Genomic DNA, 96802 nt, shown 5'->3' on the forward strand with positions numbered 1-96802 from the left:
CCAGTTGTAGACGCGGTCGCCGTTGGTGAAGTTGAACTGGCCCCGGTTCGGCTCGGTGGCGTCGATCTTCATCTCGTTCTCGGCCGTCACCATGTCGAACTCGCGGCCGGCGATCGTGGTGTACGCGGATTCGCCGAGCTTGCCCGCGCTGATGGCGGCGCCGAAGTACCGCCCGCTCTGCTGCGCCGCCGCGCCGAGCGTGCTCGCCGCGGCGTCGGCGCGAAGCGGCGCCATCAGCGCCGCGATCACGGCGAGCACGCCGAGAGTGCCGACGATCAGGGGCCAGTGCGAGCCGCCGAAGGACCGCTGGGTTCCAGGTGGGGACATGGCGTTCTCGCCCATGCCTGAGCCTCCATAAGCAAGTCATGGAAAGGGGAAACGTGGGCACCGCCCACGGGATCGACGCCGCGCCCCACCACCGGGGGACGCCCCACCACCAGGGCGTCGCAGACCTCGGGGACTCAGTGTGGAAACTTCACCGAAACCTGTCAAGAGCATTCTGAAAGTTTCGACCATCCTGCCGCCCACGGTTCCTGCGGCACCGCGTCAAGCAGCGACATGAGTTCGCCGAAATTTTCGGCCGTACCGTCGCTGAAAGTTTCATTCCGGCGCCCTCACCGAAGAGACGCCTCCCATCCCGCATAACACCAGATGGGCCGGGGCGCGGCCGCCGACGCATGCCGGCGCGGCGCCCGTCAATCCCTTGACTGCACCTGCGCACCTCGTATTTGCTCCGCCCCACCACCACTTTCACTGGCCCGACGAAGAAAGGAACGCGACCGGCGAAGGAAAGTTAACGCTAACAACCGAGCGGCCACCGTGACGGCGTGCCAACAAAACACGCGTGAGCTTCATCCAACAGAGCATGCAGCGATTCAAACGTGCCGGATCGGCGATGACGGCGAGCGCACTGCTGACCTTGGCCGTGTGCGGCCTCCCGGCATCCGGTGAGGCCACCGCGGTCAGTGCGCAGGGCCCGGCGACCACGCACATCGGCCTCGCGGCGGCCTCCGCCCGCGGAGAAGGGTCGGCGCCCGGGCGCTGCCGTACCGAAGCCCTCTCGGCGCACCTCGGGCGGCAGGATCCGGGGGCGGGAAACGTGTACGCGCCGCTGGTGCTGACCAACACCTCCGCCCAGACCTGCTGGGTGTACGGCTTCGTCGGGCTGGTCATGTTCGACGGCAACGGCGACGCCATGCGTACGCGGGTGCGCAGAGAGAACGTCCGGCCCCAACGGGTGGTGCTGAAGCCGAAGGCCTCCGCCCACGCCCGGCTGCACTGGGTGATGGTGCAGACCGGAGCCGAGAAGCGATGCCCGACCTCGGCCCGCCTGATGATCATCCCTCCGGACGAGGTGGCCCACCTGGAGATCCCGTTCACGGCGATGGCGTGCGACTCCGGGCGGATCGACGTCCGGCCGCTCGCCCCGGGCGCGCGCGCCTGACAGCCTGTTCCCGCCCGCACGACGAGGGCAGAGGTCCAGGGTGCGAGCTCCACCGTCGCCCCGCGTCCATCGGCCGGTGATGTACCACCATTGGTCGGAGATCACCTTCATCCACTGGCGCTATCCGCCCGCGTGCGTGCAGGCTCTGGTGCCGGGCGGCCTCACGGTGGAGACCTTCGACGGGGCGGCGTGGGTCGGGATCACGCCCTTTCTCATGCGACGCGTCCGGTTTCCCGGCCTGCCCGCCCTCCCGTGGCTGTCCACCTTCCCCGAGACGAACCTGCGCACGTACGTCCGCGACCCTCGTGGCCGTACCGGGATCTGGTTCCTGTCCTTGGACGCCGGACGCCTGCTCGCGGCCCTCGGTGGCCGCGGCGGCTACGGGCTGCCCTACTTCTGGTCGGACATGTCGGTGGACACCAGGGACGGCCGCACCCGCTACCACTGCCGCCGGCGCCGGCCCGGCCCGGCCGGCGCGCGGTGCGACGCGGAGGCGGAGCGAGGCGCGCCCCTGGCGGAACGCGAACGCGACGAACTCGCGCACTTCCTGACCGCCCGCTACCGCCTGTTCACCGTCGTGGTGGGTCGGCCGGCCACCGCGCAGGTGGAGCATCCGCCGTGGCCGCTGCACCACTCTCACCTCATCGGCCTGGACCAGGACCTGATCCAGGCCGCGGGGCTACCCACCCGCGAGGAGCCTCCGGTCCTGCATGCCTCCCCTGGAGTGCCGGTACGGGTGGGGATGTGGACCTGGTGACCACGGTTTACGCCGCTTCCGCGGCCTCTCCGATTTGCTGCAGGCTGGCGTGGCGGTGCTGGCCGGCCAGCAGATGGCCGATGGCGACGATGCCCACGACGGGCCACTCCACGATCTCCAATATCCCCAGAGAGACCAGGACCGCGTAGAAGACGAGGTGCTGGGGGCCTGGCAGGGGCACCGTACCGACCACGGGCAAGGCGATCCGCCTGCCGTGCCCGTTCTTGGTGGGCTCGCTCTTGGTGGGCTCGACGACCATGATGCCCCCTCCTTCGGTCGACGACTCACCTTTCGCCTGCCCTCCGTCGGACCCGGTAACCCGCTCAGCCGGGCAGGGTCTCCCCGCCGATGGGGGCCAGGACCTCGCCCGTGTAGTACGACGAGAGGCGCCCGGCCGCGAAGAACACGTACGACGGGGCGATCTCGTCGGGGTCGTCGGCCCGCCGCATCGGGACCTGCCGGCCGAACTGCTCCACCTTCTCCTCCGGCATGGCCGCCGGGATGAGAGGAGTCCAGACGGGGCCCGGAGCCACCGCGTTGACCCTGATGCCGCGCTCCACGAGGCTCTGCGCCATCGAATAGGTGAAAGCGTTGATCGCACCCTTGGTGGTGGCGTAGTCGATGAGCGCCTTGTTGCCGCGCAGCCCGTTCACCGATGACGTGTTGATGATCGCCGAGCCCTCGCGCAGGTGCGGCAGCGCCGCTTTGGTGATGCGGAAGTAGCTGTGGATGTTGACGTCGAAGGTGTGCTGCCACTGCTCCTCGGACAGCACTTCCAGCGATTCGACGGGCTGCTGGTAGGCGACGTTGTTCACCACGATGTCCAGGCCGCCGAGGTCCGAGACCGCCCGTTCGACGACGGAGGCGCAGTGGTCGCGGTCGGCGAGGTCGCCCGGGATCAGCACACATCGCCGGTCCTCCGCCTCGACCAGCTTCAGCGTGTGCGCGGCGTCCTCGTGCTCGCTCAGGTACGCGATCGCGACGTCGGCGCCCTCCTTGGCGAAGGCCACGGCCACGGCCCGGCCGATCCCGGAGTCGCCTCCGGTGATCAGGGCGCGCTTGCCTGCCAGCAGTCCGCTGCCGGTGTAGTGACGCATCTCGTCACGCGGCTCGGGCTCCATGCGTCCGGTGTGTCCCGGGTATGGCTGTTTCTGTGCGGGTGGCGTACTGTCCGGTCGTTCTGGCATGGCTCGCGCATGCCCGGACTCGCCCGGGATTAACGTCCGTGAGCCCGGCGCCGGGTGGTGCTAATGGCCGGACGAGGCAAGGGGGAAGGTGGTGCGCCCGTCCCCGGTGCGCGGCTCCGCCTGCCAGAAGAGGCGGTGGATCTCCGCGGCGTTGGTCAGCGGGTGATGCTGGAACGTTCCGGCCTGGCGGACGTGCTTCCCGCGGGCCGAGATGGCCAGACTGATGGACAGGGGTGCGACGAGGGCGCTGCCGTATCGCAGCCACTCCTCAGCCTTGTCGGTACGTCCGGCGGCGCGGTAGTCGCGGGCCACTCGCCGGCAGATGTCCGCCGGGATGGTGCCGAAGAAGTAGTCACCGTGACAGGGAACCGGCCCGATGGCGATCTCGGGCAGAACCTGCCGGACCCGCTGCAGGAGCTGATTGCCCTCATGGAGGGCGCTCCGGTTCACCAGCAGGATGCCCAGCTGCAGGTTGGCCCGGGCGTATCGGTCGGCGCAGGGACCCGCGACACAGAGCGCGTCCGCGGCCTCCCACAGCGCGGCACCGCGAGGGCCGAACCAGTCGCGCATGCGCTCGTGGGTGAGGCTCTTCTTCTCGCCGATGGCGGTCAGCGCCGCGTAGGTGGCCTCTTGCTCCACCGGCTGCGGCAGTTCCAGCAGCGGCTGCGGGCGCGCGGGGAGGGTCTCGGTCGGCTCGCGGGGCCGGCTCTCCGCAGCCGGCCAGTTGTCCGGGACGAGGTCGGGCGTGCGGCCGTCCCATTGCTTCATGACCTGGTCGACGAACAGGTCGGCCAGTGAGTCCGGCGAGGAGCCGGGCGCCGGCACGGTCAGGCTCTCCAGCGGGGACACCGGGACCGACACCATCACCGCGCCGCCGTCGGCGCTGTCGCCGTCACGGGTCTTCGGCGGGGGCTGCGCAGGCGGGACGGCGGCGGGACGGCTGGGGCTGGAAGGACCGCCCGGGCCGGGGTGGGAAGGGCCGGGAACGGGTTCGGGCTGATCGCGGGCCGCCGGTGTCTCCGGCGCCTCCAGCAGGGCCGAATAGTGCTGGTGCCACGCCATTTTGCTGCCGAGCACGATCTCGGGGTCCAGGCCGGTGTTCTCCACGTACCCCCGGCACGCGGTGAAGAACTCCGCCGCCCACCTCCAGCGGGGCGGGTTCTTGCGCGCGCCGGTCAGGACGTTTTGCACGGCGGTTTTGCTCAGCCGCCGCCCTGACAGTCTGACAATCTCACCATATGACGGATTTCCGGCCTTTTGTCGAAGTGCGACCAGCGCCGCCACGCAACGGGCGGCCGGCGTCGCGGCCGGAGGGATTTCACGCATGGGCGATCTGCACCGCCAATCCTGATCGCCATTGAAGGAGGAAGTGCGGCTCCGATTCTTCCGTATCGGCGCAGAGCCGAATGCCCTACGCGTTTCCCCCGTCAAGCACCGGATCATCTCGGAACGGTCTTAACCTGGGCGTTTATCGTGGCGTCGACCTCGCGACAGAGGCGTTCCAGAACGATCCGGAACGATGTGGAACGGCGTGCGAGCCCCAAGAGAGGCTGTGGCCCGAAACGATCCGGAACGATCCCTTTTCCGGTCGCCTGTGCCTCATGTGATAGGAAAGGGCTTTCCGATGTCAGCTCGTTCCGAATCGGTCTGTTCCGGTCTTCCTGATCGTCACGACGGTGACGGGCGTCGAGCATGGGATGGTGAACATCACCCGTCTCGCCTTACGGCGGTCGCGCGGCCTGTGACGCACCGGCGTCACCGGTCTCGCACGCAGCCCTGACCTGGCCCGAACCGGCCGAAGGTCACGGCAACTGCGACTTGACCGCACCGGGGGCGAGAGATCCCCGCGAATCCTTCGCATGAAGCCGGTTTCCGCAGGTGGGCCTATCGATGCCGAGCAATGGGGAAACTCGGGCATCTGGTAGCTCAACGGTCACTCAAGGTGAGACGCTTCGGACTGTGGCGATTTGGTTGCGAATGTTGGGACTGCGGAGTTAGGTGTGACTCGACAGACTCCGGAACGGCGACCCGGACCTGGAAAGGGGTGGCAACCGGCCACCACTTCTGCGCGACGGTCGGGGTAACCGAAAGGAGACATGTCACGGCTCGCTGCTGGATACCGTCCCATGCGTCATAAATGAGGCGGAATGTCCGAAGCGGGCCTTTTCTCGTTATCAGGCGAAATCGTCTGACGAAAAGGTTGAAAGGAGAACGATGCCTGAAACGCCCCCCGCATCTGGCTCGGGCCGCGAGCCCGAGCCGGCGAGCCCCGAGACGCCACCACCCTCCACCTGGATCGGGGAGGTGGCGCGGATGGTCCGGGATGTAGTTGACAGTACCCCCCGGACCATCCGCCTGTGCATCGTCATCGCGGTTGCCGCCGCGGCGTGGTTCCTGATCAAGTAACCACTTGATGCACCGGTGATGCAGGCCCCAGGCTAAGTCGCCACCCGAGACCAGATGCCCGGTTTAGCAAGATCGCGGGCTTCTTGTCCACAAAAGTGGCGACTTGTCCTGGGGCCTTTGCGTGCCGTTCACCCATGGCGTACGAGAGAAAGATCCTTGCCCCCGCCGCCAACGGACAAACATTCCGCCGTGATCGCACAGCGTACGATGCGCCGTCGCCGGTCCCCAACCCTCCCCGGCAATTTGCTGAAATTCGCAAATGCACATGCATCTGAGATGTGCAGGACGGTGATCAGCGTCCGAGAGCTTCGGCGCACACCGATGCGAACGGGGAGCGATCAGCCAGGAAGCCGACATCCCACTCTTTGCCCGGTCCGCTCGCCAGGGTGCGCCCGTCGGGGCTGAAGGCCAACTGGTGAACCGGCCCCTGGTGACCGCTGAGCGGGGAGCGGCCCCAGGGCGTGCCCGCCGTTCGCGGCCGGCAGGGACCGGACCCCCGGTCCGGCCGGCAATCAGGGTGGTTCGGCGGCGAGTTCAGCTGCCCGGGAGTTCCGGAGGCTTGCGGCCGTCCCGCAACGCCGACTCGATCTGCCTGGCCAGGGCGAGCGTCTGTGCCGGGCTCAGCGCCCTCAGGCCGGTGGCGGTCACCTGCACCTCGGGCCCGTCCTTGCGCTGCTTCACGGTGATCTTCACGTCGGTCCTGCGGTACCGCAGCCAGGCGATCACCATGCTCGCCACGGCCGCCACCACCTCCGGCGCGTCGGCCAGCACCTGTACCGCCTCGGCCACCGGCCCCAGCGCCCCATCGGGAGGCGGCTTCTCGACCAGCCGGAGCGCGGCGCGCAGCTCGGGCTCCCGGCGCAACCAGGCGTACAGGTCCCGCACCTCGTCCTGCGAGTCCGGCGAGCCGGTTGAGTCGGTTGAGTCCGCCACCAGCAGCGCGCCCCAGTCACCGCTGTCAGCTCGTTGCGCCATCATGGCCCCTTCCAGGCTCGCGTGCGCGGCCCCCGCACCACGACCGGTATCCGGATATCGCCCCGCCCGGCCGCATCGCTACGGGCGGACGGCGGCGCATGACGGTCCAGCACGCGGCCTCACTTGCGACCCCGCACACTGTGCACCGTTATAACCTTGCGCGTCAAGCCTCCGCTCTCGGAGAGAAATTGGCTGTTGACCGCCAAGTTCACAGTGACGTATAGGTTATAACCACCCCCCGACAAGGCAGGACTGCGATGAATGAATCCGTGCCTGAGCTCCGCCCGGCCATGACGCCTTCCCGGCGTGCGTTCGGCATACTCGCCATCGGCGGCCTGGCCGCCACCCTGATCCCACCCGCTCCCGCCGCGGCTCAGGTCGCGCTGGACGTGCCCTGGGGCGGTCCGCTCGCTCCCGACCTGCCGCTGGCCAAGGCCTATGACACCGCGGCCAGGGCCCTGGCGGAGGTGGACGACAATCCGGTCATCCGCTGGCAGTACCGGGTGTGGTGCCAGACCGGCTACCGCAGCCCGAGGGACGCGGGCACCGGCCAGCCCGTCGACCGGCCCGTCGATCCGGCCAAGGACCTCGTCTCCCCGACGGGCTTCCTGTACTCGGAGTACTCCAAGCCGATGCCCGCCGGCGGCGTGCAGTTCATGGACAACGCCTGGTACTTCGGCACCGACCACACCGGCCTGGTGATCGTCCGCACCCCGGACGGGCTGATCATGCTCGACGCCCTCACCACTCCGCAGGACATGCAGAGCCAGTTCCTCGACCAGGCCGCCGCCGCCGGCCTCGACCCCAGCGACATCCGCTACGTCTTCCTCGGCCACCGCCACGGCGACCACATCGGCGGCGCGAACCTGCTCCGCGACAACCACGCGCGCCGGGCCAAGTTCGTCATGGGGCGGCCGGATGCCGACGCCGTCGCGAAGGACCTGGCCGAGCTGCGGGCACACCGCCACGAGTACACCGAGGAGGAGTACCGGGCCCGCCTGGCGCGCCTCCCCAGCCGGATCGACATCACGGTCGAGGCCACTCCCGGTCACACCGTCGGGATGAGACGCATCCGGATCGGCCGGCGCACGGAGGCCGTCGCCATCCTCGCCCCCGGCCACACCGAAGGGCAGATGCACGTCATCGTCCCCGTCGTCCACCAGGGCGAGACCCACAAGCTCCTGGTCTGGAGCGGCAACGACAACGCCGACGTCGCCGCCCAGTACGCCGTCTCCGCCGACTACGTCCAGGGCCTGGCCGGCCTGGAGGGCGCGGACACCTTCATCAACACCCACGCCTACCAGGGCGGCATCTTCGGCCACCTACGCGCCCTCAAGGCGAACCCCGCGGCGCCCAACCCGATGATCATGGGTAAGTCCGGGGTCCAGCGGCACGTCGAGATCTTCGGCCACGCTCACCGCGCGCTCGCGCAGCGGTTGATCGACGGCACGTGGAAGCGGATGTAGCCGAGTGTCGGCTCGGCCACCCGCCCGCGAGCGAGGTGGCCGAGCCTGCGTGTCAGAGTCGGCCACCCGCCCGCGGAGCGAGTGGCCGAGCCGCCGTGTCAGGGTCGGCCACCGGCCCGCGGAGCGCCGGCGTGTCAGGCTTCCGCGCGCCGGTCGATGCCGAGCGTGGCGATGAGATCTTCGTGGAGCTCGAACCAGACCCGATGGCAGGAGTCGACATCGGTGCGGTCGACCCAGGCGCCCTCCCCGGCTCGGGCGCGCGCCAGGGCCGCGGTGAACCGGGTGTCGTATCCGCGGAACCGGGTCAGGACGCTCCCGAGCCGGTCCGTGAGCGGCGTGAGTGCGCGGTCGATGCCGCCGAGCTCGTAGAGGATCCGGGCGTCCCAGGCGAAATCGGAGTGGTCGTTGGGGGCGAGCCGGTCGCCGTCGGTGGGCCGGAGCTGCCAGTCGGTGCAGGCCCGCAGCAGGAGGGCGTTCAGCGGGAGGAACTCGCGGTAGACGTCATGGACCTCGTCGGCGCCGCCGACGCCGGCGAGCTCGGCCGCGAGCTGGCGCTCGTTCTCGGCCCGGCCCGCTTCCGTCAATGACCAGCCCCCGGAGCCGGCGAACGCGGTGTGCTGAACCCAGCCACGCGCCTCGGCGTCGTACAGCATCTCTTTTGTCTCGGCCGCGTCGAGCCCGTACCGGCGAGCGATCACCGGGGTGTCCGCGTACCCGGTGATGCGCACGGAGTGCAGGGCCAGGAGGCCGAGCGAGGAGTCCCGCGTCACGAGCCGTCCTCCTGCCGGGCCGTCAGGCGGTTGTAGTGCTGCTGGCACGCCTGCGGCGAGTTGAACCCCATCGCGTGCGCCATCTGCGCCCAGGTCAGCCCCGCGCTCCGGGCCATGAACAGCAGGCCGGACTCGAGTCCTTCGACCTCGGCGCGCGCGGCGGGCAGGAGGGCGAGCGCGCTCAGCACGTCCTCCGGGCCCAGGTCGGCGTGCCGCCAGACGGCGAACTGCACGAGGTCGACCGCCGACGGCGGGGCGGGCGGGGGCCGCCACGGGCGGGCGTCGAGCGCGTCCGCGCCCAAGCTCAGAAGACGCTCACTCGCGTCCTGCTCACGTCGGGCCTGGACGTGGTCGGCGTCCCCGGTGTGAACGATGTCGTCCTTGCGTGCCATGCGACTGATGATGCAGAATCAACGAAACGTTGTCAATAACTTGTTGAAGGGTGGGACGGGTGATCGTACCCTTGGTGGAGGCTGTCTCCGGCACGTGCGGGGGCAAGGCCGGCGCGCTCGGCGCGTTGCTCCGCGCGGGTCTGCCGGTTCCTGACGGCTTCGTCGTCTCGTACGACGCTTACCTCGCCGCCGTCCGCGACCTGGACCTCGGCGGGCCGGGCGATCCTGACGCGATGCGGCCGGCGATCGAGGCCCGCCCGGTCCACGCCTCCGTGATCGACGCGCTGGGACGCGCGCTCGACGAGCTCGGCGATCCGCCCGTGGCGGTGAGATCATCGGCGGCGAACGAGGACACCGGCCAGGCCTCGGCGGCCGGCCAGCACGAGAGCTTCCTCGCCGTGCGCGGGGCCGGCGAGGTCGCCGACGCCGTACGTGCCTGCTGGGCCTCGCTCTTCTCGCCACGAGCCATCGACTACCGGCGCGACGACCGGCGCGACGACCGCCGCGACGACCGGCCGTCGGACGATCTGGCGATGGCCGTCATCGTCCAGCGCCATCTGGATGCCGAGGTGTCCGGGGTCATGTTCACCCCCGCGGACCCGCACGGCGCGACCGAGATCGAGGCGTCCTGGGGCCTCGGCCCCAGCGTCGTCGGGGGCACGGTCACCCCCGACGCCTACCGCGTCGCCGAGGACGGGTCGGTCACCCGTACCATCGCCGACAAACGGACCCGCCTTGACCGGCGCGGCCGGCAGCTCGTCGTCAGCGACGTGCCCGCCCCCGCCCGGGACCGGCCGGTGATCGACGACGCGACCGCCACGCGGCTCGCCCGGCTGGGCAAAGAGATCGCCGCCCTACGCGGTGGACCGCAGGACATCGAGTGGGCGATCGCCGACGGCCGCACGTGGGTCCTGCAGGCACGGCCGGTCACCGCCGCTCCCCCACCGCCTTCCGGCACCTCGGACCCCCCGGCCGGCGCCCTCACCGGAACACCGGGCAGCCGCGGGACCGTGACCGGCACCGCGAGGATCGTCCGGGGTCCCGGCGACTTCGCGCGCGTCCACCCGGGCGACATCCTCGTCTGCCCCTTCACCGACCCGGCGTGGACGCCGCTGCTGCGCATCGCCGCCGGCGTCGTCACCGAGACCGGGGGCGTGCTCTCGCACGCCGCGATCGTCGCCCGCGAGCTCGGCATCCCCGCCGTCCTCGGCGTCCCGACCGCGACGGGCAGGCTCCACGACGGCACCGTCATCACCATCGACGGCAGCACCGGCGCCGTCACGGCGACGGAAGCGTGACCGTTCACCTCATCGAAGGGAGACGGGGAAACGGGCCCGTACGGGCACCGCGCCCTCACCGCTCATGGCAACGCGACACCTCTACCTGGCACGCCACGGCGCGGCCGACGCGTTCGGGAAGCTCACCGACGTCGGGCACCGACAGGCGAGCCTGCTGGGCGAACGGCTCGCCGGCATCCCGGTCGACGCCGTGTGGCACTCCCCGCTGCCGCGCGCCACGGCGAGCGCGCACGAACTCGCCCGGCATCTGCCGGACGTCCCCGTGACCGAGGCCGCCGAGCTCATCGACCACGTGCCCTACGTTCCCAGCGCGGCCGAAACACCCCGGTCCTGGGCGGGCTTCTTCGACGGCTACGACGAGGCCGAGGCGGCCTCCGGCCACAGGCTCGCCGAGGCCCTGGTCGCCCGGTTCGCGAAGGTCCCCGACCACGGGCCCGGGCCCGACACCCACGAGGTCCTGGTGACGCACGCCTACCCGATCGCGTGGCTGGTCCGGCACGCGCTGGACGCGCCGCCGTCCCGGTGGCTCGGGCTGAACAGTGCCAACACCGCGCTGACGGTCATCGAGTACCGCGACGGCCTGCCGCCCACGATCGTGATGTTCAACGACATGAGCCACCTCCCGCCCGGCCTGCGCTGGACCGGGTTCCCCGACAGCGTGCGACCGTAACGGTCACGCCGCGAGGTCTGGCGACGGGAGGCGCGGGGCCCCGGGCTCACGTCGCGGGCAGGTTGACGGTCATCCACATGGGCCGGTGATCGGAGGACGCGACCGGAGATCCCGGCACGCCGCAGGTGTGCGCGATGCCCGGCTGGGTGAACAGGTAGTCCAGCTTCACGGTCGCGTCGTTGTCGTGCGGGGTGGTCGTGTAGTACGTCCCGGGACCGGTACGCGGGGAGGACTGGTCGGCCTGCGCGCACTCGACGAACGCGTTGTAGAAGGGCGTGAGACCGCCGGAGGCGGCACTTCCGGGCGGTGTCCTGTTGAGGTCCCCGCCGAAGATCACCCGGAATCGGGACGGCCAGACGAACTCCTGGTAGGCCGCGACCTGCTGGGCGCGGAAGCTGCCGGTGGGGTCCTCGCCGCCGTTGCTGAAGTGCGCGTTGCAGAGCTTCACCTGCCAGGACTCGACGGTGGCGCACACGGCCACCCGCCATTCGGTGCCCTCGACGGAGGGCAGGTAGGTGATTCCGTACCAGGTGTTCTCCTCGGGCACGGCGATCGCGATGCCGTAGTCGCCGCGGCCGCGGACGCACTGCTTGTCGGGCGCGGCCGCCGGGTCGGCGCCCCGCTTGATCTTGATGGGCGCGAAGCGTACGTCCCATCCGCTGCCGTAGTGCTCCTCGAGCTCGCGTTCGAGCGGCTTGGCGAAGGAGCTGCAGAACTCCTGGATGATGGCCGCGTCCATGGGGGCGCCGTGACCGAGCATGTGCCATCTGACGGCCGCGATCAGCCCGTCCGGGTCCTCGTAGTACTGGCAGTCGCCGTTGTTGCCGCACACGTTCCACGTCATGATCTTGATGGTCCGCGCCGGGACGGCGGCCTGCGCGGGCACGCCGCCTGCCGCCATGAGTCCGGCCGTGAGCGCCAGTGCCGCCATGACGGCGCCGAACACGCGTGAACGCGTCATCGAGAGTCCTTCCGCTGTTGCGTGATCCGTGATGACGGTACAGATGCGTCAACGAGCCGGCCGGTTCTTGATCTCGCTCTCGGCGAACGCGCCGGTGGCCGCCGGGCTTGACTCTGACATCGTGTCAGGCGGAACGGTATGGCCATGTCTGTCACCTATATCGGCTCCGGGCCGTACTGCTACTCCAACTCCCTCGCGATGCTCCTCGGTGACGAGGCGCCGCCTCCGGCCGTGATCGAGGTCCTGACGGGCTCCCCCTACGGAATGGAGCTGATCGGCGGGCGCCTTCCGCTGTTCGACCCGTTCGGCTGGGATCCCGAGATCGGGCTCGACGACGCGATCGGCCTGCTCGGCTGGGAGTGCGAGCGCGTGGACGGGGGAACGGCCGCGGCGGCGCTCGACCGGCTGCGCCGGGCCTGCCAGGACGGCCCGGTGCTGGCCGGGCCGCTCGAGCTCGGTCTGCTGTCGTTCCAGCCGGGGTCGGGCAAGGCGATCGGCGCCGACCACTACGTGGTGGTGCTGGAGGTGGACGGCGACACCGTGCTCATGCACGACCCGGAGGGCTACCCGTACGCCACGCTGCACGCCGACGCCTTCGCCGAGGCGTGGCGCGGGGAGCTGATCACCTACCTGAATCGGCCGTTCCGGATGCGGTACGGGTTCACCCGGCGGGAGGTGGTCACCCCGGAGGAGGCGCTGCGCCGCTCGCTGCCCGCCGGGGCGGCCTGGCTGGCCGGGCGGACGGACGTGGAGGTCCCGCCCGGCACGCTGGGGCAGGCGGAAGCCGCCGAGCGCACCGCCCGGCTGGTCGAGGAAGGGCTGGATCCCGAGATCAGGCAGTTGTGGCAGGCGTTCGCGGTACGGGTGGGCGCCCGGCGCCTCAACGACCTCGCCGCCTGCCTGTCATCCCTCGGCCTCGACGCGGCCGCGGCCGTCGCCGGGGAGCAGGCCCGCATCGTCGGAGGGCTGCAGGGTCCGGTCGTGTCGGGCGACGACGTGGCGCTCGCGGCCGGCCTGCGCCGCTTGGCTCCGACGTACGAGCGGCTGCGCGCCGCCCTGATCGCCGGCGAGGGGGCGTCCCCGGGAACGCCCTCCTGAACTACTGCTGCGGTCCCGTCATCCACGACCGGAGCTTGTCGGGGTTGCGTACCGCCCAGATCCGCTTGATCCGGTCGTCCGCGATGTCGAACGCCATCACCGCCATGATGGCGCCGTCCTGCAGGGCGATCAGGCCGGGCCGGCCGTTGACCGTGCGCTCCAGGATCGTCAGGTTGCGGAGCCTGCCGGTGAAATGGACCAGCGGGCGTACGATCTGCTCCGCGCCTTGGACCGGGTGCAGCACGGCGCTGACGATGCCGCCGCCGTCGGCGATGGCCGTGGCGTCGGGGTCGAGGAGGTCGATGAGCGCTTTGATGTCCTTGGCCTCCCACGCCTGCTTGAAGTTCCTGACGATGCCGGCCTGCCGGGATGCCGGCGTCGCGGGAGCCTGCGAGGCGCCGATGCGGCGGCGGGCCGAGGAGGCGAGCTGGCGGCAGGCCGCCGGGGTGCGGCCGACGATCTCGGCCACTTCGGCGAAGGAGTAGCGGAAGACGTCGTGCAGGATGAACGCGACGCGCTCGGCCGGGGTCATCGACTCCAGCACGACCAGGAAGGCCATGTTGACCGACTCGTCGAGGGTGACGCGGTCGGCCGGGTCGACGGTGATGCCGTCCGATCGCCCGGTGATCCACTCCGTGGGTTCGGGTAGCGGCTCGGGGATCCATTCGCCCACGTAGGTCTCGCGCCGGGCCCGTGCCGAGGAGAGCACGTTGAGGCAGACGCGGCCGGCGACCTTGGTCAACCAGGCGCCGGGAACCGCGATGGCGTCCTGCTCCTGGCGGGACATGGCGTACCAGCGGGCGTAGGTCTCCTGGACGACGTCCTCGGCATCGGCCAGGGAGCCGAGCAGCCGGTACGCCAGATTGATCAGCTGGCGCCGCTCGCTCATGATCGCGCTCAGGCCCGGGTCGAGCCGGCCGCCTCCTGGCTCGGACTGGATGGTCATGGTGTCGCCGGCTCCCTCGGTCGCGTTCCGCTCTCACCAGTCCGACAAGACAGCGCGGTGAACTGTGAGGTTGGCGCGTCGCCTCACATTCCGAGGGGTTGTGTTGTCGGTTCGGTGAGATCGAGAAGGGAAACCTCGCCATGTCCGAACACCCCACCCTCACCAAGGTCATCGTCATCGGCGGCGGTTACGCCGGAACGCTGGCGGCCAACCATCTGCGGAAGCGCGCCGACGTCGGGATCACCGTGCTCAATCCCCGCCCGGAGTTCGTCGAACGGGTCCGGCTGCACCAGTTCGTGGCCGGCACCAGGGAGGCCACGGTGGACTACGGCACGCTGCTCGGCGACGGCATCCGGTTGGTCGTCGACAGCGCCACGCGCATCGACACCACCACCCGTACAGTGCGGCTGGAGTCGGGCGGCGCGCTGGACTACGACTACGTCATCTACGCCGTCGGCAGCACCGGGGCGATACCGTCCTCGGTGCCCGGGGCGGCCGAGTTCGCGTTCGACATCGCCGAGTACGAGCCCGCGCAGCGGCTGCGTGCCAGGCTGGAGGAGTTGCCCCTCGATGCTCCGATCACCGTGGTCGGCGGCGGGTTGACCGGCATCGAGACGGCCGCCGAGCTGGCCGAACAAGGACGCGCGGTCACGCTGGTGTGCGGCCGGGCCCTGGCGCCGTCCTTCGGCGCGCCCGCGCGCCGGGCCGTGGCCACGTGGCTGTCCCGGCACCGCGTCGCGGTGCTCGAGGACGGCATGGTGCGCGAGGTCCGCCGGGACGCGGTCGTCTTCACCGACGGTGGGGTACGCGCGAGCGCGCTGACCATCTGGGCGGGCGGTTTCGGCGTGCCGCGGTTGGCGGCCGCGAGCGGGCTGAGCACCGACGCGCTCGGCCGGCTGTTCACCGACGAGACGCTGACCAGCGTCGACGACGACCGCATCGTGGCGACCGGCGACGCCGCCGCGCCTTCCGGCCGGCCGCTGCGGATGAGCTGCTACGCCGCCGGCCCGCTCGGGGCGCAGGCCGCCGACACCGTGCTGAGCCGCATCGCCGAGACCGAACCGGCGGTGATCAGCCTGGCCTTCTCGGGCGCGTGTGTCAGCCTCGGCCGGCACACCGGCATCCGGCAGCTCGCCCGCAAGGACGACACCGCGGTGAACCTCTACGTCGGCGGCCGCATGGGCGCGACGATCAAGGAGGTGACCTGCAACTTCGCGGTGAAGAGGATCCGCCGCGAGGCCCGCAGGCCAGGTTCCCTCTTCTGGGTGAAGGGCGGCCCGCGGCCCGAGCAGCCTTACGGGGCCGAGCTGCCCAACAGGTGATCCGCCCGTTCCGTGCGCAGGTGAAGCGCGGTTCGGCCCTTGCGCTGCGTCGAGACGAGACCCGCCCCTCGCAGCGCGCCCAGGTGTTGCGAGACGGCGCTGGGGGTGATGCCCAGGCGGGCGGCCAGGGCCGCGGTCGTCCGGGGTTCGGCCAGGGCGGCGAGCAGCGCCGTCCTCGTGTGCCCCAGCACCGGGGCCAGGCCCGCCAGCGCCGGCGGGGGCGGCTCCCAGAGCAGGCCGACGCCCACCGCCGGATAGCGGATCGACGCGGCGGCGACGGGGGACTTGTCGACGCCCACGTTCGGCCAGTTGAAGACGCTGGGCAGCAGGACCAGGCCCTGCCCACCGGTGTCCACCGTGTAGACGGCATGCGAGGTGCGCCGGCCGTGCACCACCAGCTGGCCGCCGTCCCAGGCGATGTCCCGGTGCAGCTCGGCGAACAGCGCCTGTACCCCGCCGTCCACCAGGGTGAGCGCCCGCCTGGCGACGTCGGCTTCCAGCACCGCCTGCATCCGGCCCCACTGCGGAGCGATCACCAGCTCGTGGCACCGGTGGAGCGCCTGCGCCAGCCGCGGCAGCACCGTTGCCGGCTCGGGGGCCTCCTCGGCCGGCATGCCCATCACCGCTCCGTACTCGCGCCGGAAGAAGAGCTCTTCCGTGGCCCGCAGCAGCTCCAGCTCCATGGCCATCGACGGCAGCCGCTCCTGCGGCACCGGGAACAGGAACGACGGCATGGGTCCCGCGACGAGCGCCCGCAGCAGCGGCAGCTCGCGCTCATCCGCGATCAGCGGACGTGCCCTGCGCACCCAGGGCCGGTGCACCGCGTGCCCGCCCGTGCCCAGCAGGATCCGGAGTGCGAGCACCGTCTCCCCCAGCGGCGAGACGGCGAACCGCACCCTGGCCACCGACGCCGCGGTGAACCTGATCTCGACCGCCATCCGTCCCACCCATCATGTAGCTGTGGCTAAACGATAGCCACCGCCGCCGCCACCCCTCACGCTGCGGGGCATGGAGTCCTTCACCTCGTACGACGGCACCAAGCTGAGCTACCACGTGGCCGGGGACGGTGCGCCGGTGGTCTGCCTGCCCGGCGGGCCGACGGCCGCCACCTATCTCGGCGACCTCGGCGGCCTGTCCGCGCACCGGCAGTTGATCATGCTGGACCCGCGCGGCACCGGCCGGTCCGCGAAACCCCAGGACACCGCGTCCTACCGCTGTGACCGGCTCGTCGCCGACGTGGAGGCCCTGCGCGCCCACCTGGGCCTGGACCGGATGGACCTGCTCGCGCACTGCGCCGGTGCGAATCTGGCCGCGCAGTATGCGGCCCGCCACCCGCGGCGCGTCGGCAGGCTTGCGCTGATCACCCCGAGCGTCCGCGCCGTCGGCATCGCGATCTCAGGTGACCTCCGGCGCGAGACGGCTCGGCTGCGCCGCGACGAGCCGTGGTTCCCGGAGGCGTTCGCGGCCCTCGAAACGATCGTGGCGGGCCGGGCCACGAACGACGACTGGCAGGCCGTCGCGCCGTTCTCCTATGGCCGGTGGGACGAGGTGGCGCAGGCCCATCACGCGGCGGATGCGGAGCGGCAGGACCCGGAGGTCATGACGGCCTTCGGTGCCGAAGGCGCCTTCGACCAGGACGCCACCCGCGCCGCGCTCGCCCGGTTCGCATCGCCCGTACTGTTGCTCGCCGGAGAGGTCGATCTGGGAGCGCCTCCTCCGGCCATGGCCGAGTTCGCCGGGCTGTTCCCGAACGCCGAACTCGTCATTCAGCCCCGAGCCGGACACTTCCCGTGGCTCGACGACGCCCGGTTCAGGTCCGCCGTCGCGGCGTTCCTGGAGTAGCCGGCGGCGGGCCGCTGCTCTCCCGCACGATGAGCTCCGGCTCGTTCCAGGTCGGAAGGGACAGTGCGGCCTCCGGCTGCAGCCTGCGCAGCAGCAGGCCGAAGCACGCGCGGCCGAGACCCTCGAAGTCGAGCCGTACGGTGGTGAGCGAGGGGTGCAGGTAGGCCGACGCCGGCGTGTCGTCGAAGCCGACCACGCTGAGATCGCCGGGGATGTCCCGACCGGCCTCGCGCGCGGCCCGCATGACGCCCAGGGCCAGGTCGTCGTTGCCGCACAGGATGGCGGTCACCGAGCGGTCCGCCAGCAGGGAGCGCACCGCGAGGTATCCGGAGCGGGGAGTCCAGCCGCCGCGCAGAGGGTCGGGCAAGGGGCGGCCGGCGGCCCGCAGCGCGTCCTGCCAGCCACGGGTCCGCTGCGGAAGCGCGCTGGTGGAGGACGGGATGGCCACGTAGTGGACGGTTTCGTGCCCCAGGCTCAGCAGGTGGCGCGTCGCGTGCGCCGCCGCGGCCCGGTCGTCCAGCCAGACCTGCCATGGGTTGTCGCCCGAGCCGTTGTCGGGGCGTTCGACGGCGGCCGTCACCGGCACGTCCGGCGGCAGCTCGCGGAGCGCCCGCTCGCCGGGGTCGTCGTAGGCGATCACCATGACGGGCTCCTGGGGGCGGTTGAGGCGCAGGGCGACGTCCGTACTGTTCGCGCCCGGCTCCAGCACGCTGATGCCCACCGAGAAGCCGGCGGCCCTGGCCGCCTCCTCCATGCCGCGCAGCGTGGCCGCCGCGCCGAACAGGGCGGTGTCGGAGGTCAGCACGGTGACCGAGCTCGCCGGGCCACCGGCCAGCGTCCGGGCGAGCCGGTTGGGGCGGTAGCCGAGCTCGGCGATGACCTGCATCACCTTGGCCCGGGTCGACTCGCTCACGCGGGTCTTGCCGTTGATGACGCGGGAGACGGTCTGCTGGGAGACGCCGGCCACTCGGGCGACGTCCCAGATGCTCGCGGACCGGCCGGAAGGAGTGTCGTTCGGTGGCGTGTGACCGGTAACTCCCATGGTCCAGAGCCTACTTGACGGCTCCCTCGGCGAGGGAGCCGTCCGCTTGTGCCTCAGGGGTTGGCAGCGCTGTGCCGCACACCTGCCTCGGCCGGGACGACGGAGGTCGCCATCCCGTTCAAGGTGAGCTTGAGGATCGGTGCGATGGTTCCGCCGAATGCCGCTCGTGCCTGCGCGGCCCGCGCGGATCGGAGATCCACGCCCGGGGACGATCGGTAGTTGGCGAAGCTGACCACGTGGAGGTCCGGCAGCACCAGCCAGGCGTAGGCCTGGTCCGGTTCGGCGCTGGGATTCCGGAGTACGAGCCCGGACCCGTTGAGCGGCTCGTACGGCCCCGTCAGGCTGGGAGAGACGAAGCCGTAGAGCCCGGTGGGCGCGGAGTCGGCCGGGTGGAAACAGTGGCGCTGAGTGGAGAAGAAGAGGTAGTACCGGGACCGGTGGACGATGATGTGCGGCCGTTCCAGCTCATGGTTGATGCCCTCGGCCACGACGAGAGGCGGCAGCAGGGACCAGGTGCCGTCCCGCGTCTCGGCCAGGGCGATCGCACCGCTGAAAGGGTCGCCTTCCGCGACGGACGCGGCGACGAACAGGTAATCGCGCCCGTCGGCCGGGTCGCGGAACCAGCCGGGATCGCGAAACGCCCTGATACGTCCCGGCGCCCCGGTGATCTCCTCGGCCGGCAGGTACATGCGGCCGTCCGAGCGGAGGAGCTCACGGTGCTCGGCGCCCGGGTCCAGCAGGATCCGGCGGCCGCCGGCGACCAAGGCGGGGCGGGCCTCGACGACGCGCTGCCGGAACGTCGGGGGCGTTTCTCCGCGCCGTCCGGCGGCCGTGTAGAACACCGACACGGTGTCGTCGGGGCGGCGGACCGCCGATCCCGACCATTCCCGGCTGCCCGGCGAGGCGCCGTCGGCGAACGCGTGCCCCAGGTCCGTCCAGCTGTCGCCGTCCTTGGCGAGCAGGCGGATGCGGGCCTGGTCGTGGCGCTCCTCGGGGTGAGCGAGGATCGGCGCCGACAGCGCCATCCACAGCTCCTGGCCGCCGATCACGCAGGTCGAGCCGTCTTCCTCCTGAACGGGCCACAGGTCCCACAGGTCGTGGTCCGGCAGGATTCGGGGCAGGGCCGCGGGGTCGAAGACGGGTGCCGTGGTCGCGGCGGCTTCGACGAGCAGCTCCAGGTGCCGCCGCGTCCAGCGCGCGGGCCGGCCGGCGCTCATGCGGCTCCCGTCGGATCCGGCGCAGCGTTCAGTCGCCCTGGTGTGGGCATGCGGACAACCTTCCTTTTCATCCGCGCCTGCGCTCCTGCGGGTCGAGCAGGGCGGCGTGGGCCGGTTCGATCGCTCCGGTGATTCCCGAGTGGTCGCACGGCGCCCGCGAGGGTCTCCTGGGGTGTGGTCGTCGGCATCGTGCGGGTCGCGATGTCCCGTTCATCGGCGTCAGCCCTTCAGGGAGCCCTGGAGCAGGGCCTTGACGAAGTGCCGCTGGAAGATGAGGAAGATCACGAGCGTGGGGGTCAGGATCAGCAGCGACCCGGCGCACAGCAGCGGGATGTCGGTGCCCCACTGCCCCTGGAAGGCGCCCAGCGCGCCGGACATGGTGCGCTTGGTCGGGTCGTCGACCAGGACGATGGCCAGCAGGAACTGGTTCCAGGTCCACAGGAACAGCAGGATGCCCAGGGACGAGATCGCCGGCATGGCCAGAGGGACGTGGATGCGCCGGAACAACTGCCAGACGTTGGCCCCGTCCATCCGCGCGCTCTCCGACAGCTCTCCGGGCATGTTGACGAAGTGCGCGCGCATCCAGAAGACGGAGAACGGCATGAACAGGCCGATGAGCGGAAGGATGATCGCCCAGCGCGTGTTGAGCAGTCCCATGTCGCGGATCTGGTAGTACAGCGGCGTGATGATGCCCTCGAAGGGCAGGGTCAGGCCGAGCACGAACAGCAGGAAGATCACGCGACCGCCGATGACGCGCAGGTGGCCGATGGCGAAGCCGGCCATCGTCGCCAGGACGATGGAGATCGGGACCACGCCGAGCACGATGAGGACGCTCGACTTCAGCAGCTCGCCCATGTTCGCGGCCCGGAAGGCGGCGAGGAAGTTGCCCCACTGCGGGTCGGCCGGCCAGGCCAGCCCGGCCGGGTAGGTGCCTGACGGGTGCAGGGCGGTGACGAACAGACTGAGGAACGGCAGGATCGTGATCGCCATCATGGCGATGAGCAGCACCCTGCCGGTCCAGGACTCCCGCCACGAGGTGATCATCGGTTGCCCTCCTTGGTGAACCACTGGATGGGAAGGGCGCAGGCGATCACGAGGACCATGAGCACCAGGGCCAGGGCCGAGGCCATGCCGACCTCGCGTTCGGAGAAGGCCAGGTAGTAGATCTGCAGGCCGGGCACCATGGTCGTGTTGCCCGGGCCGCCCTGGGTGGAGATGTAGATGATGTCGAAGCTGGCCAGGGCCGCGATCACGGTCACGGTGACGCAGACCGCGATCTCCTGCCGCAGGCTGGGGACGGTGATCGAGACGAACTCCCGCCACGGGCCGGCGCCGTCCAGCCGGGCGGCCTCGTACAGCGCCGGGTCGATCTTGCTCATGCCGGCCAGTAGCAGCAGCGTGCACAGGCCGAGGAGCACCCATGCGCCGATCATCCCAACCGCCGGCAGCGCGGTGGAGAAATCGCCCAGCCAGGCCCGGGTGATCCCGCCGAGGCCGACGAGCGAGAGTAGCTGGTTGATCACGCCGGTGGAGGCCAGCAGCCAGCTCCAGGCGATGCCGGCGGCCACCAGCGGGATGACCTGCGGCAGGAAGAGAACGGTCCGCGCCACGAGGGCGAGCCGGCTTTGGGCGATGCGCCGGATCGTGGCGGCGATGGCCAGGCCCAGCAGGACCGGGATCGCGCTGAAGAAGACGATGAGCTTGACGGCGTTGATCAGCGAGTCGTACAGGTCCGGGTCGGTGAAGACCTTCCCGAAGTTGGCCAGACCCACCCAGGTGGACGGGCCGATGCCGTCCCACTCGTACAGCGAGTACTGGAACGTCAGGGCGATCGGACGCAGGACGAAGACCGCGTAGAAGGCGAACGCCGGCGCGACGAACAGCCAGCCGACCAGGCCGCGCGCGTCGCGCAGCCTGGCCGCGACCGGGCGGCGGTGCGAGGATCGGGCGCCGGCGGGGCGGGTGACCACCTGCTTCAGTTCCCTTCGAGCTGGCCGGCGTAGTCGGCCTGGACCGTCTTCAGCAGCTCCTGCGGCTTCTGCTGCCCGGCCACCAGCTTCTGCAGCTGGGGCGTCCAGCTCTTGGCGTAGATGGCGCCGGTGGCGTTGGCGATGAAGTCCATCGCGCCGTTGTCCTTGGAGATGTCCGCTCCGGCCGCCAGCGTGCCGGCGGTGACCTTGTCCGCGGCGACCTCGGGCATGTACGCGTCCGCGGGACCCATCGGGCGCGAGCCGCCGACCTCGACGCCGATCTCGCGGGCCCGCTTGTCGGTGGCCACCCAGTCGAGGAAGAAGGCGGCGCAGTCGGCGTTCTTGGCGTTCGCGGCGATGCCGAAGGTGAGGGGCGCCGACATGGCGGCCCGCTTGCCGCCCTGCTGCGCCGGCGGCATCAGGGAGAAGCCGACGTCGCCCGGCATCTGCTTGTCGAGGTTGCCGGACTCCCAGTCGCCGTTGAACATGAACAGCCCCTGGCCGTCGATGAAGCGGCTCATCATCGTCGCGTAGTCGACCGCGTTGACGTCCTTCTGGAAGTATCCCGCCTTGATCCACCGTTCCAGGTGCTGAACGGCCTGCAGGTTCGATGGGGTGTCGATCGTGGCGCCGGGCTTCTGGAAGATCCAGTCGTTGATCGGGGCGGCCGGGCCGTAGGAGGCCATGAGGTCCTGCAGCGGGAACGCCAGGCCGCCGGTGGCGCCGCCGTTGAACTGCACGATGGGCGTGATGCCCGCCTTCTTGGCCTTGTCCAGCAGCGCGTCGAGCTCGGCCAGCGTGGCGGGCGGCGCGGACATTCCGATCTTCGCGGCGAGCTTCTTGTTGTAGAAGATCCCGGTCATGCTGAAGTTGAGGCCCAGGGCGTACAGCGAGCCCTCGCCGCGCGGCCGTCCGCCCGGGCCGAGGCGCAGCTGCTCCAGCTGGGAGGCCGGCCACTTGTCCCAGCCGAACACCTTCGCGTAGCCGTCGAGGTTCTTCAGCAGGTTGTCCTTGACCAGCTCGGAGACCTGGGGCAGGCGCATCAGGTCGGGCGGGTTGTCCGCCAGCACGCGGGGGGCGTTCTGCGTGATCACCGCGAACTGGTCCTCGCGGATGTTCCACGTGACGTTCGGGTGCTGCTTGGTGAACTCGGTGGTCAGCGCCTTGGGCAGCGGGAAACCGGTCTCGAAGTAGCCGTTCATCGTGATCGGCGCCGTGCCGCAGGTGGGCGCCGCGGACGGGGCCGACGCGCTGGTGGCCGCGGGCTGCGGGCTGTTGCTGCCGGGAGCCGCGCAGGCGGCGGCCAGCGTCCCCATGGCGATCACCAGCGCGGCCCCGGAGCGACCTCGACGAGCCATGTGCATCTCCTCTGCTGCCTGGGACAATCGGCGCAGGCTGATGTCCCGAACTCCGTTGCTAAATCGGGTTAGCGCCCGTTAGTCTCACGGTGCGTGTCGTACGATGTCAACCCCCCGTAACCCACTCTTGACGATCGGAGGTTCTGGGTGAGCCCACGACGGGTCACCTTGGCGGATGTGGCCAAGGCTGCCGGTGTCTCCCGCACGACCGCATCGCTCGTCCTGTCCGGCCGCGGCCGCGAGCTGCGCATCTCTCAGGACGTCGAGCAGCGGGTGCTGAAGGCGGCCGACGAGTTGCAGTACCGGCCCAACATCGTCTCCGTCGGCCTGCGCACGGGCACCACCCGGACGATCGGCTTCATCTCCGACACCATCGCCACCTCGCGGCTGGCCGGTGACATGATCAAGGGAGCGCTCGAGGCCGCCCGCGACCGCGGATTCATGCTGTTCATCGGTGAGACCGAGGGCGACGCCGAGCTCGAAAGCCTCCTGCTGCAGGCCATGCATGACCGGCAGGTGGACGGGCTCGTCCTGGCCTCGATGTTCACCAGGACCATCAAGGTGCCCAAGACCATCACGGCCACGCCCGCCGTGCTGCTCAACGCGCTGCCCGAGCAGCCCACTCCCCTGCCCGCGGTCCTTCCCGACGAGGTCGAGGCCGGCCGCCGCGCCGCCCGCATCCTGCTCGAGGCCGGCCACCGCGACGGCATCTACCTGATCGGCGCCGGTCCGGGTCTGCGTGACGTGCCCGCCGAGAGCGTCGCGGCGGTGGAACGGCTCGTCGGCATCCGCGAGGCGCTCGGCGAGGTGGGGGTCGAGGTGGCGGGTGCCCGCACCTGCCCCGACTGGCAGCCCGAATACGGCCTCGCCGCGACCCGCGACCTCCTGCACACCGCCCAGCCGCGCGCGCTGGTCTGCTTCAACGACCGCATCGCCATGGGCGCCTACCAGGCACTCGACGATTTCGGGCTCAAGGTGCCCGCCGACGTCTCCGTCGTCTCCTTCGACGACCATCCCATCGCCTCGTGGATGCGCCCCAAGCTGACCACCGTGGCACTGCCCCATTACGAGCTGGGCCGCAAGGCCGTCGACGTGCTGTTCACCGAGATCGACCGCGACCGCACGGACGGCGACCGGGTGGGCGAAGTGCACCGGGTTCCGATGCCCGTACGCAGCCGCGAGTCCGTCGCGCCGTCACCCCTCGGCTGAAGGCCCTCCAGGGAGACGAGGCGGGCGTTGACACCCCGGCGTGATCGAAACTAAGTTGGCCGAGAAAAGTGATCGATCACTTTTTGGGTCGTCCGAGGGAGTGTTCATGCCTGCGTTTCCGTCCCCGGTCCGCGTCGCCGTCGTCGGCGCCGGGGGCATCGCGAGAATCAGCCACCTTCCCGCCCTGGCCGCGGCCGGCGACGCGGTGCGGGTCGTGGCCGTGTGCGACGTCGACTCCGCCCGCGCGAACGAGCTGGCCGATTCCCACGGCATCCCGGGCCGCTACACGGATGTGGCGGACCTGCTGGCGCGGGAGAGCCCCGATCTGGTCGTCGTCGCGACCCCGCCGGTGGCGCACCGGGAGGCGTTGATCGCCGGCCTGGACGCCGGCGCGTGGGTCTGGTGCGAGAAGCCGCCGACGCTGTCGCTGGCCGAGTACGACGAGATCACCGCTCACGAGAAGGACGGCGGCCCGTACGCCGGTTACGTCTTCCAGCACCGCTTCGGCAGCGCGGCCCAGCGGCTGCGCCGGCACATCGGCGACGGCGAGCTGGGTTCGCCGCTCGTCGCGGTGTGCAACACGCTGTGGTACCGCGGCCACGACTACTTCGAGGTGCCGTGGCGTGGCAAGTGGGAGACCGAGGGCGGCGGCCCGACCATGGGCCATGGCATCCACCAGATGGATCTCCTGCTCAGCCTGCTCGGCGACTGGCACGAGGTGCACGCCGTGGCGGCGACGCTCGGCCGCAAGGTCGAGACCGAGGACGTGTCGTTCGCGATCGTCCGGTTCGCCTCCGGCGCCGTCGGCTCGATCGTGAACAGCGTGCTGTCCCCCCGCGAGACGAGCTACCTGCGCTTCGACTTCAGCGACGCCACCGTCGAGGTCGAGCACCTCTACGGCTACGACAACTCCCACTGGCGCTGGACGCCCGCCCCGCATGTCACCGACCAGGACAGAATCGCCGGCTGGGCACCGGCCGAGAACACCGGCAGCTCCCACCGCGCCCAGCTCGCCACCCTGCTGACCGCCATGTCAGCCGGCGAGCGGCCCCCGGCGAGCGGCGCCGACGGCAGGCGCGTCATGGAGCTGATCACGGCCATGTACCAGTCGGCCATCACGGGACGGCCCGTCACCCGGGCCGAGCTCGACGAGACGAACCCCTTCTACCACTCGCTCAACGGCGGCGACCTGCCGACCGCCCTCAGCCGCCTCCAGCACCAGGAGTCCGACCATGCCTGAAACCAAGCTCAGCGTCCGCGACGAGGACAGCTCCCTGATCGTCACCGCCGGCGACGTGGACATCGCGCAGTACGTCTACCGGCCGGACGCGCCCGACGCCGAGGCGCCCAAGCCGTACCTCCATCCCCTCCGCAGCCTCACCGGCGCCCCCATGTCGGTCTACCGCCCGTGGGACCACCGCTGGCACAAGGGCCTGCAGATGACCTGGGCCCACCTGTCCGGGCAGAACTTCTGGGGCGGCCCCACGTTCTCGGTGGAGAAGAACTACCACTGGCGCGACAACCTCGGCCACATGCACCACATCGACTTCCCCGGCGTCTCCGCCGACGGGGAGCGGGTGGCGATCGACGAGACCCTGCACTGGGTCTCGTCGGCGGGCGAGCACTGGATCACCGAGCAGCGCCACCTGGCCTTCCACGGTGTGGACGCCGAGCGCGGCATCTGGGCGCTGGACTTCTCGACGAAGCTGCTCAACGTCCGCGGCGCCACTCTCGAGTTCGGCAGCCCCACCACGCACGGCCGCCCGCTGGCGGGGTACGCGGGCTTCTTCTGGCGCGGCCCCCGGTCCTGGACCGGCGGGACGATCATCGCCGCCGGCGGGAAGGGCGGCGAGGAGATGATGGGCGCCGAGGCGCCCTGGCTCGCCATCACGGGTCAGCACGACGAGATCGACGGCGGCGGCACCGTGCTGGCCGTCGCCGGCCACTCCAGCGCGTCGGTGCCGATCAAGTGGTTCGTCCGCAAGGAGGCGTTCGCCGTGATCAGCCCCTCCCCCTCCTTCGACGAGGAGATCGCGCTGGCCGACGGCGACACTCTCGAACTGACGCACCGCTACGTCTTCATCGACCGCGTCTGCGAGCGCGCGGAGCTCGACGACCTCGGCGCGGAGTTCGCCCTATGACGCCGCTCTTCCCCGGCGGCACCTCGATCAGCGACCTGGCGGTCTACGACTGGGAATGCGCCGACGGCGTCCATGGCGGCACCCCGCACCTGCACACCGTCTCGACGGAGGCCTACGTCGTTACCGGGGGCCGCGGGGAGGTGCACACCCTCAGCGCCGCGGGCTTCGCCCGGGACCGGCTCGAAGCGGGCACGGTGTTGTGGTTCTCCCCCGGCACGATCCACCGCCTGGTCAACGAGGAGGATCTGCGGCTGATCGTGATCATGCAGAACGCGGGGCTGCCCGAGGCCGGCGACGCCGTCCTCACCTTCCCCGCCGACGTGCTGCGCGACCGTGACGCCTATCTCGCCGCCGCCACGCTGCCGGCGGACGGCTCGGAGGCCGAGCGCGCGGCCGCCGCCCGGACCCGCCGCGACCTCGCCGTCACCGGCTTCCAGCAGCTCCTGAAGGACGTGGACGACCGGGGCGGCCAGGCGCTGGCGGACTTCCATGGCCTCGCCGCCGCGCTCGTCCGCCCACGGGCCGGGTCGTGGGCCGAGCTGTGGAGCGGGACCGTCGAGGCCGAGACCGAACGCACCCGCCGGCAGCTCGCGGCGATCGCCGACGGCGACCCGGCCCACCTCGGGCAGGCCGCCGTCGTCCGTACCACGCCCAGACCCGGGCCCCGGGCGTTCGGCATGTGCGGACGCCTCCAAACCTGGACGCCCGAGCCCGGCGCGGGGAGCGGGGTCAGCCAAGAACGATCGTGGTCAGGGCACGCGGCAGGAGCGTGACCGCCCCGTCCGTCACGGGGACGGGCCCGAGTGACTCGTCCTCGTCCGTCAGGTAGGCAGCGACCTCGCCGCCCACTCCCTCCCAGGTCACGGGGGTCATGCCGGTGTTGAGGACCTCGACGACCCGGGAGCCGTCGGGGTTGCGGAACGCGGACACCTTCAGGGCGGGCTTCGTGACCGCCGTTTCGAGCCTGACCGCGCCGGGCCTGACGAAGCGGCTGTAGGCGGCCAGCGCCCACAGCCGCTTGGAGACCCGGTAGGACTTGGCCGCCTCGTCGATCAGCAGCAACGCCCGGGTGTTTCCGACGGAAGCGCCCAGCCAGTACACATAGCCGGAGACGTGGCCGAGGGTGAGCGCGTCGTGCACGGCCAGGGCGATCGTGAAGCCGTCGGAGCCGCTGCCGTCGTACCAGTTCTCGTTCCAGCTGGTGCCGTTGGGGTGCCACTCCGACATCCACGTCGGCCGTTCCGTCGGCAGCGGGGAGTCCACGGGGGTGGCGTAGCTGTGCCCGGTATGGACCTTCACCCAGCGACGGGCCTCGGCGTCGGCCTCGATCGCGGCCGTGTACGCCCTGGCCTCCGTCCAGCCGACCGACTCGCAGCACACCACCCGCACTCCCGAGGCGATGGGACCGAGCACCTTGACGAACTGGGCGGCCTCCTCGGGGGTGAAGCGCATGGAGGCGTACGGGGCCGTCCAGTCGGGCTCGTTCGCGAACCCCAGGTCGGTGATCCGGATGCCTTCCCGCGCGTAGAACCTCGTGTACTGCACCAGGTAATTCGCGTAGGCATGCCGCCACTCCGGCTTCAGCCTGCCGCCGTTCCTGTCCTCGCCGGTGTCCTTCATGTAGCCGGGCGCGCTCCAGGCGACGGCGAAGAAGCGCCGCACGCCGTACTCCTGCGCGGCCTTGGCCAGCCACACCTGGCCGTTGTCGTCGCCGTCCCACACGTACTCGGGCGCTGCGTCCGGGCCGCCGGGGTCCTCGGGCTGGATCGACACCATCTCGTCGTACGGGCTGCCCGCCGGGGACGAGCCGATGCCGAGCCGCAGAATGCTCAGCCCGGCGCCCTTCTCGCGGCTGAACCACAGGTCGAGGATCTCCCGCTGCCTGTCCTCCGGGAGGGCCCTGACCAGTTCGTTCCGCCGGAACGCCATGGAGACCCCGAACCCGTCGATGGTCTGGTGCCGGACTCCATCGTCGATCGTGATCGCCGGTGGATCGGCCGGCCGGGGTTCGTTCATCGCGGGAACTCCGAGCATGTGACTACGACGACCTTGCTGGCGACCATCCTGCCCGAACTCTGGATCCGGCGCCTCGACGAGTCGACCCCGTTGAGTGCCGCGCGCAGGCCGGCCAGGTTGTCGGCCGGCGCGATCGCATATTAGTGATCGATCACTTTAGCGTCAACGCTAGGCTGTCCCGCAAGGAGCGAGGAAAGGGGGTCCCCTTGGGCGAGTCCGGGACGCCGCGCGTCACGATCCACGAGGTGGCCCGGCGTGCGGGCGTTTCCCACCAGACGGTTTCCCGCTACTTCCGCCACAACGAAGGCTTGAAGCCGGAGACCCGCAGGAAGATCGACCTGGTCGTCCAGGAGCTCAACTACCGGCCCAACCTGGTCGCGCGCTCCATGCGCACCCGGCGCACCAACCGGCTGGCGATCACCCTTCCCGCCTCCACCTATCTGTGGCCGGTACGCCTGCTCAGCGCCGCCTCCACGGCCGCTCACGCCGAAGGCTTCCAGCTGGAGGTCGTCAGCATGGAGGGCGACCCCCGCGCCAGGACGGAGCGGATCCTGGAGCTCGCGGGCTCGGGGCAGGTCGAGGGCATCCTGTCCTTGACGCCCCTCGAGATCGACCCCGGGGCGTCGCCCGTCCCCATCGTCGTCACGGGCGACTACGACGACAACCTCCGCAGCGTCAACGAGCTCGCGGACGCCTCTCCGATCCGCGAGATCATCGAATATCTCGCCTCGCTGGGGCACAGAGTCTTCTTCCACATCGCCGGCACGCAGGCTTTCGCCTCCGCCCGCAATCGCAAACTGCTCTACGAGCAGACGATCAAGCAGTACGGGCTCACGTCGTACGGCATCGCCCTCGGGGACTGGAGCCCGCAGTCCGGCTACGACGCCGTCCGGGGGCTGCCCGAAAGAAGCGGCGTGACCGCCGTCGTCGCCGCGAACGACCACGTGGCCATGGGCGCCGTACGAGGAGCGCTCTCCCGGGGCTGGCGCGTTCCCGACGACGTCAGCGTGTTCGGCTGGGACGACGAGGAACTGGGGCGCTTCGCCAGCCCGTCGCTCTCCACGGTGGCCGTCGATCGCGAGGTTCAGGGGCGGGAGGCCATGGCCAAGCTCATCGCGGAGGTCCGGGGCGAGCCGGTGCCGGAATCCCCCTCACGGTCGATCAACCGGGTGATCGTACGCGAGACCGTGGGTCCGCCACCGTAGGCGTGCGGGCAGGGCGGTGTGTGATCGATAACGCATGGGCCGGCCAATAGCTGCGATGGCCACCAACCCGCCACGCTGAAACTTTCACCCTGCCTTGACATGCGCTGGGCGCCGCCCTTACACCGTTGGGTGTTATCGATAACGCACCTCATGCATCGGCTCGGCAGAGAGAGTTGCGCGATGTCCAGACGTAGACCCTTGTTGACCGCCTTAGCGGTCGTGGCGCTCGTCGTCCTGGTAGCCACCGGCGGCCCGGCACTGAGCGCCGACTCCGGCAGGGCGTCACCCGGTGCCGTCGCGGCGACCGCGGGATGCGGCAAGGCACCGGGGCTGGCGAGCGGTACGCGTTCGATCCAGACCAGCGGCAAGAACCGCAGCTACATCCTCAAGGTCCCCGACAACTACGACATGAACCACCCCTACCGGCTGATCTTCGGGCTCCACTGGCTGGGCGGCACCGCCACCGACGTCGCCACGGGCCAGACCGTGCAACGGGACGTCTGGGCCTACTACGGGCTCCAGCGCCTGGCGAACAACAGCACGATCTTCGTCGCCCCTCAGGGCTTCAACAACGGCTGGGGCAACTCCAATGGTGAGGACCTGACCTTCGTCGACGACCTGGTCCGGCAGATCGAGGGAGCTCTCTGCGTCGACACCACGCAGCTGTTCGCCACGGGTTTCAGCTACGGCGGCGCCATGTCGTACGCGATCGCCTGCGCCCGCGCCAACGTCTTCCGCGCGGTCGCGGTCCAGTCCGGCGGCCAGCTCAGCGGCTGCAGCGGCGGCACCCAGCCGATCGCCTACCTGGGGATCCACGGCATCAGGGACGGCGTGCTCAACATCTCCGGCGGACGATCCCTGCGTGACCGGTTCGTCCGGAACAACGGCTGCACCGCCCAGAGCCCGCCCGAGCCGGCGCAGGGCAGCCTGACGCACCGAGTCACCACCTACTCCGGATGCTCGGCCGGCCATCCGGTCGTCTGGGCTGCGTTCGACGAAGGTCACATCGCCGCGCCACAGGACGGGGCCGGCGGCGACAGCGGCTCGCGGACCTGGGTCCCGGCGGAGGTGTGGAAGTTCTTCACCCAGTTCCAGAGCGGCCCGACACCGACACCGACCCCCGTTCCGGGGGCGTGCTCGGCCGCGATCGAGACAACCAACAGCTGGGACGGCGGGTTCCAGTCGACGGTGACGGTCCGGGCGGGCAGCGCGCCGGTCGACGGCTGGACCGTGAAGTGGACCTGGCCCGGCGGGCAGAGCATCAGCAGCCTGTGGAACGGCACGCAGAGCGGCTCCGGCTCCGCCGTGACGGTCCGCAACGCCTCCTACAACGGCTCCATCGCCGCGGGCGCCTCCACCACCTTCGGCTTCACCGCCAGCGGCACCGCGGCCACCCCCACCGCCACCTGCACCAGCCCCTGATGAGGAGGGTCCTTGCGCACGGTCGGAACGCTTCTCGCCGCCGGCATTCTCATAGGCGGTCTGATCGCCCTGGAAGACCAGGCCGGCGCCCTGGACAACGGGGTCGCCCGCACGCCCCCCATGGGCTGGAACAGCTGGAACACCTTCGGCTGCAGCATCAACGAGACGCTGATCAAGCAGATGGCCGACGCCATCGTCAACTCCGGCCTGCGCGACCTCGGCTACAAGTACGTCGTGGTCGACGACTGCTGGTTCGACCCCGCCCGCGACTCGGCGGGGAACCTGCGGGGCAACCCGTCGCGATTCCCCGGCGGGATGAAGGCCCTCGGCGAGTACCTGCACGCCAAAGGGCTGAAGTTCGGCATCTACCAGGTGCCCGTGGACAAGACCTGCGCCCAGTACTTCGGCGGCTACCCGGGCGCGACCGGAAGCCAGGGGCACGAGGTCCAGGACGCCAAGCAGTTCGCCGCCTGGGGGGTGGACTACCTGAAGTACGACTGGTGCTCGCCCAACGGCACCATCGACGACCAGGTCCGCACGTTCGCGAAGATGCGCGACGCGCTGGCGGCGACCGGGCGGCCGATCGTCTACAGCATCAACCCGAACAGCATCCACGCCAAGACCGGGCCCCAGCGCAACTGGGGCGACGTCGCCAACCTGTGGCGGACGACCGAGGACATCACCAACAAGTGGAACACCGGCCAGACGAACGGGTACCCGATGGGCATCCAGAACATCGTCGACGTCACCGTCCCACTCGCCTCGTACGCCAGGCCAGGCGCGTTCAACGACCCCGACATGATGGAGATCGGCCGGGGCGGCATGACCGACACCGAGATGCGCAGCCACTTCGCCCTCTGGGCGATCATGGCCTCACCCCTCATCGCCGGGAACGACCTGCGCGCCATGGACCCGGCGACGACGACCATCCTGAAGAACCCGAACCTGATCGCCATCAACCAGGATCCGCTCGGCCTGCAGGCACACCAGGTCAGCAACGACGGAACCCGGCGCGTGCTGGCCAAGAAGCTCGGCAACGGCGACGTCGCGGTCGCCCTGTTCAACCAGGGCGGCGGCACGACCACGATCAGCACCACCGCGTCCGCGATCGGTTTGACGGGCGATTCGTTCACCCTGCGCGACGCGTGGACGAACACCGTCAGCACCAGCACCGGCACCATCTCGGCCGCCGTGCCGTCGCACGGCACCGTCGTGTACCGGGTCAGCGGCGGCACCACGTCGTCGCCGAGTGGTTGCGGGGCGACGTACCGGCTGGTCAACGACTGGGGCACCGGCTTCCAGAGCGAGGTGACCGTCAGCAACAACGGGCCGTCCGCGATCGACGGCTGGACCGTGAAGCTGACGCTGGCCGGTGGCCAGACCATCACCAGCCTGTGGAACGGCGTGAACACCGGCACCACCGGCACGGTGACCGTCGGGAACGCCTCGCACAACGGCACCATCGCCGCCAACGGGACGACGACGTTCGGCTTCACCGCCAACGGCAACGGCTCGACCGCCCCCACCGGCTTCACCTGCACGACCCCGACCTCTCAAGGAAGGTAAGCGACCCATGCGACAGGGTCCTACGCGGGCACGGCCTTTCGCCGGGCGGCGGCCGCCGCCACGTTGACGGGCATGCGCCCGAAGATCAGGCCGTGGAAGGGGCTGATCGCCCACCAGTAGAGGTGCCCGAGCAGGCCGTGCGGGTGGAAGATCGCCCGCTGCCGGTAGAAGGTGCCACCGCCGGAGCGGGAGACGCTCAGTTCCAGCCAGGCCAGGCCCGGCAGTCGCATCTCGGCGCGCAACCGCAGCAGGCGACCGGGCAGCACCTCTTCCACCCGCCAGAAGTCGAGCGTGTCGCCCGTCCTCAGCCGGTGTGCGTCACGCCGCCCGCGGCGCAGCCCGACGCCGCCGAAGAGCCTGTCCAGCAGGCCGCGCAGGTGCCAGGCGACCGGAAGGGAGTACCAGCCGTTGTGACCGCCGATACCCTCGATGACCTGCCACAACGCCTCGGGGTCCGCGTCCACCCGGAGGCTGCGGCAGTCGATGTAGAGGCTGCCGCCCGCCCAGTCGGGATCGGTCGGCAGCGGATCGCTCGGGGCGCCGGGTGTGGAGGCCGAGGACCAGCGAGTGGCGACGTCCGCCTCCTTGATCTTCTTGAGCGCCAGTGAGACGGCCTCGCGGAAACCGATCAACCCGTCCTCCGGGTCGGTCACGTAGCGAGCGATGTCGTGCTCGCCGCAGATCCCCTCATTGCGCAGTGACTCGACCAGCGGCCGCGCGATCCCCGACGGGACCGGGGTGACCAGGCCCACCCAAAGGCTCGACAACCTCGGGGTGAGCACCCTCACGGGAATGATCGCGCGGTGGGGCAGACCGGACACGGACGCGTACCCGTGCATCATGTCGGCGTAGGTCAGCACGTCCGGGCCGCCGATGTCGAAGGCACGGTTGACCTCGTCGGGCACGCTCGCCCAGGCGGTGAGGTAACGCAGCACGTCCCGTACGGCGATGGGTTGCGTGCGGGTGTGCACCCAGCGGGGCGTCGTCATGACCGGCAACCGTTCGGTCAGGTATCGCAGCATCTCGAACGACGCCGAACCGGAGCCGATGATGACCGCGGCCCGCAGCACCACCGCCGGCACGCCTGCCCGCAGGAAGATCTCGCCCACCTCCGCCCTGGACCGCAGATGAGGGGAAAGCCGCTCGCTGGGGACGAGCCCACCGAGGTAGACGATGCGACGTACCCCCGCCTGCTCGGCCGCCGCCGCGAACGTCTCGGCGGCCCTGCGGTCGTTCTCGGCGAACTGCCCGGCCCCGCCCATCGTGTGGATCAGGTAGTAGGCCACCTCGATGCCGTCCAGGGCCTCCCGGGTCTGTCCGGGATCGGTGGCGTCCGCCTTGACGACCGACGTCCGCGCCACCCAGGGCAGGTCCCGCAGCCTCTCAGGGGATCGTGCCATGCAGCGGACCTCGTGACCTGCCGCGAGCAGTTCGGGGGCCAGCCGGCCGCCGATGTAGCCGGTCGCCCCGGTGACCAGACAACGCGCCATCTCCGCACCCTCCGCTGTGGGGTGTGCCCTTCGGGCCGGGCTACCCAGCAGATCGGGACATAACCGCACGTCAGAGCGCTACGAGTCGCGGGCGCGCCGCAGCACCGGCAGACCCGAACCGGAGTCGAGCACGAGGCGGTCTCCAAGCGGCCGGGCGAGCGACGCTCCCCTGCACCCGCTCGGGCCGGGCGGTGACGGCCGCGGGGTCGACCGCCACGTGGACCTTCTTCTGCTCGACCCCCTCGACGGTGAACATCCAGGCGGGCACCTGGATCGCGCCGCGGCTGGTCTCCAGCGGAACCTTGCCCAGCCTGGCCCCGGTCACCCGGAGGAGGCGGCGGACCGGAGTGCGCCGCAGCCAGAGACGGCGATTGAGGCCGTTGCACGCGGTGACAGCGTTATCACTGTGACGTCAGGGGACGCCCTCACCCTCCTGTGATTACTTATCGCATGGACAAGCTACTCACAGTAATCGTACGAGGTGAAAGGTCTCCATGCGCAGCATCCTGACCAGGACCGTCACGGCTATCGCCGCCATCGCGACGCTCGGCTTCGCCGCCCCCGTGCCCGCCCAGGCAGCGGCCCCGGCCTACTTCGAGTTCACCGACTTCACCCGGGCACAGTTCATCGTCCAGATCACCGACCCCGACAAGATCCAGCACGCCCGCGACCTGCTCAGCGGCGCCACCACGGACCGGCCACACGTCATCGGACGCATCGCGCCGCGCCCCGCTCCCTACAACCCTCGCTGGAGCTACCAGCTGCGGCCCGAGACGATCGACTTCTTCGACGTCGCGATCGAGGTCTGCGACGCGACCATCCCCTACGTCGAGGAGAACCTGGACGAGGCCGGCGGGGCGTTCCTGCCCGGCTACGTCTGGTGCCCCTGGTCTTCCAAGCTCGTGCGCGAAATTCCGACGGCATAGGCCCTGACGTCGTCTGCCATCGCGGCCCCCGGAGAAGCGATCCGGGGGCCGCCCGCGCAGTTCGACCGCCCTTGACGACGCAGCCCGTACCATCGGGCGCATGACGTGCGTGCTGGTCGTGGAGGACGACCTGGTCATCCGGTCCGAGCTGGTCGAGGCGCTGGCCGCCCAGGGTTACGAGGCGGAGCCGGCCGCGGACGGGGCCGAGGCGCTGCGGGCGGCGGAGCGGCAGCAACCCGATCTCGTCCTGCTGGATCTGGGGCTGCCCGACGTGGACGGGGTGGCCCTGTGCCGGCGGCTCCGGGCAAGGACGCCGGACACGGTGATCGTCGTGCTCACGGCCCGTACCCAGGAGTTCGAGGTCGTGGTGGCACTCGACGCGGGTGCCGACGACTACCTGACCAAGCCGTTCCGGCTGACCGAGCTGATGGCCAGGATCCGCGCCCACCTGCGGCGGCGCGGACCGGCCCAGGGGGAACGGCTGCTGACCGCCGGGCGGCTGCGGCTCGATCTGCCCGCCCGGCGCGCCTACGTCGGGGAGGCGGAGGTGGCGCTGCGGCCCAAGGAGTTCGATCTGCTGGCGGCGCTGGTGAGCCGGGCGGGCGAGGTGGTGACGCGCGAGCAGCTCATGGACGAGGTGTGGGACGAGAACTGGTTCGGTCCGACCAAGACCTTGGACGTGCACGTGTTCGCGCTGCGCCGCAAGCTGGCCGAGCACGGCGAGGGGATGGAGCGGATCGTCACGGTACGGGGGCGCGGCTACCGCTACGAGCCATGACCATCACCTGCCGTGGCCGGGCAGCAGCAGGCTGAACAGCGGTGGTCTGGCCCGGCTGAGCACCAGCCTGCCGCCTTCGGCCTCGGCCAGCGAGCGGGCGAGGGCGAGGCCGATGCCGTGGCTGTCGCCGCTGGTCCTGACGAACGGATCGACGCCCTCGGCCACGCCCGTCCCGTGATCGCCCACCTCGATGGCCAGCCCGGGGCCGACGTCGGAGACGGTGACCGCGACCTCTCCATGGCCGTGACGTACCGCATTGTCGACGAGTACGCGCAGGATCTGCCGGACGGCCGCGGGCTGAGCCGTCGCCGGCGGCAGTTCCGGCTCCACGGTGATCGTCAGGCGGCGGCCGTGCTCGGCCAGCGGACCGTGCCACTCCTGCCGGACCTCCTCCATCAGCCCGCCGACGTCGAGGTGTTCGGTCGGCACGCGGCTGTCGCGGCTGAGTCGTACGAGATCGTCGATCACCTCCTGCAGCCGCTCGCCCCTGCTCAGCGCGGCCCGTACCGCCGGAACCAGGTCTGCTCCGGGGCGGGACAGGGCGGATTCCAGGCCGAGCAGCAGGCCGGTCAGACCTGTGCGGAGCTGATGGGAGACGTCGGCGCTGAAGGCCCGCTCGCGCGACAGCACGGCCCCGAGGCGGCGGGCGGTCGACTCCAGGGCCTGCCCGGCCTGGTCGGCCTCGCGCAGGCCGGAAGGGGAGGCGCGGACGCTGAAGTCGCCGCCGCCGAGGGCCTGCGCGGCGGTGGTGAGCCGTTCGAGCGGCGCGGCGAGCCTGGCCGACTGCCGCACGGCCGCGCCCGCGGCCAACGCGATCACGATCAGCGCGAGTCCGCCCAACAGCAACCATGCCTCGTGAACGCGCTCCTCGACCTGCGCGTTCGGTGTCGCCACCCGGATGACCACGGCGGTGCCCTCATCGGAGGGGACCGGCGCGGACACGGCCAGGAAACCGCCCTCGACGGCGTCGTGGACGCGTCCGTCCTTGCTGGAGACGGTCAGCCGTGAGTGGGCGGGACCGTCGCCGAACAGCCGGGCGCCGGTCACGTTGTAGCCGCCGATGGCCAGGTCACCCGACATGCCCGTCGGCAGTCTCAACGGCGTCCGCGGCTCGTCGGGCACGGCTGCGGCGACCCAGGCCGCGTCGCGTTGCAGGGCCGCCACGGTCTGGTCGTGGAAGAGCAGGCTCACCGCGACCGCCAGCGGCACCAGGAAAAGCGCGACGGCCAGGGCGGTCACGCTCACGATCACCACCAGCACCCGCCGCCGCAGCGGCACGCCCCGCGCTGTCACCCCTCCAGAGTGGCAGACACAAGGTAAACGCCCCGCTAACCCGCTGTTGGGACGCTCTCCGCCCGGCTTCGGACCAGGATTAACCCCGCGTTATGAATGGCCGAACCTTCCGCTGTCCCACGTTTGCGCAGACTGACGGGGTCTGTACGACGTCAATACATCGGAGATATTTCAATGCGTAAGTCCATGCTCATCCCCGGACTCGCCACCGTGGCCGTCCTCGTCGCGGGCGGCGGAGCCGCCGCGTTCGCCTCCTCCACCGGCCAGAGCCCCGCCCCCGCCGCCACCCAGTCCGCCGCCCCCGCCGAGAACGAGGCCGCCACGCCCCAGGAGAGCGCGGAGCCCGACGAGGGCACCAAGGAAGACGAGCAGGGCCAGACGGCCGAGGCCGAGGACGGTGACGACGACCAGGTCGGCGAGCAGTCCGAAGCCGAGGACGGCAACGACGACAACGCTCAGGAAGGCAAGCAGGGCCAGGCGGACGACCAGCACGAGCAGGAGGGCAAGGGCGACGCCTCCGAGCCCGAGGACGGCTGAACCAGGCGCCGGGCACCCCGCTCGGGTGCCCGGCTCGGTCGTGAGCGTGCGGCGGCCACAGGAAGATCTTTGCCTGTCTTCGCGCGTTCGCCATGTGCCCGGGGTATCGCCCGCGCCATCATGCCGCATGCCGAATGCGCAGCTCAGGGGCCGATTTCCCGCCGAAGTGGGACGTAACGGCCTGCTGGTCATCGCAGCCCGGGCGCTGCGGACCTTCGGGTACGGATGCACCAGCGTGCTCCTGGCCGAGTTGCTCGCCCAGGACGGCGACGCACCCTGGCAGACCGGGCTGCTGCTGGCCGTGGCCGCCGCCGGTTCGGTGTTCGCGAGCCTGATGCTGGGCCTGTTCGCCGACGTATGGGGACGGCGGCGAACGCTGATCGTGTGCGGCTGCCTGATGGCGGTGACCGGCGTCGTGTTCGCACTCAGCGAGTCCTACCCCGTGCTGGTCGCCGCCGCCTTCATCGGGACGATCTCGCCCTCCACCAACGACAACACCCCGTTCTCCGGGGTGGAGCAGGCGATCCTGGCCCAGAACTGCCCCCCGGCCCGCCATACGGCCATCTTCACCTGCTACAACGTCACCGCCATGGCATCCGGCGCGCTGGGCGGGCTGGCCGCCGCCGCCCTCGGGCTCCAGACGTGGACATCGGCCCCGGACGCCGCCTTCGCCCTGTACGCGGTCCTGGCGGCCGGCACCGTGACGCTGTTCTGGCACCTGTCGCCGCAGGCCGAGGCACCCGAGACCGCACGACCTGACCGGAGCGGGCACCACGTGCGGGTGCCGGGCCAGGTCCGCCTGCTGGCCGGGCTGTCCGCCCTGGACGCCCTGTCCGGCGGGCTGGCCGTCCAGGCCGTGCTGGCCTGGTGGTTCGCCCACCGCTACGGCGCCACCACCACGCAACTGGGCCTGGTGTTCTTCGCCGCCAACCTGCTGCCGGCCCTGGCCCAGCTCACCGCGCCGCTGCTGGCCGCCCGGCGCGGCCTGCTGGCCACCATGCTCCTTCCGCACACGGTGGCCAACCTGCTGCTGGCCTGCATCCCGTTCGCCCAGAACCTCGCCACCGCCGTCACCCTGCTGCTGCTCCGCCAGACGGTCTCCAAGATCGACGTACCGGCGCGGCAGGCCTTCACGGCCGCGGTCGTTCCCACCGCGCACCGCACGGCCGCCGCCAGCATGACCAGCATGGCCCGCAGCATCGCCGTCTCGGCCGCTCCCATCGCCGCCACCACGCTGCTGACCGGCACCCTGGCCGCGCTGGGAGCTCCACTGCTGCTCGGCGCGGCCCTGGGCCTCGGCTACGACCTCGCTCTCTGGCGCGCCTACCGAGGCGCGCCCCTGGCCGAAGGATGAGCGACCGTCCAGCCGGTCGGTGTCACAGGAGCCGGCGGGCGAGGGGCAGCCTGGTCCGGGTGATCAGCGCCGCCGCACTCGCCAGAACGGGCAGCCCGATCACCACGGCGACGAGAAACGGCCACGGTATCGCGATCGTGGCGGGATCTCCGGCGCCGTGCGTCGTCATCGGCCGGGTCAGGGCCAGGCCCGTCACCGTTCCCGCGAGCAGCCCCACCAGAGCGCCGAGCCCGGAGATGTAGAGGGCCTGGCCCGCCACGACCGCCCGCGACATCCTGGGCGGGGCGCCGATGGCCACCATCGTCGCCCGCTCGGGCCGCATGTCGGCGGCTGCCAGGCGGGTGGCGGCGAGCGTGCCGCCGACGACGAGGACGAGAGCGCCGCCGAGCCAGCCCCACAGGCCGGGAGCGGGGTCGGGCATGTTGCGATAGCCCTCCTCGGAGGCGACCGTGACGCGGGGGGTCACCTTGGCCAGATCACGCGCCAGCGTCGAGTTCGCCGACGGCCGGTACATGGCGTAGAGCTGGCGCTCCGCCGTCGCGAAACCGGCCTGCTCTACCAGGGCACGCGGCAGCAGGGCGCCGCCCTGGTGCTCGTCGGCGGGTGTGGCCAGCACCGCGGGCACGTCGAGATTGCGCCCGGGACCGGACGTGGAGCCCGCCCGCAGCGCGAGTTTGCCGTCCCGCAGCGCGGCCGGGTCGAACACCACGGCCTTCCCGCTCGCCAGCGCCGCGGCCGCCTGCGGATCATGGCGCCCCTGCAGGAGCCTGAGCAGGGTCTGGTCTCCGACGGCCGCCGTGCGACGCGTGCGGGTGCCGTTCCATCGCACCGTGTACCGCAACGCGTAGCGGTGGCCCTTGGTGTCCTTCACCTGGTAACCGGCGGCCAGCGGTACGCCCGGCAACTGGCGGGCGGCTTCGGCGCGAAGCCCGCTCCAGGCCGCGTCGCCGATGTTTCCGGCCCAGATCGCCAGCATGCCGGTCGGGCGCGCCGAGGTGTAGGCGTTGCGCCGGTCCATGTACTCGCTGTACGTGCCGATGCCCACCGCCACGACGGTGGCCGTAACCGCCATGACGGCCGCCACTGCGCTCGCCGTACGGGATCGGTGGCGGACCGCGTCACGTACGGACATCCGCAGCGGGAGCCGCAACCGCCCGGCCAGCCGCCCCGTGCAGCGGACCAGCCACGGCGTCAGCACCACCAGCCCGAGCAGGACCAGCACGGCGGAGGCGAGCACCCACACCGAACCCGGCTGGCGCCGCGCCACCACGGTCGCCCCCAGTCCGGCCAGCACCAGCGCGGCCCCCGCCAGCGGCCATCCCGGCCGATCGGCCACCGCGGGCGTCCGGCCGGCCAGCACCGCCGCGCTGTTCTGCCGAGCCGCCTGTACGGCGGGCACCAGCGCTGCCACGATCCCGGTGAGCAGGCCCAGAGCGGCGACGGCCAGAACCGGCGGCCACGGCACCTCCGGCGGGCCGGCCTGCCCGCCCCAGCGCGCCATGATCGGGGCGCCGAGCGTTCCCGCCCCGATGCCCAGCACCGTCGCCACGAAGGTGGCGGCCCCGCCGAGAAGCAGTCCGTCGGCCACCACGATCGTCCGCAGTTGCGCGGCCGAGCCGCCCTGGGCCGTGATCTCGGCCAGTTCCCGGCGCCGCCTCCTGAGCCCGACCGCGAAAGCGGGCCCGGCCAGCAGCACGGTCACCAGCACCACCATGATCACCATGGCGCCGATCCCGACCGTGGACTGGACGTCGAAGCCCGAGTCACGAGCCCACGAGCGAGGGTCCGTCATCATGGCGCGCGAGGTGACGTACAGACCGGCGCTGTTCAGCGCGCTCACGCGGGTCCACGACACGGGCTCGGCGGTGTCGGCGAGCCATCCGGTGCCGTTCTCGCCCGGAGACCAGAACTCATTCACCGACGCCAGCGGGAGATCGGGACCGACGACCTGCCGCAGAGAGGGCCGGTTCGGGTGCTCGACCACGCCCACCACCGTCAGCGGGGCCGCGCCGGACGGCCGCAGGAGATCGCCGGGCCGCAGGCCGAACGCGGAGGTCACCGCGACCTCGCGGGCGGCCGCGGGCAACCTGCCCTCGCTCAGCGTCCGCATCCCCTTGGTGAGGGGATCGCGCAGGTCGGTCCGCAGCGCCTCGACCCGCTCGGTCCCCAGTTGGAGCACACCGGCATCGAACGGGATCACCCGGGTGCCCGGTCCGAGCAGCGCCCCCACATCGGCGGCGCTGCGCCCGGGCACGGTCGCTCCGTCACCGCCCCCGCTCCAGCTCGTCCCGTTCGGCTCCTGGCGGAGCACCGTACCCTCGGGCGCCTGCATGAGGAGGGCATCGGCCGCGCCGAGCTCGGCCACCAGCCCCTCCCGCGGACTGACGCTCATGGTCGCGGCGAGGGTGAGCATCGCCGTGATCGCCAGGACAGGCAGGCCGATCATCACCATGATGAGCGCGCTTCGCCCCCGGGAACGCCACGCGTTGCGGCGGGCGATGCGCAGCGCGACCAGAACGGCGCTCATCGGGCGCTCTCCAGCGGCACGTCCGTGGAATCCGCGACCATCCCGTCACGCAGGAACACCACCCGATCGGCCCAGGCGGCGTAGCGCGGCTCGTGGGTGACGAGTAGAACCGCCGCGCCCACGTCGCAGCGGGCGCGTAAGACCTGCAGGATCTCATCGCCGGTGCGCGTGTCGAGCGCGCCGGTCGGCTCGTCGGCCAGCACCAGGCGCCGCTCGCCGACCAGAGCGCGGGCGATCGCGACCCGCTGGCGCTGGCCACCGGACAGCTCGTCGGGGAAGCGGTCGGCCAGCTCTTCCACGCCGGTCTCCGCCAGCACGACCATGGCCTCCTCGCGGGCGAGACGTGGGCGCGCGCCGTCGAGCTCGCGCGGCAGCATCACGTTCTCCACCGCCGTCAGCGACGGGATCAGGTTGAGGTCCTGAAAGACGTAGCCGACGCTGCGCCGCCGTAATGCCGCCAGGTCGCGTACGGCGGCCAGGTCCTGATCGTCGACGTGCACCGTGCCCGACGTGGGCTGCTCCAGCCCGCCCACGAGGTTGAGCAGGGTCGACTTGCCCGACCCGGACGGGCCCATGACCGCGACCAGCTCCCCCGCGTCGACCTCCAGGCTCACGCCCTTGAGAGCGTGTACGGCTGTCGCCCCTTCGCCGTGGACTCTGGCCACCTCGGCCAGCCGTACGACCGTCATGTTTCCTCCTTGAGAACGGCCTCGCAGTGGTCCAGCCACCGTTGCTCGGCCTCGGCCCGGAAAATCATGGAATCGAGCACCAGCCGCCGAGCCGCGCCTCCCGTCACAGCCCTCTTGGCCTTGGTCAGCTGCTGGAGGGCGCGCATGGTCGCCGTACGCTGCCGGCGGATGACCTCGGCGACGTCCACCTCCTTGGCCTCGACGGCCATGGCCAGCTTGATGACCAGCTCGTCCCGCGGCCGGTCGGACTGGACGATGGGAGTGCTGAACCATCGCGCCAGCTCCGCCCGGCCGGCCGCGGTGAGCGTGTAGGCGACCCGGCCCTGCTCGTCCGACTCGCCCGGCTCGACGAGGCCGTCGCGCTCCATGCGGGACAGCGTCGCGTAGACCTGGCCGATGTTGAGCGGCCAGGTCGCCCCGGTCGAGGCCTCGAACTCCACCCGCAGCTGGTAGCCGTGCCGAGGCCCTCTGCTGAGCAGCGCCAGCAGGCCGTGCCTGATCGACATGGATACTAAGTATGCATATGCAGTATGCATCGCTCAAGCGGATCCGCCGCATTCGGTTCAGCGCGGCCGGGGTGAAGGCGTCGTCGCCGGGGAGCCGAAGATCGCTGTGGGGTCGCCGGTGTACCAGGCGTTGTCGATGCGCACGCGGCGGATGACCCAGCGCTCGCCGTCGCGGACCAGGTCGACGTCATAGGGGTTCTTCAGCAGGGCGAAGACGGTGTGGTCGGCGGTGAGCAGATGCTGGGCCTCCACCAGGGCCGTCAGCCGCGCGGTGTCCCCGTCCACGGCGATGCGGGGATTGGTGACCTGGTGGGTGGTGTCCACCCGGCCGGTGAACATGGTCAGGATGGTGCCGACGATCGTGTCCCGCCCGGACATCACCGGCGGCCGGCCGCCCCACTTGGCGGCGGCGGGGCGGAAGTCGAGTTCCGCCCCGGCGGCGAAGGCGGAGGCGAACAGCGACTTGTCCTTGAGGTCCTGGCCCAGGCCGAACCGGTACAGCGCGTCCAGGATCTCGGCGCGATCCCGAAGCTCCCGTACCAGTGCGTCCGGGTCGTTCGCCGGGGTGGCGACGGCGTGGTCGGCGGTGACGTACATGGCTTGCTCCCGTGCAGGTCAGAGGGTGTCTGGCGGGTACCACTCTCGTCCCGGGGCGAAGGGCGATCAACGCGGCTCTGTGGAAGGATCGTGAAGCGACGGTTAACGATCTGGAGGTGACATGCTCGAGCGGCATGAGCTGGAGGCGTTCCTGACCCTGGCCGAGGAGCTGCACTTCGGCCGTACCGCCGAGCGGCTGCGCGTGTCCACCGCCCGGATCAGCCAGACGATCGCCAAGCTTGAGCGCCGGACCGGGGTGCCGTTGTTCACCCGTACCAGCCGCCGGGTGGAGCTGACCCCCGTGGGGCGGCGACTGGACGAGGAGGTCCGGCCCGCCTGGGACGAGATCGCCGCCGCGTTCACGCGGGCGATCGACACCGGTCGGGGCCTGACCGGCACCTTGCGGGTGGCCTTCGTCGGCGCGGCGGGCGGGCAACTGCTCGCGGGGGCCGCCGAGCTGTTCCACCGGCGGCTGCCGGACTGCGAGGTGCAGCTTCGCGAGGCGCAGATGGTCGATCTCATGCCCTGGCTGCGCGACGGCCAGGTCGATCTCGCGCTGGGCACGTTCCCCATCGACGAGCCGGACATCGCCACCGGCCCCGTGCTGGTGTCCGAGGCGCGCATGCTCGCCGTGCCGTCCGGGCACGCGTTCGCCCGCCGTACGTCGGTCTCGCTCGAGGACCTGTCCAGGGTCAAGCTCCTCCAGCTACCGGACACCCTGCCCGTCTCGCTGCGACAGGACCGCACCCCCGACGTCACTCCCTCCGGACGGCCGATCGAGCCGGGTCCCGCGGCCTCGACGTTCAACGAGATGCTCACCCTCATCGGCGCCGGCCACGGCGCCTTCCCCGTCGGAGCCCAGGCCAGGCGCTACTACGCACGCCCCGACGTCGCCTACGTCCACATCAGCGACGCGCCGCCGCTGCGATGGGGGCTGCTGTGGCGGTCCGACGGCGCCACCGCCCGGATCCGCGCCTTCGCCGAGGCCGCTCACGACCTGGTCACTTCCGCCTGAGCGACCATCCATCGGCCGGCGTGTTGCAACCTGCGCCCTGGCCGGACGCATCTCCTGGGGTGTGAAGCCATCTATCGGGGAGACCAATGAGCCTTGACGAGGAGTACACCGCCTATGTGAGTGTCCGGCTGTCCTGGCTGAGGAAGATCGCATACCCGTTGTGCCAGGACTGGCACCGCACCGACGATCTGGTGCAGGCGGCGATAACGCGGCTCTACGTCAAATGGCGCCAGGCACGGGCAGCGGACGACCTCGACGCCTACGTGCGCACGATGCTGATCCGGGTCTTCCTCGCCGAACAGCGAGGGAGCTGGTTCTCCCGGGTACGGCTGACACCCACTCCGTCCGACCGGCCGGCCGAGGGCGGCGACCGGGACCTGGTCATGGACGTCAACCGGGCTCTGGCCGCCGTCCCCGCCCGTCAGCGCGCCACCCTCGTGCTGCGCTTCCACTGCGACCTGAGCGTGGAGCAGACCGCCCACGCGCTGGGCTGCTCCACCGGAACCGTCAAAAGCCAGACCGCCCGCGGCCTGGCCACCCTGCGCTCGCTGCTCGACGCGCCGGAGTCCCGTCTCGCACGTACGGAGGAATCGTGATGGATGTCAAAGAGGTGTTCGACTCGCTGGCGCGCCAGGAGGGGCCGCCGAGCACGGCGAACGTGAGCCGGGCCATGGCGACGGGACGCGCCCGGCGCAGACGCCGTCATGCTGCCGTCGCCGCGACGTCGGCGGTGGGGGCCGCCGCGGCCGTTCTCGTGGCCTGGCCGGTTCACCCATGGTCGGAGCGCCAGAACAGCATCGTCGCCGCTCTGCCCACCGCGCCGTCCGCCACGGTCACGATCACGGTCGCGCCACGGCCCGTCTACAGGGGATTCGAGGAACTCAAGAAGAAGTATCCCCCCAAGGGGAAGATCGCCTCCGTACCGCCGCTGATGATGTGGGTGAGCGACGCGCCCCGCAAGGGCGAGCTCTTCCTGTGCGAGAGCGGCCCGAACGGTAGCTCCTGCTCCGGCTTTCCGCCGCTCACCAAGGAGTTCGCCCGTATCCAGGGCAAGCTTCGGGGCAAAGCCGTCTGGTTCGGTATCGCCAAGGACGATGTCCACGGAGTGACGGCCGTCACCAAGGACGGGCGGAGGCTGCTGGCGAACCTAGCCCGGAATGTCAGCCCGGGGCTCGGGCTCTGGGCCATCAAGTATCCCCCGGGAACGGACGTGCTGAGGCTCGACATCACCGACGCCAAGGGGAAGACGTTGCAGAAGATCGCCGTGTGACGACCTGATTCAGACGGCACGCAGGTACTGCCGCGGATAGCGGTCCCGGAGGGTGGCCGGTTCGAGGCGCGCAGCCGCGCGCAGCGGCCACGACGGATCTCGCAGTGCCTCCCGCCCCAGGAGGACGACGTCGGCGGAGCCCTCGCCGAGCACGGTCTCGGCCTGGTCCGGGCCGGTGATCAGGCCGACCGCGCCGACCGGCAGCATCGCCTTGTCCCGCACCTGCCGGGCGAACGGGACCTGGTAGCCGGGGCCGACCGGGATCCGCTGGTCCGGGTCCAGCCCGCCGGTGCTGACGTCGAGCAGGTCCACTCCGCGGTCGTGCAGGAGCCGGGCCAGATCGACTGTCTCCTCCGGCGTCCAGCCGCCGTCCACCCAGTCGGTGGCCGAGACCCGGACGAGCAGGGGGCGCTCGGCCGACCATGCCCCGCGCACGGCATCGACCACCTCCAGCAGCAGCCGGACCCGGTTGTCGAAGCTGCCGCCGTAGCGGTCCGTCCGCCGGTTGGCGCGCGGCGAGAGGAACTGGTGCAACAGGTATCCATGCCCGGCATGGATCTCGACGACGTCGAAGCCGGCCGCGGCCGCGCGCCGGGTCGCGGCGGCGAAGTCCGCCACGACCCGGTCGAGGTCGGCGACACTCGCCTGTGCGGGTGCGGCATAGCCGCGGTAGGCGAGCGGCGACGGCCCGAGCGCGGTCCAGCCGCCGTCCGCCGCCGGGATCGAGCCGCTCCCGAGCCCGGGCGGAAACGTCGACGCCTTGCGTCCGGCGTGGCCGAGTTGCACGCCGATCGGTGTGCCGTGCGCACCAGTCCGAAGCCACCTGTCACCCGGGCGTGCTCATGCCGGCACCCCCAGGAACGCGCGCGCGTTGGCGGCGAGCGTGGCCGCGTCGAGGCCACCCGCCTCGGCGAAACCGACGGGGTCGCGCTGCGCCATGTCGAAGGGATGGTCGCTGCCGCACACCACGGCCTGCTTCCCTGCCTTCGCGGTGAGCAGGCCGAGCAGCGCGCGGTCGTGGGTGACGGTGTCGAACCACAACGAGCGCACGGTCTCGCCCGGCGGCCGGGCCGAGTCGCGCCGCACGTCCGCGCGGGTCCGCCACCCGTGGTCCCAGCGGCCGAGCAGGCCGAGCGCGCATCCGCCGCCGTGCACGAAGCAGATCCGCAGGTCCGGCAGTTGCTCGACGACCCCGCCGAGCAACAGCGCCGCGACCGCGGTGGCCGTCTCGACCGGGTTGCCGACCAGGTTCGCGAGGTAGTGGTCGCGCCACTCCGGGCGCGGGAGCTGCATCGGGTGCACCAGCACGGACAGCCCCTCCGCGGCGGCGACGCCGAGGACGTGCCGCAGTACGCCGCGGTCGAGCGAAGCGCCGGCGAGCACGGGCGGGACGGCCACCCCGGCGACCCCGGGCAGCGCGGCGAGCCGCTTGAGCTGCGCCGTCGCCGTTTCCGCGTCGTCGAGGGACACCAGGCCCAGTCCGGCCAGGGCCCCGCCCGAGCCACTCACGACCTGGGCCAGCGCGTCGTTGAAGGCGTCCACGTACGGTGCGGCGGGGCCGGCGACCGGGAAGGCGAACGGAGGAGCCGAGAGCACCCGGACCCCGATCCCGGCGGCGGCCATGTCGTCCAGGATCGCGGGCACGTCGCTCATCGCCCGGGTCGGGATGGACAGCGGGACGTCGCCGAGGTGGAGTTCACCGTCGCGGTCGTGCAACGGGCCGTACGGCGCCCCCGGCGGGAGGTCGAACAACTCGGGCGGCAGCCAGTGCGCGTGGACGTCGATCGGGCCGTCCGCGAGGGGACCGATCATCGAACGGCCCCGGGCAGCGGGAGCGGTGCGTTCGCGCTGTCGAGGTGCTCCACGGTGGTGAAGACGAGGTCGGTGTCGCCGATGTTCTCGATGTCGTGCAACAGGTACTGCCCCGCCCCGAAGACGAAGTGCCGTGTCTCACCGGCGGAGTAGGAGACCTCGCGCGTGGTCCCGTCACTGGTGTGCTGGCGACTGCGGCCGGCGTTCACCGCGGTCCAGAAGTAGTCCAGGACGTGCCGATGGGCGTGCCAGCGCTGGCCGGGCGCGAGCCTGATCTCCCAGACCCGGACCCGGTCGGTCCCGCTGAGCAGCCTCGAGCCCACCTCGCCGTCGTGGGCGTGCGCGTCGAACTCGGCGCGCAGGTCGTCGGACCAGCCGTCGAAGCCGGTGGCCACCAGGTCGCCGGCCAGCGGCAGGTCGGACAGGGAAGCGGTGTCGGACATCTCATCTCCTCATCTGGTTGTGTGTCAGCGGCCGGGGCCGTAGAGCCCGAAGCGCAGGCTGGGGTCTCCGGGTGTCCAGGTGTTGTGGACCTGTGAGCGTTCCCCCATCGCCACCACGCGCTCCAGCAGCCTGGCGCTGAGTTCGAGCTGCCCGGGCTCCCATTTGCGCAGGGCGGCGGGGATGTCGCCGTCGGCGGCGGCGAGGGCGTCGGCGAGCGCCCAGGCGTCCGCGGCCGCCTTGGCGGTGCCCGCGGCGGCGTGTGGGCGTGCCGCCGCGGCCGCGTCGCCTACCAGGGCCACCCTGCCGTCGGCCATCCGTGTGGAGCGGATGTCGGAGACCACCTGGATGAAGGGGTGTTCGGTGGCCGCGATGACCTCGGCCGCGGCGGGCGCGAGCGACCGGGAGGCCGCCTCGCGCATGTCCTCGACGTAGCGGTCCTGGACCTGGCCCGGGTGCAGGGACACGGTGCCGGTGAAGCCGCGCTTGTCGATGAGCATCTCCGCGAGCTGTCCGCCTGCCGGCACGTTGCGGTACCAGACGTAGTTCATCAGCCGGTCCCGCCGGCCGGTGCCGCGCTCGCCGGGGATCGGGTAGAGCGTGATGTGCGAGTGCGGCACCACGCTGTAGGAGATGGCGTCGCCGAGCAGGGCGCGGGTCGTCCCGCTCAGCTCGTGCTCCGGCACGGTGCCCCGCCAGCCGATGTAGCCGGAGTATTCGAGCCGGGCGCCGGGATCGAGCAGGGGACGGCCGGTCGAGGTGATGCCGTCGGCGAAGACGACCAGCTCGGCCTCGGCCCGGCGGCCGCTGACGAACCGGACGGTGGCGTGCTCGGCCTCCTGCGCGACGCCGCAGGCGAACTCCCCGAGGTGGTAGTGGTCGGTGCCGAAGTCCGCGAGCAGGCCCCGGTAGAAGGTGCCCCAGGAGGTATGGGTCCAGCGGCGCCGATCGCGGTGCACGATCCCGTTGTCGCGGTCGAGGTACTGGACGTACTCCGTCGCGGTGCTCAGGGCGTCGAGGCTCTGCGTGCTGCGCTCGGTGAACCACCGTACGGTGTCGGGCTGCAGGACGATCCCGCCGCCCCGCCCGTCCAGCGGGGTGGGGGTGCGCTCGAACACCTCGACCGAGAACCCGAGGTCGCGCAGCAGCAGGGCGGCGGTCAGCCCGCCGATGGAGCCGCCGATGACGGCGGCGCGGGCACCTTCGTAGCGGGACGTCACCGGGTCTCCTCTCCGGCGCTGACCGCGTCGCGGTCGGGATGGCTCGACGGGGCGGCGGGCACGGGATCGTCCGGGAGCGGGGCGCCGCGGGTCTCGGGGGCGGCGAACAGGGCCAGCGAGCCCAGCATCCCGACGGCGACGACGCAGGTCGTGGCGAGCCCGAGGTCCCCGCCGAACCAGGAGGCGGCGACGACGCCGGCGACCAGCGGGCCGCTCGCGGTGATGTAGCGTCCGATCCCGTTGTAGAGCGCGATGCCGGTCGCCCGCACGCTCGGCGGGAAGAGCTCGGGTCCGTAGACCAGGATCCCCGACAGGGCGCCGTACAGCCCGAACCCGACGATCGGGATGACCAGCAGGAACGTGGTGTGGGTGTGGGAGAAGGGGAACAGGAACGCCACGCTCGCGCCGGAGATCGCGAAGCTGGTGGCGAAGGCCCTGCGGCGGCCGATCGCGTCGGCGAGGAAGCCCCAGCTGGCGTAGCCGAGGATGCCGCCCGCGTTGAACAGCATCGACGCGACCGCGACGCGCTCGTTGGCGACGGCGGCGGGCAGGTCCGCGGCCGCGGCCGCCTGCCGGATCACCTGCGGGTACCAGGTCGAGACGCTCCAGAAGGCGACCAGGGAACCGGTGGCCAGCCCGGTCCCGATCAGCGTGTGCCTCAGCAACGGGCGGGTCAGCAGCCGCCGCAGCACGAACCGGTCCTGCGCGGTGCGGTGCCCGCGGGCCTTGCGCTCCCGGCGCGCGGCGATGCTGCCGCTGATCTCCGGCGGCTCGGGGACGTGCCGGCGGATGAAGTACACCAGCAGCGCGGGGATGACGGCGATGCCCATCATCAGCCGCCAGCCGTGCCCGCCGAGGACGGCGTAGGCCAGCGCGGCGATGAAGAAGCCCATGGCGTAGCCGGACATCATCACGCCGGATGCCCGGGCCCGGTAGCGGTTGCGCCAGGCCTCGGCGACCAGCGCGGTGCCGACCGGAGCTTCCACGCCGGACCCGAGGCCGGCGATGAACCGGAAGACGCCGAGCTGCCACCACGTGTCGGCGAAGGCGGCCAGCGCGGTGAACACGGCGTACGTGATGATGCCGGCCGACAGCACTTTGACGCGTCCGAAGTGGTCCGCCAGCATTCCGAACAGGATGCCGCCCGTGCCCCATCCCAGGAGGAACAGCGCGACGGTGAGGCCGCCGTAGAGGCCGATGCTTCCGGCGTCCGCGGCGATACCGCTGTGCGGCAGCAGCTCGGTCATCGCCGGGCCCAGGACCAGCCCGTACAGGCTGGCCGCGAACCCGTCGAGGGCCCAGCCCATCGTCGTGCCCGCCAGGACCAGCCACTGCGTGCGGGTGATCTCGGCGCGCCAGTGGCCGGGCGGCGATTCGTACGATTCTTTCGGCATGGACGTTCTCCTTGGCCGGGGGGTGTGCGGAGGTCAGTTGAGGCGGCCGGGCGTGTCCGCGCCGTACCAGTCGACGTCGTCGGGCGCGGTGCGGGCCACGACGGTCTTGATCCAGGTGAAGTCGTCGAAGGACTCGGCGCCCGCGTCGCGGCCGGTGCCGGACTCCTTGATCCCGCCCCAGGGCAGCGAGGGCTCCAGGCGGTGGTGGTCGTTGACCCAGACCATCCCGGCCGCGATCCGGTCCGCGACGCGGTGTCCGCGGGCGAGGTCGCGGGTCCAGACGCCGGCGCCGAGGCCGTACCGGTTGTCGTTGGCCTTCGCGACGGCGTCGGCCTCGTCCTCGAACGGCACGACGACGGCGACCGGGCCGAAGATCTCCTCCTGCGCCACCCGCATGTCGTTCGAGGCGCCGGCCAGGACGGTGGGGCGGACGAAGAAGCCGCCGCTCAGCGGCTCGGGCAGATCGGGGACGCCGCCGCCCGCGATGAGCCGCGCGCCCTCCTCCACGCCCACGGCGATCATCCGCAGGACCTTGTCCCGTTGCGCGGCGCTCACCATCGGGCCGAGCTGGGTGCGAGCGTCGGACGGTGCGCCGATCCGGATCGCCTCGGCACGGCGGGCCAGCGCCGAGACGAAGCGGTCGTAGACGCTTCGCTGCACGAGGAACCGGGATCCGGCCACGCAGGACTGGCCTGCCGCGACGAAGGCCGCGAACGCCGCGCCCTCCGCGGCCACCTCGGGATCGACGTCGTCGAAGACCACGATCGGCGTCTTGCCGCCGAGCTCGGCGGTGACCCGCGCGAACCGCGCCGCGGTCGCCACGGCGGCGGCGCGCCCGGCCTCGGTGCCGCCGGTCAATGTGATCTTGGCGATGTCCGGGTGTCCGGTGAGCCGCTCGCCGGCCTCGCGACCGCCGGTCACGACGGTGACCACGTCCTCCGGCAGGCCCGCCTTGTGCAGGAGGCCGACCAGTTCGAGCGTGGACAGAGGGGTCAGTTCGGACGGCTTCACCACGACCGTGTTGCCCGTGGCCAGGGCGGCGGAGAGGCTGCGCGCCAGGATGAGCAGCGGGTGGTTGAAGGGCGTGATGATGCCGCAGACGCCCAGCGGCGCCCTGCGCTGGTAGGTGAGGTAGGGCCCGTCGGACGGCAGCACCGCGTCGCGCTGTGCGGCGAGCAGGCCGGCATTGTAGCGGAACCACTCGGGGACCCGGGAGAGCTGGGCGCGCGTCTCGGTGACCGGCCGGCCGTTGTTGCGGGTCTCCAGCCGGTACAGCGACTCCGCGGCTTCCTCGATCACGTCGGCCGCGCGGAGCAGCAGCCGGCCCCGCCGGCTCCGGGTCAGCGCCGGCCACGGCCCGTCCAGGAACGCCGCCCGCGCCCGGCGGATCACCGCGTCGACCTCGCCGGGGGTGCTGTCCGGCACCGTACGGATCACGCCGCCGGTGGCCGGATCGATGATCGGCCGGTCCCTGGGTTCCTCGGGGGAGTTCGACATGCCATGACCTCCGGTGGTGCGACTTCGATGAACTCAGTGTTACGGCGAAGTGTCGTCACAGCCATGTTCGAAATGACACTGTTTCCGACATCTGGTGTGAGGCTGTACATTCACGGCATGGACGGCGGAGATGCCACGGAGCTGCGCAGCTGGCTGGCGGCGGTCAGCGCCCTGACGGCGGCCGTCAACGCCGGCAGGGGGCTGCGGGACGTCCTCGACCTCGTCGCCGCGACCGCCCGGGAACTGCTCGGGCTCGACTTCTGCGGCGTGCTCGTGCCGGACCCCGCGGAGCGGAACCTCGTGATCGCCGGCTGGAGCGGGCTCACCGAGGAGTACGTCGCCCGGGTCAACTCCGACCGGCCGGTCCGGCTGGAGGCCGACGCGTCCGGCGGCGCCCCGTCCAGCCGGGCGTACCGGTCGGGCCGGCCGTGCGCGGTCGCCGACATCTCCCTCGAGCCCGACTTCATCTGGGGCGGCGTCGCCCGCGAGCAGGGCTACCGGTCCATGCTGTCAGTCCCCCTGGTCACCGCCTCCGGCGTGATCGGCACGTTGAACAGCTATCGCTCGGCCGTGCACGAGTTCGGCCCCGAGGAGATCGACCGGCTGCAGTTGCTCGCCGAGCACGCGGCCCTCGCCATCACCTCGGCACGGGTGCTGGACGATCTGCGCGACCAGCGCGACCTCGTGATGCGCTCGGAGAAGATCCACGAACGCCTGCTGCGCGTCGCCGTACGCGCGGGCGGGGTCGAGGGCATCGCCGGTGCCCTGCACGATCTTCTCGGCGCTCCGGTGCTGGTCCAGGGCGTGCGCGGCGAGGTCCTCGCCCAGGCCGGAGGTCCGCCCGCTCCGGAGGACCTCGTCAAGGCCGGAGCCGGCCGGCGCGCTCCGGACGCCGGGCTCGTCCGCGAGCAGGGCCCGCACGTCGTCGCCGACGTCGTCCTCGAAGGGGAGGTGGCCGCCCGGGTCTGGGTTCCCGGCCGGGCCGGCGAGCTCGCACCTCTGGACCGCCGGGCCCTCGAGCACGCCTCCATCGTGCTGTCCCTCGAACTCCTGCGCCGGCGCACCGCCCTTGAGGTCGAGCAGAACCTGCGCGGCGACCTCCTCGCCGACCTCCTCGCCGGCGCCGACCCCATGTCACCCTCCGTACGTGATCGCGCCGGCCTGCTCGGCCACGATCTCGTCCGAGACCATCTCACCCTGGTCGCCCAGGTGACCACGGGCGGGGGCCCGGCTCCGGCGGGCGCCGTCCAGCGCGCGCTGACCGAGGCCGTCGCGCTCGCGTCCGGTGTGCGTCCCCGGCCGCTCGTCGCGGTTTACCGCGACGTCATCGTCGCCCTGTGGCCCGTCGTCGCAACCGGTCCCGCGGCCGGCAGACCCGCCGCCGACGCGCTCCGGCGGAGCGTGCGTTCTGCCCGCGGGGTCGACGACGCCACCGTCGCCGTGTCCGACCCGGCCCAGCGCGACCTCCTGAACGCATACCGCACGGCACGCGGCGCGCTCACCGTCGCCGGCCATGCCGGGCGGAGCGGCAGCACGATCACCCTCGACGATCTCGGCGTCGCGGGGCTTCTCCTGCAACTCGGCGATCCCGTGCGGCTGCGGGCGTACGCCGACCGTACGCTCGGCGCCCTGCTCAGGTACGACCACGACCACGGAGCCGCGCTGCTGCGGACCCTGCGCACCTACCTCGACTCGGGCGTGGACCGCCACCTGACGGCCCGCGCCCTCACCCTGCACCCGAACACCGTGAGCCAGCGCCTTCGCCGCATCGAAGCCCTCACCGGCCTCGACCTCCGCTCGTCCCAGGCAGTGGTCGACGCCCGTGCCGCCCTCATCGTGCTCGACGTGGCAGAAGGAACCGACGCCGCGCACGACCGGGTGTGAGCCTGTCTCCCGGCTTGGCGTCGGTTCCGCCGATCGTCCGGGTCACGCGGTCACGAAGGTCATCACGCTTCGAGCGGGAAGCGTGACGGTGAAGGAACCGTTCGACACGCTGGTCGTGCCCTGGGGTGCGACGTTCCTGCCGGCGTCGGTCAGCCAGGAGGAGACCCTGGACGCGGTGCTGTTCCTCAGGGTGAACTGCTGGCTCACCGCGGAGGTCCCCTTGTTGATGGCGACCACGACGATCGTGGAGCCGCCACCCCGGTACGCCGACACGTAGAGGTTCGACGCCGGGCTCGCCGTCGCCTCGATCCGCACATACCCGGGCCGGACGAACCTGGCGAAGTGCGCCATGTTGGCGCCGCGCTTGCTGATCTGGCCGTCCTCACGCATGGGGCCGTAGCCGCGCCGGATGTACCACCAGATGTACGCCTGGAACTCCGCCTCCACCATGGCGCGGTGGAGGTGCTCCCCCACGTCGAGCGCCTGCGGCCACAGGTCCGCCGAATCGGAGCTGTTGGGGTAGTAGACCTCGGTCATCCAGAGTTCTTTGCCCGCGCCCTTCTGCTTGAAGAGGGGATAGGGGAAGTTCGCGAACGACGTGCCGTAGAGGTGCGCCCCGATGATGTCCACGTTGGCGAGCGCCGTGGAGTCGTTGAGGATCGGGTCCGACATGTTCTTCAGGTACTGGAAGGACTCGGGCGCGATGACCCTGGTGCCGATCGAGCCGGCGTTCTCCCGCAGGAACCGCACCATTTCGGCGGGAGTCCACCACGTCCAGTCATGCGCGTAATCGGGCTCGTTCTGCACCGATATGCCGTACAGGTTCACCCCGTTGTTCCGCAGGTAGGTGGTGAAGTCGTTCAGGTGCTGGGCGTAGGCGCCGTACATGTCGTATCTGAGGCGCCTGGCGTTGGTCTGACTGCCGCGGACGAAGGTCTCGACCATGCGGGCGGGGGGATTCCACGGCGACGCGATGACGGCCGCCCCGAGCTCGCTCGCGCGCCTGGCCGTCGCCAGATCACGGCCCCAGTCCGCCTGGTTCTCGGGGACGGGGATCCTCAGCACGGAGAACCCCAGCCGGCCCTCGCCGGTGCCGAACGCCGTGTCCCGCTGAGCAGCCGTCAGGTCGCCGATCCAGGCTGTGTGGGTCATGCCGCCGAAGCCCCGTATCGTCTGCCGCTGCACCGACGCATCGATGACCGCAGCGGCGGCGGCCATCGCGGCCGGTGTCGCGGCCGTGAGGACCGGCAGGGCCCCCATCGTCGCCAGGACGGTTCTCCGGCTCAGCGATCGCCGCTCGCCGCCGACGGGCTCGTTCCGACCTTGCGTCATGTCTCCTCCTCGTGGCTGTTGATGCCGAGCCATTTGGGAGCGCTCCCACCTTCGGAATGCGCCTCGGCTTGGCATCGGCAGCAAGAGTGTCCAGAGTCGCTGATTTCCCGCGTACGGCCTGCGCTGATTGTTCGCGCTAACATCTCTGCAGGAACGTAAAGCCCTTACTGCGACCCGTCAACCGGCGCGGCGGCACGGCCCTTCCTGTAGGCGGCAAATTAACTCCTTATCCGCCGCAAATTACGCAGTTTCCGACTGGTGACTTCTGTGAAACTTTCACTTGCGCGGGCAATGCGGCGCGGGCCGCCGGCAGGCACGTCAGCCGGCTGTCGGGGACTCTGTCCGTTCGCGGGAGGCGGCGGGCGGGAAGAGCGTGGCGACGGCGCGGATGACGGCGGCGCGGCGGGCGGCCGGGCTGGGGTCGGCGGCGGTACGGGGGGCGACGGCGCCGAGTTCGGTCTGGTCGATCCAGGTCATGGCGATCTGGACGACCAGCGCCAGGATGTCGATGGGATCCCAGGCGGGATCGAGGTCGCCGTCGGCCTGGGCGGCCCGGATTTTTTCGATCTTGGCCGGGAGCGTGCGCAGGACGGCGCCGGTGTAGGGGGTCTCACTGGGTGCGGCGGCCCGTTCCAGGCGACCCCAGAGGATGAACCGGTGCCGGTCGGGGTTGGCGGTGAAGTAGTCGAACAGCTGGCCGGCGTAGGAGGGCAGGTCGGCGGGGTCCAGGTGGGCGGCGTCGGCGGCGGCGACGAGTTCGGCGGAGGCGACGTGCCCGTACAGCCCTTCCTTGCTGCGGAAGTAGGCGTAGACGCGTTCCTTGCTGGTGCTGGCGGCCTTGGCGATCCGGTCGACGCGGGCGCCGGCGATCCCGTGCTGGGCGAACTCCGCGCGGGCGGCGGCGATGATCCGGTCGTGGGTGGAATCGGTGCTGGCCATGCCCCAACTGTAGTCAACCGAACCGTTCGGTTTGACCTCGCCGATCCGGCGAGTAGTGTGAGAAGCGTTCATACCAAACGGTTTGGTTTGATTTGGAGGGATTGCTGTGCAGGAGCGCACTCTTGGCCGTCAGGGCCTGGCCGCCTCGGCCATCGGCTTCGGGTCGATGGGCATCTCCTTCGCCTACGGGCCCGCCGACGAGACCGGTGGGGCGGCCTCGATCCAGCGGGCCCACGAGCTGGGCGTCACCCACTTCGACACCGCGGAGCTGTACGGGTGGGGCGAGAACGAGAAGCTGGTCGGCAAGACCGTCGCGGCGTTCCGGGACGAGATCACCATCGCCACCAAGTTCGGGTTCACCCGCGACTACGGCACCGACTCTCGTCCCGAGCACATCCGCGAGGTGCTCGACAACAGCCTGCGCCACCTCGGCGTGGACCACGTGGACGTGCTCTACCAGCACCGGGTCGACCCGAAGGTGCCGATCGAGGACGTCGCCGGGGCCGTCGGGGAGCTGATCGAGGCCGGGAAGGTGAAGTACCTCGGCCTGTCCGAGGCGGGGCCGGAGACGATCCGCAAGGCCCACGCCGTGCAGCCGGTGTCGGTCCTGCAGACCGAGTACTCGCTGTTCGAGCGGGACGTGGAGCAGCTGTTCCCGACGCTGCGGGAGCTGGGGATCGGGTTCGTCGCCTACTCCCCTCTGGGCCGCGGCTTCCTGACCGGCACCGCCCAGCCCGCCGGATCCTACGACCAGGGCGACATGCGCAACCACGACCTGCGCTGGCAGCCGGGCAACTTCGAGAAGAACGTCGAGGCCGTACGGCAGCTGTCGGAGCTCGCCGCCGGCAAGGGCGCCACCGTCGCCCAGCTCGCTCTTGCGTGGATCCTCGCCCAGGGCGAGGACATCGTGCCGATCCCGGGCACCCGCACCCCCGAGCGAGTGGAGGAGAACACCGCCGCCGCCGACCTCGTCCTCACCCCCGCCGACCTGGACGCCATCGCGGCGATCCTGCCCACCGGCGGCTTCGGCGGCCGCTACGCCGAGGCCTCCCTCCCCACCTGGGTCTGAACCCCTACCTCCGCAGCCACCCGGGGCCCGCACGGCGTGCGGCGCCCCGAGGTGGGCAGCGGCTGCGGAACCCGCCGCTGACGGGTCGCCTCCGCACCGGCCGTCAGGTGGGCTGCCACTCCTGGATGTGTGCCCGCAGCCAGGTTTCGGTCGTCGTGATGTGCATCAACGCAGCGGCCTGGGCCCGAATCGCGTCAGCGGCGACCAGCGCGGCGTAGATGGCCTCGTGTTCGATCAGCGTACGGCCGGCGGCGTCGGCGTCGAGGAGCCCGCGCCACACGCGGGTCGTCGGGTTCTCGCCGCGACGGTGAGCGGCCGGGCCGGGCAGGCCCGCGGGCACTCGCAGGGCTTCAGCGGGCGGCGAAGCGGGCCCCGACCCAGGCGAGGATGTCGGCCATCGCGCCGTCGTCGATCCCGGTCGCGGCACCGTAGGTGTCGTGCTCCAGGCCGTCGTACACGCGGTAGGTGACCTGGGTGCCGGTGCCGCGGAGTTCGCCGGCGACCTTGGTGTTGACCGATTCGGGGGTGACGGTGTCCGCGCCGCCCTGCAGGAACAGCACCGGTCCTGCGACGCGCTTCCGGCCGACGCTGTTGTCGCGCAGGTATCGGGTGAAGCGCGGGTCGCCGGAGTAGCCCGGCTTGATCAGCGCCGGCCCGGTCAGATCCGCGTACACCGCGGTGGCCACGCCCAGGCAGCCGTTCCGGGCACCGTCCATGCGGGCCACGGCGACCGGGGTCAGCAGGCGCCCGACGTCGATCGCCGGGTCGCTGTACGCGGCGCCCTGGGCCAGCAGCGGGGCGAATCCGCCGTACGGGACGGTCGTGGCGACGTGGGCGGCCAGGGTGGGCAGGTCGGCGGCGGGCGAGGTGACGACCACGCCCCGGTAGCCCGGCACCGGACGGGTCAGCTGGCGTTCGGCGAAGGCGAGTGCGGCGCCGCCGCCCTGCGAGTGGCCCCACAGCACCCACTCGCCCGACAGGCCTGGCACCGCCTGGCGCGCGGACCGTACCGCACCGGCGATGTCCTCCGCCGCGGCGGCCTTGTTCAGCAGTTCCGGACGGCCGGTCGTGCCCAGGCCCGCGTAGTCCGGGGCGACCACCGCGTACCCCTGCTCCAGGAACCGGACCATCTGGTTGCCGTGGTAGAGGTCGCGCATCAGCGACGGCGCGCAGCCCGCCGCGATGCCGCTGGCACCGTGCGCGTCCACGACCACCTTCCAGCCACCGGCCGGACGCGGGCGGTCCTGCGGCACCAGGACGACGCCGGAGGCCGCCACGTCCCGGCCCCGGGAGGTACGGGAGTGGTACAGCACGCGGACGGCTTCGACCGGCTTGTCCTCCACCACGTAGTCGGAGGTGGTCTCCGCGCGGATCAGGGTCCCGCCCGGTGCCCACGGCAGCGGGTCGGGCGCATCGTAGAAGGCGGTGCGAGGCAGGGCGTTCTGCCGCTGGGCGGCCCAGGCCCAGTCGATCTGGCAGGCCTGGTCGCAATCGTCGGCATTCGCCCCAGGGGCAGGTGCGGTGGCCAGGGCGGCACCTACCGCGGCGGCCAGGGAGAGCCGGCGGACGCCGGTCAGCAGGGCATGACGAACAGACCTCATGGGAGGCTCCTCTTCATTGGGGATCGGTCAGCGGGAACGAACGGGACCTGCCGCGTGGCGGCCGTCGACCTGCTTCCCGCTGGGTCCGTAGACGAAGTCGGCCGTGGTGTCCAGGATGAACTCCATCGGGAAGCCCAGCTCGATCGCGGCGGCCTCCTCCAGCCGGTTCACCGCCTCTCCGGGCAGGTCCAGGTCGATCGCGGCGAGGTTGTCGGTCAGCTGGTCCAGGGTGCGGGCGCCGAGGATCGGGTGGATCCAGGGCCGGTGCGCTCGCGTCCAGGCGATGGCGACCTGCGACGAGGAAACGCCGAGTTCGTCGGCCACGGCGTCCACCGTACGGGCGACGGCCAGGTCGCGCTCGGAGACGGTGGCCCGCTCGACCCGGGAGGGACCCTCGGCGCCGCTCCTGGTGAACTTGCCCGACAGGACGCCTCCGGCCAGCGGCGACCACGCGGCCACCGACAGTTCCAGGGCGGCGGCCATGGGCAGCAGTTCCCGCTCGATGTCGCGTTTGACGAGGCTGTAGGGCAATTGGAGGCCGGCGAACGGGGTCCACCCGCGGAACTCGGCGATGGTGTTCGCCTGGGCGATCAGCCAGGCGGGCGCGTCGGAGATCCCGACGTACAGCACCTTGCCCGCCCGTACGAGGTCGTCGAGGGCCCGCATGGTCTCCTCGACGGGCGTGTTGGGATCCCAGATGTGGACCCACAACAGGTCGAGGTAGTCGGTGCCCAGCCGCTGCAGGCTGGCCTCGACCGAACGGACCAGGTTCTTCCGGTGGTTGCCACTGGCGTTGGGGTCGGTGCCGTCCATGGTCAGGGTGTACTTCGTGGCCAGCACGAAACGGTCGCGGTCGGAGCCGAGCAGCTCTCCGACGATCCGCTCGCTGCTGCCCTCGGTGTACCGGTTGGCGGTGTCGATCACGTTCCCGCCCGCTTCGGCGTAGGCGGTGAACATCTTGCGGCACTCCTCGACGGAGGCGCCCCATCCCCACTCTTGCCCGAAGGTCATCGTTCCCAGGAACATGTCCGACACCCGCAGACCGGTGCGGCCAAGCAGTCGGTAACGCATCACATGCTCCTGTCGAAGAACGAAACGGTCCAATCAATGGCAGGGATTACGTAACGGTCGTCGTCGTACAGCTCGATGTGGTTGCCGGTGTCGAGCAGGAAGAGTTCCTTGGGTTCGGGCGCCGCCGCGAAGGCGGCCTGCGCGTCGGCCACGGGAATGGCCTGGTCTCCGGTGCCGTGCACGATCAGCAGAGGAGCGGAGACCAGCGGCAGGTAGGAGTCCACGTCCAGCGCCAGCTCCTGCAGCACCGACAGCGCGGTGCAGCGGTTCTCCCAGCCGGGCCGGGCCCCTCGCTCCGTCCCGTAGTACTCGAACGGTTCCGGGCCGGGGTTCCCCGCGGGCATGCCCTCGGGGTTGACGGCGGGCCAGTACTCGATCTCGCCGGTGTCGGACTGCCGCTGCGCTATCTGCGCGAACTGGGCCATCAGCGCCGCGAAGTTCTCCGCGCCGAACCGGTCACGGATCAGCTCGGGGTTGTTGTAGGCGGCCGCGATCAACGCGACGGCCTTGACCCGGGGGTCGAACGCGGCGAGCTGCACCGAGTAGATCCCGCCCAGGCACACCCCGCACAGCGCGATCTTGTCGGGGTCGACCTCCGGCCGGGTGGCCAGGAAGCTGACCGCGTTGCGCAGATCCGCGACCTTCGCCGAGGCGTCCTCGTGCTGACGCGGTTCGCCCTCGCTGTCACCCCAGTTGCGGTGGTCGAAGGCCAGGGCCACATATCCACGCTGCGCGAACCGCTCCGCGTAGTAGCCGGTGACCTGGTCCCTCACCCCGGAGAACGGGCCGGTCAGCACCACCGCGCCGCGGCCGGTCCCGGGCTCGGGCAGGTGAAGGTCGCCGGTCAGCCGGTACCCGTCACTGCCGAACTCGACCTTTTCCATCGACATCAGGAATCTCCTTCATGCTCACGCAGGCGTCACCTGCGGAGTACGGCGCTTGCCGGAGAGGAGATTTTCAAATCTGGCGGGTCGCTCGATAGCGTGTCCGTCACCTGTTGAGATGTGAATTTTTCATAGCGACGGGCGGCCTCAGATCCAGCCCGCCTCGGTGGCGATTCTGATGGCGTCGACGCGATTGCGAGCGTCCAGTTTCGCCGCCGCGGACGTGAGGTAGTTGCGGACGGTCCCGGGGGTGAGGAAGAGCTGTTCGGCGATCTCCCCAGGGGAGGCGCCCGTGGCCGACAGGCGGAGCACCATCGTCTCCCGCTGCGACATGGGGCTTGCCGACGCCTCCAGCGCCGCTGCCGTGAGCGCCGGGTCCAGCACCCGGCCGCCCGAGGCCACGGTCCTGATCGCACCGGTCAGCTCGGCGTGCCGTACATCCTTGGGCAGGAACCCCGCCACCTGAGCGGCGAGCGCCCGGCGGAGCTGGCCCGGCCGGTTCAGACCGGTCAGGATGAGCACCCGGCACCCGGGCAGCCGCTCGCGGAGCCGTTCGGCGGCGGTCAGGCCGTCCACCTCGGGCAGGTCGATGTCGAGCACGGCCACGTCAGGCCGGACCTCCAGCGCGGTCGGCACGATGAGCGCGCCAGAGGCGAGCTCCGCCACCACCTGGAGGTCGCCTTCCAAGGACAGCAGTCCCACCAGCGCCGAACGCAGCAGCTCCACGTCCTCGGCGAGCAGAATCCTGATCACGCCGAACAGTATCACCAGGCCCTCCGGCAGCCGGGTGTGGTGCCAGGCAGGTGGTACCGGATGATTGGTCCCACTAATCTCCATTTTCCCGACGCGGCAGTGAAGGACGACCCGGTGGACGACGAGTTGGACGACACTCGGGATACGCGGCTGCGGTTGGTGCGCGCGATGATGTGGGCCGCCCTCGGCCTGATCATGACCTTCCGGCTGATGGTGGCGTTGGAGGAAGGGCTGGCGTGGCCGGTCGTGCTCGTCACGATGGCTCCCTATCCGCCGCTGGTGGCGTTGCTGACCGGGCCGCATCGCCTCCGGGTCCGCAACGGCCTGCTGGCGGCACTGGTGATCCTGTACGCCGTGCCGTTCGCCGTCGCGGGCACGCACTGGGAGTGGCTGCCGTGGCCGCTGGCGGTCGCGGTGCTGTGCTCGTTCCGGGGGCGGGTGGCCTGGCCGCTGTTCGGGCTCCTCCTGGTCGCCACGGGCGTGGCCGGATTGTGGGCCGGCGACGACGTGCTGACGACGATCATGAGAACGCTGAAGACCGCCACCAACGGTCTGATCGTCTTCGGCCTGTACGCCCTGACGGTGATGGCGGCCAGGCTCGACGCGGCGCGCGGGGATCTGGCGCGATTGGAGCTGCAGCGGGAACGGCGGCGGCTCGGCGGCGAACTGGGCGCGGTCGTCGGCGAGCACCTGCGAGCGGTCTCGGAGCGGCTCGCGCAAGCCGTCGACGCCGAACCGGAGATCGCACGCGACCGGCTCCACGTGGCCGTCGGCACCGCCCGGCAGGCGCTGGCCGACATCCGCGCGACGGCCGCCGGCTACCGCGTCTCGCCCCCTCTGCCGCCGCCGATCGAGTCGCCGAAGGTGGCGCGCCTCATGCTGGCCGCGCTGATCGCCTGCCAGGCCACGCTTCACGCGGTCGTCTCCGTCATGACCTACCACCGGCCGTGGACCCTGCTCCTGACGGTGCCGTTGATGGCCGCGGCCGGAGCGGTCCAGCTGCTGATGAAGCCGTCACGCAGGCAGATGATCCTTCTCGGGCTGCTGCTGGGTGTCCCCGTCATACCGTTCGGCTACCTGCTCTGGGAGCTCATCTTCCTCACCTGCCTGTGGCCTTTCCTCCTCGGGCTGGTGCTCACCCGCATGCGGCCGCCGCGCTCCCTGGTCCTCACCGGTGCGGCGGTGGCGCTGTACATCGCGTTCCTCTTCTACCCGCCGCCGGTACCCAACCTGGCGGGGATGGCGGCGAACCTGATATCCCTGACCATCCTCACCTGGGTCTCCTACGGTTTGATCCGGCTGTCGAATCTGGTGGTCCTGCTGCACCAGGCCGAGCGGGACCTGACCCGCGAAGCCCTCATCCAGGAGCGCACCCGGGTCGCCCGCGACCTGCACGACCTGCTGTCCTTCAGCCTGTCGGCGGTGGCGCTCAAGGGAGAGCTGTGCGAGCGGCTGCTGGACATCGACCCGGTACGCGCCCGCGCCGAACTGGCCGCACTGCCCGAACTGGTCGAGCGCGCACGGGCCGAACTGGAATCAGTGGCCCACGCGACCGTGGGGCTGAGCCTTGACCAGGAACTGGCCGCGGCGCACACCGTCCTGGAGACCGCCGGGATACGGACCGTCGCCACCGTCGAGACCGGACCCCTGCCACCCGAGGTGGACACGGCGATGGCCGCGGCATTGCGCGAGGCGGTCACCAACGTCGTACGGCACAGCGCCGCCCGAACCTGCACCATCACCATCGTCTCCGTGGGCCACACGGTCCGGCTGCGCGTCGTCAACGACGGAGCCGCCGAAGCCCCGCCCTCAGCCCCGCGACCGGGCCCCGGCGGATCAGGGCTGACCGGCCTGGCCGAACGCACCGGAGGCCGGCTCACCGCCGGATCGCAAAGGGGCGGCCGCTTCGAACTGGTCGCCGAATTCGCCACGGGCCCTTAGGGCCGGGAGGAGTGTGCACCGGCTAGGCGATGTGGTAGCCGACTCCGGGCGTCGTCGCGATGACCGGCGGGTCGCCGAGCTTGCGTCGCAGCCGGCCCATCGTCACTGCGACGGTGTTCGTGAACCGGTCGGCGTTCTCGTCCCACACCTGTTCGAGCAGGGTTTCGGCGCTCAGGAAGCCGGGGCTCGCCCGCAGCAGCGCCTCCAGCACGGCGAACTCCTTCACCGAGAGGTCCAGTTGCCGCCCGTCGCGAACGGCGGTGCGGCGGACCGGGTCCAGTTCGATCCCGGCCGCGCGCAGCGTCCGGGGCCGCGCGTCGGGCTTGCGGCGGGCCAGGGCGTGGATGCGCAGGACGAGTTCCGGGAAGTGGAAGGGCTTGGCGAGATAGTCGTCCGCGCCGAGGGTCAGGCCGCTGACCCGGTCGCCGGGCGCGCTCGCCGCGGTCAGCATCAGCACCATCGGCCGAGCCGCCCGGTCGGTGATCATCTGGCACACCGTGTCACCGTGCAGGCCGGGCAGGTCCCGATCCAGGACCACCACGTCGTACGGGGTGAGGTCGAGCTTGGCCGCGGCGGCCAGCCCGTCGTGGGCGAGGTCGACGGCCATCCCCTGATCGCGCAGCCCCTCGGCGACCACCTCGGCCAGGGCGTGATCGTCTTCGACGACGAGGACCCTCATGCCGCCACCGCCACCCTGGCAACCGGAAGCGTGATCGACACGCGCAGGCCACCCCCGTGCCGGGCGAGCAGCGCGAGCCGGCCCCCGTGCGCGACGGCGACCGCGGCCACAATGGACAGACCCAGTCCCGAGGAGCCGGTACGCGCGACGCCGAGCCGGGCTGCGCAGGAGGGCAAGCGGCTGGTCACCTTCACCATCGAGACCGACGTGGGCTTCGCCGAACCGGCCGACATCAGCCGGTTCGCCACCGACCTGGCCGCCCGCGTGGCCGACCTGGTGGCCTCCTACGACTCACCCGAGGCGACTCGCCGGTACCGCCTCATCATCGGCGGCCATCCCACGCCCGTAAGCGATCAAGAACGAGAGGACAGGCCATGAGTCACCAGAAACGTCCGTTGGTCGAGCTGACCGTCAACGCGCGCCAGGACGCGGTCTGGCGTGCCATCAGCACGCCGGAGGGATTGCACGAGTGGTTCGGCTACGACTACGACGCGAGCCACACCGCTCCGGCCAGGCCTGCCACGGGCCTGGCGGAGGAGATCCGGTCCTTCATCGACGACTCCGAGCTGCATCCGCCCGAGCGGGTCGCCTTCGACGACGGCACCGAGCTGACCTTGACCGCCGACGGTACGCGCACGGTGGTCCGGCTCGTGGTGCCCAGCCTGGAAGGCACGGACTGGCAGGACCTGTACGGCGGAGTCGCCGAGGGATGGCGGTTCTACCTGGAGCAGCTCCGCTTCTACTTGGACAGAGCTCCGTCGGGGCGCCGCCGTACCATCTACCTGGCAGGCCAGGCCACCGGGGCGCAGGTGATCGAGATCATCGGCCCGGGCACCCGCTGGCACGGGGCCGGCATCGTGAACGACGAGGGCCACCTCGTCTCGGTCGGCGCCGACCCCGCCGATCCCCAACCTGCCCAGGTCAACGTCATCGTCAGCACCTACGGCCTGGACGACGGCGACTTCGCCGCACTACGCGACCGGTGGGCCGCCCGCTGGCAGGCGAACGTCAAGGACCCCGAGGTCATCCCGTAACGCCGGGGAGTCGAGAGGACCAGGCCGCCGCTGCACCACCACGAGCGAGAACGACAGCAACCCGCCCACGATTGCGCCGTCATTCCGCTTCTTGAGGACCGCTGGACGCTCTGTCCAGCCCGGTTAGCCGGGCCAGAACGGCGAAGCCGTCGTCGGTGCCGGGCCAGTGCCTGCGTACGGCGGGCAGCCCGGCGCGGCGTACGACAGAGCGCAGGACGGCGGTGACGATGATGGCGTCGTCGGCGTAGCCGAGCAGGGGGATGAAGTCGGGCACCAGGTCGATGGGAAGGGCCAGGTACGCCAGCAGCAGCGCCAGCCGGACCCGTACCCCGCGCGGCAGATCGGGATCGGCCGCCAGTCGGCGCACCAGGCGCAGCACATCCGGCAGCAGCCGCAACGCCTCACGCAACAGGCCGCCACGGGGCCGGACGATCGCCAGCGTGCCGATCAGCACCACCCAGGCCACCAGCAGCGCCACCACGATCCCGATCAACAGGTCCCAGAACCACGAGCCGGTCATGACTCATCACCCTCACGCACATCTGACGGTCCGACGCCGATCGGTGCCTCGGCCGCCAGCGCCGCCTGCTCGAAGGCGGCCAGGTCGGCGGACGCCTCCTCGACCGCCGCCCGAGCCGCCGCGCCGGTCGGGGCGGCGAAGTAGTCCCGCGCGTCGATCTTGGCCATCCAGGAGCGGAACCGTTCCAGATCCGCCTCCGACTCCTCGACCTCGGCGTAGGTGGCCCTGCCCCGCTCCCGCTCCGTGGCCAGCTCGTCGCGGAAGGCGGGCAGGCGCTCCAGCACCTCGGCGTACTCGGCGTCGCGGGCGGCGTTGAACTCGCCGATGACCTGCCGCTCCTCCGCCGCGTCGGTCAGGGTCAGGCGCAACATGCGGCCCGTGCCGCCCTGCTGGCGCACCCGATCCAGCAACCGCCGCACCTGCCGCAACGTCTGCTCCCGCTCGGGCAGCAGACATACCGACTGCTGCAGATACAACGCACCCAGCGAACGCAGCTTGCGCCACACCTGCACACGAAGCGTCGGCGCGGCCCCGGCGGTGGACACGCTGACCAGCAACCATCCCGCCTCGTCCGTATGATCCGTCACGCCGCCATGTTACATCCGTAACAAATGGCAGCAAGAGGTGTACATCGCATCGGATGCACGCCGACGTCGCCCGGCACGGCACGATCAACCGCCCCACCTGACGACGGCCGGTGTGCCGCGCCGTCGCCGGGTCGGCAGTGGGCGAGTGAGCTGTCGTGATCGAACTTTATTCGGGCCGGGCGCATCGAATCCCGCATAGTCACTGACAAACGGGGATGATGCATGGCGACGAAACTGCTGGATGGGGATCCGCAGCGGCTGGGGCAGTACTGGCTGGCGGGGCGGCTGGGCGCGGGCGGCCAGGGGGTCGTCTATGAGGCCTACACGGAGGACGCCCGCCGCGTCGCGATCAAGGTCCTGCACAGCGACCAGGCCGCCCAGCTGGGCAGGGAGATGACGGCCGCGCAGCGGGTGGCCTCGTTCTGCACCGCGCGCGTGCTCGACGCCCAGTTGGAGGGGACTCGCCCGTACATCGTCAGTGAGTACGTCGAAGGGCCGAGCCTGCGTCAGGTCGTCCTCGACGGCCGCCGGTTCGTGGGCGGGGACCTGCACCGGCTGGCCACCGCCATCGCCACCGCCCTGACCGCCGTCCATGAGGCGGGCGTGATCCACCGTGATCTGAAGCCGGACAACGTGCTGCTCGGGCCGGACGGCCCGCGAGTGATCGACTTCGGCATCTCCCGGACGATGGAGATGTCGCTCACCGAGACCGGCCTGGTCTCGGGAACGCCCACGTACATGGCCCCGGAGGTGTTCACCGGGCACCGGGCGGGGGCGCCGGCGGACGTGTTCGCCTGGGCCGGCATCATGATGTTCGCCGCCACCGGCGAGGACCCGTTCCAGGCCGAGAGCCTGGGTGGGGTCATGCACCGCGTGTTGTCCGCCAGCCCGGATCTCAGCGTGCTGCCGGAGTCGCTGCACCCGCTGGTGGCCGCCGCCCTGGCCAAGGATCCGCTGGACCGTCCGACCTCCCGGGAGCTGCTGCTCGGCCTGGTCAGCGGCGGCGGGCAGCTGGATGTCGCCGGGCTGCTCGCCGTGGGCGGCCGCGAGGCCACCCGGATCGCGGTGACGGCCGACGACCCCGCACTGGGCGCGCTGGCGGAGGAGGCGTACGCGATGCTCGGGCCGGCCGAGCGCGAGATGGTGGCCGAGGTCTTCCTGCGGCTGGTCACCGTGGACGAGCATGGGGAGCTGACCGGACGGCGGGCGGCCCGGGCCGAGCTCCTCCAGGGGAGAGGGCAGCACGAGACGGCGGCGATCAACCGGATTCTGGAGGTGTTCACGTACCTCCTGGCCACGGGTGGCGAGGAGATCTGGCTGGCGCGGCCGGCCCTGCCGCACGCCTGGCCCAGGTACAGGCACTGGATCGGCAACAACCGCGACGGGCTGGCGGTCCACCGGGAGATCCTCACGGCGGCGCGCCGGTGGGACGGGGCCGGCCGGCGGGACGGCGACCTGTTCCGCGGCAGCAGCCTGGACGACGCCCTGCAGTGGGCGGCCAACTCTCGGCGCGACATCACGCTGGCCCCGGTGGAGCGAGGTTTCCTCCAGGCGAGTGCGGACCTGTCCAGACGCGGCGCCAAGCGGGCCCGGCTGGTGTCGCTGGCCCTGGGCGGGCTGCTGGTGATCTCGCTGGTGGCCGGCGGGCTGGCCGTCCAGCAGGGCTTGGTCGCCGATCGGCGCGCCGAGGAGGTCACCGCGTCGCTCGGCAGGTCGGAGGCGACCCGGCTGGCCGGGCTCGTGCAACAGGTACGCGTCACGGATCCGATGCTGGCGATGCGGCTGAGCGTGGCGGCGTGGAGCCTGGACCGCACGCCGCTCACCAGGGCAGGGCTGATGACGGCGCTCGCGCAGCGCGAGTCGGCGACGTTCACGGATCGGGTGAGCGCCGGCGACACGGTCCGGGCCCTCGGTGCCGACGGGCGCGCCTTGGCCGACGTCAGCCAGGACACCGCCCAGGTGTGGGACGTGCGCACCGGGAAGCGGATCGGTGGGATCAACCGGCTGGGGCTGGCCGGAGACCAGGTGACCGCGGTGGCCCTGGCCCCTTCGGGCCGTACGCTCGTCGTCCTGACGGACAAGCGGATCCGGGCCTGGGAGCTGTCCGGCGGAACGGCCATCGGGACCTGGGTCTTCGATCGCCCGCTCGACCTCGTGAACGGCTGGGCGGAGATCGTCCGCGCGGACGACCGGACGGTGGTGATCCGTGATCCCGACAAGTACCAGCAGTGGAATCCGCGGACCGGCGAGCGCACGCGGCCTTCCAGAGTCGCCGCGACGGCGAGCGCGGACGGCAGGTGGCAGGCGACGCCGCGGGCGAAGTCGGTGCGCCTGACCGACGTCGAGGACAGGTCCGTCGTGGACATCGGCGTCAAGGACGGCGCCGGCACACAGGGGACCTGGAACCGCGGCGCGGTGACGGTCAGCGGGGACGGGAAGCTGCTCGCCTCGATCACCGGCAAGGAGGTCCAGTTCTGGCGGATGGCCGATGCCCAGCTGCTCACCGCGGTGCCGCTGCTGGGCAACACGGACACTGACGGCGAGCAGCCCCAGGGCGCCTTCGACGGCCGGACATTCCGCTACCTCGTCGAGGACCGGGTCTTCTCCGTCGACGTCTCCGACCTCTCCGTCACCCCGGCGGACTCTTCGACCAATTTCGGCAGGCTGAGCCCGGACGGGCAGCTTTCGGTGACCCAGACCGGCGACCGGACCCAGCTACGCGACGTGCGCAGCAACAAAGCGGTGGGCGCCCTGCCCGCCATGGAGGAGGCGTACTTCAGCAAGGACGGCAGGCTGCTGGCCGCGGTGGACCAGGGCACGGTGAAGATCGTGGACGTCGCCACGCGAGCCGCCCTGGGCCAGATCGACCCGGGAGATCTGGAGCCCCACGTGGTGGGCTTCAGCCCGGACGGCACCCGCCTCGCGCTCGTCCTGCGCAGCCCGGACGACGGCCGCGCCGTGCTCAAGTACGCCGCCCAGGTATGGGACTGGAAGGCCAAGCGGAAGCTCTGGAACACGACGCTCCCGGAGACGAACGACGTGGCCTTCTCCCCCGATGGCAGGCGGCTGGCTCTCGCCGGTGCCGGCCAGCGCCTGCTCGACGCCGCCACCGGACGGCCGGTGACCGGGCCCTTCAGCGTCAGCGGAAAGGACACCGTCGGCCGCCGGATCTTCTTCCTCCACAAGGGCGACGGCGTGGTGGTCCTGGACTCCCGAGGCCGCCTGACACTGTGGGACACCGCCGGCAAGCGCCTCGGGCCGGTCGTCCGCGACAAGTCCGGCGATCTGTCGATCGCCGCCTACTCCCCGCGTGACGACGTCGTCGCGGTCGGCGCGACGGACGGCAGGGTGCGGTTGTTCGATCCGGTCACGGGAACGAGCCTCGGTAGGCTGCGTGACTTCGGGGGAGGTCGGGATTCGGAGATGGGGCAGCTCCAGTCGATCGCCTTCACGGCTGACGGGGCCGGCGTCGTCACCCTCGATCTCAACGGGGTGGCGCGGACGCACGTCGTCGAGCCCGCCGGTGTCATCCGGGCGATCTGCCGGCGGGCGGGCGGCTCCCTCACCACCGCTGAATGGAGGGCCTACGTCCCGGACCTTCCGTACCGCGACAGCTGCTCTTGAGCGCGGGAGCCCCAGTCCGCGAGTTCGGTGAGCAGGAGTGCCTCGGCGAGGCAGGCGCGTTCGAAGTCGGCCAGGTGCAGGTTCTCGTCGGTGCTGTGGGCGCGGGCGGCTGGATCGCCTCCGGGGCTCGTGATGAGGACGGCGGCTTTCGGGTACGCGGCGGCGAATTCCGCGACGAAGGGGATGGCGCCGCCGCCTCCGAGATCGACCACGTCGGCGTCGAAGGCCCGCTGATAGGCGCGGCGTGCCGCGTCGAAGGCCGGACCCCGGGTGTCGACCGCGTACGGCTGCGCGATCTCCGCCTCGGTGACCTCGACCTGCGCGCCCCAGGGCGCGTGGTCGCGGAGGTGCCTGGCCAGTGCGGCGCGGGCCCGTACCGCGTCGTCGCCCGGCGCGATGCGCAGGCTCACCTTGGCTCGGGCGGATGCGGTGAGGGCGTTGGCGGCTCCGGATACGGCGGGCGCGTCGATGGCCAGGACGGTCGCCGCGGGTCCGGTCCAGACCCGTTCGGGGATGCCGCCCGAGCCGAGCAGCCTGACGCCGTCGAGCACGCCTGCCTCGGCCCGGAATCGTTCCGCGGGGTAGCCCGTCCGCGGCGGGCGGCCGGAGACCAGGCCGTCCACCACGACGTGGCCGTCCTCGTCGTGGAGGGTGGCGAGCAGGCGGCACAGCGTGGTGAGCGCGTCGGGAGCGGCTCCGCCGTACGTGCCGGAATGCACGCTCTCGGCCAGCGTCCGAACCTCGACGACGCAGTTGGCCATGCCGCGCAACGTGGTGGTGAACGAAGGGAGGCCGACGTCGATGTTCTCCGAGTCCGCGAGCACGATCACGTCGGCGGCGAGCCTGTCACGGTGCCGGTCGAGGAAGGCGCCGAGCGTCGGGGAGCCGATCTCCTCCTCTCCTTCGACGAGGACGACGACCCCGACCGGCGGACGCCCGCCGTGCGCGCGCAACGCGGCCAGGTGGGTGGCGATTCCCGCCTTGTCGTCGGCGGATCCGCGGCCGTACAGGCGCCCGCCGCTTTCGCGCGGCTCGAACGGCCTGCTCGACCACAGGGCCGGGTCGCCGGCGGGCTGCACGTCGTAGTGGGCGTACAGCAGCACGGTGGGACGGCCGGGTGGTGCGGGGCAACGGGCGAGGACCACCGGCCGGCCGCCGGGGACGTCGTCCAGGATCTCCACCTCCTGCGCGGCGCCGGTCCGGAAGAGCTGTGCCGTCAGCTCCGCGCAGCGGCGCACGTCCTCGGCCGCGGCCGGGTCGGCGCTCACCGAGGGGATGCGGATGAGGGCTTCGAGGTCGGCCCGTACGCCCGGCAGCGCCTTCTGCACGGCGCGCCGCAGGTCATCGCTCATTGATGAGTTTCCTTTCCGATCGGGTGTCGAGCCAGGAGGGAAGAACGGCGAGAGCCAGCACCGCGGCGATCAGCGCGAACCCCGCCGGATATCCCGCGGGCCCGGCCACGAGTCCGAACCCGACGGCGCCGATCCCCATCCCGCCGTCGTAGGCGAGGTTCCACAGCGCGCTCACCCGGCCGAACGCGGAGGAGGAGGACCGCGCGAGCATCAGCACCAGGGTGACGTTCTGGGCGGCGCCGAAACCGGCGCCGAAGAGCGCCGCCCCCGCGATCACCGCGTAGGGGTTGTCGAGCCAGACGATCCCGGCCATCCCGATGACCGCGGCGAACACGGCCGGCATCAGCAGGACGGACTGGCCGTGGCGGTCGCCGTATCTGCCGGCCGCCCACCGTGCGAGCGGCATCGCGCAGGAGTGTGCGAGCAGCGCCGTCGCGGCCGTCCCCGCTGAGCCGGCGGGGACGGCCAGCGGCAGGAACGTCAGCAACACGCCGGCCGCCAGCGTGATCGTCGCGAAGACGATGACGGGCCGGGCGAGACCGGCGTGGCGCAGAGCGCGAAGGACTCCTCCCTGCTGCTCGACCGGCGCCGCCCTCGCCGGCAGCCGGGGAATCCCGATGAGCGCGAGCAGTGCCAGCCCCGTCCCCGCGAGGAAGACCGTTCCGTAGCCGATGAGCGGAACCAGCCACAAGCCGGTCGGCAGCCCCAGGATCGCGGGGATCCCGACGGCCACGCCGTACGCGCCCAGCGCCTCGCCCCGGCGTTCGGGCGGGGCCAGCTCGGCCACAATGGCGGGGCCCACCACGACCACGATGGCCAGGCCGGCCCCGCGCGCCAGGCTCGTGGCCAGCACCATCGGCAACGCGGAGGACAGGACCAGCAGGGCCGGGGGAACGCCGAGGAGGAGGACGCCCAGCGCCATGCCGACGCGGTAGCCGTACCGGGCCAGCAACGCCGGCATGGCCAGTTCCATGAGCACCGTCGCCAGCATGGTGACGCCGGTGGACAACCCGGCGCCCATATCCCCCGAACCACCTGACGCCGTGTACAGCGGAACGATCGGAACAAGCAGGTAGAAGCTCGTCATCGCAGCGACCGAGGTCATCCCCAGGACGACCATCGGACGGCTGAGCAGCGGTTGCGCACCGGTCTGGATCACCGGGCCAGCCTCGCCAGAACGGCCGCCGGACACATCGGGCGAATGCCCTATCCGCCATCCCTAGGTTTCATCCCGATCTGAGAGCCTGTGTCCCATGGTCTTCGTAGGCAGGGACGCGGAGCTGACCGCTCTGGGCGAGGCCTACGCGCATGCCCGGGAAGGCTCTCCCGCCACCGTGCTGCTCGGCGGCGAAGCCGGGGTGGGCAAGACCCGGCTGATCGCCGAGTTCACGGCGACGCTGGCAGGAGAGGCGTGGCTGCTGTCGGGAGACTGCCCCCAGGTGGGCGAGAACGGCCTGGCGTTCGCGCCGTTCACCGCCATGCTGCGCCGCCTGCTGCGCGAGATCGGCCCGGACGGCTTCCTCCGCCTCCTGCCCCGTGGCGAGCCCGGTGAGCTCGGCAGGCTGCTGCCGCTCCTGGGCCGCCCCGCAGGCGACGGCGATCCCGCCCTGACGCAGGCACGGCTCTTCGAAGAGTTCCTCACCCTGTTCGAGAGCCTCGCCGAGGACCGGCCCTTGATGATCGTCGCTGAGGACGCGCACTGGAGCGATCGCTCAAGCCGGGAGCTGCTCGACTTCCTCATCAGGAACCAGCAGGCGGCCGCGGCGTTCCTCCTGGTCGTGACCTACCGGAGCGACCACCTGCACCGGACGCATCCGCTCCGCCCCGTGCTGGCCGAATGGGATCGCCGGCCGTGGACGACCCGGATGGAGCTCGGCCGGCTCAGCAGGGGCGAGGTGGTCCGGCAGCTTCGCGGCCTGCTCGGCCGCGAGCCGGCCCCCGCGGTCATCGAGGACGTCGTCCGGCGCAGCGAGGGCAACCCGCTGTTCGTCGAGGCGCTGTCGGCCCGGGCGGGCGCGCCGGTGCCCGCGTCCATTCGCGACCTGCTGATCACCCCGCTCGACCGGCTGCCGCGGGAAACCCGCCGGGTGGTCCACGCCGCGGCCGTCGGCGGCGCCCGGGTCGGCCACGCGCTGCTGCGCACCGTCACGGGGCTGGACGACGCCGGCCTCACCGACGCGCTGCGCCCCGCGGTGAGCGCGAACCTCCTGCTGATCGAGGAGGAGGCGTACGCGTTCCGTCACACGCTGATCCAGGAGGTGCTCTACGAGGACGTGCTTCCCGGGGAACGCGGGCACCTTCACGTACGCTATGCCGAAGCCCTGGAGACGGACCCGGAGCTCGCCCCGCTGGGCCGGGCGGCGTACGAGTCCGCCCTGCACTGGCACGCCGCCAAGCGCCATCCGGCCAGGACACTGGCGGCCGCCCGCCGCGCCGCCGCCGAGGCCGCGGCGTCCCTGGCGCACGCGGAACACCTGCACATGCTGCTTCGCGTGCTGGAGCTGTGGGATCAGGCGCCCGATCCGGCCACCTCGAAGGCCGGCGTGCTCGACGAAGCGATACGCGCCGCCATCGCCGCGGGCGAGAACTCGACCGCGGTCCAGCTGGTCGAGACAGCGCTCCCGGCCGAGGTCGAGCCCGCGCGTGCCGGCTGGCTGATCGCCCACCGCGGCGAACTGCGCCACCTCCTCGGCCTGCCGGGCGACCTGGACGACCTACGCGAAGCCGCCCGGCTCACACCGGACGAGCATCCGGCACGCGCGACCGTACTCAATCTGCTCGCCAATCGCCTCCTCACGGTCCCGCTGGAAGAGGAAGGCCGCGTCGCCGCCCGCGAGGCGCTGGAAGCGGCGCAGGCCGCGGGCGATGCCAGGGCTGAGGTCATGGCCACCGTCAACCTGACGTACGCGCGGGCACGCGCGGGCGACCTCGACGCCCAGCTGCCTCACCTGATCACCGCCCAGGCGACGGCCCGCCGCATCGGTGACGAGGGCGCGCTTTTGCACGCTTATCGCTGTGAGGCCGACGTCCTGCAGGGCGCCGGCAGGTACGCCGAAGCGGCCGAGGCGGCCCGCCGGGGACTCGCCGCCGCCACGCGGGCGGGGCTCGCCCGCACCGCGGGCCCGACCCACGCGGGCAACCTCGCGGAGGCGCTGATCGCGCTGGGCCGGTGGGACGAAGCCGCCGAGATCGTCGAACACGCCCTGCGGATCACCCCGACACCCAGCCTTCGCGCGTACCTGATGGTGCTGACCGGCACGATCGCGCTGGCCAGAGGCGACCTCGCAGGCGCCGAGCACGCCGCGACCCACGCCCGCGAGGTCTTCACCAGAGGCACGTCCTATGCCCAGGACCACCTCCTGCTGGTGCGCCTGGAAGTGGATCTGCGCAGAGCGCAGGGGCGCACGGCCGACGCCGCGCGACTCGTGGAGGAGGCGCTGAGCAGCGGAAGAACGAGCCCGCGCTACCTGTGGCCGGTGATCGAGGCGGGCGCGTCCCTGCCCGTACCCGGCCTGGCCGAGGCCGCGGCCGCGTTGCCGGTGATCGGGCCCGTCCAGGAGGCCCACCGCCTCGCCCGCACCGCCGCGACCGGACAGCCGGACCTTTGGGCCCGCGTCGCGGCCGCGTGGAGAGATCTTCGCCAGCCGTACCCCCAGGCTCTGGCCCTGCTGCGGGCCGCGGAACACGCCGCGGAGACGGGAGACCGCTCCGCTGCCTCCTCCCATCTCACCGACGCCTCCCGTGAGGCGGGCCGCCTGCGGGCGGAGCCCCTGCGTGCCCGGATCGAACGGCTGGCGCGCCTGGCCCGGATCCCCCTCGCCGTGCAGGTCGGGACCGGGCCGGCCGAGGAGCGCGAGTTCGGCCTCACGCCGCGCGAGCGGGACGTGCTGCGCCTGGTCGCCGACGGCCGTACCAATCGGCAGATCGCCGAGGAGCTGTTCATCTCGGTCAAGACGGCGGGCGCGCACGTGAGCAACATCCTCGCCAAGCTCGGCGTACGCAGCCGCGTCCAAGCCGCCACGGCCGCCCACCGGCACGAGTTGATCTAGTTCTTCTGAAGGCGTAGGCGATCAGGTCCCGGGCAGGTCTCGGGCGGCCGTGGCGCTGTGACGCTGGTAGTGGCGGGCAGCCCGGGCGCGGTTGCCGCAGGACGGCTTGCACCACTCTGCCCCCACCTCCCCCGCGCACGGAACAGCCGAAACGGACCGGCTCCGTCTACACCCAAGCCCTGCTCGCGAACGTACTCAACCCAAAGGCCGCCTCCATCTACCTGACCCTGGTCCCGCAGTTCATCCAGTCCGGCCGTCCCCTCGGCGGGCAGATCCTCACCCTGGCCACCGCCCACGCCCTGCTGATGGCGGTGTGGCTGCTGACCTGGACGACCCTCATCCACCAAGGGGCGCACCTCGTGCGCAAGGCCCGCTTCAAGCGGGCGCTCGGCAAGGTGACAGCCGTGGTGCTCGTCGTCCTCGGCGTCCGGGCCGCCGCGACGTAGGCGCCGCCTTCCGGATCGCCGCGCTTATTGCACCAATCGGTTCAGTGTCGTAAAGTAAACCATATGGTTCAGCAAGAGGTCCTCGATCGCACGTTCGCCGCCCTCGCGGACGGGACCCGGCGGCAGATACTCATCCGGCTCGGCCAGGGTCCCGCCACGATCGGCGAGCTGGCCGAACCCTTCGGCATGTCGCTCACCGGCATGAAGAAGCACGTGCACGTCCTGGAGAACGCCGGACTGGTCACGACGGAGAAGGTCGGCCGATCGCGGCAGTGCCGGCTGGGAGCCGAGCGCCTGGAGGACGCCATGTCGTGGATCACGTTCTACCAGCGCCTGTGGGAGCGCCGGCTCGACGGCCTCGACGCCTACTTCACCCTCAAGAACGCCCCTGAGGCGAACACCGGGAAGGACACCGAGCGATGACGCGGAACGACACCGAGGCCATCCAGTTGCGCACGACCCGCGTGCTGCCCGCGACCCCCGAGGAGGTCTTCGACGCCTACACCGACGCCGAGAAGCAGAAGATCTGGTTCAGCATCCTCGACGAGGAGCCCGGCATCGTCGAGATCGAGGTCGACCTGCGCGTCGGGGGCCGGCAGACCGCGGTCTGGGGACCGGACGCCGACAACCTGTTCCGTGAGACGCAGACCTTCCTGGAGATCGACCGCCCGCACCGCCTGCTCACCGAGTCCACCGGCAGCACTCCCGACGGCATGACCATGACCACCACTGTCGAGGTCACCTTCGAGGAGCACGAGGGCGGCACACTGTTCACGGTCGTGCAGAGCGGCTTCCCGGCGCCCGAGATCCGCGACTTCTTCGTCAAGGGGGTCTGGGTGGGAGCGCTCGACCGGATCGAGGCGTACCTGCGCCGCGCGGGACAGCCGTCCTGACGCAGAACGCGGAGACGACCCTGACGGCAGGCGCCTGAGCCATGCGTGACGGGCTCGACCGGGACCGGGCCGCAGGGTTCAGGAACGGGGGCGGTGTTCGTCGAGGGCTGTGGTGAGCAGTGCATGGGCTGACCACCGCATGGTGTCCGCCGCCTGCTGCCGGGTGAGCCCGGCGATGTCGGTGAGCCAGATGAGCGATTCGATGCCGGTGGCCGAGCGGATGGTCACGGCCAGCCGGCGGATGTCCAGGCCGGGGTGGGTGTCGCGGAGCGGGGCCAGGGCGTCTTCGATCCAGCCGATGGCCCGCCCACCGCGCAGTGCCGGCTGGCCGGTCTCGGGTTGCAGGGACAGGCGCAGCGAGGCGCGCAATTGCGGCTCCCAGTCGAGGGTGAGCTGCGTGAAAGCGGTCATCACCAGGTCCAGCCGGGCCGCGGGGTCGGCAGGCGGGTCTGGGGGCAGCAGGGATGCCTGCTCGATCTGGGGGTGGGCGGCGGCCAGCAGGGCGTGCTGGTTGGGGAAGTACCGGTAGGCGGTGGTGCGGGAGATCCCGGCCGCGGCGGCGGCGTCTTCGACGGTGGGGTCGGCGCCTTCGGCCAGCAGGTGGCGGGCGGCCTCGACCAGGGATCGGCGGGTGCGGGCTTTCTGCTGTCGGCGGCCGGTCAGCTCATATGGTACTGACATGACCATCATGGTACCGTCGTCCCATGTAGCCGTTGATGAGCCGAAGCCTCTGCGAGGTGTTCATGAGCGCCGATCCCGCGGTGACGAACCCGGATCTGTACACGGTGGTCTTCGAGAACGAGCGGGTCAGGGTGCTCCGCTACCGGGACCGGCCAGGGGACGCGACCTCCCTGCACGGACATCCCGACAGCGTGATGGTCACCTTGTCGTCCTTCACCCGCCGCCTCACCTCGGGCGGGCATCAGGTCGAGCTCGCGCTGGAGGCGGAGCAGGTGCGGTGGCTGAGCGCGCAAGAGCACGCCGGGCAGAACATCGGCGAGACCGAAACGTACGCGATCTTCGTCGAGCTCAAGGAAGCGGCGAGCACGGTCCCGGCCAGGACGGCGCTCGGCCCTGAGACGTGAGGCGGGGCCAGGAGCCGGGCAGAACACGTGGTCGGCCGGGCCCCGTACCCCACCGACCAGCGCCTGGATCATCCTCTGAGCCGTGGCACCGCCGCCAGCAGCGCGCGCGTGTAGTCATGCGCCGGCTCGCCGACGACCTGCTCGGCGGGCCCGTGCTCGACGATCCGGCCGTGGTGCATGACGGCTATCGTGTCGGCGACGTACCGGACGACGGCCAGGTTGTGCGAGATGAACAACATCGACAGTCCGAGTTCGTCGCGCAGCCCGCGGACCAGGTTGAGCACGGCCCCCTGGACCGACACGTCGAGCGAGCCCGTGATCTCGTCGGCGACCAGCAGGGCGGGGTCGCCGCCCAGGGCGCGGGCGATCGCCACCCGCTGCCGCTGACCGCCCGACAGCTCGCGCGGGTAACGTCCGGCCAGCTCGGCGGGCAGTTGGACGAGACCGAGCAGCCGCGGCACCTCCGTGGCACGGCGGCGCTTCTCGATGCCCTCCCCGACCGTCTCGCCGATCGTCATGCGCGGGTCCAGCGACGCGTACGGATCCTGGAACACCATCTGGATCCGCGGCGCTCCCTCGATCCCGCCCGTGTAGGGCACGAGCCCGCTCACGGCCCTGGCCAGCGACGACTTGCCCGATCCCGACTCGCCGACGAGGCCCACGACGTGGCCGTCGGGGATCTCCAGGGTGACGTCGTCGACCGCGGTGAAGCCGCCGTAGCGCACGGTCAGCCCTTCGATCCTCACGAGGTGACCTCCCAGCAGGCGACCCGCTGCCGCGGGCCATGGACCACGAGTTCGGGACGTTCCGTCCGGCATTGTTCGGTGGCGAGCGAGCACCGGTCGGCGAACGCGCAGCCCGCGCCGACCTGCGCCGGGGCCGGCTGGGTGCCGGGGATGCCGGCCAACGGGCGGCTCCGGTCGGTGTCGAGGTCGGGCAGGGACGCGATGAGCGCCTTGGTGTAGGGGTGCGCGGCACCGTCGGCGAGCCGGTCGGCGGACAGTTCCTCGACCACCCGGCCCGCGTACATGACGACGACGCGGTCGCACAGCTCGCCGACGACGGCGATGTCGTGGGAGATGAACAGCAGGGCCGCGCCCGTCTCCTCGACGACCTCGCGCAGCAGCCGCAGGATCTGCCGCTGCACGGTCACGTCGAGGGCGGTCGTGGGCTCGTCGGCGATGATCAGGCGTGGCGTGCCCATGAGGCCCATGGCGATGACCGCACGCTGGCGCATGCCGCCGGACAGCTCGTGCGGATGCTGGACGGCGTGCTTGGCGGGGTCGGGCAGCTGGACGTGGCGCAGCCGGTCGACGGCGCGGCGGCGGGCGTCCGCGCGGCTCGCGCCCTGGTGGACGACGGCCACCTCGGCGAGCTGGCCGCCGACCTTCAGCGCGGGGTTGAGCGAGGCCATCGGGTCCTGGAACACCATGGCGAGCGCGGTGCCCAGTTCCTTGCCGGACATGGTGGCGACGTCGGCACCGCCGAGGAACAGCCGGCCGTACGTCACTGATCCGGGATAGGGAACGAGGCCGCCGATGGCGGCGGCGGTCAGGCTCTTGCCGCTGCCGGACTCTCCCACCAGGCCGACGATCTCCCCCGGCGTCACGGTCAGAGACAGCTCGCGTACGGGGTTCGAACCGCCCGGGAACGAGACGGTCAGGTCGCGGACCTCGAGGACGGCGTCCAGGTCCGGCGGCCCGGCCGGTTCCGGGAGCTCAGGGCGGACGCTGTCGCGCTGCCCGGCCGGGGATCGGGCGGCGGCCCTGGCCAGGGTGTCGCCCAGCAGGTTGAAGCCGATGCCGGCCAGCGCGACGGCCGCCGCTGGACCGACCGCGACCACGGGCGTGACGTAGATCCGCGCGAACCCGTCGAACAGCAGGCGCCCCCAGTCGAAGTCCGGTGGCTGCACGCCGAGGCCGAGGAACGACATGCCGGCCAGGCCGAGCAGCGCGCCGCCGAGCGACTGGGCGAGGTTGAGGATGAGCGGTTCGGCGATGTTGGGCAGAATGTGCCGGGCGAGGATGCGGCGGCGGGGCACGCCGAGCATGCGGGCCGCGGCCACGTAGTCGGCGCCGGAGACCGAGGCGGCCAGGGTCTGGGTGAGCCGCGCGAAGCCGGGCGCGATGGCCACGCCGATCCCGAGCACCGCACCACGCGCGCCGAGCCCGCTGACCACCGCCGTGAACATGGCCAGCAGCAGGCCGGGGAAGGCCACCAGCGCGTTGACCGTGCCGGTGACCATCCGGGCGGCCCGGCGGGGCAGCACGGACGGGAGCGCGCCGAGCAGGATGCCACCGACGGCGCCGATGAGCGTGGCCGCCAGCGCCAGGGCCAGCGAGTAACGGCCCGCCACCAGGACCCGGGCGAGCAGGTCGCGGCCCAGGTTGTCGGTGCCGAGCGGGTGTTCGGCGGAGGCGCCCTGGAGGATGGCGCCGGCGTCGATGCGTTCGGCGGCCTCGCCCCAGATGATGGGCCCGGCCACGGCCAGCACCGCCATGAGCAGCACCAGCACGCCGCCGATCAGCGCCGGGGCGCTGCGCCACAGGCCACCCCGGGACCTCGGCCCCTTCTTCGCGTGGCCGTCCACGGCCCGGGGGCCGTCCGGTGCCGTCCTGGCCCACATCAGGCCGAGACCTCCTTGATCTCCGAGGTGGGATCGAGCGCGCCGAGCACCAGGTCCACGACGAGGTTCACGACCAGCACGATGGCGCCGTACACGAGGATCACGGCCTGCGCGACCGGGTAGTCCTTCTGCGTGATCGACTCGACGATCTTCAGGCCGAGTCCGGGCCAGGCGAAGACGTACTCGACCAGGACGCTGCCCGCGATCAGCGAGGTCAGCAGCAGGCCGCCCACGGTCAGGGTGGCCGTGAGCGTGTTGGGCAGCACGTGCCGCAGGTGGAGCCGGGCCGCGGGCAGCCGCTTGGCGCGGGCCAGGCGCACGTAGTCGGTGCCCAGCTCTCGCAGGGTCTCGACGCGGGTGATCCGGGCGATCATGGCGATCGGCCCGGCCGACAGGGCTGCGACGGGCAGCACGTACGTGAGCGGCCCGGCCTTGCCCGCGGGCGGAAACCAGCCGAGGCCGACGGCCAGCGCGGCCACCAGCGCGATCGAGTACAGGAACTCGGGCACGGCCACCGCGGTGCCGGTGACCGTGCCGAAGGCCAGGTCGGTGCCGCGGTTGCGGCCGTTCTCGGTGCGTACGGCGGCCCACATCCCGAGCGGCACCGCCACGATCAGCGCCACGGCGGTGGCCAGGAGGGCCAGAGTCAGGGTGTTCGGCAGGCGGGCCGCGATGACGTCGCCCACCGCCTCCCCCGTCAGGAAGGACGTGCCGAAGTCACCGGTCAGGACGTGGCCGACGTACGTGAAGAACTGCTCAGGCAGGGGGCGGTCGAGACCGAGCGCGGCCGTACGGGCCTCTATCAGCTCGATCGGGGCGGCCGGCCCGAGCGAGGCGCGCACCGGGTCGCCCGGGATGAGGTGGATCATCGCGAACGGCGCCACCAGCAGCACCGCCAGCGACACGGCGAACCGCACGATCCGGCGCACGGCCGTACGCAGCGTCCTGCGCACGGTCATGCTTCCCGCCTTGCTGCCCGGGCGCCGCGTGGTCCGGGGGGCGCTCACTAGTCTCCTTGCATGAGGCGGATCGAGGTGGGCACCAGGCTCCCGGCCGTGGTGCGGAACGTGGCGCCCTTGCCGGCCAGCAGCGCCGTGCTGTCCACCACGGGCACCAGGTCGGCGCTTTCGAACAGGGCCGACTCCGACTCCAGCCACATCGGGCAGGCCTCGGCGGCGGGGAGCTTGCTCGCCTTGGAGACGAGCTCCTCGTAGCGCTTGTTGGCCAGGTGGGCGAAGTTGGCGCCCTTGGGGGCGGGCGGCCCCGACAGGAAGCCGACGAGCTGGCTGGGCAGGGTGACGCCGATCGGCAGCCACACGACGTCCCAGTCCTGGGTGGCGTTGAGCGACTCCGACAGCTTGGTGTCGATCACGCCGTTCAGCTTCACCTCGACGCCGAGCTTCTTCCACGCCGCCGCCATGTACTCGGCGGCGGCCTGGAAGCCGGGGCCGCGGGTGGTGGCGTACATGTAGCGCAGGCTGAGCCGCTTGCCGTCCTTGGCCCTGAAACCGTCGGCGCCGAGCTTCCACCCGGCCGCGTCGAGCGCGGCCGCGGCGGCCGCGGCGTCGTAGCCGGGCACGTGACCGGCTACGGAGTCGCCCGGGCAGGGACGGGGCGCCAGGACCAGGCCGGTGGCCGGCTTGCCGGTGCCGCCGGAGGCGATGCCGGCCAGCTCCTGGAGGTTGAGCGCCCGCGTGAGGGCCTTGCGGACCTCCGGGTCGCGGGCCGGCCGGTCTTCGCCCTGGTGAAAGAAGAACTGGCCGTTGCCAGCCGTGATCGACTGTTTGGTCACGCCCGGGGACGCCTCGACGCGGGACCGGTCGGCACCGTTGAAGAGGGCGCCGTTGAGGGAGCCGGCGATGAGCAGGTTGGCGGAGGTCTGCTCGTTCGGCACGACCTTCATCACGAGCGTCTCCGGCAGGTCCTTGGCGGTGGCGCCGGCGGGACCCCAGGCGTAGTCGCGGCGGACCTTGAACGTGTAGTGGTCGCTGGGGACGGCCTCGGTGAGCTGGTAAGGCCCGCTGCCGGAGGTGGCCCGCGCGATCGAGGCACGGTCCTTCACCCCTTTGCCGCAGACGATGAACATCGTCCGCGTGCTCTCCAGGATGAAGCTGAACGGCCCGGGCATGGACAGGGTCACGGTGCCGGCGGCGTCGTCGGCTTTCGCCTTCATGCCCACGGGCACCAGCACGCCGTAGATCGGCGACTTGGCGGCGGGGTCGGCGATGTGATTGACGTTTTCGGCCACGTTCGAGGGGGTCACCGGGGAGCCGTCCGAGCAGGTGACCCCCTTCCGCAGGGTGAAGGTGACCGACTCGGGCTTGACGTCCCACTTCTCGGCCAGCTCGGGGATGATCTTCCCTGATTCGTCGACGGAGACGAGCGTGTCGTAAGCCAGAGCGAGCACGTTGTTGGTGACTGTCAGCACGCCCGTGGCCGGGTCGAGGACGCCGGGATCGGCCGGGATCGCGAACGTGAAGGTGCCGCCGGTGGCCGGCTTGCCCTGCTCGGGACCGCTCGTCGTGCCTCCGCACGCGGCCGTGAGCAGGGCGAGCCCGGCGAGGGCCGCGACTGCTGGTTTTGTCATGAGGACTCCAGACGAGCACGGGGGGTGTGCACAACCTTCCTGCCTGCGCAGATCCGGTTCTATGTGCCTGCACACGAAAAAGCCGGGAAGGCTCGTGCTAGCGACCGAAGATCCGCATCTGCAGCATCGCGGTGAGCCGGGCGTCGGGGTCGGACAGGTCGAGGCCGCTGATCTCGACCAGGCGCTTGAGCCGGTAGCGGAAGGTGTTGGCGTGCACGTGCACCTGGGCACTGGCCGCGTTGACGTCGCCGAACGCGTCGAGGTAGGCCCGCAGGGTGGGGGCCAGCTCGGTGCCGTGCTCGGCGTCGTGATCGAGCAACCGCCGGTAGGGACCGGTGGGCGTCTGCTCCTCGGCCGCGGCCACGTCGGCGACCTGCAGCAGCAGCGACTCGAAGTGCACGGTCGCGTAGCCGGCGACCTGGCCGGTGGTGCCGCGGGCGCCCAGCACGCGCAGCGCCCGGTCGGCGTCCGCGCGCGACCTGGCCACCTGGGAAAGGTTGGCGGCCAGGCGTCCCACGCCGATGTTGGCGGCATGGCGGGGCCCGACCCTGGCCAGGAAGCTCTCCGCCACGCGTACGGCCCGCGCCTCCTCGTCTCCCATCGAGTGCAGCGGCAGCACGGCATACGCGACGGAGCCGACGAGCGCGGCGGCGGCCTTGGGGTGGATGGCGGCGACGTGGAGCGCCAGCGCGTCGCAGCACCGCTGCCGATCGCTCTCGCCGCGGGCGGGATCGGCGGCGTCGTCCGGGACGAGCTGGGCGGCCAGCACGCAGAGCCGGGCGGTGGCGATGCCGAGCCGCCCTGCCGCCTCGGGCGCGTCGCCGCCGCCGGCCAGCACGGTGGACAGCAGGTCGGCGCGCAGGCGCCGCTGGGTGTCGGCCCCGGCCCGCTCGCGCAGCAACTGCAGGGCGACGATCTTGGCGGCGTCGGCGAGCGCGCGTTGCCGCTGCTCGCTGAGCGGCTCGCGCACGGCCACCCAGATCGAGCCGAGGATCTCGTCGCCGCTCCGCACGGCCACGGCGGCCCGGTTGATCACACCCTCGTCCTCGAGCTCCATGTAGACGGGCGCGCGGCTCTGGTAGAGCTGTTTGAAGAAGCCGCGCTCGTCGAGCATCCGCAGGTAGCGCTCGGGCACCTGACGGCCGAGGACGGTCTCCACGCGGCCCGGGTCGGCCTCGTCCTGCCGGCCGGAGAAGGCGAGCACCCGGGACGACCTGTCCTCGATGGTGACGGGCGCGTCGAGCAGCGCGCAGACGGCGTTGGCCAGCGAGAACAGGTCTCCCTGCGGCCCTTGCTCGGGCTCGGCCAGGTCGGCCTCGGCCAGCAGGGAACGCAGCAGCGCGGCGACCTGCGCCCAGGAGGCGGCCCGGGTGAGGCCGAGCACGGCGACGCCGGTCTCCAGCACGGTGGCGCGGACCTGCTCGTCGACGTCCACGGGCAGCTTCACGACGACGCCCGCGGCGGCGGGCGCGCGTTCGAGGAGTGAGCAGATCTCCGCGGCGCCCCGCACGCCGACCGCGAGCAGGATCCCACCCGGGGGGACGATCAGCTCGTCGAGCGGATCGAAGATGTGCACGCCGGTGACCTCGGCGTCGAGGTCACCGGGTGAGGCCGCCACGTCGAGGACGGTGGTGCCGAGGTCCTGCAGGATCCGTCCCAGACTGGCACGGGGACGGTTCCTCACACGGTCACGATAGTCCACGAAAACCGACATCAGCGGAGCCGGTCGACGGCCAGGCGGGCGGCACGGCCGATGGCGGCGTCCGCGGCGGGCAGGCGGGACCGGATGACGTCACTTCGTACGAACACGGCGACGGCGTACCGCTTGCCGTCGGGGTACTCGACGACGCCCGACTCGTTGCGGATCCCCCACAGGGTGCCTGTCTTGCCCGACACCTTCACCTCGTCGGGGAAGCCCGCGGCCAGCCGGTGCGGCCAGATCTGCTCGCCCATGACCTTCCGCACCTCGGCGCACGCCTCGGGAGGGCCGGCCTGATCGCGCCAGATGAGGCCCAGCAGCGTGGTGATCTCGCGCGGGGTGCCGGCGGTCGTGCGGGCCGGGTCGCGTACGGCCATGGCCCGCAGCTCGTCCTCGGTGGCGGCGTCCCAGTCCGCACCGATGTCCTCGGTGACCTGCCGGAAAAGCTCCGCGCACCCGCCTATGAGCCGCGTGCGGCTCAACCCGAGCGTGGCGAGGGTGCCGTTGACCCGGTCGAGCCCGACGCGGCGGAGCAGCACGTCGGTCGCCGCGTTGTCGGACATCGTGATCATGAAGTGGGCCAGGTCGCGCAGGGTGAGCGACACGTCGTCGAGGCAGCCGGAGGTGCCGATGCCGCCGTCCTTGTCGGCCGCGGTGACGGTGAGCCGCTCGCCGCGGGCGATCTCGCCCGCGGCGGCCTGCCGGGCGTACTCCAGCGCGATCGCGATCTTGAAGACCGAGGCGAGCACGACGGGTTCGTCTGGGTCCAGCCCGATCTCGGCGTCGCCGTCCACCTCTCGGGCGTGCAGGAAGCCCCGCACGCCCGCTTCGTCGAACACCTCCCGCAGGTCAGGCACGAGCCACCGCACGGCCGTTGTGCAGGTAGGCGGCCGTCCCGTCCCGCATCACGAACGTGACCACGTCGTGCCGGCCACCCTCGGCCTCGACGGCGATGAACGACTCGCCGTGAAGGTGCACGTACCGGGTGGTCGTGCGGGTGGAGCCCATGCTCTCCATGAGCGGGCCGGGGATGAGCGTGACGTCCAGGCCGTCTCCGGCGGCGGCGACCTCGTAGCCGAGCTGCGGGCCGGTGTAGCGGCCCGCGTACGGGGCGCCGTCCACGGGCTCCGGCGCCTGCGGCGGCAGCGGCCGTGCGGGCATCGTCAGGCCGGTCGCCTCCTCGATGACCGGCCGCGCCACGTCGTCCATGAGACCGAAGAACGAGCCGCCGTTCCCGCTCATCGCGATCACGAAGCCCGACTCGGGAACGACGCGCCAGAACGTGCTCTGCCCGGGTGTGCCACCGTCGTGGCCGAACGCGCCCCAGCCGAACAGCTCCACTCCGAGACCCCAGCGGTCGGCCAGCGCGCCGCCCACCCCGGGCACGTGGATCTGCGGCGTGAGCATCGCGGCCACCGACGCCTCCGACAGCAGCCGGGTGCCGTTCGGCGCCAGGCCGCCGGCCGCCAGCGCCCGGCCGAACACGACCAGCTCGCGCGGCGCCAGGCACATGGTGGAGCCGGCCGGAGCGTTGGAGCGGGGCATCTGCCAGCGGGGGTAGACGGCGGCGTCCGGCCCGACGTGCCCCGCCGACGCGCGGAAGAGCACGGCCTCCTCACCGAACAGCGCCGCGTGCGTGGCGCCCAAGGGGGTGAGCAGGCGCTCGCGCATCGCCTGCTCCCAGGTGCCGCCGCGCAGCCTGGCCACCAGCGCGCCGAGCACGCAGTAGCCGGCGTTGCAGTAGGAGAACAGCTCGCCCGGCTCGTGCACGTGCCCCGCGGTGCGCAGGTGCTCGAGGAACGTGTCCAGGCAGTCGTCGCCGCGCCCGGTGTCCTCGAACACGTCGCCGTCGAAGCCGGCCGTGTGCATGAGCAACTGCCGGACGGTGACGCCGCCGAACGCGAAGTCCGGCAGGTGCTCCCCCACCGGTTGGTCGAGCTCGACCAGGCCGTCCTCCACGAGCTGCATGACCAGCGCCGCCGTCCACACCTTCGTGGTGGAGCCGACCTGGAACACGCTGTCCTTCGTGGTCTCCACGCCGGTGGCCGTGTTGACCACGCCCGTGGCGGCCTCGTGCAGCTCGCCGTCGTGCCACACCGCGACGGCCGCGCCGGGCACGCCATGCTCGCGTGCCGCCTCGGCGAGGCGATCCCGCAGGTCCATGTCCTTCTCCTCAGCCGACCTTGGGAGTGGCGCGAGCGCCCATGTGCATGTACAGAGTGCCATCGGCCAGCTCGAAGAACACGGCCGCCATCCAGTCGCGGGTGCCCGGCGCCTGGAAAAGGAACAGGTTCTCATCGACCGGGACGAAGTCGGACTCCTCGGGCTCCTGCAGGGCGGCCAGCTCGCCGGTGGCCTCCAGGCGCAGGCGGGCCTTGCCGTCGTCGAGCACGCTCACGGTGATCCGGGCGCCGGCCCGCTCGTAGACGCCCGCGTACGGCGCGACGTCCACGCCGGCCGGTGTCTCCGGCAGGGACGGCGTGGGCGGCACGGTCAGGCCGTCGAGCTCGGCGAGCAACTCGGTGGCGACGGCTCGGGTGAACTCGCCGCTGCGGCCCCCGTTGGCGGTCACGCAGACGACGGTCCCGGTGCCGGGCACGGCCCACAGCATGGCGTGCTGGCCGATGGTGTTGCCGCCGTGGGAGATGACCTTGTGCCCGCTCCACTCGTCGATGATCCAGCCGATGCCCCACTGCCTGCCCAGCGTGTACGGGTTGGGGATGTCGACCTGCGGCTCCCACATGGCGGCCGGGTTCTCCAGCAGGCCGCCCTCCAGGTGGGCGCGGCCGAAGGCGACCACGTCGGCCGGGCGGGCGCAGATCAGCCCGGCCGGGCCCATCGACCGCATGAGGCCCCACACCGGGGCCGTCTTGCCGTCCTCGTGGCCCATCGCGGCGCGGAAGCGCAGCACGTCCTCCGGCAGCGTCCAGGTGTGGGTGAGGCCGAGCGGCTCGCAGATGCCCTCGCGCAGGACGTCGTCCCAGCGCTTGCCGGTCAGTTGCTCCAGCACCCGGCCCGCGATGACGAACCCGGAGTTGCAGTAGGACTGGGTGACGCCGAGCGGGTGGTTCTGTGCCAGGGTCGCGCAGGCCTCCACGTACTTCTCCACGCAGTCGTCGCCGCGGCCCGTGTCGATGAACTGGTCGCCGTCGATGCCGCTGGTGTGGGAGAGCAGGTGCCTGATCGTCACGTTCTTGGTGACCTCGGGGTCAGCCACCCTGAACTCGGGCAGTACCTCGACGACCGGCGTGTCCAGCGTGAGCCGGCCCTGTTCGACCTGCTGCATGATCAGAGTCGCGGTCCACACCTTGGTGACCGAGCCGATCTGGTAGAGCGCGTCGGTGGTCGCCTCGACGCCGGTGTCGACGTTCAGCGTGCCGGCCGCGAACTCGTGCAGCACGCCCTGGTGCCAGTACGCCAGCGCCGAGCCGGGAACCTCGTACTCGGCGATCAGCTCGGCGAGCCGCTGACCCATTGCTCCAGCCACGCGATGATCCTTTCGTTGTAGTCGTACCTGTGCGAGGGGCGCCCGCTCAGGATGAACAGATGGCTCGCGCCGGGATAGCGCACCAGCTCGACGGGCACCCGGCGCTCGCGCAGCGCGGTGAACCACTGCTCGGCCTGGCCGACGGGACAGCGGTCGTCGTCCTGGCCGTGCAGGATGAGCGTCGGGGCGGTGACGTCCGCGACGTGCGTGATCGGCGACTGGGCGGCCAGGTCACCGGCGTACTCGTGCACCTTCATCAGGTGGCCGAGGTCGGAGGTGCCGCTCAGGCTCGTCAGGTCGCTCACGCAGCCGCCCGGGATCGCGGCCTTGAACCTGCCGGTGGTGGCCGACAGCCAGCAGCTCATGTAGCCGCCGTAGCTGTAACCGGTGACGGCCAGCCGGTCAGGGTCGGCGACGCCGTCGGCGACCAGGGCGTCGATGGGGGCGAGCAGGTCCTGGGCGTCGCTCACCCCCCAGGCGCCGAGGGAGGCGGTGTAGAAGTCCTCGCCGTACCCGTCGCTGGCGCGCGGGTTGACGGTGAGGACGGTCCAGCCGCGGGCGGCGAGGAGCTGGTGGTAGAGGTGGAAGCCGTCGAAGACGGGCGACCAGGCGTTGTGCGGGCCACCGTGCACGTCGAGCAGCAGGGGGCCGGGCGTCCGCGCGGTCTCGTCGCGCAGGACGAAGCCCTCGACCTGGGTGCCGTCGGGGGCGGTGAACGTGCGGCGGCGGGCGGTGAACAACTCGACGTCGTCGAGGCCGTAGTCGGTGAGCCGGGATATATCCGGCGCTGGCGCGCCAGATATATCCGACATTTCGCCTGAAGTTACCTTTTTCGGGCTTGGGGTCATCAGATAGACGTCTCCCGCGCTGTGCTGCGTCGCCGCCACGTACGCGACCGCCCCCGCCGCCGTGCTGATCCCCGAGATGTTGACCTCACCGGGCACCAGCCGCTCGCCGGGCGCCCCGTCGGAGACACGGTAGAGGTGCGTCGAGCCACCATCGCGCGCACAGAACAGCAGGTCCTCGCCGAGCAGCGCCGGGGTGCCGCCGGGGTAGCCGGGGGCGCCGGTCATGACATTCCGATCGAGGGCCGTCTCCACCTCGGCCCACCCGCCGGGGCCGAGCGCGAACAGCCGTTCGTGCCCCACCACGGCGCCTTTCAGCCCCGCGGCGACCAGCCGGTCGCCGAGCCACCAGACGCCGCCGCAGATGAGGCCGGGATCCGTCAGTCGCTCCGGCACACCACCCTTGGCCGCCTCGACGGCGTACGCGGCCCCGCCCGCCTCCAGGTCGCGGTCGGCGTCCATGGCGGCGGCGAACGCCAGGCGCAGGCCGTCGGGCGACCACGACGGCTCGCCCGCGTGGAAGTCGCCCTGGGTGACCTGGACGGTCTCGCCGCCGGCCAGGTCCGTGACGAACAGGTGCCTGGTCAGGCCGCGCAGCAGCCTGGCGCCGTCGGCTTTGTGGTCGAGCCGGCCGGTCACGACAGGGGCGTTCAGGTCGGGCATCCCGCCGTCCTCGCCCGTTCCGACGGGTGCGGCGAACGCGATGCGGGAGCCGTCCGGAGACCAGACGGGCGCGCCGGCGCCGAGCTTCGCGGAGGTCACCGGTGCGGGCTCGCCGCCGTCCATCGGCATCAGGTGGATCTGCGGCCTGCCGTCCACCGGCCGCAGGAACGCCAGCGTCCGGCCGTCCGGCGACCACCGCGCGGCACTGCCCGCGGCGAGGCGCCGGGGCTCGGCGCCGGGAGCGGCCAGCCAGATCTCGGAGCGGTTCTCGTCGGAGTCCCGGACGGCGGTCGTCAGCGTGTACGCCACCGCTCCCCCGTCGGGACGCACCTGGGGATCGGAAGGGATGGCGAGGCGGTACAGGTCGTCGAGCGCGAGATGCGGCATGAACGAACCGTAAGCCTCCGCCGTCCGGGCATCTTCGGCGCTCCCGACGAACGACGCTGCCTGGCTTGTGCGGGAGCCCAACGCCCGGACCGTCCCGCAGCGGAATCAGGCGCCCCGTCGGCTTCCTGCCACTGTTGCCACCGCCGCGGCGCCGGCAGCAACGCACCTGGCCTTCTCCCTTGCCCATCGGCACGGAACCGGAGCGGAAGCAGAACGGAACAGCGGTCTCGTAGGGTCCTCCGACAGCGGCAACGCCAGATGGGAGCCGACGCCCCGCCCGAGCCGCTCGACGAGACCTTCCTCCGCGCACGGGGCGAGCAAGCCATCCGTGAGCTCACCTAAGAGGCGCACTGTGGCAGGCCGCCGCCGACTTCCAGCGCCTCATCAGCGACTGGCACCGCCCTACGACTTTACGCAGCTCCTAATGAATATTAGATGCATAAAAATGGATGTAGCGGCGCAAGTCTGAAGAAAGTAGGCTCATGATCTTTGGAGCCAACGGCCCGACCGGGCGGCTCGCCGCTGCCCAGGCGCTCGCCGAGGGCCGTGCCACCGCCGCGGTCACCGAGCCGGCCGATCAACGATAGGAGAACTGTGCCAAGAAGAACTTCCCTGCTGGCCACCGCCCTCGTGGTGTTCGCGACGTTGTTAACCGCTCCGATGGCCAACGCGACGGTGACCGGAGAGGACGTCACGGATGCCATCGGCAAGCGCGGCATCACCTGGGGGCCCTGCGAGGAGGAGCCCACCGTCGAGTGCGGCCTGCTGGCCGTACCGATCGACTGGTCCGACCCGAACGGACCCACAGTCAACCTGACCCTCGCCCGGCGCAAGGCCGCCGACCCCTCCGCGAGAATCGGGTCCCTGCTGACCAACCCGGGCGGACCCGGCAACTCCGGCGTGAACGACATCCTTCGCCCCTCCGGCTTCAGCGAGGACGTCCAGCGGCGGTTCGACATCGTCGGCTACGACCCCCGGGGCGTTGCCCGCAGTGGCTCGGTGACCTGCTCGGCTTCGGTGTACAACGAGATGCCGTACCCGGTCATGACCAGCCAGGCCGACTACGACAAGTGGGTCGCCTTCAACAAGAAGCTGCGCGCGGACTGCCGCAAGCTCACCGGCCCTCTGTACGACCACATCGACTCGGCCAACGTGGCGCGTGACATGGACGCCATTCGCGCCGCGCTCGGCGAGGAGAAGCTGACCTCGTACGGCGTCTCCTACGGCACGCTCGCCCAGCAGATGTACGCCGAGCTCTTCCCGAACCGGATCCGGGCCATGGTGCTGGACAGCAACATGGACCACAGCCTGAACGTCAAGGCGTTCCAGGTGACCGAGGCGGCCACCGTCCAGGACAGCTTCGGCGAGTTCGTCGCCTGGTGTGACCGGAGCACAGACTGCGTCCTGCACGGGCGCGACGTCCGGGCGCTGTGGAAGGGACTGCTCGAGAAGGCGGACCGCGGCGAGCTGTACTGGCCGGGCGTCACCGACCGCCCGGTGAGCGCTCACAACCTCCTCTGGCTGGGCGTGGTGCTCAACGAGGCGCCCGCCTGGCGGCAGGAGGCCAAGGTGCTCCTCGCCCTGGACGGCGGGCCGGTGCCGGATGACATGCCGGGCCCTCCCGGCAACGGGCCCGTGGGCGGTGAGTTCGCCGAACTCCCCACCGCGATCCTCTGCGAGGACTTCAACCTGTCGCTCCGGAACTACAACGAGTACGCCGACGTGATGCGCAGCTCCAACGCGGTGGCCCCGGACCTGCGGTACAACCCGATGCCGATGGGCGACATGCCGATCTGCCAGGGCCACCCGGTCAACAACCCGCAGCACCGGCTGCGGTACACGGGTAGCGCTCCGCTGCTGGTGGGCACCTCCATGCACGACCCCGACACACCGTACGAATGGTCGGCCAACGTGGCCCGGCAGCTCGGCTCCAAGGCCACGCTGCTCACGTACGAGGGCTGGGGCCACGGCGTCTACGGCATGACCCAGTGCAGCACGGCCGCCATGGACGACTACCTGATCTCGCTGACCGTGCCCGCGCGGGGCACCCGCTGCCCGGCGGAAGAGCCCCAAGGCTAGAGCCGGATCTTCAGGCCGGGTTCTCCAGGTCGTTCCGGGAGCCTGTGGGGTAGTCCACGAACGCGAACGCCGACCCGTCGGGCGCCCAGCTGGGGACGTTGATCGTGCCCTGCCCACCGTGCAGCGCCACCAGCGTCTCCGGCTCCTGCCAGGCGTCGACCGACACGAGCCGCAGCTCGACGGGGAGGTCGGCGGGGTGCCCGGTCGTGCCGGGCGGGTAGCTGAGGTACACGGCGACATCGCCGGTGGGTGCGACGTGCGGGAACCAGTTCACCCGCTCGTCGAAGGTGAGCTGCTCCAGCCCGCTCCCGTCCGGCCGCACCCGGGCCAGCTGCGCGTGCCCTGGGGCGGTGGAGAACTGTTCGGTGTTGAACACGATCCACTCGCCCTCGGGCGTCCACTCGCACCCGTCCGCCGGGCCCGGGTCGGTGGTGACCGCGACGTCGTCCTGCCCGTCCAGCCCGACGGTGTGGATGGTGGCCGACGCCCACCAGTTGTCCCCTTCCGGTTCCAGGCGCACGTAGCCGAGGCGCCGCCCGTCGGGGCTGACGCCGTGCAGGAAGTGCATCCCCCCGTCCTCGACGGTCACTCGGCGAGCCTGTCCACCGGCGAGAGGGGCCTCCCAGATGTGCCAGTCGTTCGCGGAGGCGAACACCGTGACGCCATCGGGGGCGAGCACGTGGTCGTTGTTGACGTCGGGCAGGCCTGTCACATGGATCTGACGTGGCGGGGCGGAACCGTCAGCGGGGCCGTCGGCGGGCAGGAGCCAGAGCCTGCCGTCACCGTTGACGAGCAGCTGCCCGTCCGCCGTCCAGTTCGGCGCCTCGTAGAGCCGGTCGCGGGACTCGAACACGGTACGCACGGTGCGGGTCGCGCGCTCCCAGACGCGGATGCGCGCGGACTGACCAGGCCGCAGCACCCGCTGGGGGATCTTCTCGTCACTCACTTTCCGGCCTCCTCCGCGAGGTGAGCCCGGATCCCGGCGACGATGAGGTCATGGTCCTCCATCGATGACAGGCCGGACGCGGTCGCGGCGGCGACGACACCGACCCCGCGGACACGGATGGGGAACGATCCGCCGGTGACCGCGTAGTCCGCACCCAGCCATCCGACCGCTGCCGGGTCCACACCGGCAGCGGACAGGCGAGCGTCGACCAGGGCGCTGCTGCTCTCCATGCGCAGCACCACCGCGGCCTTGCGGGCGATCCACACGTCCTGGTCAGGGGTGATGCCCGGCAGTGCGGCGCGGAACAGGATCAGACCGGGCCGGCGGATGTCGATGCCGACCTTGTGCCCGGCTTCCTGCGCGATCGCGGTGATGCGGGAGCCCAGCCGCCAGGCGTCGGCGTGGTCGAACGCGTCGAAAACCAGCTCCTGTTCCTGCTGCTCCAGCGCGGTGATCAGATCCGTCATGGGCGGGCTCTCCCTCGGGTCGCGGATGGCTTCACGACCCTACGAGCTGGGCTCGGGCCTGGTCGATGGTGGCGATGATCGAGACGGTCTCCTCCAGCGTGTGCACGGGCGACTCGGTGCAGCCCTCGCCGACGAATCGGGCCAGGGCGGTCGCCTCCCAAGAGAGCCCGTCGAAGCCGCGCAACCCGGTCGGGTCGCTCCACCGCAGCGTCGGCGAGAAGTGGCCGGCACCGGACAGGGTGAACGAGGTCGGCGTGAAGAAGGGGCCGTCGATGCTGAGCGTCGCCTCGGTCCCGGCGATCGCTCCGGTCATCGGAGTGCGCGCCTGGATGGACGAGTACAGCGTCGACAGCGCACCCTGCTCGTGGGTGAGCACGAGCGTCGAGTACGCGTCCACCCCGGTATCCGTCATCCCGCCGACCGCGACAACCCGCGTGGGGGCACCGAGGACCATCGAGGAGAACTGCACCGGATAGACGCCCAGGTCCAGCAACGCCCCGCCACCCAGCTCGGGACGGTTGAGCCGGTGCTGCGGATCCGCGGTGATCGCCTGCCCGTGGTCGGCCAGTACCGCCCGCACGTCCCCGAACACTCCGTCGGCGAGGAGCTTGCGGATCACCGAGGTCTGCGGCAGGTAGCGGCTCCACATCGCCTCCATCACCAGCACGCCGGCAGCCCGCGCGGCCTCCGCGAGGGTGCGTGCCTCCGCCGCGGTGACGGTGATCGGCTTCTCGATGAGTACGTGTTTGCCCGCCGCGATCGCCGCCAACCCCACCGCGAGATGCGCGCTCTGCGGGGTCGCCACGTAGACGACATCCACCTCCGGGTGGCGAACGAGCTGCTCGGTGGAACCCAGTACGTACTCGATTCCGTGCTCGGTCGCGAACGCCTGCGCCCGCTCGACCGAGCGCGACGACACCGCCACCGGCCGCTGCGCCGTGTGAGCGCGCAGAGCCTTCGCGAACTCGCCCGCGATCCAACCCGGCCCGACGATGCCCCACCGCAGCGACGGCTCACCGCTGCCGGGAAGGTAGAGGTCCGGGTCGGGCAGGTGGGAAGGCAGCATGCGCACGCTCCCATTCAACGACTCATTTAGCACGAGCTAACGCAAAGATGGCCTTCACCTTAGCACGAGCTAAAAACTGGGATGCCGAGGGCTCCGTACGCGTTTACGGGCCGGTCCGGGCTCTGCCCGTCGACTCCCGAACCACCAGCCTCGTCGGCGTCGCGCTCACCCGGCGCGGCCCGTCATGACCCTCCAGCCGATCCAGCACCGACAACAAGGTCGCCTCGACCGTCGCCTCGACATCCTGATGAACGGACGTCAGCTGGTGATACGACAGCGATGCCACATAGCTGTCATCAAACCCGACTACCGAGATCTCGCCTGGCACGTTGACGTTCGCCCGCGCGAGCACCGCCAGCACACCCGCCGCACACTGGTCACCGCAACACACCACAGCCGTAGGCCGGTGACGTCGTACCAGGACATGCCGCGCGGCACTGGCACCGCCTTCCTCGGAGAAGTCGCTCTCGAGCACCTCGGCGCGCTCCGCGAGTCCAACCGCGGCCATCGCGCTCCGGTACGCCTCGGCACGAAGACGGCCCACAGCTCCACCTCGTCCGCCGACATAGACGATGTCGCGATGCCCGAGCTCCACGAGGTGCTCGACCGCCAGACGAAGCCCCTCGATCTCATCGACATGGACGTTGTCGACGTCGAGCTCGTCCACCCATTCCCCGAGCCACACCACAGGCACGAGCTCGCGCGCATCCGCGAGGGCACGCGACGCCGGATCCGGATTGAACGCGACCAGCGCCTCGACCCGCTCCTCCATCAGCTCCGCGACCACCACGTCGGTCGGCCGATCCGACGTCGTCGGCCCCAGCACCAGCCCGAACCCCCGTTCCGCGGCACGAACGAACAAGCGCTCGATAACGCGCACCTGGAACGGATTGCGCATCCAGAAAAGCGCGCCGATCAGACGCGTACGGTTCTGGCGCAGCAGCCGCGCTGACGCATTCGGCCGGTAGCCAAGCTCATCGGCCGCGGCCAGGATCCGTTCTCTCGACTCTTCGCTCGGCCCGGGAACGCCCCTCATCACGAGCGAGACCAGCTGACGCGACACCCCCAGATGGTCCGCGACATCCTTCATCGTCGGGAGCCGGCCCGCGCCCCTGCCCGCTCGACGTTTCTGCGCGCCACCCACCCCGGTCGCCATGGCCCCAGTCTCGCACGTGCCGGCGCGGCGGCTCGGCTCAGCGCAGGCATGCCTCCCCCGGCCGCGAATCCCCGGGGAGGAAGTCCTCGTTTCAGGCGTTGGGGTCCTGGACATAGCGCTGGAAGCGGGGGATGAAGCGGGTGCCCAGCAACCGTCGCCAGCCGCGCGGCCGCCCGGCCATCGCCAGGGCGAGCGGAGCCGAGTCGAAGTACGAGATCCGCTCGGCGATCAGCCCGTCCACAAGGACGAAGCGATCGACCGCCGTCCAGGCCAGTTCGCGGCCGCCGAACGTCCCGCTGAGAGTGAACTCAATGAAGATCGCGTCGTCGGTGGCGCTCCAGCGGTGAACGGTCGCGTGAATGTCCGGGACGAGTTCGAAGAGCCGGGCGAACGCGACGCGGCACTCGTCACGTCCCCGCAGCGTGCCCATCAGCGGCTGAACGAGGACGATCTGATCACTCCACAGAGCCTCGTGCTTGCGCAGATCGGGCGTCCGCCAGCCGTCCGTGAACCTCTCGACGAACGCGGCCGCCGCATCGTGATCAATGACGTCAGGAGTGAAGGCTGCCCGCATGATCCGACTCTAGAACGCGCACCGAGGCGTGTCATTCGCACTCCTGCGAGCGCGGCCTTCGCGGGCGCCGCCGTATTCGCCCGCATCACTCAACCGGCGAACGGGGCAGGCGTCCTCCCTCACCCAGCCGGTAGTGCCCGTCGCGCCGTCCGGTCGATGGCAGGGGTCTGCACGTCCGGCCCGGTCTCGCCGCCGTACGTGGCGATCTTGTACTCGACGGCCGTGAGGGAGAGGGTCAGCTCACGGATCCGGCGGCGGATGGTGTCGCGATGCTCGATGAGCAGGTCGAGCCGCTCGGGCACCGTGTGCTCCCCGGCGTCGACGAGCGAGATGTAGTCCTGCAGGTCGCGCATCGGCATGCCGGACAGCCGCATCCGGGTCAGGAACACCAGCCGCCGCACCGCGGCGCCGTCGTAGACGCGATGACCGTGGCCGTCGCGGGCCACCTCGA

General features: G+C 71.3%; 92 protein-coding genes. 34 read left to right on the forward strand and 58 right to left on the reverse strand.

Features of this window, described 5'->3' with window-relative positions:
• A partial coding sequence (locus tag ACWDRB_RS56760; protein ID WP_449909368.1) for an endo-1,4-beta-xylanase occupies window positions 1–342 on the reverse strand: 342 nt, incomplete at its 3' end.
• 523 nt (window positions 343–865) lie between these two features.
• On the opposite strand from ACWDRB_RS56760, the gene ACWDRB_RS56765 reads away from it, so the two are divergent.
• Window positions 866–1444, forward strand: a complete 579-nt coding sequence (locus ACWDRB_RS56765; RefSeq protein ID WP_449909371.1) for a DUF4232 domain-containing protein — start codon at window positions 866–868, stop codon at window positions 1442–1444.
• Between the two features lie 79 nt (window positions 1445–1523).
• Window positions 1524–2201 carry a YqjF family protein gene (locus ACWDRB_RS56770; protein WP_449909595.1) on the forward strand — a complete coding sequence of 226 codons (678 nt, stop codon included), beginning with the start codon at window positions 1524–1526 and terminating at the stop codon, window positions 2199–2201.
• Window positions 2202–2208: 7 nt separating this feature from the next.
• Here the strand turns inward: ACWDRB_RS56770 and ACWDRB_RS56775 are convergent, their stop codons facing one another.
• From ACWDRB_RS56775 to ACWDRB_RS56790, 4 genes are all read right to left on the reverse strand, one after another.
• On the reverse strand, window positions 2209–2460 hold the full coding sequence (locus ACWDRB_RS56775) for a hypothetical protein (RefSeq protein WP_449909373.1): 252 nt from the start codon (window positions 2458–2460) through the stop codon (window positions 2209–2211).
• A gap of 64 nt (window positions 2461–2524) precedes the next feature.
• Window positions 2525–3388, reverse strand: coding sequence for an SDR family oxidoreductase (locus ACWDRB_RS56780; protein ID WP_449909376.1), 864 nt, complete (start codon window positions 3386–3388; stop codon window positions 2525–2527).
• A 60-nt stretch (window positions 3389–3448) separates the two neighbouring features.
• On the reverse strand, window positions 3449–4579 hold the full coding sequence (locus tag ACWDRB_RS56785; protein ID WP_449909379.1) for a hypothetical protein: 1131 nt from the start codon (window positions 4577–4579) through the stop codon (window positions 3449–3451).
• Between the two features lie 1749 nt (window positions 4580–6328).
• The gene (locus ACWDRB_RS56790) at window positions 6329–6772 is read right to left on the reverse strand and encodes an effector-associated constant component EACC1 (protein ID WP_449909381.1); all 444 of its coding nucleotides are present in this window, start codon (window positions 6770–6772) and stop codon (window positions 6329–6331) included.
• Between the two features lie 266 nt (window positions 6773–7038).
• On the opposite strand from ACWDRB_RS56790, the gene ACWDRB_RS56795 reads away from it, so the two are divergent.
• On the forward strand, window positions 7039–8235 hold the full coding sequence (locus ACWDRB_RS56795; RefSeq protein WP_449909383.1) for an MBL fold metallo-hydrolase: 1197 nt from the start codon (window positions 7039–7041) through the stop codon (window positions 8233–8235).
• Between the two features lie 134 nt (window positions 8236–8369).
• On the opposite strand, the gene ACWDRB_RS56800 is transcribed toward ACWDRB_RS56795, so the two are convergent.
• Both ACWDRB_RS56800 and ACWDRB_RS56805 read right to left on the reverse strand, forming a co-directional pair.
• Window positions 8370–9005 (reverse strand): transcriptional regulator, encoded by a 636-nt coding sequence (locus ACWDRB_RS56800; RefSeq protein ID WP_449909386.1) that lies wholly within the window; start codon window positions 9003–9005, stop codon window positions 8370–8372.
• Window positions 9002–9397 (reverse strand): DNA-binding protein, encoded by a 396-nt coding sequence (locus tag ACWDRB_RS56805; protein WP_449909389.1) that lies wholly within the window; start codon window positions 9395–9397, stop codon window positions 9002–9004. The genes ACWDRB_RS56800 and ACWDRB_RS56805 overlap by 4 nt, the downstream gene beginning before the upstream one ends.
• Window positions 9398–9456: 59 nt before the next feature.
• Here ACWDRB_RS56805 and ACWDRB_RS56810 point away from each other — a divergent pair, with 59 nt between their 5' ends.
• Entirely contained in the window at window positions 9457–10695 is a 1239-nt protein-coding gene (locus ACWDRB_RS56810; protein ID WP_449909392.1) for a PEP/pyruvate-binding domain-containing protein, read from the forward strand.
• Between the two features lie 64 nt (window positions 10696–10759).
• Complete coding sequence (locus ACWDRB_RS56815; RefSeq protein WP_449909395.1) at window positions 10760–11365, forward strand: histidine phosphatase family protein; 606 nt, start codon at window positions 10760–10762, stop codon at window positions 11363–11365.
• 46 nt (window positions 11366–11411) lie between these two features.
• On the opposite strand, the gene ACWDRB_RS56820 is transcribed toward ACWDRB_RS56815, so the two are convergent.
• Complete coding sequence (locus ACWDRB_RS56820) at window positions 11412–12326, reverse strand: endonuclease/exonuclease/phosphatase family protein (RefSeq protein ID WP_449909397.1); 915 nt, start codon at window positions 12324–12326, stop codon at window positions 11412–11414.
• Between the two features lie 144 nt (window positions 12327–12470).
• Between ACWDRB_RS56820 and ACWDRB_RS56825 the strand changes: the two genes are divergently transcribed.
• Window positions 12471–13424 (forward strand): hypothetical protein, encoded by a 954-nt coding sequence (locus ACWDRB_RS56825; protein ID WP_449909400.1) that lies wholly within the window; start codon window positions 12471–12473, stop codon window positions 13422–13424.
• A 1-nt stretch (window position 13425) separates the two neighbouring features.
• On the opposite strand, the gene sigJ is transcribed toward ACWDRB_RS56825, so the two are convergent.
• Window positions 13426–14370, reverse strand: a complete 945-nt coding sequence (sigJ, locus tag ACWDRB_RS56830) for an RNA polymerase sigma factor SigJ (protein ID WP_449909403.1) — start codon at window positions 14368–14370, stop codon at window positions 13426–13428.
• A 140-nt stretch (window positions 14371–14510) separates the two neighbouring features.
• Between sigJ and ACWDRB_RS56835 the strand changes: the two genes are divergently transcribed.
• A complete protein-coding gene (locus ACWDRB_RS56835) occupies window positions 14511–15692 on the forward strand; it encodes an NAD(P)/FAD-dependent oxidoreductase (protein ID WP_449909405.1) in 1182 nt (393 codons plus the stop codon).
• Here the strand turns inward: ACWDRB_RS56835 and ACWDRB_RS56840 are convergent.
• Entirely contained in the window at window positions 15665–16630 is a 966-nt protein-coding gene (locus ACWDRB_RS56840) for a DUF5937 family protein (protein WP_449909408.1), read from the reverse strand. The two genes, ACWDRB_RS56835 and ACWDRB_RS56840, sit on opposite strands and share 28 nt — an antisense overlap.
• 70 nt (window positions 16631–16700) lie before the next feature.
• Between ACWDRB_RS56840 and ACWDRB_RS56845 the strand changes: the two genes are divergently transcribed.
• Complete coding sequence (locus ACWDRB_RS56845; RefSeq protein WP_449909411.1) at window positions 16701–17534, forward strand: alpha/beta fold hydrolase; 834 nt, start codon at window positions 16701–16703, stop codon at window positions 17532–17534.
• On the opposite strand, the gene ACWDRB_RS56850 is transcribed toward ACWDRB_RS56845, so the two are convergent.
• The 5 genes from ACWDRB_RS56850 to ACWDRB_RS56870 form a co-directional block, all read right to left on the reverse strand.
• On the reverse strand, window positions 17503–18576 hold the full coding sequence (locus tag ACWDRB_RS56850; protein ID WP_449909414.1) for a LacI family DNA-binding transcriptional regulator: 1074 nt from the start codon (window positions 18574–18576) through the stop codon (window positions 17503–17505). The two genes, ACWDRB_RS56845 and ACWDRB_RS56850, sit on opposite strands and share 32 nt — an antisense overlap.
• A 53-nt stretch (window positions 18577–18629) precedes the next feature.
• On the reverse strand, window positions 18630–19793 hold the full coding sequence (locus tag ACWDRB_RS56855) for a glycoside hydrolase family 68 protein (protein WP_449909417.1): 1164 nt from the start codon (window positions 19791–19793) through the stop codon (window positions 18630–18632).
• A gap of 219 nt (window positions 19794–20012) precedes the next feature.
• Entirely contained in the window at window positions 20013–20837 is an 825-nt protein-coding gene (locus ACWDRB_RS56860; protein WP_350739560.1) for a carbohydrate ABC transporter permease, read from the reverse strand.
• Window positions 20834–21763 carry a carbohydrate ABC transporter permease gene (locus ACWDRB_RS56865; RefSeq protein ID WP_355197887.1) on the reverse strand — a complete coding sequence of 310 codons (930 nt, stop codon included), beginning with the start codon at window positions 21761–21763 and terminating at the stop codon, window positions 20834–20836. The genes ACWDRB_RS56860 and ACWDRB_RS56865 overlap by 4 nt, the downstream gene beginning before the upstream one ends.
• 5 nt (window positions 21764–21768) lie before the next feature.
• Window positions 21769–23121 (reverse strand): ABC transporter substrate-binding protein, encoded by a 1353-nt coding sequence (locus ACWDRB_RS56870; protein WP_449909420.1) that lies wholly within the window; start codon window positions 23119–23121, stop codon window positions 21769–21771.
• 147 nt (window positions 23122–23268) lie between these two features.
• Between ACWDRB_RS56870 and ACWDRB_RS56875 the strand changes: the two genes are divergently transcribed.
• The 4 genes from ACWDRB_RS56875 to ACWDRB_RS56890 all read left to right on the forward strand — a co-directional run bounded on the left by ACWDRB_RS56875 (window position 23269) and on the right by ACWDRB_RS56890 (window position 27244).
• Entirely contained in the window at window positions 23269–24330 is a 1062-nt protein-coding gene (locus tag ACWDRB_RS56875; protein ID WP_449909423.1) for a LacI family DNA-binding transcriptional regulator, read from the forward strand.
• Between the two features lie 106 nt (window positions 24331–24436).
• Window positions 24437–25570 (forward strand): Gfo/Idh/MocA family protein, encoded by a 1134-nt coding sequence (locus tag ACWDRB_RS56880; protein ID WP_449909425.1) that lies wholly within the window; start codon window positions 24437–24439, stop codon window positions 25568–25570.
• Window positions 25563–26471 (forward strand): DUF6807 domain-containing protein, encoded by a 909-nt coding sequence (locus ACWDRB_RS56885; protein ID WP_449909428.1) that lies wholly within the window; start codon window positions 25563–25565, stop codon window positions 26469–26471. Before ACWDRB_RS56880 ends, ACWDRB_RS56885 begins: the two co-directional genes overlap by 8 nt.
• On the forward strand, window positions 26468–27244 hold the full coding sequence (locus tag ACWDRB_RS56890; protein WP_449909431.1) for a cupin domain-containing protein: 777 nt from the start codon (window positions 26468–26470) through the stop codon (window positions 27242–27244). Before ACWDRB_RS56885 ends, ACWDRB_RS56890 begins: the two co-directional genes overlap by 4 nt.
• On the opposite strand, the gene ACWDRB_RS56895 is transcribed toward ACWDRB_RS56890, so the two are convergent.
• Window positions 27201–28487 carry a glycoside hydrolase family 30 protein gene (locus tag ACWDRB_RS56895; protein WP_449909434.1) on the reverse strand — a complete coding sequence of 429 codons (1287 nt, stop codon included), beginning with the start codon at window positions 28485–28487 and terminating at the stop codon, window positions 27201–27203. The two genes, ACWDRB_RS56890 and ACWDRB_RS56895, sit on opposite strands and share 44 nt — an antisense overlap.
• Before the next feature lie 206 nt (window positions 28488–28693).
• Here ACWDRB_RS56895 and ACWDRB_RS56900 point away from each other — a divergent pair, with 206 nt between their 5' ends.
• From ACWDRB_RS56900 to ACWDRB_RS56910, 3 genes are all read left to right on the forward strand, one after another.
• Window positions 28694–29692 carry a LacI family DNA-binding transcriptional regulator gene (locus ACWDRB_RS56900; protein WP_449909437.1) on the forward strand — a complete coding sequence of 333 codons (999 nt, stop codon included), beginning with the start codon at window positions 28694–28696 and terminating at the stop codon, window positions 29690–29692.
• A gap of 180 nt (window positions 29693–29872) precedes the next feature.
• Window positions 29873–31114 (forward strand): cellulose binding domain-containing protein, encoded by a 1242-nt coding sequence (locus tag ACWDRB_RS56905; RefSeq protein WP_449909440.1) that lies wholly within the window; start codon window positions 29873–29875, stop codon window positions 31112–31114.
• A 12-nt stretch (window positions 31115–31126) separates the two neighbouring features.
• A complete protein-coding gene (locus tag ACWDRB_RS56910) occupies window positions 31127–32680 on the forward strand; it encodes a cellulose binding domain-containing protein (RefSeq protein ID WP_449909443.1) in 1554 nt (517 codons plus the stop codon).
• A gap of 20 nt (window positions 32681–32700) precedes the next feature.
• Here ACWDRB_RS56910 and ACWDRB_RS56915 read toward each other — a convergent pair whose 3' ends face one another.
• Both ACWDRB_RS56915 and ACWDRB_RS56920 read right to left on the reverse strand, forming a co-directional pair.
• On the reverse strand, window positions 32701–34170 hold the full coding sequence (locus tag ACWDRB_RS56915) for an SDR family oxidoreductase (RefSeq protein ID WP_449909446.1): 1470 nt from the start codon (window positions 34168–34170) through the stop codon (window positions 32701–32703).
• Window positions 34171–34240: 70 nt separating this feature from the next.
• Complete coding sequence (locus tag ACWDRB_RS56920) at window positions 34241–34495, reverse strand: hypothetical protein (protein WP_449909448.1); 255 nt, start codon at window positions 34493–34495, stop codon at window positions 34241–34243.
• 169 nt (window positions 34496–34664) lie between these two features.
• Here ACWDRB_RS56920 and ACWDRB_RS56925 point away from each other — a divergent pair, with 169 nt between their 5' ends.
• Window positions 34665–35096: a BP74-related protein gene (locus ACWDRB_RS56925; protein WP_449909451.1), complete on the forward strand. Its 432-nt coding sequence runs from the start codon at window positions 34665–34667 to the stop codon at window positions 35094–35096.
• A 100-nt stretch (window positions 35097–35196) separates the two neighbouring features.
• Window positions 35197–35874: a response regulator transcription factor gene (locus tag ACWDRB_RS56930; protein ID WP_449909453.1), complete on the forward strand. Its 678-nt coding sequence runs from the start codon at window positions 35197–35199 to the stop codon at window positions 35872–35874.
• Between the two features lie 3 nt (window positions 35875–35877).
• On the opposite strand, the gene ACWDRB_RS56935 is transcribed toward ACWDRB_RS56930, so the two are convergent.
• Window positions 35878–37167, reverse strand: coding sequence for an ATP-binding protein (locus ACWDRB_RS56935; protein ID WP_449909455.1), 1290 nt, complete (start codon window positions 37165–37167; stop codon window positions 35878–35880).
• A gap of 174 nt (window positions 37168–37341) precedes the next feature.
• Between ACWDRB_RS56935 and ACWDRB_RS56940 the strand changes: the two genes are divergently transcribed.
• Entirely contained in the window at window positions 37342–37704 is a 363-nt protein-coding gene (locus ACWDRB_RS56940; protein WP_449909458.1) for a hypothetical protein, read from the forward strand.
• 166 nt (window positions 37705–37870) lie between these two features.
• Window positions 37871–39058 (forward strand): MFS transporter, encoded by a 1188-nt coding sequence (locus tag ACWDRB_RS56945; protein ID WP_449909460.1) that lies wholly within the window; start codon window positions 37871–37873, stop codon window positions 39056–39058.
• A 22-nt stretch (window positions 39059–39080) separates the two neighbouring features.
• Here ACWDRB_RS56945 and ACWDRB_RS56950 read toward each other — a convergent pair whose 3' ends face one another.
• Genes ACWDRB_RS56950 through ACWDRB_RS56965 form a run of 4 tightly spaced genes read right to left on the reverse strand, consistent with a single transcriptional unit; the run spans window position 39081 to window position 43377 of the window.
• Entirely contained in the window at window positions 39081–41585 is a 2505-nt protein-coding gene (locus ACWDRB_RS56950; protein WP_449909463.1) for an FtsX-like permease family protein, read from the reverse strand.
• A complete protein-coding gene (locus ACWDRB_RS56955; RefSeq protein WP_449909466.1) occupies window positions 41582–42274 on the reverse strand; it encodes an ABC transporter ATP-binding protein in 693 nt (230 codons plus the stop codon). The genes ACWDRB_RS56950 and ACWDRB_RS56955 overlap by 4 nt, the downstream gene beginning before the upstream one ends.
• A complete protein-coding gene (locus tag ACWDRB_RS56960; RefSeq protein ID WP_364250310.1) occupies window positions 42271–42780 on the reverse strand; it encodes a PadR family transcriptional regulator in 510 nt (169 codons plus the stop codon). Before ACWDRB_RS56960 ends, ACWDRB_RS56955 begins: the two co-directional genes overlap by 4 nt.
• Window positions 42781–42837: 57 nt before the next feature.
• Window positions 42838–43377, reverse strand: coding sequence for a nuclear transport factor 2 family protein (locus ACWDRB_RS56965; protein WP_449909469.1), 540 nt, complete (start codon window positions 43375–43377; stop codon window positions 42838–42840).
• Between the two features lie 121 nt (window positions 43378–43498).
• Between ACWDRB_RS56965 and ACWDRB_RS56970 the strand changes: the two genes are divergently transcribed.
• The 3 genes from ACWDRB_RS56970 (at window position 43499) to ACWDRB_RS56980 (ending at window position 45662) form a co-directional block, all read left to right on the forward strand.
• Window positions 43499–44392, forward strand: a complete 894-nt coding sequence (locus tag ACWDRB_RS56970) for a LysR family transcriptional regulator (protein WP_449909472.1) — start codon at window positions 43499–43501, stop codon at window positions 44390–44392.
• Window positions 44393–44478: 86 nt separating this feature from the next.
• On the forward strand, window positions 44479–44988 hold the full coding sequence (locus ACWDRB_RS56975) for a SigE family RNA polymerase sigma factor (RefSeq protein WP_363985275.1): 510 nt from the start codon (window positions 44479–44481) through the stop codon (window positions 44986–44988).
• Complete coding sequence (locus tag ACWDRB_RS56980) at window positions 44988–45662, forward strand: hypothetical protein (RefSeq protein WP_449909475.1); 675 nt, start codon at window positions 44988–44990, stop codon at window positions 45660–45662. The genes ACWDRB_RS56975 and ACWDRB_RS56980 overlap by 1 nt, the downstream gene beginning before the upstream one ends.
• 9 nt (window positions 45663–45671) lie before the next feature.
• On the opposite strand, the gene ACWDRB_RS56985 is transcribed toward ACWDRB_RS56980, so the two are convergent.
• From ACWDRB_RS56985 to ACWDRB_RS57010, 6 genes are read right to left on the reverse strand one after another with little or no spacing between them, the layout of a single operon-like run.
• Window positions 45672–46448, reverse strand: coding sequence for an oxidoreductase (locus ACWDRB_RS56985; RefSeq protein ID WP_449909478.1), 777 nt, complete (start codon window positions 46446–46448; stop codon window positions 45672–45674).
• A 54-nt stretch (window positions 46449–46502) separates the two neighbouring features.
• Window positions 46503–47474: an amidohydrolase family protein gene (locus ACWDRB_RS56990; RefSeq protein WP_449909481.1), complete on the reverse strand. Its 972-nt coding sequence runs from the start codon at window positions 47472–47474 to the stop codon at window positions 46503–46505.
• On the reverse strand, window positions 47471–47917 hold the full coding sequence (locus ACWDRB_RS56995) for a hypothetical protein (protein ID WP_449909484.1): 447 nt from the start codon (window positions 47915–47917) through the stop codon (window positions 47471–47473). The genes ACWDRB_RS56990 and ACWDRB_RS56995 overlap by 4 nt, the downstream gene beginning before the upstream one ends.
• Before the next feature lie 24 nt (window positions 47918–47941).
• On the reverse strand, window positions 47942–49135 hold the full coding sequence (locus tag ACWDRB_RS57000; protein WP_449909487.1) for an FAD binding domain-containing protein: 1194 nt from the start codon (window positions 49133–49135) through the stop codon (window positions 47942–47944).
• The gene (locus ACWDRB_RS57005; RefSeq protein ID WP_449909490.1) at window positions 49132–50529 is read right to left on the reverse strand and encodes an MFS transporter; all 1398 of its coding nucleotides are present in this window, start codon (window positions 50527–50529) and stop codon (window positions 49132–49134) included. Before ACWDRB_RS57005 ends, ACWDRB_RS57000 begins: the two co-directional genes overlap by 4 nt.
• A gap of 33 nt (window positions 50530–50562) precedes the next feature.
• Window positions 50563–52026 (reverse strand): aldehyde dehydrogenase family protein, encoded by a 1464-nt coding sequence (locus tag ACWDRB_RS57010; RefSeq protein WP_449909492.1) that lies wholly within the window; start codon window positions 52024–52026, stop codon window positions 50563–50565.
• A gap of 117 nt (window positions 52027–52143) precedes the next feature.
• Here ACWDRB_RS57010 and ACWDRB_RS57015 point away from each other — a divergent pair, with 117 nt between their 5' ends.
• Window positions 52144–53910, forward strand: a complete 1767-nt coding sequence (locus tag ACWDRB_RS57015; RefSeq protein WP_449909496.1) for a helix-turn-helix domain-containing protein — start codon at window positions 52144–52146, stop codon at window positions 53908–53910.
• Between the two features lie 42 nt (window positions 53911–53952).
• On the opposite strand, the gene ACWDRB_RS57020 is transcribed toward ACWDRB_RS57015, so the two are convergent.
• Window positions 53953–55242 (reverse strand): glycoside hydrolase family 30 beta sandwich domain-containing protein, encoded by a 1290-nt coding sequence (locus ACWDRB_RS57020; protein WP_449909499.1) that lies wholly within the window; start codon window positions 55240–55242, stop codon window positions 53953–53955.
• 318 nt (window positions 55243–55560) lie between these two features.
• Complete coding sequence (locus tag ACWDRB_RS57025) at window positions 55561–56181, reverse strand: TetR family transcriptional regulator (RefSeq protein WP_449909502.1); 621 nt, start codon at window positions 56179–56181, stop codon at window positions 55561–55563.
• 106 nt (window positions 56182–56287) lie between these two features.
• On the opposite strand from ACWDRB_RS57025, the gene ACWDRB_RS57030 reads away from it, so the two are divergent.
• Complete coding sequence (locus tag ACWDRB_RS57030; protein ID WP_449909505.1) at window positions 56288–57250, forward strand: aldo/keto reductase; 963 nt, start codon at window positions 56288–56290, stop codon at window positions 57248–57250.
• Between the two features lie 103 nt (window positions 57251–57353).
• Here the strand turns inward: ACWDRB_RS57030 and ACWDRB_RS57035 are convergent, their stop codons facing one another.
• The 5 genes from ACWDRB_RS57035 to ACWDRB_RS57055 form a co-directional block, all read right to left on the reverse strand.
• Complete coding sequence (locus ACWDRB_RS57035) at window positions 57354–57590, reverse strand: hypothetical protein (RefSeq protein ID WP_449909507.1); 237 nt, start codon at window positions 57588–57590, stop codon at window positions 57354–57356.
• Window positions 57591–57600: 10 nt separating this feature from the next.
• Window positions 57601–58851 carry an alpha/beta fold hydrolase gene (locus ACWDRB_RS57040; RefSeq protein ID WP_449909509.1) on the reverse strand — a complete coding sequence of 417 codons (1251 nt, stop codon included), beginning with the start codon at window positions 58849–58851 and terminating at the stop codon, window positions 57601–57603.
• 27 nt (window positions 58852–58878) lie between these two features.
• Window positions 58879–59922 carry an aldo/keto reductase gene (locus ACWDRB_RS57045; RefSeq protein WP_397373982.1) on the reverse strand — a complete coding sequence of 348 codons (1044 nt, stop codon included), beginning with the start codon at window positions 59920–59922 and terminating at the stop codon, window positions 58879–58881.
• The gene (locus tag ACWDRB_RS57050) at window positions 59922–60812 is read right to left on the reverse strand and encodes an alpha/beta hydrolase (RefSeq protein ID WP_449909512.1); all 891 of its coding nucleotides are present in this window, start codon (window positions 60810–60812) and stop codon (window positions 59922–59924) included. Before ACWDRB_RS57050 ends, ACWDRB_RS57045 begins: the two co-directional genes overlap by 1 nt.
• Window positions 60813–60953: 141 nt before the next feature.
• Window positions 60954–61559 (reverse strand): response regulator transcription factor, encoded by a 606-nt coding sequence (locus ACWDRB_RS57055; protein ID WP_449909514.1) that lies wholly within the window; start codon window positions 61557–61559, stop codon window positions 60954–60956.
• A gap of 114 nt (window positions 61560–61673) precedes the next feature.
• On the opposite strand from ACWDRB_RS57055, the gene ACWDRB_RS57060 reads away from it, so the two are divergent.
• Window positions 61674–63500: a sensor histidine kinase gene (locus tag ACWDRB_RS57060; RefSeq protein ID WP_449909517.1), complete on the forward strand. Its 1827-nt coding sequence runs from the start codon at window positions 61674–61676 to the stop codon at window positions 63498–63500.
• Between the two features lie 22 nt (window positions 63501–63522).
• Here the strand turns inward: ACWDRB_RS57060 and ACWDRB_RS57065 are convergent, their stop codons facing one another.
• Window positions 63523–64179 carry a response regulator transcription factor gene (locus tag ACWDRB_RS57065; protein WP_449909520.1) on the reverse strand — a complete coding sequence of 219 codons (657 nt, stop codon included), beginning with the start codon at window positions 64177–64179 and terminating at the stop codon, window positions 63523–63525.
• 111 nt (window positions 64180–64290) lie between these two features.
• Here ACWDRB_RS57065 and ACWDRB_RS57070 point away from each other — a divergent pair, with 111 nt between their 5' ends.
• On the forward strand, window positions 64291–64557 hold the full coding sequence (locus ACWDRB_RS57070) for a hypothetical protein (protein WP_449909522.1): 267 nt from the start codon (window positions 64291–64293) through the stop codon (window positions 64555–64557).
• On the forward strand, window positions 64554–65213 hold the full coding sequence (locus tag ACWDRB_RS57075) for an SRPBCC family protein (RefSeq protein WP_449909525.1): 660 nt from the start codon (window positions 64554–64556) through the stop codon (window positions 65211–65213). The genes ACWDRB_RS57070 and ACWDRB_RS57075 overlap by 4 nt, the downstream gene beginning before the upstream one ends.
• A 79-nt stretch (window positions 65214–65292) precedes the next feature.
• Here ACWDRB_RS57075 and ACWDRB_RS57080 read toward each other — a convergent pair whose 3' ends face one another.
• Window positions 65293–65733, reverse strand: a complete 441-nt coding sequence (locus ACWDRB_RS57080) for a YkvA family protein (protein ID WP_449909529.1) — start codon at window positions 65731–65733, stop codon at window positions 65293–65295.
• The gene (locus ACWDRB_RS57085) at window positions 65730–66320 is read right to left on the reverse strand and encodes a Chromate resistance protein ChrB (RefSeq protein WP_449909531.1); all 591 of its coding nucleotides are present in this window, start codon (window positions 66318–66320) and stop codon (window positions 65730–65732) included. Before ACWDRB_RS57085 ends, ACWDRB_RS57080 begins: the two co-directional genes overlap by 4 nt.
• A 222-nt stretch (window positions 66321–66542) precedes the next feature.
• On the opposite strand from ACWDRB_RS57085, the gene ACWDRB_RS57090 reads away from it, so the two are divergent.
• Window positions 66543–69944, forward strand: coding sequence for a protein kinase domain-containing protein (locus ACWDRB_RS57090; protein WP_449909533.1), 3402 nt, complete (start codon window positions 66543–66545; stop codon window positions 69942–69944).
• Here the strand turns inward: ACWDRB_RS57090 and ACWDRB_RS57095 are convergent.
• The gene (locus tag ACWDRB_RS57095; protein ID WP_449909536.1) at window positions 69905–71296 is read right to left on the reverse strand and encodes a M20/M25/M40 family metallo-hydrolase; all 1392 of its coding nucleotides are present in this window, start codon (window positions 71294–71296) and stop codon (window positions 69905–69907) included. The two genes, ACWDRB_RS57090 and ACWDRB_RS57095, sit on opposite strands and share 40 nt — an antisense overlap.
• Complete coding sequence (locus tag ACWDRB_RS57100) at window positions 71286–72455, reverse strand: MFS transporter (protein ID WP_449909539.1); 1170 nt, start codon at window positions 72453–72455, stop codon at window positions 71286–71288. The genes ACWDRB_RS57095 and ACWDRB_RS57100 overlap by 11 nt, the downstream gene beginning before the upstream one ends.
• A 94-nt stretch (window positions 72456–72549) precedes the next feature.
• On the opposite strand from ACWDRB_RS57100, the gene ACWDRB_RS57105 reads away from it, so the two are divergent.
• Window positions 72550–75345: a helix-turn-helix transcriptional regulator gene (locus ACWDRB_RS57105; protein ID WP_449909542.1), complete on the forward strand. Its 2796-nt coding sequence runs from the start codon at window positions 72550–72552 to the stop codon at window positions 75343–75345.
• Between the two features lie 21 nt (window positions 75346–75366).
• Here the strand turns inward: ACWDRB_RS57105 and ACWDRB_RS57110 are convergent, their stop codons facing one another.
• Window positions 75367–75471 carry a CGNR zinc finger domain-containing protein gene (locus ACWDRB_RS57110; RefSeq protein WP_449909545.1) on the reverse strand — a complete coding sequence of 35 codons (105 nt, stop codon included), beginning with the start codon at window positions 75469–75471 and terminating at the stop codon, window positions 75367–75369.
• Between ACWDRB_RS57110 and ACWDRB_RS57115 the strand changes: the two genes are divergently transcribed.
• From ACWDRB_RS57115 to ACWDRB_RS57125, 3 genes are all read left to right on the forward strand, one after another.
• Window positions 75462–75791, forward strand: coding sequence for a LysE family translocator (locus ACWDRB_RS57115; protein WP_449909598.1), 330 nt, complete (start codon window positions 75462–75464; stop codon window positions 75789–75791). The two genes, ACWDRB_RS57110 and ACWDRB_RS57115, sit on opposite strands and share 10 nt — an antisense overlap.
• A gap of 63 nt (window positions 75792–75854) precedes the next feature.
• Entirely contained in the window at window positions 75855–76214 is a 360-nt protein-coding gene (locus ACWDRB_RS57120; protein WP_363985325.1) for an ArsR/SmtB family transcription factor, read from the forward strand.
• Complete coding sequence (locus ACWDRB_RS57125; protein ID WP_449909549.1) at window positions 76211–76684, forward strand: SRPBCC family protein; 474 nt, start codon at window positions 76211–76213, stop codon at window positions 76682–76684. Before ACWDRB_RS57120 ends, ACWDRB_RS57125 begins: the two co-directional genes overlap by 4 nt.
• Before the next feature lie 78 nt (window positions 76685–76762).
• Here the strand turns inward: ACWDRB_RS57125 and ACWDRB_RS57130 are convergent, their stop codons facing one another.
• Window positions 76763–77365 (reverse strand): TetR/AcrR family transcriptional regulator, encoded by a 603-nt coding sequence (locus ACWDRB_RS57130; protein WP_350742119.1) that lies wholly within the window; start codon window positions 77363–77365, stop codon window positions 76763–76765.
• Window positions 77366–77400: 35 nt separating this feature from the next.
• On the opposite strand from ACWDRB_RS57130, the gene ACWDRB_RS57135 reads away from it, so the two are divergent.
• Window positions 77401–77769 (forward strand): hypothetical protein, encoded by a 369-nt coding sequence (locus ACWDRB_RS57135; protein ID WP_449909552.1) that lies wholly within the window; start codon window positions 77401–77403, stop codon window positions 77767–77769.
• 68 nt (window positions 77770–77837) lie between these two features.
• Here ACWDRB_RS57135 and ACWDRB_RS57140 read toward each other — a convergent pair whose 3' ends face one another.
• The 9 genes from ACWDRB_RS57140 to ACWDRB_RS57180 form a co-directional block, all read right to left on the reverse strand.
• A complete protein-coding gene (locus ACWDRB_RS57140; RefSeq protein WP_355211588.1) occupies window positions 77838–78515 on the reverse strand; it encodes an ABC transporter ATP-binding protein in 678 nt (225 codons plus the stop codon).
• Window positions 78512–80395 (reverse strand): dipeptide/oligopeptide/nickel ABC transporter permease/ATP-binding protein, encoded by a 1884-nt coding sequence (locus ACWDRB_RS57145; protein WP_449909556.1) that lies wholly within the window; start codon window positions 80393–80395, stop codon window positions 78512–78514. Before ACWDRB_RS57145 ends, ACWDRB_RS57140 begins: the two co-directional genes overlap by 4 nt.
• A complete protein-coding gene (locus tag ACWDRB_RS57150) occupies window positions 80395–81354 on the reverse strand; it encodes an ABC transporter permease (protein ID WP_449909559.1) in 960 nt (319 codons plus the stop codon). The genes ACWDRB_RS57145 and ACWDRB_RS57150 overlap by 1 nt, the downstream gene beginning before the upstream one ends.
• Window positions 81355–81401: 47 nt before the next feature.
• A complete protein-coding gene (locus ACWDRB_RS57155) occupies window positions 81402–82982 on the reverse strand; it encodes an ABC transporter substrate-binding protein (protein ID WP_449909562.1) in 1581 nt (526 codons plus the stop codon).
• 97 nt (window positions 82983–83079) lie between these two features.
• Entirely contained in the window at window positions 83080–84666 is a 1587-nt protein-coding gene (locus ACWDRB_RS57160) for a PucR family transcriptional regulator (RefSeq protein WP_449909565.1), read from the reverse strand.
• Between the two features lie 29 nt (window positions 84667–84695).
• The gene (locus ACWDRB_RS57165) at window positions 84696–85538 is read right to left on the reverse strand and encodes a serine hydrolase (protein WP_449909568.1); all 843 of its coding nucleotides are present in this window, start codon (window positions 85536–85538) and stop codon (window positions 84696–84698) included.
• Window positions 85531–86844, reverse strand: coding sequence for a serine hydrolase domain-containing protein (locus tag ACWDRB_RS57170; protein WP_449909571.1), 1314 nt, complete (start codon window positions 86842–86844; stop codon window positions 85531–85533). The genes ACWDRB_RS57165 and ACWDRB_RS57170 overlap by 8 nt, the downstream gene beginning before the upstream one ends.
• Before the next feature lie 10 nt (window positions 86845–86854).
• Complete coding sequence (locus ACWDRB_RS57175) at window positions 86855–88168, reverse strand: serine hydrolase domain-containing protein (protein ID WP_449909574.1); 1314 nt, start codon at window positions 88166–88168, stop codon at window positions 86855–86857.
• On the reverse strand, window positions 88132–90063 hold the full coding sequence (locus ACWDRB_RS57180; RefSeq protein ID WP_449909577.1) for a S9 family peptidase: 1932 nt from the start codon (window positions 90061–90063) through the stop codon (window positions 88132–88134). The genes ACWDRB_RS57175 and ACWDRB_RS57180 overlap by 37 nt, the downstream gene beginning before the upstream one ends.
• A 594-nt stretch (window positions 90064–90657) precedes the next feature.
• Between ACWDRB_RS57180 and ACWDRB_RS57185 the strand changes: the two genes are divergently transcribed.
• Window positions 90658–92142: an alpha/beta fold hydrolase gene (locus ACWDRB_RS57185; protein WP_449909579.1), complete on the forward strand. Its 1485-nt coding sequence runs from the start codon at window positions 90658–90660 to the stop codon at window positions 92140–92142.
• A 10-nt stretch (window positions 92143–92152) separates the two neighbouring features.
• On the opposite strand, the gene ACWDRB_RS57190 is transcribed toward ACWDRB_RS57185, so the two are convergent.
• From ACWDRB_RS57190 to ACWDRB_RS57215, 6 genes are all read right to left on the reverse strand, one after another.
• Entirely contained in the window at window positions 92153–93088 is a 936-nt protein-coding gene (locus tag ACWDRB_RS57190) for a TolB family protein (RefSeq protein ID WP_449909582.1), read from the reverse strand.
• Window positions 93085–93555, reverse strand: coding sequence for a heme-degrading domain-containing protein (locus ACWDRB_RS57195; RefSeq protein ID WP_364250426.1), 471 nt, complete (start codon window positions 93553–93555; stop codon window positions 93085–93087). Before ACWDRB_RS57195 ends, ACWDRB_RS57190 begins: the two co-directional genes overlap by 4 nt.
• Before the next feature lie 31 nt (window positions 93556–93586).
• Window positions 93587–94621 carry a Gfo/Idh/MocA family protein gene (locus ACWDRB_RS57200; RefSeq protein WP_449909586.1) on the reverse strand — a complete coding sequence of 345 codons (1035 nt, stop codon included), beginning with the start codon at window positions 94619–94621 and terminating at the stop codon, window positions 93587–93589.
• A gap of 103 nt (window positions 94622–94724) precedes the next feature.
• On the reverse strand, window positions 94725–95777 hold the full coding sequence (locus ACWDRB_RS57205; RefSeq protein ID WP_449909589.1) for a LacI family DNA-binding transcriptional regulator: 1053 nt from the start codon (window positions 95775–95777) through the stop codon (window positions 94725–94727).
• 91 nt (window positions 95778–95868) lie between these two features.
• Window positions 95869–96351: a nuclear transport factor 2 family protein gene (locus ACWDRB_RS57210; protein WP_449909591.1), complete on the reverse strand. Its 483-nt coding sequence runs from the start codon at window positions 96349–96351 to the stop codon at window positions 95869–95871.
• A gap of 119 nt (window positions 96352–96470) precedes the next feature.
• The coding region (locus ACWDRB_RS57215) for a MerR family DNA-binding protein (RefSeq protein WP_449909593.1) at window positions 96471–96802 on the reverse strand (332 nt) is incomplete at its 5' end.

The sequence above is a fragment of the Nonomuraea sp. NPDC003707 genome (assembly GCF_053587055.1).

Bases quoted from the DNA above. Each gene is read 5' to 3' on its own strand.
- ACWDRB_RS56765 (WP_449909371.1), top strand. From the start codon at position 866: ATGCAGCGATTCAAACGTGCCGGATCGGCGATGACGGCGAGCGCACTG.
- ACWDRB_RS56770 (WP_449909595.1), top strand. From the start codon at position 1,524: ATGTACCACCATTGGTCGGAGATCACCTTCATCCACTGGCGCTATCCG.
- ACWDRB_RS56775 (WP_449909373.1), bottom strand. From the start codon at position 2,460: ATGGTCGTCGAGCCCACCAAGAGCGAGCCCACCAAGAACGGGCACGGC.
- ACWDRB_RS56780 (WP_449909376.1), bottom strand. From the start codon at position 3,388: ATGCCAGAACGACCGGACAGTACGCCACCCGCACAGAAACAGCCATAC.
- ACWDRB_RS56790 (WP_449909381.1), bottom strand. From the start codon at position 6,772: ATGATGGCGCAACGAGCTGACAGCGGTGACTGGGGCGCGCTGCTGGTG.
- ACWDRB_RS56805 (WP_449909389.1), bottom strand. From the start codon at position 9,397: ATGGCACGCAAGGACGACATCGTTCACACCGGGGACGCCGACCACGTC.
- ACWDRB_RS56815 (WP_449909395.1), top strand. From the start codon at position 10,760: ATGGCAACGCGACACCTCTACCTGGCACGCCACGGCGCGGCCGACGCG.
- ACWDRB_RS56820 (WP_449909397.1), bottom strand. From the start codon at position 12,326: ATGACGCGTTCACGCGTGTTCGGCGCCGTCATGGCGGCACTGGCGCTC.
- ACWDRB_RS56825 (WP_449909400.1), top strand. From the start codon at position 12,471: ATGTCTGTCACCTATATCGGCTCCGGGCCGTACTGCTACTCCAACTCC.
- sigJ (WP_449909403.1), bottom strand. From the start codon at position 14,370: ATGACCATCCAGTCCGAGCCAGGAGGCGGCCGGCTCGACCCGGGCCTG.
- ACWDRB_RS56835 (WP_449909405.1), top strand. From the start codon at position 14,511: ATGTCCGAACACCCCACCCTCACCAAGGTCATCGTCATCGGCGGCGGT.
- ACWDRB_RS56840 (WP_449909408.1), bottom strand. From the start codon at position 16,630: ATGGCGGTCGAGATCAGGTTCACCGCGGCGTCGGTGGCCAGGGTGCGG.
- ACWDRB_RS56845 (WP_449909411.1), top strand. From the start codon at position 16,701: ATGGAGTCCTTCACCTCGTACGACGGCACCAAGCTGAGCTACCACGTG.
- ACWDRB_RS56850 (WP_449909414.1), bottom strand. From the start codon at position 18,576: ATGGGAGTTACCGGTCACACGCCACCGAACGACACTCCTTCCGGCCGG.
- ACWDRB_RS56855 (WP_449909417.1), bottom strand. From the start codon at position 19,793: ATGAGCGCCGGCCGGCCCGCGCGCTGGACGCGGCGGCACCTGGAGCTG.
- ACWDRB_RS56860 (WP_350739560.1), bottom strand. From the start codon at position 20,837: ATGATCACCTCGTGGCGGGAGTCCTGGACCGGCAGGGTGCTGCTCATC.
- ACWDRB_RS56870 (WP_449909420.1), bottom strand. From the start codon at position 23,121: ATGGCTCGTCGAGGTCGCTCCGGGGCCGCGCTGGTGATCGCCATGGGG.
- ACWDRB_RS56880 (WP_449909425.1), top strand. From the start codon at position 24,437: ATGCCTGCGTTTCCGTCCCCGGTCCGCGTCGCCGTCGTCGGCGCCGGG.
- ACWDRB_RS56885 (WP_449909428.1), top strand. From the start codon at position 25,563: ATGCCTGAAACCAAGCTCAGCGTCCGCGACGAGGACAGCTCCCTGATC.
- ACWDRB_RS56890 (WP_449909431.1), top strand. From the start codon at position 26,468: ATGACGCCGCTCTTCCCCGGCGGCACCTCGATCAGCGACCTGGCGGTC.
- ACWDRB_RS56895 (WP_449909434.1), bottom strand. From the start codon at position 28,487: ATGAACGAACCCCGGCCGGCCGATCCACCGGCGATCACGATCGACGAT.
- ACWDRB_RS56905 (WP_449909440.1), top strand. From the start codon at position 29,873: ATGTCCAGACGTAGACCCTTGTTGACCGCCTTAGCGGTCGTGGCGCTC.
- ACWDRB_RS56915 (WP_449909446.1), bottom strand. From the start codon at position 34,170: ATGGCGCGTTGTCTGGTCACCGGGGCGACCGGCTACATCGGCGGCCGG.
- ACWDRB_RS56925 (WP_449909451.1), top strand. From the start codon at position 34,665: ATGCGCAGCATCCTGACCAGGACCGTCACGGCTATCGCCGCCATCGCG.
- ACWDRB_RS56930 (WP_449909453.1), top strand. From the start codon at position 35,197: ATGACGTGCGTGCTGGTCGTGGAGGACGACCTGGTCATCCGGTCCGAG.
- ACWDRB_RS56940 (WP_449909458.1), top strand. From the start codon at position 37,342: ATGCGTAAGTCCATGCTCATCCCCGGACTCGCCACCGTGGCCGTCCTC.
- ACWDRB_RS56950 (WP_449909463.1), bottom strand. From the start codon at position 41,585: ATGAGCGCCGTTCTGGTCGCGCTGCGCATCGCCCGCCGCAACGCGTGG.
- ACWDRB_RS56955 (WP_449909466.1), bottom strand. From the start codon at position 42,274: ATGACGGTCGTACGGCTGGCCGAGGTGGCCAGAGTCCACGGCGAAGGG.
- ACWDRB_RS56960 (WP_364250310.1), bottom strand. From the start codon at position 42,780: ATGTCGATCAGGCACGGCCTGCTGGCGCTGCTCAGCAGAGGGCCTCGG.
- ACWDRB_RS56965 (WP_449909469.1), bottom strand. From the start codon at position 43,377: ATGTACGTCACCGCCGACCACGCCGTCGCCACCCCGGCGAACGACCCG.
- ACWDRB_RS56970 (WP_449909472.1), top strand. From the start codon at position 43,499: ATGCTCGAGCGGCATGAGCTGGAGGCGTTCCTGACCCTGGCCGAGGAG.
- ACWDRB_RS56975 (WP_363985275.1), top strand. From the start codon at position 44,479: ATGAGCCTTGACGAGGAGTACACCGCCTATGTGAGTGTCCGGCTGTCC.
- ACWDRB_RS56980 (WP_449909475.1), top strand. From the start codon at position 44,988: ATGGATGTCAAAGAGGTGTTCGACTCGCTGGCGCGCCAGGAGGGGCCG.
- ACWDRB_RS56990 (WP_449909481.1), bottom strand. From the start codon at position 47,474: ATGATCGGTCCCCTCGCGGACGGCCCGATCGACGTCCACGCGCACTGG.
- ACWDRB_RS56995 (WP_449909484.1), bottom strand. From the start codon at position 47,917: ATGTCCGACACCGCTTCCCTGTCCGACCTGCCGCTGGCCGGCGACCTG.
- ACWDRB_RS57005 (WP_449909490.1), bottom strand. From the start codon at position 50,529: ATGCCGAAAGAATCGTACGAATCGCCGCCCGGCCACTGGCGCGCCGAG.
- ACWDRB_RS57010 (WP_449909492.1), bottom strand. From the start codon at position 52,026: ATGTCGAACTCCCCCGAGGAACCCAGGGACCGGCCGATCATCGATCCG.
- ACWDRB_RS57015 (WP_449909496.1), top strand. From the start codon at position 52,144: ATGGACGGCGGAGATGCCACGGAGCTGCGCAGCTGGCTGGCGGCGGTC.
- ACWDRB_RS57020 (WP_449909499.1), bottom strand. From the start codon at position 55,242: ATGACGCAAGGTCGGAACGAGCCCGTCGGCGGCGAGCGGCGATCGCTG.
- ACWDRB_RS57025 (WP_449909502.1), bottom strand. From the start codon at position 56,181: ATGGCCAGCACCGATTCCACCCACGACCGGATCATCGCCGCCGCCCGC.
- ACWDRB_RS57040 (WP_449909509.1), bottom strand. From the start codon at position 58,851: ATGAGGTCTGTTCGTCATGCCCTGCTGACCGGCGTCCGCCGGCTCTCC.
- ACWDRB_RS57045 (WP_397373982.1), bottom strand. From the start codon at position 59,922: ATGCGTTACCGACTGCTTGGCCGCACCGGTCTGCGGGTGTCGGACATG.
- ACWDRB_RS57050 (WP_449909512.1), bottom strand. From the start codon at position 60,812: ATGTCGATGGAAAAGGTCGAGTTCGGCAGTGACGGGTACCGGCTGACC.
- ACWDRB_RS57065 (WP_449909520.1), bottom strand. From the start codon at position 64,179: ATGAGGGTCCTCGTCGTCGAAGACGATCACGCCCTGGCCGAGGTGGTC.
- ACWDRB_RS57070 (WP_449909522.1), top strand. From the start codon at position 64,291: ATGGACAGACCCAGTCCCGAGGAGCCGGTACGCGCGACGCCGAGCCGG.
- ACWDRB_RS57075 (WP_449909525.1), top strand. From the start codon at position 64,554: ATGAGTCACCAGAAACGTCCGTTGGTCGAGCTGACCGTCAACGCGCGC.
- ACWDRB_RS57080 (WP_449909529.1), bottom strand. From the start codon at position 65,733: ATGACCGGCTCGTGGTTCTGGGACCTGTTGATCGGGATCGTGGTGGCG.
- ACWDRB_RS57090 (WP_449909533.1), top strand. From the start codon at position 66,543: ATGGCGACGAAACTGCTGGATGGGGATCCGCAGCGGCTGGGGCAGTAC.
- ACWDRB_RS57095 (WP_449909536.1), bottom strand. From the start codon at position 71,296: ATGAGCGATGACCTGCGGCGCGCCGTGCAGAAGGCGCTGCCGGGCGTA.
- ACWDRB_RS57105 (WP_449909542.1), top strand. From the start codon at position 72,550: ATGGTCTTCGTAGGCAGGGACGCGGAGCTGACCGCTCTGGGCGAGGCC.
- ACWDRB_RS57120 (WP_363985325.1), top strand. From the start codon at position 75,855: ATGGTTCAGCAAGAGGTCCTCGATCGCACGTTCGCCGCCCTCGCGGAC.
- ACWDRB_RS57125 (WP_449909549.1), top strand. From the start codon at position 76,211: ATGACGCGGAACGACACCGAGGCCATCCAGTTGCGCACGACCCGCGTG.
- ACWDRB_RS57130 (WP_350742119.1), bottom strand. From the start codon at position 77,365: ATGTCAGTACCATATGAGCTGACCGGCCGCCGACAGCAGAAAGCCCGC.
- ACWDRB_RS57135 (WP_449909552.1), top strand. From the start codon at position 77,401: ATGAGCCGAAGCCTCTGCGAGGTGTTCATGAGCGCCGATCCCGCGGTG.
- ACWDRB_RS57145 (WP_449909556.1), bottom strand. From the start codon at position 80,395: ATGTGGGCCAGGACGGCACCGGACGGCCCCCGGGCCGTGGACGGCCAC.
- ACWDRB_RS57150 (WP_449909559.1), bottom strand. From the start codon at position 81,354: ATGACCGTGCGCAGGACGCTGCGTACGGCCGTGCGCCGGATCGTGCGG.
- ACWDRB_RS57155 (WP_449909562.1), bottom strand. From the start codon at position 82,982: ATGACAAAACCAGCAGTCGCGGCCCTCGCCGGGCTCGCCCTGCTCACG.
- ACWDRB_RS57170 (WP_449909571.1), bottom strand. From the start codon at position 86,844: ATGGACCTGCGGGATCGCCTCGCCGAGGCGGCACGCGAGCATGGCGTG.
- ACWDRB_RS57180 (WP_449909577.1), bottom strand. From the start codon at position 90,063: ATGCCGCATCTCGCGCTCGACGACCTGTACCGCCTCGCCATCCCTTCC.
- ACWDRB_RS57195 (WP_364250426.1), bottom strand. From the start codon at position 93,555: ATGACGGATCTGATCACCGCGCTGGAGCAGCAGGAACAGGAGCTGGTT.
- ACWDRB_RS57200 (WP_449909586.1), bottom strand. From the start codon at position 94,621: ATGCTGCCTTCCCACCTGCCCGACCCGGACCTCTACCTTCCCGGCAGC.
- ACWDRB_RS57205 (WP_449909589.1), bottom strand. From the start codon at position 95,777: ATGGCGACCGGGGTGGGTGGCGCGCAGAAACGTCGAGCGGGCAGGGGC.
- ACWDRB_RS57210 (WP_449909591.1), bottom strand. From the start codon at position 96,351: ATGCGGGCAGCCTTCACTCCTGACGTCATTGATCACGATGCGGCGGCC.